The organism is Bombilactobacillus sp. ESL1202 (assembly GCF_058107125.1).
Genome location: NZ_CM176590.1, coordinates 1,672,475 through 1,787,817, shown reverse-complemented (window position 1 = coordinate 1,787,817; position 115,343 = coordinate 1,672,475). Strand labels below are relative to the sequence as shown.

Sequence of the window (115,343 nt, the reverse complement as noted above, 5' to 3'; positions counted from 1 at the left end):
CGTAGAGAAACTACCGAGACACTCTACACTGAAGCCGAATCAGCAATCACCGTTCGAGCTTCTATAGAAGAAAAAACTGATTATAATATTGAGTCAATTGAAGAACTAACAGGCAATTATTTAAACTATGAACAAAAGAGTCCCGATTTTAAATTGACTAAGCTTTCGGAGCTTTAATTAGATGGAATTAAATATCAAAAAAAATGAAGTTGCAGTTTTTGCCATTGGTGGTCTCGGTGAAATTGGTAAAAACATGTACGTTATTCAGTATCAAGACGAATTAGTTGTTGTTGATGCTGGCATTAAATTTCCGGAAGATGAGCTTTTGGGAATTGATTATGTCATTTCTGATTACCAATATCTGATTGATAACCGCGATAAAATTAAGGGATTATTTATTACCCATGGTCATGAAGATCATATTGGTGGTATTCCTTATTTCTTACAAAAAGTTCCAGCCATCCCCATTTATGCTGGACCATTGGCTACGGCTTTAATTAAAGGGAAATTAGAGGAACACGGTTTATTAAATTCTACTGAAATGCATGTCTTAAAAGAAGACGACGTGGTTTCATTTAAAAATTTAAGTGTCGAATTTTTTAGAACCACTCATTCAATTCCTGACACATTAGGAATTGCTGTGCACACACCTCAAGGTACTATTATTCAAACTGGAGATTATAAATTTGACTTTACTCCAGTTGGTAATCAACCTGCACCTAATCTCCAAAAAATGGCTAAATTAGGGTCTGAAGGTGTTTTGTTACTCTTATCAGATAGCACTAATGCTGAAATACCAACTTTTTCAAAATCAGAGCGTTTTGTCGGTAATACAATTCATCAGATTGTGGAACGAATTGATGGTCGAATTATTTTCGCTACTTTCGCCTCCAATTTATACCGGGTTTCTCAAGCAGTTGATGCCGCTATGAAAAATGGTCGAAAAGTTGCTGTTTTTGGTCGGAGTATGGAACAAGCGATTGTCAACGGTCGTGAATTAGGCTATTTGGATATTCCCGATAGTGAAATTTTAGACTCTTCTGAAATCAGCAAATTACCTGCCAACAAGGTAATGTTATTATGTACGGGTTCTCAAGGCGAACCGATGGCTGCCTTAAGTCGGATTGCCAATGGTACTCATCGCCAAATCTCAATTCAACCTAACGATACCGTGATTTTTTCCTCCAACCCGATTCCCGGAAACACTGTTAGTGTTAACCATTTAATTAACGAACTAGAAGAAGCTGGTGCAAATGTTATTCATGGTAAAGTTAATAACATTCACGCTTCTGGTCACGGCGGTCAAGAAGAACAAAAACTGATGCTTCGTTTAATTAAACCTAAATTCTTTATGCCCATTCACGGTGAATACCGTATGTTAAAAATCCATACGGAATTAGCACAACTATGTGATGTTCCTAAAGAAAATACTTTTATTTTTGAAAATGGCGATGTTTTAGCCTTGACCAAGAATTCCGCTCGCAAGGCTGATCATGTCCCTGCAGGTGACGTTTATATTGATGGCAATGGAATTGACAATATCAGCAGTCAAGTGATCCAAGATCGACAAGTTTTGTCTGAAGAAGGTTTAGTAATCGTTGTGGCCACGATTGATTATCATAAAGGCTTAGTCTTATCGGGTCCCGATATTTTATCACGGGGATTTGTTTATATGCGTGAATCCGGTGCTTTAATCAATCAAGCTCAAAAACACGTTTTTCATACGATTAAGACCCATCTCAATGAAAATAAAAATGTGTCGGAGGATGTTTTGAAACAAGACATTGTGGATAACCTCCAAGAATTTTTATATCGTCGAACTGAAAGACACCCAGTAATTTTACCAATGATTGTTTCGGTTGAAGTTTAACCAATAAATCGTACTAAAACTTAAAAAAACTGAGAAATCTAAAATTTCTCAGTTTTTTTCTGATACAATAAAATCATGCTCAATTTTAGAAAGGGATAGATCCATGAACAACAGTAGTGTCAATTTTTTTATTATTATTAATTTACACGCTGCCAGCAATCATGCTAAGTCTTGCTTAACACGCACACTTAAATATTTAAGACAAAATCAGCAATCTTTTCAAATTTTCACTACTCCGCCTCAAGGAGCCCAAATACTGGTAAAAAATTTAATTAATCATCTTTCAACCGAGCAACAAAAAATCATTGTTATTGGCGGTGATGGCACCTTAAATCAAGCTATTAATGGAATTAAAAACTCAAAACATCCGCAGACACCCTTAGCCTATTTGCCAGCTGGTTCCGGTAACGATTTTGCACGAGCCTTACATTACAGACCTCATCACGAAAAGCAAATCTTAAAACACCTCTGTCAACGTCCTATTATCCAAAAATTAAATTTAGGTAAAATTAGCTACGAAAATCAGGTTCTTTATTTCATCAATAATTTTGGCATTGGCTTTGATGCTAATATCATTCACCTAACTTTAAGTTCACCATGGAAGAAACGTTTTAATAAATTACACTTAAGTAAATTAATCTATGTTTCCCAAGCTTTTAAAGCCTTTAAACAACCTAATTTTTCCGTTAAAATAGAAGTTAATCAGCAAACCTTTACTTTTAATAATATTTTCCTATGTGTTTTGGCTAATCAACCGTATTTTGGTGGTGGAGTTGCTTTAATACCACCAGCTGAACTACAAAAAAAGCAGTTGTATTTAGCAACTGCCCAAGCTAATAGTTGGAAAGAATTATTTATCTTAATGAAACAAGTTTTTATTAACGGTACTCATTTACAAAATTCTGCTGTTCACTATTTTCCCGTTCAACAAGCAAAAATAAAAATAAAGACTAAACAATTTGCCCAAATAGATGGTGAATTAATTCCCGCAACAACTTTTGATTTAAACGCACAATGCACCAGTCAAAATTTTTGGTTATGATAATTTATAAATTCATAAAGTCCTTTGGGCTAATGCCAGACATTCCAATCAAAGGATCAATTTGATGCTCTATTATCATTGATAAAGTTAAAATCGTATCTTGTGAATCAGCAACCGTATTAGTGGTTGTTGATTTTTTTAATTCAAAAACTTCTTGAATCCGTTCTGTTAAACAAGTCTGTCGTTGACTGGATTTATCAATAATGGCTTGACGATAGGCACTTTGATTACCAATCATAATTAATTTAGATTTTGCACGTGTAATGGCTGTATACAATAAATTTCGTTTTAGCATTCGAGTTTGTTGCTTTACCAAAACAACAATCACTAATTCAAATTCACTCCCTTGCGCTTTGTGAATTGACGTACAGTAAGCTAAGGTAATATTATTTAAATCCGCCCGTGCATAAGAAATCTCGCGCCCATCAAAATTTAAATGGACAACATCGCCTTGCTTTTTATCAGGATTATCCTTAGCTAGGGTTATTCCTGTAATCATTCCGGTTTCACCATTAAAAACATTTTTTTCAACATTATTGACTAATTGGACTACCTTATCACCAATGCGGTATTCAATTTTTCCAGAATGAACAACCTTGGTTTCTGCGATCAAGGGATTTAAAGTCTCTTGCATAACTTGATTGATATGATCAATACCTGCATTACCTCGATACATTGGAGCTAAAACTTGAACATCACCTAAAGAAAAGCCCTTGGCTTGACTTTTCAAGACTATTTGTTGTAAAACATGAGCTACTTGATTAGCATTACAGTTGATAAAACTCCGATCAGCAAAGTTTTTAAATAAATTTTCATCAACTTGACCATTATTAATTTGTTGTGCCAAATCAATAATGGTAGAATCTTGGTCTTGACGATATATTTTAGTTAAACTCACAGTGGTAAAAACTTCACTATCAATTAAATCAGCAAAAACTTGTCCTGGTCCCACCGAAGGCAATTGATCTCGATCTCCAACCAAAATCACTTGCATCCCTGCCGGTATGGCTTGGATTAACAATTCAAATAATTCAGTGTCAACCATTGAAACCTCATCAATAATCAACAGTTTTCCTTGAATTTCATTAGCCACAGCTGAATCTGGATCTTCTTGCCCAGTTAATCCCAATAAACGATGAATTGTTCCAGCTGGCAAGCCGGTATTTTGCATCAAATGTTTAGCTGCTCGACCAGTTGGGGCAGCTAACACAATCGGAAAGATACTATCTTGATAATCATCTGGATCCAGTGAATAGTGATGAATTTGCGCAAAGGCATTAACTAAACCATTGATAATAGTAGTTTTACCAGTTCCAGGTCCTCCTGTTAATAATAAAAGTGAACTGGTCAAACCTTGCGTAATCGCTTGTTCTTGATTTGTGTCATATTGAATATTTAATCTTTTTTCAGTTTGTTCTAACACCGCTTGTAATTTTTTAGGTGTGATTTGGTCTGCAACAAAGTTATTTTGTAATAATTTTAATTGTTGAGCAATGGACCACTCCTTTTCATATAATGATTTTAAGAAATATCGATTTTGATCTAAACAAACTCTTCCATTTTCGATTAATTGGTCCAAGGCAACTTCAATATGAGATTGTTCAACTAATTGTCCTGCAGCAAAATTAACTAATTGTAAAGTACCATTGATTAAATCCCTTTCTTGACAATAAGTATCACCAGTAGTCTGCGTAATAGTTTGCAGTGTATGGATTACTGCTGCCTGAATTCTTTGCGGATCATCAAAGGCAATACCAAAACTATGAGCCAATTGGTCTGCTCGCCTAAAACCCACGCCTTTGACCTCATCAATTAAACGATAGGGTTCTTGATGAAGAACAGTTAAGGTTTCTCCTTTATAACGATAATAAATCTTAAATGCCAATTTATTACCAAAACCTAACTGATTCAACTGTAAAATAACTTCTTCAGTTTGATAAGATTCTTGTACAACATCTTTCAACAAGGATTGCTTAGCTGCACTTAAAGGGAGTTGTTGAACAACTTGGGGATTACTGACAATTAATTGAATGGCTTGATCCCCTAATAAATCAACAATCTTTTCCGCACTTTTTTTGCCAATACCAGGAAATTTTTCACTGGAAAAATATTCCACTAACGCTTTGGTACCATTGGGGGCATCTTTTTGATAATGATCACACTTAAATTGTTGACCATATTTAGGATGATTAACCACTTGCCCAAAGAAACGATAATTTTGATCATCAGCTAGATCCGCAAAAGTTCCAGTTACAACAATCTCATTATCTGACCAATCAAAAGAAGTTTCCTGAACCTTAATTAGCATAATCTTAAAAAAGTCTTCAGGCTTTTCAAAAAAAATAGCCTGTACTGACCCTACCAAATATTCATTATCCATGTGAATCATCTTTCTTTTGTGATTGAAGGTATCGTTGAATTTCTGCTATTTGTTGTTGATGCTGAGCAACATAATCAGCATCTAAAGCTTTTGCTTTTTGAAAATGTTTTTGAAAATTAAAATCCCCTATTACCATTTCACACAAAGCCAATTTAAAATATCCCGACGCTGTTGTATTAATTTTCAAAGCTTGTTGATAGTACTTTTTAGCTTGTTCAAATTGATTCAACTGCACTAATAAATCGCCCACTAATAGTAAATTATCGTTAATCTGTGGTTCATAATCCACAGCTGTCAAAGCATAAACTAAAGCTTGCGATAACTGCTGTTGCTGTCGTGCAGTTTGTGCTAAAAGATAATACATATCACTGAGCAAATTAGGTTGATCAATTGTTTGTAATAATTTTTTGACTTTATCAAACTTACCTGCTTGAAAATACACCACTGCCAAATTATAGTTAATTTCTTGTGACTGAGGAAAAATTTGTTTTGCTTGGATTAATAGCTGCTCCGCTTGTGTTAAATCTTCTCCTGCCACCAAATAACTAGCTAATTGTAAAAACCAGGTTAAATGTGTCCAATCATTCTGTAATCGCCGTGCCAAATACTTTACTGCTGCTTCTTTTTGACCTGTTTGATATAATTTTGCCGCTTTTTGATTCATAGATATCCTCTTTAAATAGTATCAGTTGTATCCAAATGACGCTGTAAATAGCTAGTATCATTCCACTTAATCAATTGAAAAGTTTGGCCATGATCTGAAGTAACTAACGTTGTCAAACCAGTATTAGACATTCCGCCTTCCTTGCGCATATCTTTTAACGAAATTCCTAAAAGAGCTTTAATCATCGCAACTAAGGCTGCGCCATGGCTGACCAATAAGTAAGTTTGATCATTATTATGATCATTTTTAGCTAAATTTTTAATAAAATTATCCGACCGTTCAATTACTTGTTCAAAAGTTTCGCCATGAATAATTTGGGGATCATATTGACTAGGATCATGTCGAAAAGCCCAGATTAGTTGCGGATATTTTTGTTCTGCCAAACTAAATTTTTGTCCTTCCAATGAACCTAAATCAAATTCTTTTAACGCCGGCGTTTTTGAAACTGGAATCTCACCACCTAAATCATTAGCCAAGGTTCGTGCAGTTATGTAAGCCCTTTTAATTGGACTAGAATAAATGTGATTAATCGTTTGTCCAGATAAGTATTGTGCTAAAAGTTTAATATCATGATAACTAGTGGCTAATAATGGTGAATCGCCTTGAGCACCTTGATAGCGTTTTTCAAAGTTCCATTGAGTTTTTCCATGTCTCACAAAATAAAATTTAGTCATAATTTTAATACCTCCTATAATTTTGTTGATGCCTAATATTATCGTTGATTTAAACAAATTATTCAAGTTGTAATGCTAAACATCTAGTTTAAACTAAAAGATCTATGATTTTTAACTGATTTAATTATCCTAGCTTCACTTATATTAAAAGCATGTTAATTCATTATAGACGTCCATAGCTTATGAAATTATACTTTTTTAATCACCAATTTGTACTCTTCAATTGCCTAAATCAAATATAAACTTTGAAATTTAATGCAACTAATACCAAGCATTACCAAATTTTCATTCTAAACTGCCCTTTAATTTAAATGGAATACTAAAAAGAGACTGGGGCAACAAGATTAACGATCGTATTCTGTCTAAAATTCAACGAACATTAATTCATCATTGTGTACCAAAAGTCGCTTAACAATTAAACGACTTCGATCCCAATCTCTTATAATTAAACATACTGTAATTGTTGTTGCTTGCTATAAGCTCGATCAATGGTCGCGCCACCTAAACACTCATCACCATCATAAAAGACGACTTCTTGGCCTGGAGTAATAGCGCGCACAGGTTTAACAAAATCAACCTGTAATCCAATTGCTGTCTTGGTTACTGTTACATCAGTATCTGCTTGACGATAACGGAACTTAGCACTGCAATGCAGGGGCTGAGTTAAATCAACAGGACGAATAAAAGAAGCATCAGTAGCTACTAAACTATCTGCATACAATAACGGATTATCATAACCTTGATCCACATATAAAATATTTTGTTCTAAATCTTTACCTACAACAAACCAAGGCTCATTAGACTTGCCATTACCGCCCAAACCTAAACCTGAACGTTGACCAATCGTGTAATACATTAAGCCAGAATGAATTCCAACTTCCTGCCCATTTGGAGTCATCATTTTACCACTTTGAGCTGGTAAAAATTCACTCAAAAATTTCTTAAAGTTACGTTCCCCGATAAAACAAACACCGGTGGAATCCTTCTTTTTAGCCGTTACTAAGCCCGCTTGCTCCGCAATTTCTCTGACTTGGGATTTTTGTAAATGCCCAATGGGAAATAAGGCATTTTGTAATTGTTCTTGAGCAACAGTACTTAAGAAATAGGTCTGATCTTTATTAGAATCTGCACCACGTAACATATGAATGACACCAGCATCATCACGTTGTAATTGCGCATAATGACCCATCGCAATATAATCTGCATCCAATTTCAAAGCATAATCCAAGAAAGCTTTGAATTTAATTTCTTTATTACAAATCACATCAGGATTAGGCGTACGTCCTAATTTATATTCAGATAAGAAATATTCAAATACCCGCTCCCAATATTCTTTTTCAAAGTTGACAGAGTAATAAGGAATTCCAATTTGGTTTGCTACTTTAGCAACATCTTCATAATCTTCAGTTGCTGTACAAACTCCAGAATCATCGCTATCATCCCAATTTTTCATAAAGACGCCAACAACATCATAACCCTGTTGCTTTAATAACAAAGCGGAAACAGAAGAGTCCACGCCACCACTCATGCCAACGACAACTCGCTTTTTTTTGACCAATCAACTCACCTTTTCTAAGTTTAATTCTTTTTTTGAATAATATTGCGTTGCAACAAATTATCCAACGCATAATAATATTGTTCTAACAATTCTTGATTATCTTTGAGTTTAAAAATGTTAATTTTATGCAAACCACTACCATCAGTTACCACCAATGATAAGTTTTTTAAATCTTTTTTGATCTTAACTTTTAAGATATAGGTTGCTGCATAAGGTGAAACACCACTTAATGGTTGTTCCCATGAAAAATTTCCTTGGCTTGATTTAATAAAGCCAACATCTTGTAAAGCATAGACCTTAATTTGAGGATGAACTTGATATTGATCAGCATCACCATTGACTTGAGCAAATATTGGCATATAATCACCTCCTAAATTTTTTCATGCACAATTTGCTTTAAATTATCGGTAAGTTTGAGTATATCACTTTTTTTAGTAAATGTATCAAAACTAATCCGAATTGACTCATTGATCCGCAAAGAATCACTACCAAACATCGCTGTTAAAACATGCGATGGCTCCAGACTCCCCGCCGTACATGCTGAGCCTCCCGAAATAACTACTCCAGCTAAATCCAACTTGATTTGCAGAATAGACGTTGGCCAATTTTTAATCCATAAATTTAGGATGTTAGCTGCACCACTATTTAAAGTGGGACCATTAATCTCAAATTCAATTTGTTTCTGTTGTAATTGGTGTACAATTAATTGTTTATATTCCAAAAAGCGTTGTTGATCTTGACGAATTTTTTCCGGTTTATGCAGCTTAACTGCTGCCATTAAACCAGCAATCGCTGGGACATTCTCCGTGCCAGCGCGCCGTTTTGTTTCTTGATCGCCACCTTTAATAAAGGCCGGTAAATTGATGCCGGTGCGTTCATACATAAAACCTAGCATCTTAGGTCCATTTAATTTATGAGCTGAAGTCGTTAGTAGATCAACCTTTAATTGTTGAACATCAATTACTTGATGACCATAAGCTTGGACAGCATCCGTATGAAATATTGCTTGATGATGTTGTAATATTTCACCAATTTGAGTAATTGGATTAATAGTTCCCACTTCATTATTGACCATCATAATTGAAACTAAGATGGTATCGGAACGTAAATTATTTTTTAAATCTGTTAAATTAATTTGACCCTTTTCATTAACTGGTAAATAAGTAACTTCAAAACCCAATTGTTCTAAATAAGCCATGGATTTTAAAACTGCTTCATGCTCAATGGCAGTCGTAATGATATGCTTGCCTAAGCCTAATGATCGCTGTTTTAAGGCCGTCATTACAATAGCAGTATTATCTCCTTCAGAACCACCACTATTAAAAATAATCTCTGATTCCTGTGCATTAATACTTTGTGCAATTACACTTCGAGCTTGATCTAAAACTGCTCGGGCTTGACGTCCATAAAAATTAGGTGTTGAAGCATTGCCAAAATTATTTTGCAACATTTCACTCATCACTGCTAAAACTCCAGGCGCCATCGCCGTTGTTGCAGCATTATCTAAATAAACATGATCCATAACGACACTTACTTTCTTAATTATGATCCATAAAATTTAATAACATTTGTACCGAACGTTGCCCAGCATCTTGAACAAATTCATCAAAGGAAACATTTGCTTGATCATCACCCACATCACTCATGGCGCGAATGATAACAAACGGAACCTTAAATTGCGTGGCTACCTGACCAACAGCTGCGCCTTCCATTTCTACAGTTAAAGCTTGGGGAAAATCACTTAAAATTTGCTCTTTTTGCTGTTGGCTACCAACAAATTGATCACCAGAAACAATTAAGCCAACCCGACTCGTCTGGCCGACCATTTGTCCAGCGTCAACTACTTGTTTCACTAATTCTGCATCCGCGGTGAAATAAAGTGGCTGTTGTGGTAGCTGACCTTTCGGATAATCAGAAGCAGTAACATCAACATCGTGATAAGCCACTTTTTTGGAAACTACTACATCGCCTACACTTAATCCTTTACCTATTCCACCAGCTGATCCTGTATTAATTAAAACATCTGGCCGATAATTGTTACACAAAATGGTTGTTACCATTGCTGCTTGAACTTTACCAATTCCGCTTTGTGCTACTACTACTTGGTGAGTTTGATAACATCCAACTGTTAGTTTAATTCCTGCAATATTTTCCGTTGAAATATTTGATAAAGAGTTCGTTAAAACTCCCATTTCTTCTTCCATTGCCACAATAACACCAATTTTCATAATTAAATCCTTTCTCCTATAAAAAAAATAAAATTAAATAAACAACAATAATTAATAGACCAATAATTAAAATAGCTCGATTTAACCACTGTTTTAAACGATACGATTTAGCCTGTGGATTAAACCGACTCCAAGTTGGTTTAGTCTCAGCTTCAGTTTCACTTACAGTATTTGTTAGAGTTTCAGTTGTTGGTATTTTCTTCTTCATACTTATCTATCCACCTAACTGTTGCCAATACATCAGTGCCATAATGGTCTTAGCATCACAAATTAAACCTCGTTTAACTTGTTCTTGAACTTGTTTCAAAGTCAATAATTCAACCGATAAAAATTCATCTGGATCCAATGGACGTTTATTTTTAACTGGTTGAACTTGCGGTGCATAATATAAAGTTAGATATTCATCACTAAAACCCGGTGTTGAATAAAAGCCAGTTAAATACTGTAAATCCGAACAATAATATCCTGTTTCCTCATTCAATTCCCTTAAAGCTTCGCGTTTTAAATCTTTACAATCTGGCTCTAATTTTCCCGCTGGTATTTCTAAAGTCAATTGCTGCAATGGTTCCCGCCACTGTTTAACTAATAATATTTTTTGATTAATTACTGTTAAAATTCCTACGGCCCCGTGATGATGAACAATTTCTCGTGTGGCCGTCTTTTGGTTAGGTAAACGAACAGTTTCTAATTCCACATTGATAATTCGGCCATTAAAAATTGGTCGTGAACTTAATTTTTTTTCTGTAAAGTCCATTTAAACTCCCTCTGCAATTGGCTAAATGCTTTAACAACTATACTTAAAATTTTCTTGCTATAATGAAACACTAAGGAGGAGAACAATGTCTAATTTTTATACCTATAATTATTTGACTCGCCAACCTAATCGTGTCAATGGAATAATTCTCATCATCAGTTTCATTTTACTAATTATAGTGATCATATCATTATTACTTTTTTTGAGTCACCGTGATGACGGCAAATACCGTGAATTGACGATCATTACAATTTTAGCGCTGTTATTAACCTTAACTATCCAATATGATAATTGGACGCAAGATCGTAATTCAATTAACGGTAATGGCCAAGTTGCTGGCTTGATTAAACAGGTCGCCCATAGCCAACACACATCAGTTCAGCATATCTATTCTAATGCAACAGCCCTTCAAGATGGGATGCTCTTAAAAGTTAATTCTAAAATTTTACGAGTTAATCTAAATAATGATAATTCAAGTTTTGAATTAGTTAAAGTTCATTTAACCAATCCTAAAATTAAAATTATTAAAAACTAAGGAGTCTAAATTAAGATGACATTTTACTGGCAAACTTTTATTAAATTAATTATGGGATTTTTTGCCATGATTATTCAAATCAATCTGTTAGGCAAGTCCAATTTGGCTCCCAGTAATGTTATTGATCAAATGCAAAATTTTGTTTTAGGCGGCATTATCGGTGGTGTTTTATATAATTCTGAAATTACTCTACTGCAATTTTTTATTGTTTTATTGATTTGGACATTAGTAGTGTTTACCATTAAATTTTTAACCAATCACAATCACTTTATCAAGCATTTCATTGATGGTGAACCAACTATTATTATTTCCAACGGTAAAATTCTTTCAGAAAGAACTACCAAAGCCGGATTATCAGCCCATGATTTAGCTTTTAAGCTGCGACAAGCCGGCGTCAATGACTTAAATGACATTGATAAAGCTGTTTGGGAACAAAATGGTCAGATTAGTTTTACGGTCAAAAAGGACCTCAAATACCAATTTCCGGTCATTATGGACGGTCAAATTGACCAACTAGGTTTAGAATACACTAATCATTCAGAACAATGGGTAACTGACCGTTTAGAACAGCAAGGCTATCAAATATCAGATATTTACATTGCCATGGTCGACCGTGACGGTCTCCGAATCTTTCCATACGGCATCGAAAAATAAATTTTAATAATCGCCAAATCAAATTGGTTAACTTATCCAATTTATTTAGCAATCAAAAGCGAGTGGGACAAAAGCATGTCCCACTCGCTTCATTGTAACAAAAAGTATTTAATTTTGCATTACAGACTGTACTTGAACATTTATTGCTTGCGGCCCCTTAAACCCCTGGGCAATTTCAAAACTTACGCTTTGACCCGGTTGCAAATTTTTAAAGCCCGTACCCATAATTGCTGTAAAGTAAACAAAAATATTCTGCTTAGTTTTCGTTGTAATTATTTCACCAATACCTTTTTGACTATCAAACCAATCGACTGTTCCTGTAATCATTTATTTAACCCTTCTGTCAATGCTTGCGGATAATCAGAACGGACAATTTGGGCACAACGTTCACATAGCATTGGCAATTCATTATCTTGCCCAACATCTTCTTTAGTCATCCGACAACGTTCGCAAACTTGACCTACAGCTGGTTGAACTTTAACTTGAACATTATCATATTCATCAGCTTGTGCCAAGGATTGGTCAGAAATTTCAAATTGAGAAACAATCAATAATTGTCCCACATTAACATTTAATTTTACTAATAAATCTCGTAACGATTGATTGGGATAAATTGTTACTGCTGCTTCCATTGATTTACCAATTAGTTTTTGATCACGAACTTCTTCCAACGATTTTAAAACATCAGTTCTAAATTGCATAAAGACTTGCCAATCTTGTAAAATCTCTGCAGCATGATCATAGTGAACTACCGTTGGCATTTGTGCCAATTGAACATATTCTTCAGGCTCTTTTAGCTGTTGCCAAACTTGTTCCATTGTATGCGGTAAAATTGGCGTCAACAATTTGGCAACTTTAACTGCTACTTCGTAGATCACTGTTTGCATCTGCCGCCGTGCTAAAGCGTCTTTAGATTCAATATAAACCACATCTTTAGCAAAATCTAGATAAAAGGCCGACATATCATTAGTCAAAAATTCATTAACTTGTTTAATAATATTCACGAAATCATATTGATCATAATCATTACGTACATTTTCTATTAGTTGATCTAATTTAACCAAAATGTATTGATCAACCGACTTTAATTGATCAAAATTCACTTGATTAGCTTGCGGAATAAAATCAGTAGTATTAGCCAACATAAATCGTAAAGTATTGCGAATTTTACGGTAAGCATCAGATGTTTGTTTAAAAGTATCCATTGAAACTGGAACATCGGAACTCGTATCTACTGAAGCTACCCACAAACGAATAATTTCAGCACCAAATTGACGTTCGACATCACTAGGAACAATAACATTTCCCAAGGATTTACTCATTTTACGTCCCTTAGCATCTAAGGTAAAACCTTGGGATAGAATCTTATGGTAAGGTGCTTGTCCAGTGACAGCCACTGAAGTAATCAAACTAGAGTTAAACCACCCACGATATTGATCTGAACCTTCTAAATATAAGTCTGCAGGAAAATGTAGTTCTGGACGATTTTTCAAAACCGCCTGATTACTGGAACCCGAATCAAACCAAACATCCATGATGTCAGTTTCTTTAGTAAATTTGCCGTTCGGACTTCCTGGATGGGTAAATCCTTCTGGTAACAATTCTTTAGCAGATTTTTCAAACCAAATATTTGAACCGCACTGACCAAATAAATCAGCAACATGATTAATTGTTTCTGAAGTCATGATAGCTTCACCGTTTTCTGCATAAAAAATAGGTAACGGTACACCCCAAATTCTTTGTCGTGAAATGACCCAATCACCACGGTCTTTAATCATATTGTAAAGACGGGTCTGACCCCAACTCGGTTGAAAATTAACTTTTTCAATTTGCGCTAAAATCTGATCACGCATTTTATCAATTGAAGCAAACCACTGGGGCGTGGAGCGAAAAATAACTGGTTTCTTAGTTCGCCAATCATGTGGATAACTATGGACGAAGAAATCTAATTGAACCAATTCACCCTTTTTCTTCAGTAAATCAGTTACCATTTTATTAGCATCGTCATAAAAGACACCTTCAAAACCAGGAGCTTCATCAGTTAAGCGACCTTGATTATCTACTGGGGACAAAACTTCTAAATGATACTTCATTCCCACGTTAAAATCATCTGCACCCAGTCCAGGAGCTGTGTGTACTAAACCAGTGCCATCATCTAAAGTAACATGGTCACCTAAAATCAAAATCGAATCACGATCATAAAATGGATGTTTAGCTACTAAATATTCTAGCTCGGAACCATGATATTCACGTAAAACAGCCCATTGATCCCAGCCTAAAGTTTGGGCTAAATATTCAATTCGTTCACTAGCCACCACATATTTTTTACCGTTAGGTATCTTAATTAGTGAATATTCAAAACGTGGATTAACTGCAATTGCTACGTTAGCAGGTAATGTCCACGGTGTGGTCGTCCAAATCAAAAATTCCGCATCAGCGTCAACGATCCCTTTACCATCTTTAACTGGAAAAGATACGTATAAAGATGGCGCTTTAATATCATGGTATTCCACTTCTGCTTCAGCCAAAGTTGATTCAGATGAAGGCGACCAGTAAATTGGTTTTTTGCCGCGATAGATTAAACCATGCTCTACCATTTTGCCAAAAACCCGAACTTCTTCTTCTTCATACTTTGGTTGTAAAGTGATATAAGGGTGATCCCAATCGCCGCTAACACCCAAGCGCTTAAAATCAGTCCGTTGTTTTTCAATTTCTTTCATGGCAAAATCGTAACATAACTGACGGTAATGAGCTGTAGTCATTTCCTTACGGTTAACACCTTGTTTAGTCAATTGCTGTTCAATTGGTAAACCATGAGTATCCCAACCAGGAACATAAGGAGCACGAAATCCAGCCATTGATTTGTAACGAACAATAAAATCCTTCGTAATTTTATTCATGGCATGCCCCATATGAATATTACCATTAGCAAATGGTGGTCCATCATGTAAAACAAAAGCTGGACAATCGGCATTTAACTTTTGCCGTTTTTGATAAACGTGATTTTTTTCCCATTCAGCTTGCCATTCTGGCTCCATTTTGGGTAAATTACCTCGCATCGGAAATTCTGTTTTGCCCAAATTTAAAGTGTCTTTAATGCGCATTGTATTTCCTCCTCCTAATAAAAAAATTCGTCCCTTATCAGGACGAATCATCGCTATACCACCTAAAAGTAAGTATACATCTTCATAACATGTTCACAAAAGTTGATAAAGCATCATTGAGCGCTTGATTTGGCTTACACTATCCCAAATTCGCTGGCAAGATCAAATTCTGCTTAACCTTTTGTCATAATAGTTACTATTGATTATCATCATTATCGACAACTTTGTCAACTTTTTTTTCTGTATCCGATTTTAAAACTAAATCATCATAATCATCAGTTTTAACTTCAGCTGCTACTTGATCTAATTTATTTAAATAATTATCAACTGTTGCTTGAATACTATCAATCAAACTTTGATTATCATTTTTTGCTAACAAACCTTGCCAAGTTTTTGAATTCAATAAATCTTGTTGTTCTGAAACAACTTTTTGTAAGCTTTGATAACTATTAATCATTTGTACTTGTAACGACTTAGTTTGCTCAATTAACTCCTGTGCTTGAACCTGAGCATCTTGAATTATTTTTCGTCCCTGATTAATAGCTTGTTCAACCATATTTTCTGTATTAGTTCTGGCTTGAGCAATCACAGTCTGTGCTTGTTCATCTGCTTGCTTTTTAACTTGATCGGCCGCATTTTGAGCAATAATAATGGACTCATTAACCGTATTTTGTAAATCATTAAAATAAGCAATTTGCGCCTTTGCATCTTTAAGATCATACTCTAAACGGTGATTATTTTTCACATTTTCACTATAATCTTTAATGATCTGCTCCAAGAAATGATCTACTTCATTCTTGTCATAACCACGTAATTGTGTCTTAAATTCTTGAACCTGAATATCATGGGGAGTTAAAGCCATAATAAAGATCCTCCTTGATTTATTGATTATCAATGCCGATACAGTTGCACATATAATTGCCAAAAATTATGCTTTTTGCCTAACAAATCAACAATATTTATCTGCCCCTTACCTCGTACACTAATTGTATCACCAATTGTTAAAATATAATCAATTTGCTTCTCGTGTTGCCAATTAACGGAAACCAATCCCCGTTGCAACAATTCTTTGGCTTTTTGACGGCTAATTTTTAAAGCAGCACTTAAAACTTGATCAATTCTTAAAGAACTAACGTTCAAAGTTAACATAGTATATTCATCTTTAATTAACAACAATTGTTGCCAATCAACTGGCTGAACAGATACAGTATCATTTCCAATCTTTTGTACTTCATTAACTATTAAATCACTTAGTAAAGAATCAGCCACAAACTGCCAATTATTACCATCAGTAATGATATCACCAAAATTATTTCTTTCCAAACCCAAATTTAATAATTTTCCCATAATTTGATAATGCTTTAACTTAACAAATTTCTGATTAAAATTAATTTGAAACAGTTGCAAATGCAAATCTTGCCGATTAAAAACAAAATACGGTGGTAATAACAAAACTCGTTTTCTAACTGCTTTAGTAAAGCCTCCTGACCAATGACTATCAATATCAGGAAATTGTACTAACAATTGATCTACTAATCTTTGTTCATATGGATTTAAAAATGGACTTAATTGTGGTTGATAAGTTTTAGCTGTAGATTTTATTAAATTTTGCAACTTAAACCAAATCGACTTATCTTTCATCGTAACTTCCATTAAACAAATCGAACCAATAAATACTTAATCAAATCAATTACAAAAAAAGCCCAAATGGGCGAAAAACTAATTCCAAAAATTGACGGAATTAGTCGATCAAAAATTGCTAAAAAAGGATTAACTAACTTGCCCAACCAATTAAACAATTTTGATTGCGTAGCATTAGGCAGCCAAGTCAATAAAGCCCAAATAATAATCAACCATTCATAAATATCCAATAAATGAACTAAAACAATTGGTAGACCATTTAATAAATTGGTCACGTTAATTCAACCTCGACTTAATCATTAAAATCCATTGTTGTATTATCAATCTTAAAATTCAATGGTGTATATAAAAATACCCGTTCATCAATTTGACGAATGTCACCCTTCAAGGCATAAACTGCTCCCGTCAAAAAATCAGCAATTCGCCGCATTTGTTCGTCACTCACTTGCTGAAAATTAACAATAACAGCATTCTGATTTAAAAGTTCTTGCGTGATTTGCTTAGCATCAGGATAAGAATGTGGTTGAGCAATTTGAATTTTACTTTGTCTAGTAACTTTATGTGAATCTAATGCAACAACATTAGCACTTTTGGTTGCAGATTGTGATTTTGAAGCTATTTTTTGGTCATTGACTTCATCATCCAAACCAAAAAAGTTAGCTATTTTTCCAAACGCCATTATTCTCTCCTCCTAATCGATATTAATTTTTAGGATGATGTCTTAAAAACGGCGGCATCGAATCATCGTCATCATTATCAGTATCATTCAAAACATTTGATTGACGGAACATATCGAAGTCATTAGTTCCTGAGCTAGCTGGCTTCGATTGAGATTGGCTATCACTACCAACTCCCCAAGCATCTAACTTTTGGTCTGCCGTATTAGCTTTAGAATCCATTTGAACTGGTTTTTTAATAATGGCAGCATTTTTGGAACTTTGATGTTCATCATCAATTCCAGTTGCAATAACAGTTACTTTGACTTCATCACCTAAATTATCATTAATGGACGTCCCAAAAATAATATTAACATCTTCTGTAGCAGCCTCAGATACAATACTTGCCGCTTCTTGTGCTTCAAATAAAGATAAGTCTGGTCCACCAGTAATATTCAATAGCACTTGCTGAGCACCATCAATAGAAACTTCTAATAGTGGTGAAGAAATAGCTTTTTTTGTTGCGTCAACAATACGGTTTTCACCGTTTCCAGTACCAATTCCCATCAATGCGGATCCCTGATTAGACATCACCGTCTTTACGTCAGCAAAATCCAAATTCACAAATCCCGGCGAAGTAATCAAATCGGAGATTCCTTGAACACCCTGTCTTAAAACGTCATCTGCAACATGCAAAGCTTCATTCATTGGCGTCTTTTTATCAACTATTTCTAATAAACGATTATTAGCAATAATAACTAAGGTATCAACATGTTGTTTTAATTCTTCAATCCCTTGGTCTGCAAATTTTGCTCGTTTAGGTCCTTCAAACATGAACGGTCGGGTCACTACACCAACGGTTAAAGCCCCAGAATCTTTAGCAACTCTTGCAATCACTGGGGCAGCACCAGTTCCCGTACCACCACCCATGCCAGCAGTGATAAAAATCATGTCTGATTCTTTTAACAAATCAGATATCACATCTTCGCTTTCCTCAGCGGCTTTTTGACCAACATCGGGATCGGATCCAGCTCCCAGTCCGCGTGTTAATTTTGGTCCTAACTGTAAGCGGGTGTTAGCCTGTGAAAGATCCAAAGCCTGCATATCAGTATTGGCAGCAATAAAATCCACGCCCTTAATTTCTTCTTCAACCATGCGATTAACAGCATTACCGCCGGCACCACCAACACCAATAACTTTAATAACCGCTGAGTTTTTCTCTCTCGTGTCCATTGAACTGTCCATTCTAACAAATTCCTCCCGATTTATCGCTTGTTATTTAGTCAAAAAAACGACTCCAAAAATTTTTTAATTTTTCACTAGTTGAACTTGATTGATGTGACTTATGTTTAACTGATTTTTTTGTTTTATTTAAAGAATCAGGATGATCTGAATTTGTTTTAGCAGTGGCAAATACTTCTGACGAATGTACTACATTATAAGCAATTAAATCTAAGTCATTCAGTCCTTTTGCATATAATACCAAACCTAAACCTTCAGTAAAAGCAGGATGTCGTAAGCCCATTTGCTCAGGAATAAAAGTTTTAGCTTTCATCTTCAAGATTTGCTGAGCTAAAGTTGTTACCCCTGCCATCTCTGCCAAGCCGCCAGTTAAAACCAATCCTCCAGGTAAATCTTGCGCATGAATGCTAGTTAAACCTTGTTGTAAACGTTGAAAAATTTGCTTTAATCTAGCGACAATAATCGAAGAAAGATACTGACTAGAGATAGTTTGCGGTTGATCTTGTCCCACTACCTCTACCGGTATCTTTTCATCAGACATTTCAGCATTGGGATCAGCATTGCCATAATAATGTTGTAATTTTTCAGCATTCTCTAATGTCGTATTCAAAACTACTGAAATATCATGTGCAACTAAATTGCCACCTTCTGGATCAATTGCAGTAAACTTCAACTTATTATCATGGATAATAGAAGCTGAAGTTTGCCCACCACCTAAATCTATAATCACTGAGCCAAAATTACGTTCACCTTTACTTAAAGCCACTTGACTCAGAGCCAATGGTGCTAACACTTCATAAATAATATTTAAACCTGATTTTTGAATTGCTCGCTGCATATTGTGAATAATCGACTTCGGTAAGGCATACAAAATACCATTAAATTCTAAACGGCTTCCAATCATCCCCCGTGGATCTTTAATATTTTTAAAGCCATCCACACAAAAACTATCTGGTAACAGAGCTACAAATTCTAATTCTGGTGGTAAAGTTTGCACCATCGAAGCAGAAATAACTTTTTGAACATCATCAGCCGTAATCTCTTTAGAAGGTTCATTTAAAGCAATCATACCGTGTGCTTTAAAAATTTGTAAACCATTAGCGGGAAGACCAACGACCACATCACTAATCTCCGTATTAGATTGCGAGGCGGCTTTTTTCACTGCTTCACCAATCGCTATTGCTGCTTGATCAATGTCCACAATAGTTCCACGATTCATACCTTGTGAATGGGCACTTCCAACACCAATAATATTAGCCTGTGAGTTTGTCACATTGGCAACAACTACTTTCATAGAAGTTGTCCCAATATCCAAACTAACAATGATCCGTGAATCATCCATTCTATGATCCTCCTACAACATTTTCAGATTTACTAATGGATAAACCTATTAACTTAAATGATACCAAAGTTTTTAAAACTATTCCAGCTTTGAACTTGATGCAGAGAAAGGTCTAGAATAGGCTCCAACTTCTAAATTAATTACACCATTTTTTGACATATTTTTGGAAATAGCTGGATAATATTTTAATTTTGATGACAGCGTCCGAATGTCACCAATCACTAAATTACCATCATTCATATATAAACTTACACGATAAGGATATGTTTTTTTATTCTTACTGCCATGAATTTCAGAAATATCACCTCGTAACCCTTTCGGGCAATTTAAATATAATTTAACAACATTGTTTAATGTTACATGAGAATTTAAGTTTTGATAAACGGGAAAATTACCAATTGGTTGTTTTAATTTTTCATTAACTATTGTTTGATTTTCTAAAATTCGATAATAACCTTCATTTTTAATTATAAACCCCACCGTTTGATATTCTGTAACATAAAAATTCAATTCATTAAATTTATTATAATGATAACTTACTTTTTTAATCAGTGGAACTCTTTTTTTAATGCTTTTTTCAATTTTAGAGCGCTGAATCAAAGTCTGTAAAACTAATGAGTTTTTATCAATTTTTGCCGCATTAATAACCTGCTGAGCTCCCAAATAATTGACACCAGATACAGAAATTTTTTGTACGTGTCCCAACGGCGAAAATAAATAACCAATTATTAATATTAAACTAACTAATCCCAGCATAATTAAACTACTCGGTAGAATTTTTAATATCTTTTTTCTCAATAATTGTTGTTTAGTAGGTTCTCGATCTAAGCGATGATATTGATTCTTAAACTGTAATAATTCATTAGACTTTGAATTTTTCATTAATCTACTTCTTACTGGAAATTAAATCCAACAAAACTTTAATCAAGCGATCACTAGCATCATTAACGCCTAATTGTCGCGAATTATAGGCCATCTTTTGCAATAATTGAGAATCATTCAAAGTGTTAGTTAAAATTTTTTCTAAAGACTCGCCTGTCAATTGCGATTCCGGCAAAATTAAAGCAGCTTGTTGTTTTGCTAAGGATTGAGCATTTTTAGTCTGATGATCATTGGTTACATAAGGACTCGGAATAAAAATCGCCGGAATCCCTAAAGCTGTTAATTCGGCAATTGAAGTAGCGCCACTTCGTCCCACGATTAATGATAAATCAGGTAAAATTGCCGGCATATCATCAATATAAGCCACTACTTGCATGCCAGGTGCCAATTTGGTAGGTAGTTGGGTACGTACCTGATCATAATGGACGCGCCCAGTCACGAATAAAACTTGATATGAAGTCTGACTCAAATTAGACCAACAATCAATTACAGCTTGATTAATCGGACGCGCACCTCGACTGCCACCAAAAATCATAACTGTCGGTTGATCAGGTTTTAAGTTAAAATCTTGTAACCGATCATTTGGCTTTAGATCAGTAACTTCTTGCGCTCGTGGATTACCCGTAAAAACTAATTTAGAGTGTTCCTTAAATTGATCAACAACATCAGCAAATGCATAGGCAATTTTATCAACAAAATGTCCTAAAAATTTATTTGTCAAACCAGCAACTGAATTTTGTTCATGAATGACTGTGGGGACTTTTTTTAAATGCGCTGCTAAAACAATGGCACTAGAAACATAGCCACCTGTTCCCACAACAATATCAGGTTGAAAATTATCAATAATTTTTTTTGCTTGATGAATACTTTTTAAAAACAGCTGAATAGTTTGAACATTCTTCCAAGATAATTTGCGCTTAAAGCCTTGTAACTTTAACGTTTCAAACGGTATTTTTTCTTGGACAATAATTTTTTCTTCTAAACCGGATTTGGTACCAACATAGAGCACTTCATCAATTAAGTGGCGCTGCTTTAAACGTTTGATAAGGGCCAAAGCTGGATAAATATGACCACCTGTACCACCACCAGAGACAATTATTCTCATTTTTTACCGCCTTAGTTTAATTTTTCTACATCGTTAATGAATTGGTCACCGCGTTCCTCAAAAGTGTTAAATTGGTCCCAACTAGCTGCTGCTGGCGATAACAATAAAACATCACCCGGAGTCGTTAAAGAATATGCTAACGGTACTGCTTCATCCAAATTATCTACTACCTTAATAGTTTTAATGCCTGCTTTTTGCGCCGCTTTTTGCATTAAGTATTTAGTTTCACCATATAAGACAATTGCTTTAACTTTTCGCAATGGTTCAACTAACTCAGCAAAATCAAAACCGCGATCTAATCCACCAGCAATCAATACTAAGGGCTCGTTAAATGCCTGTAAAGCAACAATGGTTGCCTCCATATTAGTTGCTTTAGAATCATTATAAATTTTACGACCATCTAATTGTTGAACAAATTGAATGCGGTGTTTTACTCCTTGAAAAGTCGTTAAAACTTGTTGAATTGCTTGATTAGATTTACCCATCAATTTAGCTACAGCAATTGCTGCTAAACAATTTTCTACATTGTGCTTTCCTGGTAAAACAATTTGATCAATATTAATAATCGCTTCTTGTCGGAAGTAAAGTTGATCTCCTTTTTGATAAGCTCCTTCTTCGCTAACTCCTAATCGTGAGAATGGTACAACCTTAGCCTTAGTTTGTTGACTTAATTTTCGCCATTCGGGATTATCGAAATTGACAACAAAATAATCGCTCGGCGTTTGATGACGGGTAATATTCATTTTAGCCTGCACATAATTGGCACGTGTTTTGTGATAATCTAAGTGGGCTTCGTAAATATTATTTAAAACTGCTATTTTAGGACGCAACTTCGTCGCACCTAATAATTGAAAACTAGATAACTCTACTACGATATCATCATCTTCAGTTGCTGTTTGGACAACTTGAGAAACAGGAATCCCAATGTTTCCTGCTTTATAAGCATGCCCATGTTCACGTTGTTGATCTAAAATCAGTTGAATTAAAGTTGTGGTAGTGGTTTTACCATTAGTCCCAGTTACACCAATGAATGGAGCTGCGGATACTTCAAAAGCCAGTTCTGGCTCCGTGATAATCGGAATCTTTTGCTCCAGCGCTAATTTAACTAGTGGTAAATCATAAGAAATACCAGGATTTTTAACAATTAAATCAAAATGTTGCTCTAACAACGATACTGGATTTTCTCCAGTTATCACATCAATTCCCGCCGTTCGTAATTTCTGTGCTTCAAGACTATCTTTTTGATCGTTAACTACTAACTTAGCACCTAATTTTTCTAGCAATAAAGCAGCATTAAAACCACTCTTAGCTAGTCCCAAAACTAAAACTTTCTTTCCTTGATACTGTGTAATTTTTTTCATTAAATTTTCCCTTCTAATTCACAAAAATTACAATATAACTAACTGCGGCTAATAAGCCTATTAACCAAAAAACTAACACTACTTTCCACTCTGACCAACCTAACATTTCAAAATGATGATGAATAGGTGACATTTTAAAAACACGGTGCCCAGTAGTTTTAAACACTGTAACTTGAATAATAACACTCAAAGTTTCTAACACAAAAACAATCCCAATCCATAGTAAAGACCATGGACTACCTAATAACAAAGAAATAGCTGCTAAACCAGCACCCAAAGCCAATGAGCCAACATCCCCCATAAAAATTTTCGCCGGCTTATGATTAAAAATCAAAAAGCCTAGCATTGCACCGACAACACTCAGACAAACTAACATTAAGTCATGATCAGCTTGAACATAAGCAATATAGGCGTAAGTACCATAAGCAATAATCGCCAGTCCGGTGACTAACCCGTCTAAACCGTCTGTTAAGTTAACTGCATTAGAAAAACCTACCAGCCAAATTAAAATAAAAATCATGTACAAAATGGTAGAATGAAAGATTAAGCCGAAAAATTGCAGATCTATTGGAAATTGATAATAAAAATATAAGCCACAAAAGACTATTGCAAAGATAATTTGTAATAAAGATTTTTGCCATGCTAACAAACCTAGATTGCGATGATTTCTTAGTTTCAAAAAATCATCTAAAAAACCAATGATCCCAAAAAGTAACAACATCAAACTAACTAACATCAATGAAGTGGTAAATAAATTTAGCCAGGATCCTACCCAAATATTGGTCAAAACGATCGCTAATAGGAAAACAAAACCGCCCATCGTTGGCGTACCCGACTTATATTCCTGCCAACTAGGTCCTTCTTCACGAATTTGTTGTCCTTCACGATTAGCAACCATCAACTTAATAAATAATGGCAGTAATCCTGCCACAATAATTAAACTGCTAATTAAGGGGACCCACATTTTACTCAATTCCATTTTTTAAATCCTCACTTTATTTTTGTTTAAGGTGCACAACTATCTCTTTGACACTATTTAAAACTGCTTGTGGTGCCACACTTTGCTTGACTACATATCCTTGACCCTTAACAATCACTTTTTTTCCAGTGATTTCTGATAATTTCAGCAAATCATTCTTAGACCATCCACGAACATCAGGCATTGTCATTGCTCCATTAGTCAATAAAATCGCGCGTTGTTGGGGCATGATTTTAGTATTAGCACTTGGCAATTGTTGTACAACTTTATTTCCCGTGCCAACAATTCCCATTTTTAATTTTTGATTTTTTAATGACTGTTGCACTTGATTGATGGATTGGTTGGTCAATTCAGGCATATTCATTGCCGTATTATCCGCCTGCACATTTTCTATTTTACCGGTTCCTAACAAGCGTTGCATCATTGGATTAAAAACTTCCGATAACATTTGTTCGGGAGCTTTAGATAAAATACTGGGTTTCTCCATTGTAATATAGACTAAATATTTAGGATTTTTAGCGGGCGCTAAACCAGCGACTGAATATAAATAATCATTACTGCCGGTCAAATAACCATTCGTACTAGAAATTTGCGCCGTCCCCGTCTTAACAGCTACATCTTGACCAGGGATTTTATAAACTGTTCCGGTACCATAACTATCCTGAACGACTTCACGCATGGCCGACAAAACTTGTTTAGTAGTTTGATCAGTGACTGGTTTTCCAACTAACTTCGGCTTGATTTTTTTAACAGCACCGGTATTAGGATCTTCAATGCGACTAACTAATTGCGGCTGCATCATTTTACCGTGATTGCCAATGGCTCCCAACGCTTGAACCATTTGCATTCCTGTCACGGATACACTTTGACCAAAGGCTGTAATGGCTTGATCAGAAGCATGTTGAAAATTAATTTTGCCTGCTACTTCACCCGGTAAATTAACATGCGTCAACTGACCAATCTTAAATTTTTTCATATATTTGAGCCAAGTTTGTGCACCCATTTGTTGTTCCAAAGCGACCATGCCGACATTACTAGACCGAGGAAAAGCTTGATTAAAGGGGATTTCTCCCCAACCACTGGTATTCCAGTCATGAATAGTTCGCCCACCAATCGTAACAGCACCGGAACGGTAATATTGATTGGGATGATAGTTCTTGGAATTAATCGAGGCAGCTAAAGTTAAAACCTTAAAGACAGATCCCGGTTCATAACTACTTTGTAAATTTATATTCTGCCAAGAATGCGTTAAATTATCTTTAGTCTGCGGATTAAAAGTTGGACGTTGCGAGATTGCTAAAATTCGGCCCGTTTTAGGATCAGTTACAATTGCTTGCATGGACTGTGGATGATATTTTTGATAAGCAGTGGTTAATAATTGCTCTAGATAATGCTGATAATTAATATCAAGTGTTGTATAAATATTTTTTCCTTGCACAGGAAGTTTCGCTTTTTGATGCGTCTGTGGCAAAGTATAACCTTCCGGATCTGTATAACGAATCTCATAGCCATCTTTGCCCCGTAAAATCGAATCATAAAAATTCTCTAATCCCATCAGTCCTTGATTAGAAGACTTATTAGAATTAGTGCTTAATTGTGCTAAACCAATAGTATTGGAAGCTAAAACACCATTCGGATAAGAACGAGCTGGCACAGCATTAAAATAAATACCTTGTAAATGATGTTTTTGAATAGCTTTTTTGACACTTAAACTAATATTTTTTCCCGCTAAACCAAACTCTACTTGAAAAACGTCTTTTGCCTTGGGGGTTAAAATTTGATAAATTTTTTTTCTGCTCAGCGGAATGTAATGACTCAAAACATTAGCTGTATGTTTCTTATTATGAACATACAGAGCCTTTCCATCAGCACTTTTATATTTATGGTCTAAAATTGCAAATAGCTCATAAGACTGGTCGCTATAAGCAATTTTGGTACCGTCATCAGCATAAATGCTACCCCTTTTGGAAGCTAAAACCCGTTTATGGCGATATTTTTGTTTAGTTCTTTTGGTTAGATCAACACTACCAATGTGTCCACTAACAGCTACATAAGTAAAACGGCTTAGACAAATCACAAAAAATAAGGCAACAACAATGAGAAAGAATCGTCCAATAATTCTTCGATCACGCCTTGCCTTGTTGATATTTAATTTATCATTATTATTATTTTTTTGATTCATTTGGAGATATTCCTAATATTATTTGAATGCAATTGTAAGTTGTGCTCACCTGCTATTTTTAAAAGTCGGCCCGAATTACTTAATTCGATAATTTCTTGGTGTAAGTCGGCATTAGCACTAACTACTTTTTGCGTTTGTTCGGATAAGTCTTGAATATTACGTTGTTTAACAGATGTTTGCGTCCGTAAATGAACCAAACTATACATCATTAAAATTACAATTAAACCAATCAAACAAACTAGACTTTTTTCTATTTTAGAAAAGGGCACACTTTTAGTATTAAGCTCAACAGCCGTTTGTACTTTATTAGTTTGAGTTATTTTAGGTTTAGGGTCAGATAACCCGTTCACCTGACGTACAGTATTTTGTTCCATCAAACTATCTCGATTCCTAATATCTTTATTTATTTTATTTTTTGCGCTACCCGAAGGTGTGCGCTATGAGCACGATGATTTTGCTCAACTTCATTTGAACTTGGCAAAATAGGCTTCTTGGTCAAAATTTTTAATTCGGGTTGTAATTCAGGCGGAATAACAGGTAAATCACGTGGCGCTTTGACTTCACTATGTCGACGAAAAACCTGCTTCACGATCTTATCTTCCAACGATTGAAACGTAATTACACTAATTAAACCGTTAACCTTTAACATTCCAATTGCCGCTTCTAGTGAAAAGTCTAAGGCATTCAGCTCATCATTAACAGCAATCCGCAAGGCTTGAAAAACTTTTTTGGCAGGATGCTTTTTTATTTTTCGCCGCACAGCTGCAGGTAAACAATTTTCGATTAAATTAACCAACTCAAAAGTGGTCACTATCGGTTGTTTTTGTCGTTGTTTAATGATTGACTGTGCAATTTTGCCAGCAAATTTTTCATCACCATAACGTTTAAAAATCGTTGCTAATTGTGATTGTGAATAATTATTAACAATCAAGTAAGCATCCAATGTTTGACTTTGATCCATCCGCATATCTAACCTTGCATCATACCGATAACTAAAACCACGTTTGGGATCATCAAACTGTGGTGACGAAACTCCCAAATCGTACAAAATGCCGTCAATTTCAGTAATATTTAATTGATTTAATTTGGATTTTAAATCAGCAAAATTACCAGTCACTAAAATCAAATGATTATCAGTTTGTGAATTAGTTTTCTCAACTAAGTTATGACCAGAATCAATTGCTGCTTGATCACGATCAAAAGCAATAACTGTTAAATTATGTCCTTGTGTTAAAAGATAATTAGTATGACCTCCTCGACCAAAAGTTGCATCAACATAAATACCACCATCGTGAACTTTCAATGCATCTACTGTTGGATTTAACAAAACTGTTTCATGTTGGAACATTATCTCACCTAAACAAATTAATCATTACAAAGAAATAGCGTAATTAAATTATCAGAATTATAATTAGGTAGTAGAACATTTGCCAATTAATTTAACAAATAATCAAAAATTAATTTCAATTTAATAATTTAAAACTAAGCTATCCTTCGTTACCAAAATCAAACTATAAACATCTTACTTCCCCTTATGAATGTTACCACAATCTATCTTTGAGCACCACTAATCAGTAAAAAATATTCTGGTTTAACCATTTTTATCAAAAATAAATTTCTAATTATACGAACATTAGTTCGTAAAAATTAAGCATTGCATTTTTTTAATGTTTAAAGTAAGATAGTTTCAATGTTAAAGATTTAAGGTGAGTTCGTTTGAAAAAGAAAAAAAGCATTTTTACTCGTATTACTCAAATTTTTGTCTGGACAATGATTATTGCTACAATTGCTGGGGTTTTAATTCCAGCCATTATGGGTGGCATGTAAAAAAGAGACTATTAAGTCTCTTTTTTTTGTTATTACTTTTTATCTAGATACTATTCTGAAATATCTTCTTGAAACCATTTACGACTCAATTGTTGCAATTGACCCGTTTGCTTTAATCGCTTTAACGCAGAATTAATCATTTTCATAGTTTGAGAATTATCTTTTCTCATTCCAATGGCAAAACTTTCTGTTGGAAAAGGCGTCTTTAAAATTTTAAATTGCTGGGCATTTTTGGTATGTGCCAAATAATATTCAGCAAATACCCGATCAAATAAAAAGCCTTGAATCCGACCAGCTTTTAAATCCAAAAAACCATTTTCGATATTATCATACAAAACCGGTGTCTGGTTCTTGATTTTATTCTTTAAAAGCTGGGGCTGCTGCATCAAATCAGTATAGCCGACAGAACCAGATTGCGTTCCCAAAGTTTTTCCTTGTAGTTGTTCAAGCTTTTGTATCTCATCAGCTTTTTTAACCACAATCACCTGCTCATCTTTGAGATATGGTCTGGAAAAAGCTACTTTTTTAGCTCTAGCTGGTGTTTTAGTATATCCATTCCAAATCAAATCAATAGTACCATTTCTTAACTCCGTTTCTTTCATTGACCAATCAATCGGTTGAAAAACAACTTTTCGATTAATAGCTTTACCCACTTTTTTGGCTAAATCAACATCAAATCCCGTTAACTGTCCAGATTTTTCAACAAATCCCATTGGGACATATGAATCATCCAAGCCAATAATCAATGTGTTATTAGCACTACCAATTCGATGAGTATTATTTTGACAGCCCGCTAGGCAAAAAGCTAAACTCACGAACAACAATAGAGATTTAGATTTAATTTTCATATGATCGCCTTCAATTCAAAAATTTGATCGGAAACTTGTTCAGCAAAATCTAAATCATGGGTCACAACCAATTGAGTCATATTCGCCTTTTGAAACTTACGTAATAAATTAAAAACTTGTTGCCTATTTTGACTGTCCAAAGCACTAGTTGGTTCATCATAACATAAAATTTTAGGCTCTAAAATCAATGCCCGGGCAATGGCCACTCGTTGTTTTTGCCCACCAGATAATTGAAAAGGATAAAGTGTTGCTTGATCTTTAATTTGTAACAACTCTAACAATTCATTAGCCTTGTTTACTGCTTGTTCTCTCGGCAAGTTTTGAACTTGGACGGGAGCTAACAAGAGATTATCCAAAACATTTAAATTAGGAAATAAACGATAATCTTGGAAAACAATCCCAACATTATTTTGGCTATGATCTTCAGGAATGAAAGTTTTACCATCCAACAAAAATTCTCCTTGATCAACCTGTTCTAAGCCTAGAATAGTTCTTAACAAGGTAGTTTTTCCAACACCACTAGGCCCAACAATTGATAAAACTTGGCCAGTCAAGACTTGTAAATTTAAGTTGTTTAAAACTAACTTATCGCCAAAAGTTTTTGTGATATTTTTTAATTGTAATTTAATTTGATTATTCATAATATGAAAATCTCCGTTCAATCCAATTTTGTACTAAAGTTAGAACGCCTGTCATCAATAAATAAATAATTCCCACTAAAATTAATGGCACTAGCGTTACGTCACGTGCAGTTGCTACATTACCAGCTCTCAACAAGTCACCAATTCCTAAAACATAAACTAATGAAGAATCTTTGATTAAATTAATTACTTCATTGCCAATCGAAGGTAAAACAATTTTTACGACTTGTGGCAAAATAATGAAACGAAAACTTTGAAATGGTGTTAATCCTAGCAATGCTGCGGCTTCATACTGATCTTGACTAACAGATTGTAATCCACCTCGAAAAATTTCTGCAAAATAAGCCGTATAATTCAAAATAAAAGCAACAAAAGCGGCGGTCATTCGTTCAAATACTATGCCAATTGTTGGTAGTCCATAAAAAATGAAAATTAGCTGCAACAGTAATGGTGTTCCACGCATCAACCAGACGTACGCTTCTAAGATCCAACGTAATAAATGAAATCGACTGCGTAAGCCTAAAGCAACAAAGATTCCTAAAATAATTGAAAAAAATAATGTTCCTAAAAACAGTTCAACCGTTACTTTCGTTCCATTCAACAATGATGGTAAAATTTCCACAATATATTTCATATATTTATTTCTCCTTTAAAGACTAAAAAATCCCCTTGAGTAAAAACTCAAGAGGACGAAATTTTCCGCGGTGCCACCCCAATTCTTGTCAAACTCACATTTGACAACTCAGGCAGTTAATAATTAAACTGCACAAAATAACGGATGCTAAACCGAACGGGTCTTAATTTTAACCTTTTGACTCACAAGTGTGTTCTATGCTGTCACTAATAACTGTTTACACCAACCACAGCTTCTCTAAATTAGCGCACATATCTATCTTGCTCATTGTCGCATATAATTTTATTTTAATTTTAGTTACGATGAAATACTCGCTTCCAAAAACCATCTTTTCTTTCAGACAAGTGGTTAACGTCAATCTCATTTAACGGAATTTGTTCACCTAAGATCCGATGAGCTAAATTCTGATAACCAACGGCCGCTGGATTATCGACACTCTCTTGTAGAATTGACTGACCTTGATTAGAAGTAGCAATTACTTCATCGTCGTCAATAATAACACCAATCAAAGGAATTGACAAGCGGTTAACAATATTTTGAATATCCATTGACTTGCCATTTTGAACCATTTGCAAACGAATACGGTTAATCACTAAATGTAAACCGTAAGTCAAATTTGCTTGTTCTAATAAGCCAACTACTCGATCGGCATCACTGACAGCCGCCACTTCAGGTGTTGTCACCACAATTGCACTATCAGCAACAGCAATGGCCGCCTTAAATCCAGCCTCAATACCTGCCGGACAATCTAAGATAACAAAATCAAACTGTTGTTTTAATTCAGCAATAATTGTTTGAATTTTTGTAATATCTAAACTAGATTGTCCAACATTTTGTGAAGCTGCCAATAACATAAAATCTTCTTTATAATCTGGATGTTGAACTAATGCTTGCATTAAACCTACACGATCATTTAATACATCATCCAAATCATAAATAATTCGATTACTTAAACCTAAAATTGCATCTAAGTTACGTAAGCCGACGTCTAAGTCAACTGCACAAACTTTCTTACCTGATTGGACTAAAGCCAAGCCTAAATTAGCACTGGTCGTGGTTTTTCCAACACCGCCCTTACCGGAAGTAACAACAATTGATGTTCCCATCGAACCCCCCCTAATTTAAAATAATTTCTATCTGTGGTCTTAATTCTGATAAACGTTCTAACGCGGCCGATTCCAAGGCATGTAAATCATTAACATACAAAAAAGAATTAGCATTGAAACTAGGATCTTTAATGTCTGAAATAATCTGAATCAAATCACAAATTCGAACCTGACTAGCATTAGTCACATCACCGACAACTACCGCTTTATCATTATTAGGATATCCTGCCCAAACAATTCCTTCAACTGAACCAACCACAAAAATACTACCATTAGCTCTAACTTGAGCGCCACTATGAACATCACCTAATAGTAAAACATTTCCTGGATAGTCGATTATTTGACCAGAACGAATAATTCGTGTTTCTAATTTTATCTGCTCTTGTAATAAATGTTGTTGAACAACATTTTTAGGAATAACTTGACTAGTAATCTGTTGCAGCTTAAAAATTGGAAATTGAGCGATCAACTCTTTGAGAGATTTTTTCTGTTGTAAATTTAGCCAGCGCGATTGCGTATCAACTGTCAATCCCAAAGAAATATCACTCGGGGACTGAATTTGAATTTGTTGTAATAAATCTTTAACTTGTAACAAAGCGTCTGAAAAATTACTATTATCAAGAATCTCTAAAAAATAATTTTGACCTTTTCCTTTTAAAACGGCACTCTTCATACTACTCTCCCCTAATTATATTACATCAACCAATTTAACAATTTGGACAAAGGATAATACAAAATCACAAAGAAGATGGAATTAACCAACAATGTAGGAGCTAACCAGTCAGTAATGAAATGTGTAATATCGACTGTTGTTAAACTCAAAAAAACACCAATCAAGAACAAATAAACTAACGAAATAGTTAAATTAATAAAATAAATTGACCATTCAAAAACTATTGTCTCTGGAACATATTCCCGCATACTCTTTGTTAAAAGCCACGTAACTGGGAACACAATAGTGTACAGTCCAAAAATATGGGAATAATAAGAATCATAAAATACCCCCACTAACAATGAATACCAAAATAAATGGTCATTACTTTGATCGTCTCGTAAGACCATCATCATCATAATAATTAACAATACTTGTACGGAAACCTGAAAAAATGGCAAATTAAAAATAGAAAATGCCTGCTTTAATAAACCATCCAAAAAGAATCCCATAAATAATGTTAATAATTGCAAAATATACTTAGTAGTTTTATTTCTTAAATCAATCAGCTTAAACATCTCGACTAATAACCGTCACAATCGTAAAGTTATTTAAATCTGTTGCTGGCTTCACATAAACGGAAGATACTAGTCCATAGTCATCCTTTTTCATAGCGACAACTTTACCAACAAACAACCCACGCGGAGTTAGTCCCCCTAAGCCGGAAGTTACTACCTGTTGACCCATTTTAATACCCTTAGTAGAAGTAACATTAGTAATAACTAACAGATTATTATCTTTATCATAACGTCCAATAATTCCACTAGCATCATTTCCCTGCGGTTTAACAATTTCTACAGCAAATTTATTACTCAAAGATTTATCAGTTGAAATCAAACTGACTTTAGAATTAGTCCGGTTGACCTCAATCAATCTTCCTACTAAACCAGAGCCAGACATTACAGGCATATTCTTTTTCAAGCCCGAAATTGAACCCTTATTAATGATTAAATAATTTTGCCATTCATTAGGCGAACGTGCCGTAACTGCCGCAGAAACTTGATGGTAATCAGTTAATGTTTTATTTAAATGAATTTGTTGCTTCAGAGCTTGATTTTCTTTTTTCAATACACTATTTTGTGCTTTAGCTTGAGCCAGATCATCAATTTGTTGTTTCAAATGACGATTTTCCTGATAGGTATTTGTTAAATTACTAACTTCACTACCTAAATTTTTCAAACCATTAATCGGATATGCGATAACATTACCTACTACACCAATCGTATCATTGCCCAACTGATGAAACACCGATGGTTGCGACTTCTGATCACTAAAAGTTACAGACGCAGCAATCATACCAAAGGTGGCAATGACTATTAACATAATAATGATTAACTTTTTATTAGAAAAAAAGTTACGCATTGCAACCCCTCCAGATAGCTAAAAAATGGGTTGCCCCACCATTTTTATTTATGATGCTTAATAACATCTAAACTTTTTAATGATTCACCAGTCCCAATAGCAACACAATCCAAAGGATCCTGAGCCACAAAAACTGGAACCTTAGTTGAATCAGAAATAACATCAGATAAATTTTTCAAAAGTGCACCACCACCAGTCAAGACAATACCATGATCAATGATATCAGCAGCTATTTCCGGTGACGTTGCTTCTAAGGTTTCCTTGATGGCATTAACAATTTCTTCAATATCTTCATGAATGGAAGTGGCAATATCTACCGCTGTTAAATCAACAGTTTTAGGTAGACCACTGATCAAATCACGACCACGAATACTCATATTTCCTAATTGTTTGGCACTCTGAAGCGAAGCAGAACCAACTTCCATCTTTAATTGTTCAGCTGTTCGTTCCCCAATCAGTAAGCTAAACTCTTGACGAACATAGGCAATGATTGATTCGTCAAATTTATCGCCAGCCATTCTAATTGAACGACTCGAAACTATCCCACCTAAAGAAATAGTCGCAACATCCGTTGTTCCACCACCAATATCAACTACCATACTCCCAGTTGGATCCATAACTGGCAGCCCTGCACCAATAGCCGCTGCAAAAGGCTCCTCAATTAAATAAGCTTCCCGAGCTCCAGCATTTTGAGTAGCTTCAATCACTGCTCGTTTTTCCACTTCGGTAACGCCACTAGGAACACAGACCATAACATCTGGCTTAGTATTTCCGATAGCCTTATTTAAAAAATATTTCATCATTGCTGCCGTTGTATCATAATCAGCAATAACACCATCTTTCATAGGACGGATTGCCTTAATACTACCAGGAGTCCGACCAATCATTGCCCGGGCTTCTGCACCTACAGCCACTATTTCGCCAGTCGCTGTTTTCTTAGCTACTACTGATGGTTCACGTAAAACGATTCCTTCTCCGTCAACATAAACAATTGTATTAGCAGTTCCTAAATCTATACCTACTTTTCGTGACCGCATTCCAAACAAAACAATATCTCCTTAAATAACAGTACTTAGTCTACCTATTAGAGTATATCATACAAAAATTTAATTCAAAAACATTTATTTCATTATCTTTACAATAATTCTAATTGTCGAAAACTACTAAAATGTTTATTACCGATAATTAAATGATCAATTAATTTAAGTCCCAGTAAATTGCTACAATTCTGTAACCGTTGTGTAAAAATAATATCCGCTGTCGATGGTTTTAGATTGCCACTGGGGTGTTTGTGAGCAATCAAGAATTGGTTGCAGGGAATTTTTAAAGCTAACTGTAAAATTTCGCGTGGCTGGACTGCAGCTTGTTGCAAAGAACCGATAAAAATTACGCGTTCTAATAACAACTGACCTTGCACATTAAAAAAATATCCTATTAATTCTTCATGCTGTAATTGCTGCCATTTAAAAAGCAAATGTTGAGCCAATTGCTGTTCAGTCCATACTTCTCCCAGCATTAAATTTTGTTGAGCAACTAACCGTTGGGCTAATTCCCAAAGTGCTTGAAAGCGAGCAAACAAATCTTGGTTAAAACTAACTAAACTTGCTGTTGTCAAAGATTGGTCACTCAAAAAATCCAAGTCCGTAAAATCATTACTATACCAAGCTAGATCTTTAATAAACTGTTCTAATTGTTGAGAATTTGTTTTTGATTTTAAAACAATCATTAGTAATTGTGTGAGACTTAATCCTTGATAACCCAGTTGCTTGACTTGTTGATCTAAATCCATGTTCCTCACCTCAAAATAAATTATGCAAAACTTTTACTTTTCTTTGAGGAAATGTAATACATCACCAGCAAAATGCAGGGAACCACAAATAATTAAAATATCATTCGTATTTAATGAGTCTAAACTTTTAGTCAGTGCCTTAGACCAGGGGGTAACAAATTGCGCTTGTTGTGGTAATACATAGTCAGTTTGCGTTGCTGCCCTTTTTTCAGTCATATTGGTCACTATAATTTCTTCAGCAACCAGGGCTAATTCTGCCAAAATTTGCACATGCTGTTTGTCATTCATGGCTGCATATAAAATTTTCACAGAATGTTTTTGTTTCACCACACTAAGATCAGTTAATAATTGTTTGATGGCTACCAAATTATGAGCCCCATCTACAATAATCAATGGCTCTGTTCGAATGACTTGCATCCGCGCCAATAAACCTGGTGCTTGCAAACTTTTCACAATAACTGATTTTTGCGGGCGTTTAATTAATAAACTGTAAGCTTGAAGAGCTAATGATACATCAACGACCTGTGATTTGGCACAAGTTTTGAGTGTTAAATCAGTAAACCAGTGATACCTATTTTTCCAAGAAAAACTAGTTAACAAAACACTCTGAACTTTAATCTGCTCAATTGAAAAATCTTGGCCATATAAATAAGTTGGCGCTTGTAATTTTTGCGCCTGTTGTAAAAAAATCGAACGAACATTGTCGGCCAAAGGTCCTAAAATGACAGGTGTTTTGACTTTAATGATTCCCGCTTTTTCTTTAGCAATATCTGTAATTGTTGGTCCTATCAGCTTAGCATGGTCCATCCCTACACTCGTCACAATTGATAACTGAGGATGAATGACATTAGTCTTATCATGTAAACCACCTATTCCTACTTCAATAATGCCATAATCAACTTGCTCTTGAACACAAAATAGAAACATCATAACTACTAAAAATTCAAATTCAACTAAATAAAAATCAGGATCTTGTCTTTGTAAAGCGACCACCGCCTGGCGTACTTGCTCCGTCAATTCAATGATTTTTTGAGTAGTAATTGGTTGACCATTTAAAGAAAAACGTTCTGTAAATTTCATCACATATGGAGAAGCAAACGTCGCGACTTTTTTATGAGAATTGACTAGTAATTGTGTCAAATAATAACAAGTTGTCCCTTTGCCATTGGTACCTGTTACATGAATTGTTGCTATTTGATCTTGTGGATTATTAAAATATGCTAAACCACGTTTAACAAAATCCAAACTATTGTCTTCGTGTAAATGTGGCAAACTATGAATATAATTCAATGCTGCTTGATAATCTTTTAACACTCAAATCCTCCTTAATCATAATTGAAGCTAAAAATCATTAATCTTTTAATAAAACAATCAGAGAGGTTGGGACAATAAGATTAAGGTTCGTATTTTATCGCAAGTTAAACGAACTTTAATTCATTATTGCATTCCAAAAGCCAACAGTTTGTACTCAACTGTTGACTTTTGTTCCAACCTCTCTGATTTAAATCGTGTCCACTTATATCAATTCCTAAGCAAATAACTGCCAGTGCTTATTTGCTTTACTTAATAACTGCGAACTTTAATTATTCTTTAGTTCTGTAATCCGTGCTTGAACTTTAGCATAACGTTCCTGACTATCTTTAAGTTTAGCTTGTTGCTGCTCGACTACTTGTTGCGGAGCATGATTGACAAAACCTTGATTACTTAGTTTTTTAGTCAAGAAGTCAATATCAGTTTGAATCTTGGCTAACTGTTTTTCTTGACGAGCAATTTCTTCATCCAAGTCCACCAATTCAGCCAAAGGCACGTAAACTTCGGCACCATCAACTACGGCACTCAAAGCTAATTTAGGTGCTGTTAAATCTAAGGAAATTTGTAGTTGTTTTGGATGCCCTAAACGTTCAATATAATTTTGGCTCGCCCGAATCAAATCTAACGTCGTCTGATCTTGAGGTTTAATCAAAATATCAATTGGATTAGCTAACGGCGCATTGGCTTGCGAACGAATTTGACGAATAGCTTTAATAATTGCAATCACGATTTGCATTTGTTTGACAGCTTGCGCATCATTAAGTTCTGAGTGTACTACCGGATATTTAGCAACAACTAAAGACCGTCCCTGATGCGGCATCGTTAACCAAATTTTTTCAGTCACAAATGGCATGATTGGATGCAGTAATCTTAAAATTTGATCTAAGACGTAAGCCAAAATATAACGCTTATTTTGCTTTTTAATTTCATCGTCGCCATTTAAAGTAGCCTTACTAAATTCAATATACCAATCACAAAATTCATTCCAGACAAAATTGTAAAGGGCTCTGCCAACTTCACCAAATTCATACTTATCTGACAATCTTAAAACATTAGCAATTGTTGAATTTAGCTCGGACAAAATCCATTGATCACTTAAATCTAATTGCTCTACTGTCGGCACTTGTTCAGGAGCTGGCGTATCTTGCAAATTCATAATGACAAACCGACTGGCATTCCAAATTTTATTGATAAAATTCCAAGCAGCTCCCACTTTTTCATAACTAAAACGAGTATCTTGCCCTGGTGCCGAACCAGTTATTAAAAACCAGCGTAAGGAATCAACACCATATTTATCAATCACATCCATTGGATCAATCCCATTACCTAGGGATTTACTCATTTTACGGCCTTTTTCATCACGCATTAAACCATGAATTAAAACGTCTTTAAATGGTCGTTCACCGGTAAACTCTAAGCCTTGAAAGACCATTCGGGCTACCCAGAAAAAGATAATATCATAACCGGTAACTAAAGCATTAGTTGGAAAATATCGTTGAAAATCAGAACTCTTTTCATCTGGCCAACCTAATGTAGAAAATGGCCATAAAGCACTGGAAAACCAAGTATCTAAAACATCAGGATCTTGTTCCCAATTTTCAATATCCTCAGGAGCTGTTTCTCCAACATACATTGCACCAGTTGTTTTTTGATACCAAGCTGGTATTTGGTGTCCCCACCATAATTGACGTGAAATTACCCAATCATGGACATTTTCCATCCATTGTTCAAAAGTATGTTCAAAACGGTCAGGTACAAAATTAACTTTACCAGCGGTTTTTTGATTTTTCAAAACCAGTTCTGCTAGCGGCTTCATCTTAACAAACCACTGTGTAGATAGCCGGGGTTCAACTTGAACTCCAGAACGTTCAGAATGTCCAACACTATGTGTAATTGGTTCCTCACTTAACAAATAGCCTTGATCCTTTAAATCTTGCACCATGGCCTTTCTTGCAGCAAAGCGATCCATACCAGCATATTTGCCAGCCTGTTCATTCATAGTACCGTCAGCATTCATGACATTAATCCGCTTTAAATCATGCCGATTACCAACCTTAAAGTCATTGGGATCATGTGCAGGTGTAATCTTCACCATCCCAGTCCCAAATTCAGGATCAACATAGTGGTCTTCGATAATTGGTAACTTTCGTCCAAATAATGGCAAAATTACTTCCTTACCTACAATATCTTGATAACGTTCATCACCAGGATAAACTGCAATCGCCACATCACCCGGCATTGTTTCTGGACGAGTAGTTGCTATTTCAATAAAACCAGATCCATCTGCAAATGGATATTCAACATGATAAAAAGCTCCTGCATCATCTTGATGCTCAACTTCTATATCTGATAGAGCGGTTTGTAATTCAGGATCCCAATTAATAATATATTCGCCCCGATAAATTAGGCCTTTATTATATAAACTGACAAACACCTTACGAACAGCTTTGGACAAGCCTTCGTCTAACGTGAATCGTTCACGAGAATAATCTAGTGACAAACCCATTTTCGCCCATTGAGAGCGAATGATTTGTGCGTATTCTTCTTTCCATTTCCAAACTTCTTTTACAAAATCCTCACGGCCTAAGTCAAAGCGTGTCTTACCTTCTGTACGTAATTTAGCTTCAACTTTAGCTTGGGTAGCAATCCCAGCATGATCCATTCCTGGCAAATACAGTGTATCAAAACCTTGCATTCGTTTTTGACGAATCAAAATATCTTGCAATGTAGTATCCCAAGCATGACCCAAATGTAATTTACCAGTAACATTAGGTGGTGGAATGACAATTGAATAGGGTTTGGCTTTTTGATTACCACTAGGCTTAAATAAACCGTCATCAACCCATTGTTGATAACGACCAGCTTCAACTTCATTATGATCGTATTTTGCAGACATCTCAATTTTTTCAGACATTATTTCAACTCCTATAAAATCTAATACTAAATAATTTCACAATTACTTAAAACCAAATTTACCACCGCACCAACAGCTTAATCATTAACTATTAAATACCTGCCGAAATCCAATTCCAGTAATAATCAATTCTAAAAAAAATTCGTCCTAATTGCTTAGGACGAATGTGGGCATACGCGGTACCACCTAAATTAAAGTCATCGACTTTATCTTAATTGGATAACGGATTCCCGGTCAGACTGACAAGCTCACAAGTTACTACTTTAATTAGCTCATTGACTAAATCTCACTCTAATAGTCTCCCTGTAAATTAACTAAGCAAAGCCTCTTGTTCATTGCTTTTTAATATTTATTTAATGATAAGAAAAAATTTTTCGTTCGTCAAGTCTAATTACAGCAAAGCATCAATTTCGGCATCTTTTTGCTGTAAGAAACTATCAAATGGCGTAATATTGGCAACTTCGATCCCCGCCAATGCTCGACTAATTAAACCATCAACATCCAATAAAGCTTCATATTTCCGAGCTTTTTGTAAATCAGGTTTTGTTTTCGGACGTGGTGGTGCAAAAATTGTACAACAATCTTCAAATGGCTGAATGGATAAGTCAAAAGTATCAATTTTTTCTGCAATTTTAATAATTTCCGTTTTATCCATTGTTGCTACGGGGCGAATAATTGGCGTTGTCGTTACATCATTAATTGCTGTCATACTCTCTAGAGTTTGTGATGCAACTTGTCCAACAGATTCACCATTAAAAATCGCCAAGCCTTGGCGTTTTTCGCGAATTAAATCAGTCAAACGTAACATAAAACGCCGTTGAACAGTCATCAGGTAACCTTCAGGAACCTTTTGTTTAATCGTTTCTTGAATTTCAGTGAATGGCACTTGAATAAACTGAATATGGCCAGCATATTTAGCCAACTTAACCGTTAAATCTTTTGCCTTTTGTAAAGCATGTTCACTCGTATATGGCGGACTGTAAAAATGAACCATTTCAATTTCCACACCCCGTTTTAATGCCAGATACCCAGCTACAGGAGAATCAATTCCCCCTGACAACATTAACTCCGCTTTACCAGCGGTTCCAACTGGCAAACCGCCAGCGCCTTGGTACGTTTGACTAGATAAATAAGCTCCATCCACACGAATTTCAATTTTAATTTTAATATCTGGGTGGCGCATTTCCGCTTTAATTGTCGGTAAATGATCGCTAACATAATCACCGACAGCTAAATTAATTTGGTTGGTATCATATTCAAAAGTATGATCAGCTCTTTTAGTAGCAATTTTAAAAGTTTGTGTTCCATTATACTGCTCTTGCACCATTTGTAACGCCAATTGTTTAATCTCATCAAGCTGTTTTTCAATCCGAATGCTCGGCGAAAAATTTTGAATACCAAAAACCGATTTTAATTGCGTCATTACTCCAGCAGCATCAGCACCATTGAGTGCAATATGCATCCGATCACGCTTCGGGTGAATCCTAACTTGCGAATAAGGGTGCAGAACCTTTTCAACATTACCGTGTAATCGATCAATAAAATTGCGTCGATTTTTACCCTTAGTTGATAATTCACCATAACGTACCATAATTTCTGTATATTCCATTAAGTTTCTGATCTCCTAATTTAAAACTTGAAAATGTTGATAAATCTTATCTAAAGCTACAATAAATTGTTTCATTTCTGCTTCTGTATTTAATTCGTCTAAACTAACACGAACTGCACTAGTCGCGATCTGATCGGGAACATGCATAGCTTTGAGTGTGATTGATTCTTCACCATCACGTGATGAACAAGCACTAGTCGTAGATAAATAAATTCCATCTTCTTCAAATGCATGTACAATCGTCTCTCCACGAACACCCTTCAGTGCAAAACAAAGAATATGTGGCGCAAAAGTTGAATCCAATTGTGAAAACACAACTGCATTCTTAAGCGTCTGTAAATGATCAAACAATAATTTTCGTAATTTTTGTTGTACTAAAGCTTTTGTTCCTTCATCAGTAGTCACTAAGCGCCAAGCGCGAGCCATAGCCGCAATTGCTGGTACATTTTCTGTTCCTCCACGCCAATTATGCTCTTGACCACCACCATTAATTAAAGGTGCAATCTTACGTTGCTTTTTAGCGTAAATGAAGCCCACACCGCGCGGAGCATGAAACTTATGCCCCGAAAAAGTTGCAAAATCAATGCGCGGATGTTTTAACTGTACACTTAAATTTTTACCTACTGCTTGGACTGCATCAACATGAAAATGAATATTAGGATAATCCTGTAAAACATCACCAATGGCTTTAATCGGTTGAACAGCACCAACTTCGTTGTTAACAGCCATAATTGTGACCAAAATGGTATCTGTCCTTAAAGCTTGTTTTAAATCACGCACTTGAACATGTCCGGTTTTATCAACTGGTAAATAAGTTACTTCAAAACCGATTTTCTCCAATTGATGCAAGGTTTTAGTAACGGCAGGATGTTCAATTTGAGAAGCAATAATATGCTTGCCAAAAACTTGCTTTTCTAAAGCTGTTCCTTTGATGACCCAATTATCACCTTCTGAACCACCGCTAGTAAAATAAATTTCCTGACTGGCACAACCTAAACTAGTAGCAATTTGTTGGCGTGCAGCTTGTAAAATTTGTAAGGCTTTATCACCCAAATGATGTAAACTGGAAGGATTGCCCCAGTAATCCTGACTAACCTGTTGATAAGTCTTTAAAACTGACGGTTCTATGAGTGTTGTCGCACTATTATCAAAGTAAATCATTAATTATCATACTCCATCAACATATATTTCTAAACAAAACGTGATTGCAGCAAAAATGAGGCCGAGACGATAATGTTAACGATCATATTCCCTATCAAATTAAACCCCACAAGAACTCAAGCCTTAATTTATGTTGCTAACTTTGACTTGCAGTCTGAATTGTAGTGAGCTGCTTAGCTCAACATCCATTTAATTTATTAAGAATATGTTCAGTAATCTTATGTCTAAGTCTCAATTAGGCAAATTTCTTAAAAAAGTTAAAAACCAAGTAGTAATAGAACCATTTTAAAAGTCGCAGTTAAATAAATACTTACTGATTTTTAAACTATTGTTGTTCTGAATAATACAAATCTTTAATTCGCTGAACTGCACCTGGCTCAACATTTTCTAGCGCTGAACTGATTGTCATAGCAGCTTGATGATAGTCAAATTTTTGATCGTACTCTGTTTGAGCAGTTTGAGCAGCAGTTTTTATTTCGGGAACTTGATTAATGTATCTATTAGCATATTGTAACAGGCGCCCTGTAATTTGTACATCTGCAATTAACTGCTGCGTTGATTGTTCGAAATTGTTCAAGTCCTCTTGGGTAACAAATAACTGCTTAGTTAATTCCTCAACATCAATTGGTATTTGATGCAACATTTGCCCTACTTTTTTAATTTCTTTGTCAATCAATTGCGCAAATTTTTGATATTTTTTTTCAGTTCCTGGTAAATGCAAAATTGCTACTTGTCTTTGTAAATGATCAAATTTAATAGTAAATTCTTGATAACTATTAGAAGCTACTGCACGACCAGTCGTTAAACCATCCAAATTTTTCTCAATTTTAATTTGTTGTTGTTCAATATCTTGTAATTGCTGATTAAACTTTTGTAGATTTTGCCAAACTTGCGAGAAAATAGCTTGGTCATCGCGAATTAATTTTAATTGAGACTGATAATCTTTCTTTATTTGTACAATTTTTTGTGAATAAGAATCAGCTAATTGTTGATCTTCTTCATTAACTACATATTCAGTTAATAACCGACTTATTTTTTGTTTTAAAAGTCGGTTCTGACGTTCCGCATGTCTTATAAAATCACCAATTATTGATTGATTACGTTGAACTTTTTGCTTATCACGCCATTGCTCCGAAATTCTTTCATATAGATAATCAATTTTTTGTTGTACTTGATCATTAATTTCATCAAAGTCAGCAAATTTTAATTGCATTAACAGTTCTTGCATTTGCCGAAGCATTTTTTTGATAGTTTGTACTTCACTACTGATTTGCGGATCTAAAATTCTAATACTAGCAAACTGCATTTTTTTCTCAGCAACTTGTAATTCTTTGATTTGCTGTGAATAATCAACTTTTAGACGTTGTTGAACTTGAGCCAAACTATGTTGATATTGTTTATAATCCCGTTGCATCTGTTGCAAACTCTTTTGAGCCGATAGCGCATCACCCTGCTTAATTTTTTGCTCAATAGCATTAAAATTAGCTTGAATCTTTTCCAAAATGTTATTTAACGAAACTGCTACGTCAACCAAATCTGTATTTTGGGCTAATTTTTGTTGTTCTTGGTTGATTTGAGTTTGAATTCGGTGCAGCGTGGTTTGATTTTGCTGAATGCTCTCAAACAAAGTTTTTAAACCTGTACTAGCAGTTGTCAATTCTTTCTGATGCCCAGTCAAATTGTCAACTAATTTTTTCAACTGATACCAAGCCGTAAACACGCGAAAACTAGCATTTTTTTCCGAAATACTAATTAATTGCGTCTGCAAAGCAACGATCTGTTTTTTGCGCGACTGATACACGGATCGATCTACTTGAAAATGTTGTAAGCTGTCACCGGCTAATTTCAAATCGGCAATTTGGTCAATAACATCATCTAAATTAGATTGCTCCAACTGATCAAACTGACTAGTTAAATGATTAATTGTCTTGAGATTCCTTTGATAAAAGTAAACAATTCCCAAGACAATGATAACAATTAAAATAATTACTAAAATAAAAAATATCAACTTTATGCCTCTCGCATTAAAAATAGTTAAAATTATATTCTCATTATAGCAAAGAAAGCAATCATTAATATCAAAAAAAGTCTTAAAGTTTGATAAAATATTTAGCTTGACTTTTTCCAGCAAAATAACTAAGATTGAGGTCGTGTAAAATAATTGCAGCAATGAGTGACAAGCTCGTCAACAGTTAATAGCTCAAATGTTCAATTGTGTAACCTACGGCTGCAAGAGGTGAAGATTGCAATATTAACTGCACGAATGTTGAACTCAATCTTAATTATTTTACTCCAATCAAAATTTTGGAGGAATTTTTTATGCGTTATACAGGTCCAACATGGAAGAAATCTCGTCGATTAGGCATTTCTTTATCTGGTTCAGGTAAAGAATTAGCTCGTCGTCCTTATGCTCCAGGTCAACATGGCCCTAAGAACCGGAACAAATTGTCAGAATATGGAACTCAATTACAAGAAAAGCAAAAATTGCGTTTGATGTATGGTTTAAATGAACGTCAATTTAGAAACGTCTTCCTACGTGCAGGTAAGATTCGCCAAGGTAAACACGGTGAAAACTTTATGATCTTGTTAGAAACTCGTTTAGATAGTTTAGTTTATCGCTTAGGATTAGCTACAACTCGTGCTCAAGCACGGCAATTAGTTAATCATGGTCACATCACTGTTGATGGCAAGCGGGTTGACATTCCTTCATATGAAGTTAAGCCTGGTCAAGAAATTTCCTTACGTGACCGTTCCAAAAATCTTCAAGTTGTTAAGGATGCTTTAGAAGCTAACGTTGCTCGTTTACCATTTGTTGAATTCGATGAAGACAAGATGGTTGGTAAGTTAATTCGTTTACCTCAACGTGATGAATTAGCACCTGAAATTGATGAGTCATTAGTTGTTGAATTTTACAATCAAATTTTGTAATTTATTTTTGTTTTACAAAAAGCAATCTTCGGGTTGCTTTTTTTTGTGAGAAAGGACAGTAATTTGAGTCAACCTTTAGCCTATCGTATGCGTCCCCAAAACTTATCTCAAGTAGTTGGGCAACAGCACTTGATTGGACCAGGTAAAATAATTTGGCGAATGGTTCAAGCTAAACTACTATCATCAATGATTTTATACGGCCCACCCGGTACTGGTAAAACTAGTATTGCTAGTGCGATTGCTGGCAGCACCAAATATGCTTTTCGTCAACTAAACGCTGCTACTGACTCCAAAAAACAATTACAAATTGTAGCCGAAGAAGCAAAGATGAGTGGCACTGTCGTCTTACTACTTGATGAAATCCACCGCTTAGATAAAACTAAACAGGATTTTTTATTGCCACTATTAGAAAGTGGCAAAATAATTTTAATTGGTGCCACAACTGAAAATCCTTATCTAGCAATTAATCCCGCTATTCGCAGTCGTACCCAAATATTCGAGTTAAAACCATTAACCGCTACTGAAATAAAACAGGCTGTTGTCAGGGCGCTACAAGATCAAAAAAATGGTCTTGGAAAATATCACGTTGAATTAACTTCAGACGCAATGACCATTTTAACGCAAGCTACAGGTGGCGATTTAAGAAGCTCTCTTAACGGCTTGGAATTAGCAGTTAAATCTACTGCGCCCAACCAACAAGGACAAATTACAATCACCCCAGAAATTATCGGTGAATCCTTGCAACAAAAAACTCTATTAGCCGACAAAAATGGTGATGGCCACTATGATGTTATTTCGGCATTTCAAAAATCAATTCGTGGTAGTGACACTGACGCCGCTCTTCATTATTTAGCACGCTTATTAGAGGCTGGTGAATTAAAAACAGTTATCCGGCGACTAATTGTCTGTGCTTATGAAGATATCGGTTTAGCTAATCCACCGGTTTGTCAAAGAACAGTTATTGCTTGCCAAGCTGCTGAAAAGATTGGTATGCCAGAAGCAAGAATTCCTCTTGCTGATTGTGTCATTGAATTGTGCTTAAGTCCTAAATCCAACTCAGGAATCACAGCGATTGATGCTGCTTTAACTGATATTCGCTCAGGTAACGTCGGCGCAATTCCCGATAGTTTAAAGGACAGTCATTATCAGGGCGCCAAAAAGCTCAAACACGGAATTGACTATCAATATCCTCATGATTTTGCCAACGATTGGGTTGCCCAACAATATCTACCTGACAAATTAAAGGATCAACAATACTATCATCCTAAAAATAATAGTCAATATGAAACCAATCTGCAAAAAACCTACGAGCATCTCCACAAATTACAACAAAATTCAATTTAGTGAGGTCTTTATGATTAAATTACTCATTGCCCTTTTTATAATCATCATGTTATTTTTAGGAATTTTGCTCTTGTTTACCAAAGACCATCCTTTTATCATGATTAAGCAAGAAAATCTCCAACTATTAAAGCAGGTTACAATCATTACTGCAATTTTTTTATTCTTAATTAGTGGCTTGGGAATTATTATTTTAATCTGTGCCCCTTTAGATTGGAATTTAATTACCTTAGTTGTCGGCAGTTTAATTGTTGGTGTCTTTTCCTTGTTAGTGGCAAAATTAGATAAATAATTAATTTAGCTATGTGCAATTTGTTCCTAAATCAATTAGAATAATCTGTAATACATGTTAGGAGTGATTTAATGTTACAAGCATATCAGAATATTTTAGTACCAGTTGATGGTTCTTTTGAAGCAGAAATGGCTTTTAATAAAGCTGTCGATGTAGCTAAGCGCAATAATGCCAATTTATTTATTTTGCATGTTGTCGATACCAGAGCTTTTCAAGATGTTTCTAGTTTTGATTCATCCATGGTAGAACAAGTATCACAAACTGCTCAAAAGACAATTAATGAATACGAAAAAACTGCTTTAAAAAAAGGAATCAAGACTGTTAAAACCTCTGTCCAATATGGAGCTCCTAAAACAACAATTGCACGAACTGTTCCCCAAGAATCAAAAATTGATTTAATTATTATTGGTGCTACCGGATTAAACGCTGTTGAACGCTTATTAATTGGTTCAGTAACTGAATTCGTAACTAGAAATGCTCCCTGTGATGTTATGGTGGTCAGAACAGATCTCACAGGTAAGGCAATTAAAAACCCACAATGATAAATTGAAACAAGCCAGATAAACAAACACTAAGTTTACAAATCTTTGAAACTTTCCTAAGTAACAATAATAAGCCCTGAGTTAAAAATCAACTCAGGGCTTATTATTGTACTTAAAAACTTATTTAAAATCATCATTACTAAACATATAACTTTTATAGTGATATCTCATTGACATAATCATTCCAATTCCGATCATATTTCCCAACAAAGCAGAACCACCCTGGGAAATAAATGGCAGAGGAATTCCGGTCATTGGTAATAAACCAATACTCATACCAATATTTTCAAAAACGTGAAATAAAATCATCATGATAATACCAGTTGATACATAAGCATAAAATTCATTTTTGGTATCAAATGTTACTTTAACCATCTGGGAAACTAACATGAAATAGATTAAAATTAATCCACAGCAACCAATAAAACCAAAATTTTCGCCAATCACAGAAAAGATCATATCAGATTCACGAACTGGTACATAAACATTAGAATGATTGAACCCTTTACCAAACAATTTTCCTGAGCCGATAGCTTTTAAATTTTGCCATAATTGATAACTAGAATTAGAAGTATCACCTGAAGGATTCAGCCAAGAATCAATTCGTTCAAATTGGTAAGCATGAAAACCTAAATGACTTAAAAACTGGCGTCCATCGCCAGTGGCTACTAAGTAAACAGCACCACCACCTAAAATACTAACAGTGGCTACTAAAATCAGCAAAATTCGCCAATCTATCCCCGATACCAACATTACACCAGCAATAATTGCTAAAAAAACCAGCATCGTTCCAAAATCTTTTTGTAAAAGCATTAATAAAATAACCGGTAACGACCATAGCACCATGCGGCCAATCAAAATTAAATCGCCATGCAAAGTATGCTTTGGATAAGCATGATTGTGAACTGTTACTACTCTACCAAGCATGATAATAAAAGCTGGCTTCATCAATTCTGAAGGTTGGAAAGAAAACGGTCCAAGTGCAAACCAACTTTTAGCCCCCGTCTTAACTGCATATTCACGACTATAAAAAAATAAAACTGCAACTAATAAACCAATTCCGATCCAATAAACATAAGGTGCAATAGTCCATAATTGTTCTGCATCAAAGTGCATGATAATAAATACTCCAATGGCTCCTAAAATATACCAAGCAACTTGAGAAGCAACCATATGCCAAGGTCCACCACTACGAAGATCATGAAAAGCAGCAACATAAATAGAAACTAAACCAATTAAAGCCAAAAGCATCACTGAAAAAATAACTCCATAATCAATTCTTGAGTTATCTTCATCACGTATATTTTTGGATTTATTTCCTAATCCCATAACTATTCCTCTAATGTAAATGTAGGTTAAACTGCATTAACGCAGTATTCAAAGCTTCCTCTAAATTATTGGCTACTAATTTAGCGGCATTATCGTCATCAATTAAAACAACTTCAAAATGTTTCGAATCTCTTTGGAAAATACGAGCAATTACTTGTTTTTGATGCTTTTTCTCAACAAGTACTTTCCACTTATTAGCTCCATCTTCTTCCAAATTAACATTAAATTTACGTTCCTTAGTTTTCATTAAGTTCCTCTTTCATTCCTTATTTGGATGAAATCGTCGAGCAATGATTTCATCTTCATACTCTTCAGGATGACGATTCCTAAAAATAGTAAAATAATCCGGTACAGGATCAAACCCACCTCGAATAAAAGGATGACAACGTAAAATGCGTGCACATCCCATAATCAATCCCCGAATACTACCATGTTTTTTAATTGCTATTATCATATAAGCTGAGCAAGTAGGATAATAACGGCAACTAGGTGGCAATAAAGGTGAAAGGTATTTTTGATAGACTTCAATTAACTTTATTAACATCATTAATTAGAAAATTTAAAGATATGAATCCAAGTCTTTGGTAGTAAAGGAGTTAAGGGATTACCACCGCCAATTACTGCACCAATCATCATACCAACAATAAATAGAATAATAAACGCTAAGATAATCTTTAAAATAACTTTTATTAAATGATTACCGCTACTAAATAGACTATTCATACTTTTTAATCCTAACGTTTCTTATTATTAGCAGTTGCTAATCTTTCTAACAAAATACCGGTTCCCTCCGCAACTGTATCCAGCGGATTATCGGCTACAATAACTGGAACCTGCAACTCCCGAGCAAATAATTTATCAATTCCCTTCACCAAAGAACCGCCGCCTGTCAACATAATTCCGCGATCAATAATATCCGCAGCCAACTCAGGTGCTGCTTGTTCTAACACTGTCTTTACACCAGCAATTATTGAATCTAAGATATCAGCTAAAGCTGCCTGTGTTTCTACTTCAGAAATAGTTACACTAACAGGAAGCCCCGAAGCTACATCTCGCCCACGAATTGTAATTTTATTATCAATATCTGGCTCAAAGGCTGAACCAATCTGCTTTTTAATATCTTCGGCTGTCCGTTCGCCAATAATAATATTATTATGAACCTTAACATAGTTTTGAATAGCGGTATTCATCTCATCACCAGCAATCCGCATAGATTTGCTGACGGCAATATCTCCCATTGATAGAATGGCAATATCACTCGTACCACCACCAATATCAATAACCATATTTCCCTGAGGCTTAAAAATATCCATTCCAGCGCCCACAGCCGCAACTTTAGGTTCTAATTCTAAATAAACATCTTTACTGCCAGTTTGTTCTGCAGCTTCAATGATTGAACGCTGTTCAATTGAAGTTATATTAGTAGGACAACAAATCATAATGGTTGGATGAGAAAATCGAGATTTAACATTAATTTCATCGATAAAATATTGCAACATTTTTTCCGTAATATCAAAATCAGCGATTACTCCATCTTTCAAAGGCCTAATTGCCTTAATATTGCCGGGTGTTCGTCCTACCATCTGATAAGCTTTTGCTCCTACTGCTAATACCTGATTATCATCAGTATTAATTGCTACTACAGACGGTTCGTTCACAACGATGCCTTCACCTTGAACATTAATTAAGACATTAGCAGTTCCTAAATCAATTCCAATCGATTTTGCCATTTTAAGCCTCCAAAAAAAGTCTTCACAGAATAGGATTATAACATATCTCAAGTTAAGAATTACTTAACAACCCAAAATTATATCGACATTAAAACATAAAAATTAAATTTTGAAATGTTTGAATCAAACTAATAAAAAAAGAACTAACAGTATATCCCAAAGCAATTGCTAAAAAAGTTATTAATACTTTGCCTAAATTATTAGTATGAATGTGTAACAATTTATCCCAATCTAAAGCTTGAATAGCAACAAAAGCTATCCAAATAAAGAAAATATGACTACATAAAGTTAATAAGCTTTGAATTCCAATTTGTTTCACTAATAGATCTCCTTAATCACTAGCTCAATTTAGACCTTATTGTTATAATACCTTAAAATCAAGAAAAAATCCTCTTATTTAAAAGAGGATTTTCTCTAACGATGACCATAAACATTAATTCGATTAATTGCTCGGGCTAAAGCCACTTGGGCTCGTTTGACTTCATCGACATCTTGAACCGTTTTGGCATGCTCAATTTCTTCTTCTGCTCTTTGCTTAGCATAACGAGCACGACGTAAATCAATATTACGAGCACGTTCAGCACTGTCGGCAATAATATTTAAAGTATTGTCCTTAAATTCTAAATAACCACCATTGACAGCAATCGCATCTTCATGATGCTCATTGTCTGCACGTAGCACCCGTACTTCAGCAATTTTTAAAGTAGCAATTATCGGTAAATGATTAGGTAAAATTCCCAAATCACCATCACTAGCACGAGCTACTACCCGTTTAGAATGATGTGAATAAACCTGTCCAGCGGGAGTAATAATGTTAACAGTCAAAACAGCATCATTAGCCATATCTATCAACCTCCTACTGATTTTAACTAGCTGCTACATCATCGGCCTTTGTTGAAGATACTTGCGATTTCTCTGGTTGATAACCCATTTTTTTTGCCTTTTGCAAAACTTCATCAATTGTACCAACACTACGAAAAGCATCTTCAGGAACGTCATCATATTTACCAGCTAAAATTTCCTTAAAACCTTTGACAGTATCCTTAATCGAAACATAAGAACCTGGTTGACCAGTAAATTGTTCAGCAACATGGAAATTTTGTGACAAGAAGAACTGCATCCGCCGCGCACGGGCAACAATTTGTTTTTCTTCATCAGATAATTCATCCATTCCCAAAATCGAAATAATATCTTGTAATTCATGATAACGTTGCAAAACATGCTGTACTTCAGTTGCAACTTGATAATGCTCTTGACCAACAATTTCTGGATCCAAAGCACTGGAAGTTGAGGCTAAAGGATCCACAGCAGGATAAATTCCTTGTTGTGTTAAACTGCGTTCCAAGTTAGTAGTTGCATCCAAATGGGCAAATTCAGTAGCAGGAGCTGGGTCGGTATAATCATCGGCCGGAACATAAACAGCTTGTATTGAAGTGATAGAACCCTTCTTAGTAGAAGTAATCCGTTCCTGTAATTGACCCATTTCAGTTGCCAAAGTTGGTTGGTAACCTACAGCTGAAGGCATTCGTCCTAATAAAGCTGAAACTTCAGAACCAGCTTGCGTAAACCGGAAAATATTGTCAATAAATAGCAAAACATCTTGCCCTTCAACATCCCGGAAATATTCAGCCATTGTTACACCTGTTAGAGCTACTCGCATCCGCACACCGGGTGATTCATTCATTTGCCCAAAAACCATCGCTGTCTTGGCCAAAACACCGGATTCTTTCATTTCATAGTAAAGATCGTTACCTTCACGTGTCCGTTCACCGACACCAGTAAAAACAGAAATCCCATTATGCTCTTGAGCAATATTATGAATCAATTCCTGAATTAAAACGGTCTTACCAACGCCAGCACCACCAAACAAACCAACTTTACCACCACGCAAGTAAGGTTCTAATAAATCAATAACTTTAATACCAGTTTCCAAAACTTCTGAGGTAGTATTTAAATCTTCATATTTAGGTGCTTCTTTATGAATACTTTCACGTTGAATATCAGAACTAATTGGACCATCATTATCAATTGGCTCACCTAAAACATTAAAAACTCGGCCTAGGGTCACATCACCAACAGGAACACTGATTGGATGACCAGTATCCTCAACAACTGTTCCACGTTGTAGACCATCCGTTCCAGCCATTGCAATCGTCCGCATAACGCCATCGCCTAATTCTAAGGAAACTTCTAAAGTAATTTCGGTACCTTGATTAGTCTTCACAATTAAAGCATTATTAATGTCTGGTAAGGAGCCATCAAGTGGAAATGACACATCAACAACTGGTCCAATTACCTGAACTACCTTTCCTTGACTCATTCAAATAACTCCTTTCCTTATTCCAAAGCTGCCGCACCACTAATAATTTCAGTAATTTCGGTTGTAATTTGCGCTTGTCGTGCTCGATTATATTGGAGAGATAAACTGTCAATTAAATCATTAGCATTATCAGTTGCGGTTCGCATCGCAGTCATTGACGCTGCATGTTCAGCTGTCTTAGCATCCATAATCGAACCAAAAACAACAGATTCGATGTATTGAGGAACTATTTTTTCCAAAACACTCTCTACACTAGGATCAACCAAATACTCTTGAACTAATTTTGGATTTTGTAAATCTTCCTCATTGGCAACATCACGCGAAATTGGCAATAACTCATCTGTAACAAACTGTGATGTTAAAGAATTAATGTGATGGTTATGACATAAGATCAAGCGATCAAATGCCCCATCATCAAATAATTCCACACAAGCTTTAACTAAATTAGAAATTGTCGTAAATGTAGGCACATCTTCAACACCACGGTATTCATAAGCCACATCATAACCACGTTTTTTAAAAAAGTCAGCTCCAGTACCACCAATAGCCAGAATTGTAAATTGAGATTTGTCACCATGATGATTCTTCTCAAACAATTCCATCATTGCCTTTAAAATAGTCGAATTATAGCTACCAACTAAACCACGGTCAGATGTAACCACCATGTAAGCTGTTTTTTGAACAGGACGAACCTTTAACAAATGATCTAACGACAAGACGCCCTTTTGTTGACCGTCACTATCATAATTATTAATAATTTTACTGGCGACTAAATGTCCCATCGTTTCTTGAATTTTTTCTTCATACAATTGATAAGCCACTGATTTCTTTTCAATTTGCGTGAGTTTTGATCCAGAAACCATCTGCATCGCATGCGTGATTTGACCAGTTTTTTTAGTTGAAGAGATGCGGCGTTTAATATCCATTAAGGATTCAACCATTGCCTATTCCCTCCTTTTAATGCTTAGAATCAGAATTAGCCTGATAGCCATCGGTAAAATCTTTGATGGCACTATTCATTTTTTTAGTATCTGGTAAATTACCAGTTGTTTTGATTTCCTTTAATAAGTCTGAATGATTACCTTCAAAATAATCGCATAATTGATTTTGATAATCAGCAACTTGATCTTCTGCTAAATCATCCATAAAACCATTGGTTAATGCGTAAAAAATGATAACTTGCTTTTCTACGGCAATCGGATCATGAAGTGGTTGCTTTAAAACTTGCATTGTTACTCGTCCACGATTCAATTTAGCCTGTGTTGCTTCATCCAAATCTGAGCCAAATTGGGCAAAAGATTCTAATTCATTATAAGAAGCAATATCCAAACGTAATGTCCCAACAACTTTTTTCATTGCTTTAATTTGGGCATCACCACCAACCCGTGACACAGAAGTACCAGCATCAACAGCTGGCCGATTGCCAGCGTAAAACATATCACTTTGTAAAAAGATCTGACCATCAGTAATCGAAATCACGTTAGTGGGAATATAAGCAGAAATATCACCAGCTTGTGTTTCAATGATTGGCAAAGCAGTCATTGAACCACCACCGAGTTTATCATTTAATTTGGCTGCCCGTTCTAGTAAACGAGAATGCAGATAAAATACGTCTCCAGGATAAGCTTCACGCCCAGGTGGCCGCCGTAACAACAACGAAATTTCACGATAAGCTGCCGCTTGCTTACTCAAATCATCATAAACAATCAAAACATGTTGCCCATTGTACATAAATTCTTCGCCCATAGCAGCACCGGAATATGGGGCAATATACAATAATGGTGCTGGTTCACTAGGTCCAGCTTCTACCACAATTGTATAATCCATCGCACCCATCTTTCTTAAAGTTTCCACTTGAGCACGAATAGTTGATTCTTTTTGACCAATAGCAACATAAATACAAATCATGTTTTGATCTTTTTGATTTAAGATTGTATCAATAGCAACAGAAGTTTTACCAGTTTTACGATCCCCGATAATTAATTCCCGCTGACCTCGACCAATTGGTACCAATGAGTCAATGGCTTTTAACCCCGTTTGCAGCGGTTCTGAAACTGATTGGCGATCCATGACCCCTGGAGCAGGAGTTTCAATCGGACGGGTTTTATCAGTCTCTATTTTGCCCAAGCCATCAACAGGCTGGCCTAATGGATTAACAACCCGACCAATTAATTCCTTACCAACAGGTACTTGCATAATCCGTTTAGTACGTTTAACCTTATCGCCCTCACGAATATCATCAAATTTACCTAAAATAATAATGCCGACATCAGTTGACTCCAAATTTTGGGCAATTCCAAACGAACCATTAGTAAATTCTAATAATTCATTGGACATTACGTTATCTAATCCATGAGCACGGGCAATTCCATCACCAACATAGGTTACAGTACCGATTTCTTCCACTTCAAGATCATCTTGGTAATTTTTTAACTGTTCCTTGATTAAAGAACTGATCTCTTCAGCTTTGATGCTCATTAAATTCACCTCTATACTTTTTCAATTAATCGTTCAACAATACTTGACTCATTCGTTGTAAGCGCGAATGGACACTACCATCAATAATTTGATCACCAACTTGTACAATCAAACCACCAATAATACTAGGATCTATTTCGATTTTTAAAATAACTTTTTGAGCTTTAAACTGTCGAGCAACTGCATTTTTTAGCTTAACTTTTTGTTGATCATTTAATTCAATTGCCGTTATCACATTAGCTTGATAAACTCCAGTTGCCTGATTATACAAGTCCTGATAAAATCGTCTAATTTCTTCAAAAGCATCTAGGCGGTGATATTCAAACAATAATTGCAAAAAATTTTGCATTAAACTACTAGTATTTTGCTTTAATAAGTCTAACAAATGCTGTTTATTTACCATTGATAAACGATTATCTGTCAAAATATTACCTAGATCAGGCACCTGACGATAAACTTGATCAACAATATCCAACTCTTGTAAGACATTGACTTGCTGTTGTTGCTCTGTGGCCAATTCAAAAAGTGCACGACCATAACGACGACCGATTTCGTCTTTATTTAGCTTCATGGCTTGGCGTCAACTCCTTAATATATGAGTCAATCAAGTCTTGCTGATCAGCAACTGACAATTCACGTCCAATAATTTTGGTAGCAATATCAACTGACAATTGAGCAACATCATGTTGAACTGATTTCATTGCATCTGCTTTAGCTTGCTTGGCATCAGCTTGTGCGCGTTGATTAATGTCACGGGCTTCACTATGGGCTTGGTCAACAATTGAGGTGCGTTGATCTTCACCCGATTTTTTAGCATCGGCAACAATCTGAACCGCCTCAGCTTTAGAATTTTTCAAAGCCGCCTCGCGCTTTTGCTTCAATTCGTCAGCTTGTTTGCGTTCGTTGTCCGCATAATCCAGATCACCAGTAATTTTATCTACTCGTTTATCCATCATCTTGGTAATTGGTCCCCAAGCAAAATGTTTAACTAATAGTACTAAAACAATGAAAGATACCAGTACAAATAAAGAATCACCAGTCGATGATGACTGTGCTGCTAATAATAATCCTGATTGCACAAACATCATTCCCTTCTAAATAAAATCTCAATTTAACGATTAAAAGACTAACAAGAAAGCAATGACAACAGCTAAAATCGGCACAGCTTCAATTAAACCAACGCCAATGAACATGATTGATTGTAATTTGCTAGCCATTTCTGGTTGACGAGCCATGCTTTCAATTGTCTTGGAAATGACGTGTCCATTACCATAAGAAGCCGCTAAAGCTGCTAAACCTGCTGCGATACCTGCACCTAAAAATTTCATTTAAAATTACCTCCACTATTCACTAACTACTTTTTCAGAAATATAAACCGTCGATAAAACAACAAATACATAGGCTTGGATTGCTCCAATAAAGACAGAAAATCCTTGCCAAATCATGCTGAGCGGAAAAGAACCAATATAAGTCCAAATTCCCAGTGATGGTGCTAAACGCTTTGTAATCAAGTTTAACAAAACTTCTCCAGCAAAAATATTACCGTAAAGACGTAAAGATAGTGTTAGAAAGTTCGTAAACTCTTCCAAAAGGTTAATTGGTGATAAGAAAGCAATCGGTTGAATGTAGGTTTTTAAATAGCCTCCAAAGCCATGCTTCTTCACCCCAAAATAATGCGATAGAACTAATGTGATAATGCCCAGACTCATTGTCACAATGGGATCTGACGTTGGTGATTTGACATAAGTTTTTCCACCAACCATAATTTCAAACATTAATCCTAACTGATTAGAGACAAAAATGAATGCAAACATAACAAATGCATATAACATAAATGGTTGGGCTTCATTCTTATTAGGAAACGAAGACTTAACAATATTATTAGTAAAGTCGACGACCCATTCCAACATGTTTTGTGCTTTCCCTGGTCGCATGGAAATTTTACGTGCCATAAAAAAGAACACTAAAAAAACCACAGCTGCAGCGATTAATGTTGACAAACAATTAGCCACATTAAAAGTTAGACCACCAATTGAAAGAAATTGATATGAATCATCCAACCAACACAACTCCTCCCTTTCATTATTTTTCATTACCCTTTAATAAAAATAAGGCATATGGCTAGATTACCACCAAAATTTACAAAATCAAAGTAATTTTCTCATAAAATTCAAAATTTATTTTGTACCAAATAATCGATCGCCAGCATCACCTAAACCGGGAAAAATATAACCACTTTCAGTGATTTTTTCATCTAAAGCGGCAGCATAAATGTCAACGTCAGGATGTGCTTCTTGTACGGCATGAACGCCTTCTGGTGCTGCAACTAAAACAACCAACCGCATATTTTTAGCACCACGCTTTTTCAAAGCTTCGATCGCCATATTTGCTGAACCACCAGTTGCCAACATTGGATCTACGATGAATAAATCACGTTGATCAATGTCCGGTGGCAATTTAACAAAATACTCATGTGGCTTTAAGGTTTCTTCGTCACGATACATTCCAATGTGTCCAACTTTGGCCGCCGGAATCAGACTTAAAACACCATCAACCATGCCTAAACCTGCTCGTAAAATTGGAATAACTGCTAATTTCTTACCAGCTAACTGTTTTTGAGTACTTTTACCCATTGGGGTAATCACTTCAGTATCTTCCAATGGTAAATCCCGAGTAATCTCATAAACCATTAATTCAGCAATTTCATTAGCCACTTCACGAAATACTCGTGTTCCCGTATCTTTACTACGAATAATTGTTAATTTATGTTGAATCAATGGGTGATTTAAAACTGTAAATTTAGACATCTAAGTGTCCCTCCTATGCTTTAAAGTGCTGATTTCCAGCAGACTTATTCAAACGGTTCATATAAGCTAAACCTAATTCTTGATCAAAACTACCTTGCGCTAAAATATAAGCAATTTGATCATTTAGATCAAATTGTCTTAAAGCGGCAAACAATAAATGACTAGCAGAACTTAACGACTCTCCTAAAGAAAAAGTATCCGTCGCTTTTGTTAAATCTAGTGTCTCTAACACTGGAGTTGTGGCCATGACAGCAAAATCCTGATTTTGACTTTGTACCCAATGTAAAGCGGCAGGAAAATCTGCTGGTTGGTCAACAATAATAACCTGGGCTTTTGGTGCATAGTGCTTATATTTCATTCCAGGAGCCTTAGGAATTTCGCCAGCTTGAACTTTATGATGACTACTTTGCACGGTACCAATAACTTTTTCCAACTGAGATGGTGTTAAAGCACCTGGCCGTAAAATAGTGGGCACTGAACTTGTTAAATCTAAAACTGTCGATTCTAGTCCCACACGAGTTGGACCATCATCTAAAATGCCAGCAATTTTGCCATGTAAATCATGATAAACATGCTTAGCCAACGTTGGACTTGGTTTACCAGATGTATTGGCCGAAGGACCAACTAAAGGCCGCTTAGTTTGACTAATTAAATCAAGTGTCAATTGATTATCTGGCATCCGAAAAGCCGCTGTATCTAAGCCACCAGTTACTGTCTTAGAAAGTGAGTGATTAGCCACCGGTAAAATTAATGTTAATGGACCTGGCCAAAAGGCAGTCATTAATTTTTCTGCTAATGGTTTATACGTCACATCAGCATAATTCCAGACCATTTGCGGACTATTAACATGGACAATCAATGGATTGTCACTGGGACGTCCTTTAGCGACATAAACCGCTGCAGCAGCTTTGGGATTAGTTGCATCGGCTCCTAATCCATAAACTGTTTCCGTCGGAAAAGCCACTAATTGACCGGCTCTGAGTAATTGTGCTGCTAACGCTACATCATCTTTCGTAAAAATCCGAGTTTCCATTATGATTTCACCTCTTTTCGTTGAATTCTTAAAAAGCGTGGCTGATTGGATAAATCTTTAAAAAATTCAATTTGAAAACCATCAACCTGTTCTTGAAACATTTTACTAAGTTTTTCTTGCTGTTGAAAGCCATATTCTAAATAAAGTTTGCCATTTTTTGCTAAAAATGGCGCAAATTGTGAAAAAATTAACCGATAATATTTCAAACCGTCTTCGGGAGCAAATAAAGCTTGCCGTGGTTCAAACTCTAAAACTGATTGATCCATATATTTAACTTCCTGTTCACTAATATAAGGTGGATTAAAAACAATAACCTCAAAGCACTGATTTTTTAAGGGTGCAAATAAATCTCCCTGTAAAAAATTAATTTTTAATTGGTAGTCTTGAGCATTCTTACGTGCAACTTGTAAAGCTGCCGCAGAAATATCAGTAGCAGTAACTTCTTGATAATTTCCCTTCAAAGCCAAAGTTTCTACCAAAGCCCCAGAACCGGTTCCCAATTCTAATAACCTACCAGTTGATTGCTCTTTTAGAATTTGCGCAATCATCATTTCACTATCTTGCCGAGGAATTAAGGTAGCACTGTTAACTTGAAATTGATAACCGTAAAACCAAGCCTTACCCAAGATATATTGTGGCGGTTGTCCAGTCTTTGCTTGGTTAATTACGGTCTGATATTGTTGCCACAATTTCGGCGTTAGGTTTTCTTTTTCATGTAATTGTAATTGACTAGGGCTCCAATTAGTTAATTCTAGTAATAGATACCGGGCAATTGCTTTGCCCTGTGGTAATTTTTGAAGCATTAAAAAAGCCCAGTTTTGGGCATTAATATAATTTGGTGGAACCATTTTGAATTTGCTCCAATTTTTGAGTTTGGTCCGATAAAATTAAGGCATCAATAATATCATCCAGTTGTCCACCAATAATTTTATCTAATTTATTCAATGACAAACCAATCCGATGATCAGTCACTCGGTTTTGTGGATAATTATAAGTCCGAATTCGTTCAGAACGATCACCCGTTCCCACAGCTGATTTACGTTCTGCATCATAATCGCTTTGATTTTGGGATTCATAATAATCGTAGACCCGTGAACGTAAAATTTGCATCGCTTTTTCACGATTTTGTTGTTGTGAACGTTGATCTTGCATGGCTACAACAATGCCCGTCGGTAAATGAGTCATTCGCACTGCAGAAGAAGTCTTATTAATATGCTGTCCACCAGCGCCAGATGAACGATAAACGTCAACTCGAATGTCTTTGGGATCAATTTCTAAATCCACTTCATCATATTCAGGCATCACTGCTACTGTCGCTGTTGAAGTATGAACCCGACCAGCTGATTCTGTCGCTGGAACTCTTTGAACACGATGAGCCCCATTTTCAAATTTCAATTTGGAATAAACGCTCTTCCCAGTAATCATCATTGCTACTTCTTTATAGCCACCCACTTCAGTTTTATTCTCATCAATAATTTCAAAATGCCAACCTTGATTTTCAGCATAATGTTCATACATATTTAATAAATCACCCGCGAATAAACTAGCTTCATCACCACCAGCTGCCCCACGAATTTCCATAATAATATTCTTATCATCATTGGGATCTTTCGGTAGCATCAGCACTTTGATTTTGTCTTCCGTAGCTTGCAATTGCGGTTCCATCGTTGCTAAGTCTTCTTTAGCCAAGTCTTCCAGCTCAGCATCATGACTTTCACTTAAAATTTCCTTACTCTCAGCAATATCTGATTTTAATTGTTGATATTTTTTAAATTCATCAACAATTTCTTGCATATCCGCCGCTTCTTTAGAAATCTTTAAATAACGAGGTGTATCACTGATCACCTCCGGATCACTCATCATTTCTTGTAATTCTTCAAATCTTTCAACCAAGCCTTGTAGTTGATCAAAAATCTTATCCATTTTACTTCTCACCTTCTGCTTTAATGACAGGATGACGATAATGACGCCGACAAACTGGGTAATATGATTCGTTACCGCCAATATGCACCTGTTGACCACCATAGTCTGGTTGACCATTTGTTATTCTTAAATTCATTGTAGCTTTTTTTTCACAAAACCAACAGATGGTCTTCATTTCTTCAATTTTATCAGCATAGATTAATAAGGCCTCAGATCCGGAAAATAAATGATTTAATGAATCATTTTTTAAGCCAAAGGCCATGACTGGAATTGCCAGATCATCAACTACACGTGCTGCTTGTTTTACCTGATTAACTGTCAAAAATTGAGTTTCGTCAATTAAAACACAAGAAATTTTTTGAACTGAATTTTTAGTAGCTACTAATTTGAACAAATCATCTTGCGCTGTTAAAGCTAAAGCATCACGGGTCAAACCAATCCGACTAGAAATTTTCCCCACACCATCACGCGTATCTAAACCACTAGTTATTAATAGAACATTTTTGCCTTGTTCTTCATAATTGTGCGCCACTTTTAAGACTTCGATTGACTTACCAGCATTCATTGCCCCATAGCGAAAAAATAATTGTGCCACAACTTTGAACTCCTTTATTTAAATTCACTGCTATTTATTATACCGAATTCTGAATAAACTTCTATAGACAAATCCTAATCAACTATACCTTATAAGAATTTTTATGGTATGATTTTTTTATTAATTAACAAAGGAGCTGAACATGAGCTTAAAATCAAAATTAGCAGCAACTTGCGGCAAATTAACCTATAAAATTTTACATGACGTCTTTCATCGTGGCAGTTCCTTACCAGGAAAACTAGCATATAGAATAGATCCTAATGTCTTAAAAGAACTTAGTCAAGAATACCAAGTTATTATAGTAACCGGAACTAACGGTAAAACATTAACCACTTCTTTAATTACCAAAATCCTACAACAAGAATATGATCATATCTTAACCAATCCTACTGGATCCAATATGGTTCAAGGAATTACCTCTGCTTTTTTGAGTGACCAAAAAACAGCTAGCACTGAAAAAATCGCTATTCTCGAAGTAGATGAAGCTAACGTTGAACCAATTTGCCAAGCTATGACCCCTAGTGCTTTTGTTTTAACTAATATTTTTCGTGATCAAATGGACCGCTACGGTGAGATTTACACGACTTGGGAAAAAATTAGAGCGGGAATTAAACTAGCACCTCAAGCTAAACTAATTATTAATGCAGATACTGCAATTTTTCAAGTTGATGATCTACCCAATCCGAAAATTTATTATGGCTTTGAAAATTCCCAGCAACCCACGGCCGATTTACGGGCTGACTTTAATGTAGATGGTATTCTTTGTCCTAAGTGTCACAATATTATGCATTATCATCTCATTACTTACGCCAACTTGGGTGATTACTTCTGCCCGCAATGCTCATTTAACCGACCCCCATTAGATTATCAAGTGACCAGTACCACCAATTTACTGCCCAACCAATCTAGTTTTGCCATTGATCACACCGATTTCACGATTAATATTGGTGGCATGTATAACATCTATAACGCTTTAGCTGCCTACGCCACGGGCAGTGAGTTTAACGTGACTCCTAATCAAATTAAACAAGCTTTTAGCTATAATGAACAAGTTTTTGGGCGCCAAGAAGTCATCGCTTTAGATGACAAACAAATGACCATTATTCTTGTTAAAAACCCTGTGGGCTTAAATCAGGTCATTAGTACTTTAAACTCCGATAAAGACCAATACAACCTTGGATTTTTATTAAACGCTAATTATGCTGATGGAATTGATACTAGCTGGATTTGGGACGGAAACTTTGAACAATTACCATTTGATAAAATCCCCCAAGTAATTACTGGTGGAGAACGCTGGCATGACATTAATTTTCGCTTTCAAGTCGCTGGTGTCCAAGAAGATCAACTGCAACATGTTCCTGATTTAGATACTTTTATCACCACATTGAAGCAACAATCACCAGAAAAAATTTATATTTTGGCTACTTATACAGCAATGCTACAATTACGCAAAAAATTAGTCGATAAAGGCTATATTAAACAAAAGAATTTAGCCTAAATTTCTCAATAATATTTTAAAACACGAGGCCAAAACGACCTCGTGTTTTTTAACGATCATTTATTAAAAACCAAATGTTGATTTTGTAAGCGTTGATATAAAGCTTGTAAAACCAAATAAACCAAGCCAAACAAGATCAAAATCAATTCAAAATACCAGAACTTTAACGAATCCATTTGATTATTAGCAATTAAATTATTGACTTGTACAAACCAATAGGTCGGTGTCAGAGCTGCAACTTGGTGCACTACCTTCGGTAAAAACTCTTGACTAATAAAAACTCCACCTAAAAAGCACGAGCCTAAGACGTAGATGGTCGAAAAACTATTCATGGTAGCTGCATTTTTGGCAATACTAGCAACCAATGAAGCCAAAGCTGTGGTTGTTAGTGCAAATAAGAAAGAATTTAGCCAATAAAAACCGATTACTTTCCAAGAACTTTGTGCAAATACTTCGATTAGAATCATAAATAAGACAAAAATAATTGCTAAATAACTCAACAAACCATTGTTGATTTGTGCACGAATTTTTTTTAGAGAATTGGGTGAACAAAAATTGCGTTGATAGATTTCAAACTGATTAAATTTTAAACTTACGGTTTGAAAACCACTAAAAATTATCATTGCCAGGCCATAAGCTAAAGCACCATAAAAAGCGGCTGTGGTCACATTTTGCTGTTGTCTTTGATAATCATGATCATACTTAATTTGGCCTTTAATCTTTAAGTTAGTTTTTGTTTTACTTAAAATTTTAGCCCAGGACAATTGAGTATTATTTCTTTGATAAGTAACTAGTGTATTAAAATAACGATTAATCAAACTTCCTGCTAGTTGAGAACTAGCATTAGGGGCTAGTTGGACCTTCAACTTAAACTTTTGGTGCGCTTGTAATCGTTGTTGCAAATTAGCAGGCAATTTAACCACGGCGTCAATTTCTTGATAGTATAAAGCATCACTTAACTTATTAGTCGGAAATTTTCCAACTGCCTGATAAGCTTTTTGATCTTTTAAATAAGCTTTAAAAGCTCTAACTGTCTTATTATCATTTAAACTTAAGACAACAATTTTTGGTTGACTTAAAGAAGTGGTCTGCGTTTGGTAACTAATAAAAATCACCATCGCCATTGTCACGATTAAGCTAATTAATAAAGTACTATAATTCTTTCGCAAGATTTTCCACACAGTTTTATAAATAGTCATAGCTCTTCCTTCTTTGTAAAAACAAATTAATCACAAATAAGATCACTAATAAAATTATCAACCACCATAAGTTTTGATAATATGATTGCAGTTTGCGATAGGAGAATAATTGATAAAAACAATTAGTCAGTAAATTATTAGGATTTAATTGTCCCAATATCGGTAAATGAACATCAATCCAAAATTTAAAATCAGTATCACCCATCATTCCGCTCAAAAATGAATTGGTTAAAACTAGTACCAATCCTAAACTCAGTTGTTGATTTAAATTCTTCTTTGCAAATAATTTCCCCCATAATTGACCACCGGTAATGGCTAATAAACAACCTAATGCGATCGTTACTAATAACCAAACGATGTGGGAACCAAAACTGACTAGTAGTACCCAATGAAAGAAACTGACAGCTAGTAACATAATGATATAAAAAATGACCCAAGCAGCCGCTAAATCACTGAACCAAATTTTTAAATAATTCAGTGGACTGATTTGTAGACGCATTCCGCGGGCTGATTGTTGCGGTTGTTCGTCATAATTCAACGTCAATCCAAGCGTAAAGCCATCCATAATCGTCAATGCCAGTAATGCAAAGAAATAAAAACTCAAAATACTAAAATTTCGGGGACGCGCTTGATTACTTAACCATTGGCGATTCGTCGGTAAGTTAATACTTTGTCTTTTGGCGATTTGTTGTTGAATAATTTGATAATTTTGTAAGTAAATCGTCAAAAAATTTTGTAGAATCCGTTGTTGATCATCAGAATTAATAATATTTAGCCGCCATTGTCCTTGTTTAAATTCAAAATAACCGGCTATTTTCTTCGAGTGTAGTCGTTGTTGAGCCGTACTTTGTGACAATTGCTGCACTTTAAACAATTGTTGTTGCTGCATTCTAGATTGTGTTAAAGCCTGCTTTAATAAGTGCGTATCTGCCTGTTTATGTTCAACAATTCCCACTGAAATTTGGTCTAAGTTAAACGTGGTAGATTCTTGATCTAATTGACCAAAAGCTAATTTCATCAATATTCCCATAAGCAGTGGAAAAATAGCTATCCAAAACAAAAACCAGCGTTGCTTAGTTAACATCTTGAAACGATATTTAATTAACTGTCCCATCATTAATTCCCCTTAATCACGTAATTTACGACCTGTAATGGTTAAAAAAACATCATTTAAGTCTGGTTGTTCGGTTTTTAAATTAGCATATAAAATCTGATTTTGTTTTAAATATTCTAAAATCGCAATCAGATTTTGATTCAAATTTTGATTACTCAAAACTAATTTGCCTGACTTATAATTCACTTGAACCATCCCCGGAAGACTTCGTAATTGCTGTAATTGGGCAGAAGTAATTTGTGGTACTTCCAGGACTATTTTAGAATCAGTTTGAATCATTGCTGTTAATTGCTCTTTCGTTCCTTGGGCAATAATTTCGCCTTGATCTAAAATAACAATTTGCTGGCACAAATATTCGGCTTCTTCCATGTAGTGGGTAGTATAAATAATGGTAGCGCCGGCTTGGTTTAACTGTTTAATACTTGCCAAAATTTTGTTACGACTTTGTGGATCAACAGCTACCGTGGGTTCATCAAAGAAGATCAGTTCAGGTTGATGGGCAATACCACAAGCAATATTTAACCGTCGTTTCAGACCACCACTTAATTGTTTGGGATAATATTTAGCAAATGTAGTTAGTTCCACTAATTCTAGTGCTTGCTGAACTAATTTTTGGCGCTTTTGCTTATTTTTAATATAAAGACCACAAAAATAATCAATATTTTCTTGAACCGTTAGTTCAGCAAATAAAGCCACTTCTTGCGGAACCAGCCCAATTTTTTGTTTCACAACATAATTAGTCGGTGTCATTAACTGATTAAATAATTTAATTTCTCCGCGATCATATTTTAATAATCCCAAGATACAATTAATTAAAGTTGATTTACCACTACCATTAGGTCCTAATAAACCTAAAATTTCGCCAGCTGGAACTTGCAAGTTTAAATGATTTAAAACTTTATTTTTACCATAGCGCTTCACTAAATTTTGAACTTCGATCATCAAAGCTATCATTCTCCTATCGTTTTTAACTCTTAAATTGAATATAATAGAAATAGACGTAATTAAACAGTTACATCTGTACAAATATCTCATGACATTTGTCATTGTTAAGGGGTTAAAATGATTAATTTACGTACTAGAAATATCAGCTTGCAATTATTAATTATTACTACAATTTGTGGAATACTTTTTTGGTGGCAATCATTTACAACCGTCATGATTATTTATCCACTTATCAGTCTCTTATGTTTAAGTTGGTTATTATTTCCATTTCCGTTTAATTCTGGTTGGCTAACGCTCATTACCATCAGTTTATTAAGTATTTGGCAATCTAACTTTATTTTTTTCCTCCCTATTATTTGCTTATTCGTTTTACAATGGACCCAATTTCCCGGGAAATATTGTATGCTGCTTATCGTTTGGCCAATTATCAGCCACTTTAGCTGGATGAGTCTGTTGATTTTTTGTTTAATAGCGGTCACACTCACTTTCAATGACTTGGATCTAAAGCTTCAACGTCTCTTTAACCAAAACTTAAAATTACAAGATGATAGCTTTGAGCAACAAAAACAATTAAAGTTACAAAATACTGCCTTAAAAACCGCTAATCAAACGCAATTACAATTACAAATAGCTAATGAACGCAATAAAATTGCCCGCGACATTCACGATAACGTCGGTCACTTACTATCCAGCGGTCTTTTGCAAGTGGCCGCCCTGCAAACTATTAACCAAAACGCTCCATTCAAAAATTCTCTAAATAATTTAGAAAACACCATGAATCAAGCTTTAGACAATATTCGTTTAAATGTTCACCAATTACAGCAAAAATCATTATCCTTTCACCAAGAATTTGAACTTTTATGCCGTAATTTCCAATTTTGTACTTTAAAAATTAACGGCGAACTGTTCAAGCTATCAGTCTTTCAAAAAACAAATGTTATTATGATTATTAAAGAGTCGTTAACCAATATCATTAAACATTCCACCGCCAAAGTCGTTGATTTCAACTTTCAAAAGTTACCCGCTTTTTACCGCCTACAAATTATTAATGATGGTTCAACAAATGATTACCAACTAGGAATGGGATTAATGGACATGACCCAACGTGCTCAAGAATTAGGTGGGCAAATTCATTTTCATACTCAACAACAAAAATTTCTAGTAACATTAATCTTTCCTAAAGAGGTGCCCAATAATGATCCAACTAGTCGTAATTGATGATGATCACTTAGTCACACAAGCTTTAACTACTATTATTGAAGCCGACTCAGAACTAATAGTTAAGGCTTGTGGTTATACTTCACAAGATGCTTTAAAACTTTATGAACAAATTCAGCCTGATATATTATTATTAGATATTCGTCTTCCCGACCAATTAGGTTTAAAAGCGGCGCAAACTATCTTAGAAAAATATCCACATGCCAAAATTTTGTTACTAACCACTTTTAGCGATGATGACTATATTAATCAAGCCTTAGCCATTGGCGTCAAGGGATACTTAATCAAACAAAATTTCACCAGTATTGTACCAGCAATTCACGCTGTGGCTAACAACCAATATATTTATGGCAATGAAATAGTCGCTAAAATCCAGCACCAATTACAACCTTCCCAACAAAAGCTCACTGTCACTAACCCAAATTTAACCACGCGTGAACAAGAAATTCTCCAACTGGTGGCTACTGGCCAAAATAATAAAGAAATTGCCCATACTTTATTTTTGAGCGAAGGCACCATTCGCAATCAGATTAGTCAATTATTAACTAAGCTGCAATTACGTGATCGAACGCAATTAGCTATCTATTATTATCAAAACTACTAAAAAAGCAATTCACTAGTATCCCTTATTGATAACTAATGAATTGCTCGTTAATTCTATTGTAAAAATAAATCGACAATCGCAGCTCTTTGGCTTAAGAACCGTTGATTGTTATTAAACGGATGAACCCGATTACTCAACACAATTAATGCCCGCTGACGTGAGCGATCAATTGCCCAAAAGTTGCCCGTATAACCAGTATGATACAACACCCATTGTTGCTGCGCATTTTTTAGGAGATCCCAACCAAACGACCGTCCTGACTGATTTTTAGTGAAATCTTGAAATAATTTCTGAATCAAATTATCGCTAATTGGTGGGTGTTGAACTGATAATTGCCCCAACATAAATTGCGTAAATCGAACCAAATCCGTTAAAGAAGCAAATAAACCGGCTGATGCACAATGTTGACCTAATTGCCAAGCTTTCGGATCGTGTACTTCACCTTGGAGACAATGCCCTTGACGTTGATTAGTCACCACACATTTTTGCGGTTCTGGGTGAAACGTTGCATTTTTTAAGCCCAATGGCTGTAAAACTTCTTGTTCAATCACTGCTTGCACGGGTTGCTGATAAAGCTGTTCAATGATTAAACCTGCTAAAATGGGACCTGTATCCGTATAGCGCACTACCCGTTCAAATTCGGCAGTGACTGGTAGTTGTTGAAGGGCTGTCATTAACTGTCTTGCTGATAATTGGTCACGCTGGGGAATATAACCGCGAATTCCTGAAGTATGCGTCATTAAGTGCGTCAAAGTCACACGTTGATCAGTAAATAATGGCAAATAAGTCGCTACTTTACTATCCCAGGCTAATATTCCTTGTTCAATCAGCTTTAGTAAAACTGTCGTCGTACCTAAAACTTTGGTTAACGAAGCCAAGTCATATAAGCTGTTTTGGTGCAGTTGCGTAACTTGCGGCTGCCAAGCATTGCACCCAATCACATTTTGATAAATTTGTTCTGGTGTAATTAGTGCCAAACTCACCCCCGGAACAACTTGCTGCACGACTAACTCGTTGATTTTTGCTAAAAGATATTGATCACTCACTGTCATTAAATGGTCACACTGCCACTAAATTGTGAATTATATAAATCAGCATAAAAACCATTTTGCGCTAATAATTCTTGATGATTACCGGTCTCAATAATGGAGCCTTGATTCATAACAATAATTTGATCAGCATCTTGAATCGTTGATAACCGATGCGCGACCACAAAACTGGTTCGACCTTTTAACAAACGTTCCATCGCATGTTGAATTTGGATTTCTGTCCGCGTATCAACTGACGAAGTTGCCTCATCCAAAATTAAAATTTCTGGATCCGCGACAAATGCTCGCGCAATCGTTAATAATTGCCGTTGACCTTGCGAGATATTGGATGCTTCTTCATTTAAAATTGTGTCGTAACCTTGCGGTAATTGCTGCACAAACTCATCGACATGGGCAGCTTTGGCTGCTTCCATAATCTCTTCATGAGTGGCATTTTCACGACCATATTTTAAGTTGTCATAAATACTACCGGTAAATAACCAAGTATCTTGCAATACCATTGCAAAATGACTTCGCAAATCTGCACGTTTCAAATTACGTGTATCTCGACCTGCTAACTTAATTGAACCACGATTAATATCGTAAAATCGTTCCAGTAAATTAATGATCGTTGTTTTACCAGCACCAGTCGGCCCGACAATGGCAATCATTTCTCCAGCTTTAACTTGCAAAGAATAGTCCTTTAACAACAACGGCTGACCTTGATAGCCAAACTGCACATGATCTAATTCAACTAAATTATCCGTCGTTTGATCGGCAATTTCCACATGCGTATCTGGCATCTCTGGTTCATCCATAATCGCAAAAATTCGCTCTGCTGAAGCCACCGTGGCTTGAATAGTATTGGCTAAATTAGCTAATTGCGTAATCGGCTGGGAAAACTGCTGGGTATACTGCAAAAAAGCTTGAATATCCCCAATTGGTAATCGTCCATGGGCAACTTGAATCCCCCCATAAATGGCGACACCTACATAACCTAAATTGTTGACAAAAGTCATCAAAGGCATCATTAAACCGGACCATAACTGCGCCTTCCACGCAGCACCATATAATTTATCATTTTCTTTCTCAAATTGTTCTAAAGCTTCAGGTTCATGATTAAACGTCTTCACAACCAAATGAGCGCCATAATTTTCTTCAACTTGATTATTCAGCAACCCCAAAGAAGTTTGTTGCGCCGAAAAGGCTTTTTGCGATTTCGGAGCAATTAAACCAATGACCATTAAGCTCACAGGCACGGTCACTAACGCAATCAAAGTTAACTGCCAACTGATGGAAAACATCATCCATAAAGTTCCCACCAAAGTCACAATACTGGTAACTAATTGCGTCACACTTTGTTGTAAAGTACTAGCAATATTATCCATATCATTAATTGCCCGGGACATAATATCACCATTATCATGTGTGTCATAGTAATTAATGGGCAATAATTGCATTTTATATTTTAAATCCCGCCGCAATTTATAAACTGTTTGCTGTGAAGCACGGGTCATCAAGATTTGCTGTAAGAAATTAAAAATGGCTGATCCTAGATACATTAAGGCAACAATCGCTAAAATCTGTTCGATTTTGCCAAAATTAACGGGAAATTTTGTAATATCAAAACCGGCCTTTTGTTTGGCTAAACCAGTCATCACACCCTTAAAAATTTCGGTCGTCGCCTCACCCAAAATTTTGGGAGTTTTAATTTGAAAGACAGTGGCCGTAACCGCCAAAATTAAAACTACAATAATTGATAACCAAAAATCGGAAAGATAGCGACATAAGCGCCAAGTAGTTTTCCAAAAATTTTGTGGTTTTCGTTGACCAAAGTTGCGCTGTGGACCGTGATTTCTAGCCATGGATATTGTCCCCCTTTAATTGTGACTTAATAATTTCTTGATAGATTTGATTGGTTTGTTTTAATTCTTGATGAGTTCCCAAGCCCAACATTTGACCTTGATCTAACACAATAATGACATCAGAATCAGCAATTGTGGAAATTCGTTGACCAACTATCACAATGATCTTATCTTGCATTACTGGATCCGACTTCAATGCTTGGCGTAATTGAGCATCAGTCTTAAAATCTAACGCCGAGAAGGAATCATCAAAAATGTAAATATCAGATTGCTTGACTAGCGCCCGCGCAATCGCTAAACGTTGCTTCTGTCCGCCTGAGAAATTATCACCATTTTGCTCGACCAAAGTATCTAAACCATTTGCTGCTTCAATAAAATCTTGTGCTTGAGCAATTTTTAGCGCCTGCCATAAATCATCATCACTAGCATTTTGATTACCATATTTTAAATTTTGACGTAATGTTCCCTTGAACAAAATTGATTTCTGCGGCACTAACGAAATCACCTTGCGTAAATCTTGTTGTTTAACTTGTTTAATATTTTGCTGATTAACTAAGACCTGACCTTGTTGTGGATCATAAAGTCGACATAATAAATTAATTAACGTGGTTTTTCCGGAACCAGTACCACCAATAATTCCAACTGTTTGTCCAGCTAGCGCTTGAAAATCAACGGCTTGAAGAGCGGGTTGTTGCGCACCTTGGTAGCTAAAAGTCACCTGTTGCATTTGGATAGCCGCCTCATTTTGGACAATATCTTTAGGCACTGTAGGTTCTGTTAATTGATTCTTTAAATCTAAGACTTCGCGGATTCGCACACCAGAAGCTTGTGCCCGTGGTACCACCACAAAAATCATGGATAACATCATAACGCTCATCAAAATTTGGGAAGCATATGTCATAAACGCCAATAAATTACCAATTGGCATCACTTGTGCAGCAATATACTTAGCTCCTAACCAAGTAATGGCAATGTTAGTTCCGCTCATAATTAAAGTCGTCAATGGGTACATAACAGCAATAATAGAAAAAACTTTTTGAGCGTTATGCGTATAGTCTTGGTTAGCACCATCAAAACGCTTTTGTTCCCAGTTATCTTGGCGAAAAGCCCGAATCACACGAACTCCCGTTAAGCCTTCACGAAAAACTAAATTCAAGCGATCGGTTTTTTGCTGCATTTTCCGAAATAATGGATCAGCAAAGTACAAAATAACTGCTACCACAACAATCAGAATCGGTAAGACAATCACAAAGATTTTGGTTAACTGGGGATCTTTTTGATAGGCCATAAAACTCGCACCTAACATCATAATTGGTGCCATGATCATCATCCGTAGCATCATAATCGTCACATTTTGAATTTGCACAACATCATTAGTTGTCCGCGTAATCAAAGACGAGGTTCCAATTTGGTCGAATTCATCATTTGATAAGTACAAAACCTTACGGTAAATATCACTGCGTAAATTTTTCCCCAATTTTTGGGACGCTTGTGATGAAAATAAAACATTGCATGTAGCCGCCAAAATCACTAGTAAGGACACGACAATCATTTTAATACCAGCAACTATGATATAATGAGTATCACCTTTGGTAATCCCATTATTAACAATATCCGAAGTAATATTAGGAATGTACAAATTTCCCATTACTTGACAAAACATAAAGAGAATTGCTCCCAAAACACTAATTAAAGGAATTCTTTTTTTCATAATATGAAACATTGTTTGAATCCACTCCCCTATTATAGAAAGGTTACTTTATGAAACATTTGAATCAAGATAAACATTATCTTACCACAGGTTTTTTGATTATTGGTTTGATTTTTTGCTATTTATTACAACAATTACCAGTAATCATTTTACAACTAACTTTAAAATATAACTTCTCTAAATCACAAATTACCATTTATTTTGGTCTAAGTATTTTAGTTGTTATTATTCTCATGTGGTGGATTTTGTCGAAAAGTCAAAGCTTTCAGACTCAAAAATTAACCAAATACAGCTATCTCTTAATAATTAGCGCCTTACTGCTCACTATTGTGATTAACTTAGGTTTAGTGCCCCTCATGAAGACAACCAATAATACTAACGTTGCTAGTTTACTCCAATTAGCGAAAGCATCTCCAGTTTTATTTATTATCTACGCCATTTTTATTGCGCCTATTACCGAAGAAATTTTATTTCGCGGATTGATCATTAACTGGTTTTTTGCTGATCATTTATACTTAGGTGCACTCATTAGTGCGATTTTATTTGGCTTAGCCCATCTTTCTCAAGATCCCATTTATTTTTTATCAAAATTTTTAATCGGATTACTTCTAGGATTACTATACGCTTATACTAAAAACATCAAGAGCGCTATTCTTTTACATTTATTGAATAATTTCAGTGCAATCTTCTTGGCTATTTAAAATGAGCTTGAATTTCAACTTGCTCGTTATGAAAAAAGTGATGATAAAAGTTACTTGACGAATAAATACTTTTACAGTATTATATTTATTGTTTGATTGCCCGTTGGTCAAATGGTTAAGACGCCACCCTCTCAAGGTGGAGTTACGGGTCCGATTCCCGTACGGGTGATATTAATACCTATTAAACTAGGATTTATAAGCATTTTGTGTAGTAACGTTATATTTTACTTATTAGCTCCCATTAAGGGAGCTTTTTTTGTTACAAAAAAGACTGAGACAATAAGATTAATACTCATATCTCATACGAATATTAATTCATTATTGCGTTCCAAAAGTCAACTGTTAAGTGACTTTGGTCTCAGCCTCTTTCTTAATTCAGATAAAATTTTATTGGCATCAATGGTCAATTTAGTCCAAATGGAAAACTTCGTGTAAATCTTGTGTAACTGGACTTTGGTCTGGATTAGTTTGCATAATCGGCTCCATATAAGCCCACCATTTTTGACAAGCTGGTAATTGGGAAATCTGATTATATTGTTCCAGATCATCAACTTCTAGATAAGCAAACAAAGTTCCTGTTTGTTGATCTAAAAAAATTGAATAGTTATGAGCGCCCGCTTCTTTCAATGCTTGACGCATTTCGGGAAATAATTGTTGATGCCGGCGTTCATATTCTTCATATTGTCCTGGATAAACATGCATTATTTGGCCTAATCTAACTGTCATTAATTTCTAACTCCTAATCATTGTCATTTTCTTTTTGATTATCAGTTAACATTTGTTCAAACGCGCTGAGTTTCGGTAATGGCAAGGCAAAACGCTTTTGCAGCCAATGTTCACACAAGTCAAACCAAACCGCAATATCCGCAATAATTTGACTTTGTGAACCAGCAGTGGCTTGCGTCGCTAAACTCAAGCCATGTGCACCGTGTTCAAATAAATGGAATTCAAATGGAATATTATTTTGCTTGAGCGCTTGTGCAAATTCCAAAGAATGTAAAGAAGAAACCAAAGGGTCATCCGCAGTTGCCCAAATAAATGCTGGCGGAGTATTCTTATCTACTTGCAATACTGGACTAGCCTGTTGTAATTGCTCAACTGCTGGTTCTTCTTTGCCTAATAAAGCCACCATCGAAGACTTCATAAATTGTTGATCCATGCCTTGCATTACTTCTTGAGTTTGTTGATTCAATAAAACATAATCAGTCAATGCATAGCCTAAAATGCAAGCTGCCGGCTGCAACAAATTAGCATCTGCACCAAAATATTTTGTAAACCAAGACCGATGCCAATTAGTTGCATATAAAGCAGCATTATGACCCCCTGCGGAAAAACCACAGACAGCAATTTTTTGATCATCAACGTGCCAAGCAGCAGCATGTTTCTTGATCAAAATCATCGCTTGCCCCAGTTCCAATAATTGTTGCGGGAATAAGCGATCATTCTTCGGTGGTAAATTAACTAAATCTGGCAATTGTGCCGAACCGTCATTATAAGTACTATAGCGTAAAACAAAAGCGTGATATCCCAAAGCAGCAAACTTTAAAGCCACTGGTTCAGCTTCGCGATCAGAACAATTAAAGTAACCACCACCAGGACAAATAATAATACCAGGTCGGTTTTTACCACCAATCGTTTCATCAGAATCATCTACCAAATAGGCAGTGAGACTCACGGCTTGGTTAGCTTGATTTAAAGGAAAAGTTTTAATTTGCACGCTAAGACCTCCATATTAATTTTTTAGTTCCAGTATAACGCTATCACGGCAACAAACTAGGAATAAATAGCAGTACTTATCTGTTCATTTTACAGTTTTTATTTCTACTACCAGTAAAAAAAGCCAGCGATAATAATTGCACACAAAAAACTAACTAGAACAATTAGCAATCTAGTTAGTTAAAATTAATTATCAACACCTATTTATATAGAAACAAAATTTAATATTGCCATAACTTTAATTGTCTTAATTACGCTCAAACATTCAGAAGTAACCCAACTCACATGTTTGATCTAGGCTATTACTCAACTTCTAAACGACTTTGTTCACCACTTATCTTTATTGTAATGAATTAACTAACGACCATGTCGCTTCGGCTTCATACTTCGTTGCATGGACTAAACCTTGTAATCGCCGTAAGTCTAACCTTGGTCCAGAAATTTGTTTTTGATTAGCATTCCACCAACCAGTGGAAATATCCGTGACAGATTTTCCTGTACCATCTACATAGGTGTGGTGATTATTATACTGATCAATCACTACAGGCGTTTGCGAAATTGGAATTGGTGTAGTACTGCTAGTAGGTAAATATTGAAAAACATCTGTTAATATGGCTCCTTTTGAATTACTAAAATCAGCAATTGCTAAGCTTAATTGCCAACTGGGTGCTGCCGTAGTATCTGTCACCTTTAAGGGTGTTAGTGTGGCATCGTATGGTAAATCGTAAATTTGCTTAGCTGTTTGCACGATCTTGGTTCCGAAGTCTAGCGTATCTGGCGCACTCAGTCTGATCGTACCCGAACTGTAATTCAAATTCACTTGATAAGGGGATAATGGTAAGAGAGAATCTGCAGTAATAGTTGGAAACACTGGTGGTACTTCTAATGTGTTAGTTAAGGTATAACGGTAATGTTTGGTCGTAATCGTTTTTGGAAAATTAGTTTGATTCGTCGTATCTATCGGCTTCCCCACTACACCGACGATAGTCTGAGCGGCCTTTTGTCCATTTTCTTCTTTATTAAAAACCGGTTGGTTAGTAGTATTATCAATATAATTAATCTGTACCAAACTATTTTCGGCTACGTTAACCGTTGCTACTGGAGAAGCTTTGGGATTTTCACTGGTAAATTGCCCACCACTATCAACGGCGTAGATCTTAATTTGATGACCATCAGCCTTCGGAGTGGCTAAAGTTGTCAAATCATCCAAGTCACTAATATCCGCTGTCCAATTTTGACTCCAAGGCTCTTGAGTAGTTGTGGTCAAAGGATTAGATTGTAATTTTGGATAATTTTTTATCTCAGCCACAGTTGGCGTAGCATTACTTGGATCAACTGCATAATACAACTGTATTTTTGAACTATCATTATCGCGCACACTACCATTCAATTCTAAAACTGGTAAATCGTTCGTATCTTGATAATTATGACAATAATCTAAATTCATTGTTGTCAAATTTGTGGTGGAATCTTTGGTCAAATTAACTCTTGGTACTTGATTAACTAAAACATGCTTCCACACCAAAGTCTGTGTCTGCTCACCCGCACTAGCGTCAGGATCTTGATCTATACTAGGACGACTAGCATTACTTAAAAAATCAGTGTTCAACGAATCTTGCGTCGAATAAACAGTGCCACTGGGGTGATGATCACTTCCTGCACCCACTGCTTGCCAAGCACCAGTAGTTTGTCCATCTTGACCCAAAACTTCATACTGATGAGTACCATCTTGAAAAGTAGCCCCTGCCGTTGGTATCCGGATATCCATATCATATTGAGATTCGCCAACAGACCAGCTATATCTATACCCAGTGGGAGCAAGCATTAACTTAGAACTAACTTTAATCTTCCACAAAGCAGGATCATAACCAATAAAAGCATAAGCATCTTCTTTATACTGTACTTTAGTGGTATCAAAATTACGTAGATCTAAGGTTGATAATTTGCTACAACCATAAAACATACTATTCACATCAGTGACATTACTAGTATCAAAACCACTAACATCTAAACTTGATAAACTTCTACATCCACAGAACATATAACTCATAGATGTAACATTGCTAGTGTCAAAACCACTAAAATCTAAACTCGGTAAATTATAACAGTCACTGAACATATAATTCATAGATGTAACATTACTAGTATCAAAACTACTGACATCTAAAATTAGTAACTTGCTACAACCATAAAACATACTATTCACATCAGTGACATTACTAGTATCAAAACCACTGACATCTAAACTTGGTAACTGTCTACAACTAGAGAACATATAAGACATATCAGTTACTTTACTGGTATTAAACAACGACTTATCCCAAGTAATAGATTGCAAAGCATAACAGTCATAAAACCAATGAGACATATTAAACATTTTGTCTGTCTTCCATGTACTTAAATCTACACTAGTTAGATTGGAACACTCCTGAAATAAACCCAGATCTTTATTAAAAACATCAGAAGAAACAGTATTTGTTTTGACTGGTTGACTACTACTAAATGTTCCAAATTTGCCACCCACATTTAAACTTGTTAACTTAGTACAATTAGCAAACATCGCTCCTAGATCATTGACGCTACTAGTATCCCAAGAACTCAAATCTAATGTTTGAAACTGCGAATTTCTAAACATTAATTTCATATTAGTCACTTGACTCGTATTAAAGCTTGATAAATCAGCAGCACTAATCTCTGATCTATAAAACATTTGACTCATATTAGTGACTTTGGAAGTATCCCAAGAACTCAAGTTCAGTGTTCTTGTACATTTACAGTATTCAAACATTTCACTCATATCAGTAATTTGCGCAGTATTCAAAGCACTCAAATCAACATTGGTCAAATCAACACTTTCAAACATTTTATTAACTTTTTGTAATTTCCTAGTATCCCAATTCTTTAAGTTGATGTTTAATGCACTTCTCGGGGTTAGAGCTACACCCTCAAACATACTATTCATGTTGGTTACATTACTTACGTCAAAGCTACTCAAATTTAATTCGCTAACGCCTAATGAATTGCAAGTCTCAAACATATGAGACATATCAGTCACATTGCTAGTATTAAAACTATCTAAATTCAATGTTGTCAGTTTATCATCAAGCTCAAACATATGAGACATATTAGTAACCAGACTGGTATTAAAGTTACTTAAATCTAAACTTAATAATGTTTGACATCGATAAAACATATTATTCATATCAGTAACATTACTAGTGTCAAAGTTACTTAAATTTAAGCTTGTAATTAAGCGAAAATCGTAAAACATATATGACATATCGGTGACTTGACTAGTGTCCACGGACAAGTACCTGCTACCCCACTGACTGGTGCTGTTAATGGAGTAAAGTTACTAATGACAGGCTTGTTTTTTAAGAAATCGTTGCTTGGATTTGCTTTAGTTTGATTTAGCGGACTGAAGTCTTGTGGATTGGTCAAAAGATCACTATCATTATGTATCGTTTGACTAAAATCAATACGTGACTTCAAAGTTGTGGCTTGCACTTGCGCCTGCGAACTTTGAACTAATAAACCACCAAATAATAAGACAACTAAGGTAATGATTTTGGCATATTTATTAATCATCAAAAAAATCTCCTCGATAATCATCTATACTGCAAACAAACGTTTAGCCGCTAATTGAAAATCATCCATTGACCCCACAGTTTCTCGCTTTAGAACCTCTTCCCCATAAGACACTCATAGTTTCACATTAACCATTTATGCGCTTTCAAAATCATTATAACACCTTATCTAGCCCATGATTAGATTAATTTAATCCAATAATGAGTTAAAATCCAATAACATTAAAAATATTCCTAGATTATCAACCTTATTTTTAATCAAAACTAACCATTATTGAATTAAACTGATTTTATTTGATTTAAATCTTGTTTTTTACTTAAAAATTATGTACAAAAAAGGCTGGGGCAATCAGATTAATACTCAGATGCCATCTAAAATGACCCTCACATTAATAATGATTGCTTTCCAACAGTCAACAGTTACTACCAACTGCTAAATGACTTTGGTCCCAGCCTCAAACTGATCAAATATTGATTAATTCCTTACTTAAAAAAGTATTAACTAATCATGATCTTATAAAGAATATTTCATTTATTTTGTTTCATTACCTGTCCGCGAATAATTTTTCACATCGGCAATTACACTATCTTCAAACATGTTAATGTCTTCTTCGGTACTATCTTGCTCACCATACTTCCGAACGGAAACTTTAGCATTATGAACCTCTTGATCGCCAACCACTACAGTATAAGGAACCTTTTGTGTTTGAGCTTCTCGAATTTTATAACTCATCTTTTCATTACGATCATCAATTTCTACTCGAAGACCTTGTTTACGCATTTCTGCTTGTAAGTTTTGCGCATATTCAAAATGATAATCATTATTAACGGGAATAATTTTAACTTGCACTGGTGACAGCCAAGTTGGAAAAGCACCTTTATACATTTCCATCAAGTAAGCAATAAACCGTTCCATGGTCGAAATGACTCCCCGATGAATCATAACTGGACGGTGCTCTTGACCATCTTCACCAATATAAGTTAAGTTGAATTTTTCTGGTTGCATAAAGTCTAACTGAATTGTCGACAAAGTTTCCTCATTACCTAAAGCCGTTTTCGTTTGCACATCTAATTTTGGACCATAGAAAGCTGCTTCACCTTCAGCTTCATAATATTCCAAACCTAAATCATCCATCGCGGCTTTTAACATGCCTTGAGATTGATCCCACATTTCATCATCATCAAAGTATTTTTCAGTATTAGCAGGATCACGATAACTTAAACGGAAAGTATAATTTTCAATATTAAAATCTTGATAAACATCCATCATCAACTGCAAAACTTTTTTAAATTCGGCTTGAATTTGATCAAGTGCAACAAACGTATGACCATCATTTAATGTCATTTCCCGAACACGTTGTAATCCAGATAAAGCACCAGATTTTTCATATCGATGCATCATCCCTAATTCGGCAATTCTGATTGGTAATTCGCGATAGGAGCGAATATGATGCTTATAGATTTGGATATGAGAAGGACAATTCATCGGCCGTAACTCCAACATCTCGCCATCACCCATGTCCATTGGGGGAAACATATCTTCACGATAATGTGCCCAGTGACCAGAAGTTTTATAAGTGTCCAAGTTCATCAAAACTGGAGTATAGACGTGCTCATAGCCAGCAGCAATTTCTTTATCAGTGATGTAACGTTCAATCGTTCGCCGAATAGTAGCACCCTTAGGCATCCAATAAGCTAAGCCAGCACCAACTTTCGGATCAACGAAGAATAAATCTAAATCGCGACCGATCGTCCGGTGATCACGTTCTTTAATTTCTGCGCGCCGCTTCAAATCCGCTTGCAAATCTTCATCGTTCAAAAAGGCTGTTCCGTAAATCCGTTGTAGCATCGGATTACTAGATTTTCCTTGCCAGTAAGCACCAGCTACTGACAACAATTGATAATGTTTTAACCCACTAGCCTTAGGTAACAATGCTGTTTCGCCAAAACTAATAAAGTCGCCCATTTTAAAGACGGGAATTTGCACATTATCCATCGAATTTAAAATGGCAGTTTGATAAGGATCAGCTGCAAATTGTGCTAACAGCTCCTTTTTATCAACTAATTGTCGTTCAATGGGTTGATTGTCTTTAATTAAATGATCAATCTTCGTTTGTAAATCAGCTAATTCATCAACACTTACTTGGCTATCAGCCTTATCTGTATCTAAATAAAAACCATCATCATTAACTGCCAGTTCACCAAAGTTAATTGCAGGATATTTTTGCTTTAACGCCGCAGCTAATAAGAAAATTGCAGTATTTCTTGCCACTTCTACTGCTGCTTCATCTTTATTAGTAATAATTTCAATTTTAGCATCTTGCGCAATTGGACGTTCTAGATCCACTAAAGTCCCATTAATCTTAGCTGCAACGGCCTGCTTTTTTAAACTGTTGCTAATTGAAACAGCAACCTCTAAGGCTGTACTTCCTGATTCAAACTCCCGCTTTGAACCATCAGGAAATTCTAAACAAATCTGTGTCATATTCCTTAACCTCCTAAAAAATAAAAACGCCTCTTAGACAAATTGTCTAAGGGACGTCATTGACGCGGTTCCACCCACATTAAAGTAGTGATTAATTACTTTATCTCACAGTCTTTAATGCGACCAACCACATCTTATTTAATCTAATTTAACAGTAATGAGCTTATCACGAGTTGCTTTCAGTCGATGACAACTTCTCCCTGCAGCCAAAGCTTTATGACTATGACCATATTAAACCACGGACGTGCCAATTTTGCAAGATCAAGAACAAATTACGGTTCAAATCGCCGATTAGGTCCTGATAAAATTACTTCCTGCGCCAAAAAACGAATCCGTTCCATTATTCGCGCAGCCTTCACGGGTTCTTGATCCCCCCGTTGATTAACTGCTAAGTGTTTCTGTAAATCATTCATGGCAAAATTAGAGGAGAAAAATGTCGGTAATTTTTCTTGCATGCGGTATTGTAAAATAACCCCTAAAACTTCATCACGAACCCACGAACTCAAAGAGTCCGCACCAATATCATCTAACATCAAAATGGGAACAATTTTGATTTGATCAATTTTTTTCAAAACTGAATTATCACTAATTGAATTTTTCATCTGCACGGCAAAAGTAGGAAAATGCATTAATAAAACAGAAACCTTCTTTTGCACCAATTCTTTAGCGATCGCTCCTAATAAATAAGTTTTACCCACTCCAAAATCGCCTGATAGGTATAATCCTGGAACAAATTGTTCTTTTTGCGCATAATCCAAAATAAAGTGATAAGCTGCTACTAAAGCATTTTGTCGACCACTTGCTCCTTGCTCAAAATCAGTTAGATCTGCCTGTTTGATATCACTAGCCATATCAATTGTTCGAAAATTTTGTTCAAATTGCTGTTGCTTTTTTTGTGCAATTAGCTGTGCATCTGGTGCATAAGTTACTTGAATCATTTGATTTTTATAAATTAGACGTGGCTGATAACCTGCAGCAAATTCTGACATATGACTTTTGGCTTGAACAAATTCATAAATTGCATCTAAGCCTTGTTGAAGCGTCTTTGAAGTGATTTGTTGTTGATTTTGGTGCAAAAAATCTTGCACATCCGAATCTTTAATGGCTGCTTGTAGCAAATCTTGATAATGCGTTTGCCATTGACGCTCTTTTATAATACGCGCTAATGATTGCGATAATTTTTCCATCATCGTACCTCACTAAGAATTATCTTTTAATTTTCGTAATTGCTGATGTAATTTAGCTAATTGTGTTTGATCAACCCGCGAACTTTGCTTTTTAGACCAGTCTGTGGCTGATTCATGCTTACTGCCATTTTTTATTTGTCGCTGGCGTTGCTTTTGTGGAAAATCTTGTAGATATTTTAAGGCTTGTGGTGCAGTTTTAATACCATGCTGAACCCAATCATTGGCAATTTTTTCTACAAATCCTTGCGTTAAAGTAGCACCATTATCTAGCACATAATTAACCAAAATATTAATAACTTCACTAGGTAGAACCATTCGCGCTTGTAAATTACGTAAAATTCGCGTTTCTGAGGTTCCAACAAAACCATTTTTTTGCCGCTTTTTCTGCGCTAAAAATTCCGCTGGCGCTAAACTTTGCGCTTTTTTAATTAATTGTTGTTGCACTTTGGATAAATTATTTGGTGGAGTCGATATTTTTGCCGACTTATTCTGCGCCAAATCCGCATTCAAATTCAAATTAACACTTTTTTCATAGGTTTTTTGTGTTACCAATTCTAAACGTTTGAGATCAATCTGATTGGTATTGACGTTGACTGTATTACCAATTAATTCAGCCAATTCAACTTCTGACAAGCCGTAAAACGTATGCAAATTAAATAAGGGCTGCTTTAATTCTTCAATTTCTTGTGGTTTGACTTGATATGCTTTCGTGGCCGCCACCACTAAATCCCAATCAAAACTAGCTAATTCCGACTCACTATAATGAGGTAAGTTACTAGTCGCTGCCGTAGTTGTGGTCGTGTCCGTCTCATCAACAACTTTATGTGATAAGTGAAAAACTTCTAAAAAACTTTTCGTAATTTCTGTCGCTTGATCTAAATTACGAATCTGCGGGTGATACTTATCACGCAATTTTTTAAAATCAGGTTGACCAATCTTTTCACGCAAAAAAGTTGTTAAAATACTATCTTGAAAAAATTGATTTCCCGCCAAAGGTGAATGAAGTTGATAAATTAAATAATCACCCCAACTATCTCGACTTTGAAAAGTTTGTATTAAAGCCACAGCTTCTAATTTAATTCGCGCTTGATAAAAAGAATGGGCATCAAGATCTAACAAATTTAATAGTTGAAAATGAGCCTGACGCTGAGACAATAATGGTTGCTGATGTTGCCAAAGTAATTGATACAAACTAATGGCATCACTGCCAATGATGGGCTGGTATAAATCAATCAAAATTTGATAATCCAATTGTGTTAATGTAGTATCACTAATTACCCAGTAGCCCCATAAGGGATCGATCATTGAGCTAGTCATTGTTCTTGGAACCACTTTCTGACTGATGATTTTGCGTTAACATCATATCTTGAACTTCTTTCATTAAACCATTAATATCTTTGAATTGCCGATAAACACTGGCAAAGCGAATATAAGCAATATCATCGACTTGGGCTAATTCTTGCATCACGAATTCGCCGATTTGGCGGGAATTAATTTCATTTTCACCAGTCGCTTGAATTTTTGCTTCGACCTTATTAACTAATTGATTCATATCCTCCAAAGTCACAGGGCGTTTTTCAGCTGCACGTACAATTCCACGCAAAATTTTCTCACGATGGAATTCTTCTCGATTGCCATTTTTTTTGACGACTAAAACCGGTGGGTACTCGATCCGTTCAAAAGTTGTAAAGCGGTACCCACAGTTTTCACATTCTCGCCGTCGCCGAATAACCTTACCTTCATCAGTCGGTCGACTATCAATTACCCGTGAAGAATTTTGTTGACAATGGGGACAAATCATAGATCTTACTCCTTAATTATTTGCTGTAAAGATTGCGTCACCTGTTGTTTCAAATACGACCAATCTTGAGAATTATCAATTACCCAATCAGCTTGTTGACATTTTTGGGCAATTGGTAATTGGCTTTTTATTCTAGCACACGCCTGTTCATCGGTTAAATTATTCCTTTGTTTTAAACGATTTAATTGTTGCTTCATTGTAACATAAACCACAACCACTTGATCTAACAGTTGATCATAACCTTGTTCAAATAACAAAGGAATTTCAAAAAATAAGGGGATTACACCCGCTTTTGCTTGCTGAATTTGTTGTAGTAATTGCTGGCGAATAATTGGTTGCACTAATTGATTTAATTGTTGTAACTTTGTTGAGTCACTAAAAACGAGCTGTCCTAACTTTGAACGATTTAAACTACCATCCTGATTCAAAATTTGTGAACCAAAAAGAGCTTTTAACGCTCGTGTCTGGGTTCTTAAAACTTGGTGAGCAAGATGATCAGCATCAACGACTTGAAAACCAGCTTGCGTAATTAACTGACTAACACTAGTTTTGCCACTAGCAATTCCTCCAGTAATGCCAATTGCTTGTCCCATCAGTTTAACCTTTGGCACTTTGGACAGTAGTGCGTGCCACGTCCGGCCACCCGAATTTTTTCAATTGTTGTACCACACCGTTGACAAGGTTGTCCTTCTTGGTCATAAACTTTCAATTGCAGTTGAAAACTGCCTTGATGACCAGTGGCATCAACATAACTACGAATGGTTGTCCCTCCAGCAGCAATAGCCGTTTTAATTTCTTCAGCTATTGCTGGATATAAAGCCTGTAATTGAGTTTCTGTTAATTGGTTAGCTGGCTGTTCCGGATGGATTTGTGCCATCCATAACACTTCATCAACGTAAATATTGCCTAATCCACTCACTACTTGTTGATCCAATAGAACCGCTTTAATACTTTTCTTTTTGCGTTTCAAGCCATTAACTAACGCTTCATACGTATACTCGGGTGTTAATGGTTCCGGACCCAATTTAGCGATTCCTTTAATTTTCAATTCTTGAGTCGTTGGTACTACTTCCATCCGGCCAAATTTGCGGACATCTCGGTAACCTAGATACTGCCCATTTGCTAAATAAAAAATGATATGCACGTGCTTATCAAAATCACTAATTTGTTCGCGGACTTGATACTTACCTTCCATTCGCAAATGACTGATCATAGTCAAATCATTGTCAAAATGAAAAAGTAAATACTTGGCGCGGCGGCCAACATCCGTAATCGTAGCCCCAATCAATGCTTGTTTGAATTCTGCTAGGGGATTAACAATAATTTTGGGATAACGAATTTCAATTTCTGTAATTTTTTGATTTTTAATTAACTGATTTAATCCACGCCGGACTGTTTCTACTTCTGGTAATTCGGGCATTTTTTCTATCCTTTCGCGTCAAACCAAGTTTGACCAGCTGCTGACTCCACTTTTAAGGGTACATCTAGTTTAACAGCAGAATCCATGATTTGCGGTACTAATTTTTGTAAAATGGGAATTTCTTTCGTCGGTGCTTCAAATATTAATTCATCATGAACTTGAAGCAACATTCTAGCCTGTAGATTTTGGGCCGTCAATTGTTGTTGCATATTAATCATCGCAATTTTAATAATATCAGCAGCACTTCCTTGAATCGGTGTATTCATAGCCGTACGCTCTGCAAACGACCGCAAGTGAAAATTCTTAGCATGAATATCAGGTAAATACCGTCGGCGGTGCATAATTGTCTCAACATAGCCATCTTCACGCGCTTTTTGCACCATCTGGTCCATATATTCCTTAACTTTTGGATATTGATCAAAATAAGCTTGAATAAATTCCGCCGCTTCTTTTCGGGAAATACCAATATTCTTTGCTAAACCATAGTCACTAATACCATAGACAATACCAAAGTTGGTTGCTTTGGCCTTACGTCGCATATTTGGTGTTACATCCTCAATACTATTTAAATGAAAAATTTTCATGGCCGTATGCGCATGAATATCATAATCCTCTAAAAAGGCTTGTTGCATATTTTCATCGCCTGAAAGATGAGCTAGAACCCGCAATTCAATTTGGGAATAATCACTAGAAAATAATTTCCAATCAGCAGCTTGCGGAACAAAGGCTTTACGAATAGCTCGCCCTTCGTCACGCGCCGGAATATTTTGTAAATTAGGATCCACTGATGATAAGCGGCCCGTCTGCGTTAAGGTCTGTAAATAACGAGTATGCACTCGGCCGTCAGGTGCAATCGCATTTAACAAACCAATCACATAGGTTGATTGAATTTTAGCAACTTGACGATAATCTAAAATATCAGCAACAATTGGTGCTTGATTTTTCAATTTTTCTAGCACATCTACCGACGTGGAATAGCCAGTTTTGGTTTTTTTAATCGGTTTTAATCCCATTTTATCAAATAAAATCTTACTTAACTGTTTTGAAGAATTAATATTAAAATCTTCACCAGCTTTTTCATGAATCGCCGCTTCCAAACTAGTTAAACGACCATCTAAATCCGTTCGCATTTGCTGCAAAGTAGTCGCGCTGACTTTAATTCCTGCAATTTCCATCAGCCCTAAAACCTGAGATAAAGGTAATTCAATTTCTTCGAATAATTGGTCTTGATCATGCTGCTGTAATTGTTGCGGTAATTGCTGTTGTAAATAATTCACAGCCGCAATTTTATCGGCCAAATGATCTTGTAATCTTTTTGCTTCCGGAACGGCGCGCTTCGCCCCCTTACCGTAGACTGCAACATCAGGTAATAAATCACTATAGCCATAGGATTGTGCTACTTCACCCAAATCGTTAGCATTATCATTAACATCAATTAAATACGAAGCTAATAAAGCATCAAAACTAACACCTTTTAACTGAATATCAAACCGCTTTAAAGCTACTAAAGTCCTTTTAAAATCAAAAACATATTTTTCTTGCTGTGGATCTTGTAACCAATCTTTTAAGACTTGATTTTGTAAAATTTCAACTTGATCAGTGACCAAAATCACCTCTTGATTGCCCACTGCGACACCAACCACTGGTGCTGTATGATAATTATCGGTTAACATCTCAATTATTAAACTCGCCGGTTGGTTAGTTTGAACAAACTGAGCTAAAGTTTCTGGCGTTAAATTTTGATACGGTGCCTGTTGTTTTTGCTCTTGCTCAGTTGGATCTAACGGAACAGCCATTTTTTTTAAAAAAGACTGAAAATTGAGCTTACGGTAAAATTCAATTAAAGCTTCTAATTGGTCGCCTTCATAATCTAGCTGTTCTACTTTAATTGTCACTGGTGCTTGACAGTCAATTGTCGCTAACTTTTTAGACAGAAAAGCTAAATCACGATCTTCTTGTAAATGTTCTTTTAATTTACTTGGCTTCATCGTATCTAAATTAGCGTACAGGTTTTCCATAGAGCCATATTGTTTGAGCAATTTGAGCCCCGTTTTTTCACCTACTTTGCTCACACCGGGATAGTGGTCAGAACTATCGCCCATTAACCCCTTTAAATCAATTAATTGTAACGGAGTAATCCCTAATTTTTCTTGAAAATAAGCTGGCGTATAAAATTCTAGATCAGAAACACCCTTAATCGTGACCGCCACAGTAATTTGCTCCGTAACCAATTGCGTCAAATCGTGATCACCAGTGACAATAATCACTTCATAACCAAGCTCTTGTGCCTGGCGTGAAATCGTTCCGATGATATCATCAGCTTCGTAATCAGCTAATTCATAAGATTTAATTCCCCGGGCAACTAATAATTGCTTAATGAAGGGCATCTGTTCCCGAAATTCATCAGGAGTATTGGGACGATTACCCTTATACTCAGAATACATTTTTGTACGAAACGTTGTTTTACCCGCATCAAATGCAACCAACATTTTATCAGGATGACTCTTACTTAAAATTAGTTCCAACATATTATTAAAAGCATAAATAGCATTCGTATGCAGTCCATCTACTGTTTTAAATTTGTCTAAAACATTATGCATGGCAAAAAAAGCCCGAAAAGCAATACTATTACCATCAACTAAAACTAATCTCTTAGGTTTCATTCATACACCTCATTTTCCAAATCTTAAAAAAAATCAACCGCCAAACTTATTGTCAATTTAATTTAACAAAATGTTGGGACTGTGGTCTTTACTATATATAGTTGTGAAAGATTATTGTTTGAATCACTCTCTCATAGCTTAATTTTAACAAACTATCACCTAAAAGAAGCAAAGATACCAATAATTAATTTTTTAGTTTAAACAAAAAAACGACCTTTGAATCTCTCCAAAGATCAGTTTTATTAATATCATTAGCGTTGTTTTAGCTGTTGCTCATAGCTAGTTTCATATTTTTGAATGTCACCAGCACCCATGAAAATAACGACAGCATCATGATAAGCTAGTAATGGTTCCATTTGTTCTTGGGTAATAACTTGACCACCGTTATCCAATTGCTTACCTAAATCAGCGCTAGTAATCTGACCATGATTTTCCCGAATTGAACCAAAAATTTCTGTTAAGAAAACCTCATCCGCTAAATTTAAGCTTTGAATAAAACCAGGTAATAAAGCCAGCAAACGACTATAGGTATGCGGTTGAAAGACTACTAAAATTTGTTTTTTCGGATATTGTTGCCGCGCAGCGTCAATTGTTGCTTTAATTTCTGAAGGATGATGGGCATAATCGTCAATCAGAATCATATCGTTAACTTTTTTCTCACTGTAACGCCGTTTTACACCATTAAAACTCTGTAATTCATGTTGAATTTCTTGTGGTGCAATCTTTTCTAAGTAGCTCACACCAATTACTGCCAACGAATTTAAAATATTATGCTGACCAAACATTGGAATTTGAAATTGTCCTAAATTTTTATGATGATATAAAACTTCAAAACTGGAGCCGGTTGTTGTTCGTTGAATATTAACAGCTTGAAAATCATCTTGATCATTTAATCCGTAATAATATAAAGCAGTGCCCGCAGGCGCTTGAATTTTTTGCAGTAAGGGATCATCACCCCAGGCAAAAATTGCTTTTTGTACTTGATTAGCTTCACTTTGAAAAGCTGCAAAGACATCATCTAGATCTCTAAAATAATCAGGATGATCGAAGTCAATATTAGTCATAATTAAATAATCGGGTGCATAGTCTAAAAAATGACGGCGATATTCATCAGCTTCAAAAACAAAAAATTGACTTTGGGGATTGCCTTTTCCAGTACCATCACCAATCAAATAACTTGTGGGTGCTACGCCTTGTAAAACATGAGCCAGTAACCCAGTAGTACTAGTTTTTCCATGCGCACCAGCAACACCGATTGAAGTATACTTTCGAACCAACTGTCCTACAACTTGAGGATAAGTTAAAATCGGCAAATTGAGCTTTTTGGCGGCGGCAATTTCTGGATTATCATCACCAAACGCATTTCCTTGAATAACAGTTAAGCCTGGTTGGATATTTTTAGCAGCAAATTTAGTAATTTTAATTCCCGCTTGCTGCAAGCCAGTTTGTGTAAATGTTTGTTTTTCAATATCTGAACCTTGAACGGTATAACCTAAATCATGCAGAATCAAAGCCAGGGCACTCATTCCTGTTCCTTTGATACCAACAAAATGATAAGTCGTCTTTTTCATTTGTTTACCTCTTTATTATTTGACACCAGTATTTCCAATAAACAATAAGAAAATTATTGCCTACCAAAAGTCAGTAGTCAGCTTTCAACTACTCAATAACTTTGTTAAAACAATTGATTCAAAGCTGTGAAATCTAAGGGTGAACCTACAGGTGTTTGATCATCTAAAACCAAAATTCCTCGTTTTTGTGGAGCATTATTTAATTTTAATTCTCGTGGTGAGCAAACCATGCCCACGCTCTCAATTCCTCGTAAAACTCCTGGATAAATCACCTGTCCATTCGGCATCATCGCCCCAGCTTTTGCTACCGCAACTTTTTGGTTAACTGCAATATTAGGTGCACCACAAACAATCTGCACTACTTGACCTTGGTCTAATTCAATTTGACAAACATGCAAGTGATCAGAATCAGGATGATCCGTCATTTCTTTAACCAATCCAGCCACAAAATATTCCGTTTGATCTTCAACTAATTGCTCTGAAAAACCTGCTGCTTGCAGTTTTTGATTCAAGATATCAATCTGTTCCGCCTGCAAATGAAATTGCCCAGCATGTTGATCATCCAAACCTAAATCAGCTAAAACATCAAAAAAGTTATAACCAATTACTTCATCTTGATCATTTAAAATTTGAATAATTCCTTCTCGCTTAACCGTTGTTTGGGTTGGTGTATTAGCTCCTAAAATCACTAAAATGACATCGCCAAAAACTTGAGGATTGTAAACACTTATCTGCAATCGTTTCACCATATCTTTCTAAATTTTATTTTAAAGAGTCCATAAAACTTTCCACTTGAGCTTTTGTTTTCCGTTCTTTATTAACTAAACGACCAATCTCTTGACCATTTTCAAAGGCCACAAAACTAGGAATTCCCATAATCCCTAAAGACTTGGCTAAATCCAAAAACTTGTCCCGATCAACTTGAATAAACTGATAATCAGGATAATCTTGTTCAATGGCCGGCATTTCTGGTTCAATAAATTTGCAGTCTGGGCACCAATCAGCTTCAAAAAATAATACATATTTACCATTTTTAGTTAATTGTTTAAGGTCTGTTGTTGCTTGATCTTCTAGTTTTTTCATACACTATCAATTCCTTTCCTACCTATAAACTATATTACAAATTAAAAAAAAGTTGTCAATTACCCACGTTATTTATAATATAATGATAAAATAGATATATAAACTGAGGAGGTTAGATCTATGAGTTTAAAGGGATTAGTTAAATCAACCCTCGTGGCTTCAACTGCAGCTGCTGCAATTGGCGCTGGTGCTTTGTACTTAATACATCAAATTGATAGTAAACAAGTAATTGAGCGAATCAAAAATAATTTAGGTGCTGATACCAATATCATTACAACGTGGGTAGAACCAATGTTTCAAAAAGTTAACGTTGATGGGAGTGATACTTGGGCATTAGTTGGCGGTGTAACAGCCGTTCAAGATGACCAAGAAGCTCAATATCATTTTATTGCCTCTGCTTTAACGGGTCAATTATTGGATATTCAACGTGTTTAATTAAAAGCAAAAATACCGGTTCAGAAAATTTCTGGATCGGTATTTTTAATTTTTTATATTAGCCAAAATCAAACTTTATCAATGACTGCAAGTCGTAGCTAACCTTAAAAATGAACTGCGATAAAATAAATTGGTTGCCCTTTTTGAGAAAACTTGGCTTCATATTCAGTCATAATATTTTGGTCGGCCAATAAACTGTGATGTAAATCCAAATGCACCTGGTCAAAATGCAAGCCAAAGTTATTAAAACTGACCAAAGAATACTCAAATAAACCCTGGTTATCCGTTTTAAATTCAATTTGACCATGCTCTGGCAAAATTTCTTGATATAAACGTAAAAAATTAGGTGCCGTCAACCGCCGCTTAATGTGCCGCTTTTTCGGCCAAGGATCAGAAAAATTCAAGTATAATTTGCTAATTTCTTTTGCTGCAAATAAATCCGTTAAATTTTGCCCGTTAGCAATTAAAATTTGTAAATTAGGCAACTGCTCTTGCAATTGCTTTTTTAAAATCATAGCTGCTGCCACTGGTTGTAATTCCATTGCAATAAAATTTAAATTCGGATTTTGGCGTGCTTTTTCTATAATGAATTGCCCTTTACCAGAACCCAGTTCGAGTTCAAGTGGCTGCACTTTTTCAAAATGCTCCTGCCAATGTCCCCGAACTATCTGCGACTGAGGTTCATTTAAAATAAATTCTGGATGATCATTAATTAAATCGGCCACCCACGGTTTGTTTCGTAAACGCATAACTCAAGATTCCTATCTATCAATTTTTTTTAATTGCTGTGGTAAAAAAACTTTCGTTAAAAATATTATCATAACTAGTTCAACTACACCAACCACACCCGTGATCAAACTCCATGAATAAAAAACAACTAAAACTAATAAGCTAATTAGCCATTGTACTAAAAGAATTACACCTAGTAATTTTTGAAAATTCAAACTTTTTTGTTGTTTGGAAATGGGATAAATCTGAAACAAAACATTATTATCGTAACTGCGATATAAAGGTATTAATTGAAACTCCACCAAATATAAAAAGAGAACACTGACAATGACAATCAACCAAATATTTTTTAAACAAGCGATCAAGATAACATCTAGTAACGTCAAACGCAAAAATAAACTACTATAGTCAGTATTACGAATAAATCCGCGGGCAAACAGATAAAGTCCCGTCTGTGACTGCTGACTAGCAATCGGTCGGTATATAAAATCTAAGAAGCGATAACGCCGTGATCTAGCTGTCATCCCAGGTACATCAGTAAATAAGTTGTAAAAACGTTTCATTTGATAACTGCGCTGTTGTTCTTGCTTAATTAAATAATTCCATTGCAGTAAATGATGTTTAGACAATGCTTGTAATTGATAAAGACTACCACTACCTAAAATTAGTGCGAAAATCAAACTTATTACTGGCGAAAAATATAAAGCAATTGTTAAAACAACAATAAATGCTAAGAAATTTTCTAACAAAAACTTATTCGGTCGTAAGTCATAATAACTGGCCAGCCGATTATTAATTGCCCCAAATTCCAAGACTAAGGTAATTAAAGCCAACAATACTATCTGACTAGGTGTAAAGTTTAAGCCGCGCGCCCAAAAAGGCGTTAAGAAAAAATTTACTAAAATTAAAGTTAACATCGGCATCCAAAGACTATAATTACGTGCTTTAAGCAAATAAGAACGCAAAGCTTGCTCCTGCGGTAATAAAAAAGTAGCGTCTGCTGGTTGAATTAACGTTGCCACCCGAAAAAGCAACGCACTAGCTGTCAAAATAATAATTCCCAACGGCTTAATCCACCAAGCATTCACTGGTAATTTAGTTAACGCTTGTGAATACCAATATCCTAAAGCACCAATCATGAAAATAATGGCAATAATAAAGTATTCATTAAAAACTAATTTTAAAAATTTGAGTTGTTCTTTAAAATGCTGTTCCAACCGATTTTGCCATAATGATTTCATCAGAGTTAATCCTCCTCTGCCATACGCAAGTAAAGATCACTGAGGCTATCTTCTTGAGCTCCAAATTGCGCTTTAATTTCAGGTAAAGTTCCTTGAGCTTTAATTTGACCGTGATTCAATAAAATAAAACGATCAGCACTTTGTTCAGCATTAGCTAAGATATGCGTTGACATCAAAATCCCCGCGCCGCCTTGTTTTTTTTGTTGAACCAATTCCAATAAATCATGAACAGCTAACGGATCTAAACCAGTAAATGGTTCATCGATAATATATAGTTGTGCTTGGGTCATAAAAGCACAAACTATCATAACTTTTTGTTTCATCCCTTTGGAAAAATTAATCGGAAACCAATCTAACTTATCGGCTAATCGAAAAGTTTTTAACAGTTGCTGAGCCTCGGACCAAGCCTGTTGTTGATCTAAATTATAGGCCATCATTGTTAATTCAATGTGCTCTTTTAAAGTTAATTCTGGATATAAAACCGGTAATTCTGGTACATAGGCAATTTGACTCCGATAAGCTGTTATATTTTGTGCTAATTGCACATCATTTAACGTAATTGTCCCCTTTTGTGGCTGCAATAAGCCGATGACATGCTTAATTGTTGTCGACTTTCCAGCACCATTTAAGCCAATCAATCCAACCGTTTCACCAGCTTGCACTGTAAAACTTTCATCTTTGATAACTGGTATGCGCCCATAGCCGCCAGTTAAATGATCTACTATTAAAGTCATAAAATTTTACCTACTCCCTGTTATTGCGTTGTATTTATGATAGCATGAAATTAACTGAATATAATTTTTTATTCTTAAGGAGGAATAAATTATGAAAAATTCTGACCCAAATTGCGTTTTTTGCAAAATTATTGCCGGCGATATTCCTAGTCATACAGTCTATGAAGACGAAGTGGTCAAAGCTTTTTTAGACCTATCACAAGTTACTGCCGGTCACGTTTTGGTCGTGCCAAAGCAACACATTAAAGATATTTTTAATTACAATAGTCAACAAGCTGGTGAAGTTTTTAGCCGTTTACCTAAAATTGCTCAAGCTATTAAACAACTTGACCCACAAATTAAAGGCATGAATATTTGTATTAATAATGGTAAAATTGCTTATCAATCTGTCTTTCATTCGCACATCCATTTGATTCCGCGTTATAATGAAGAAGATGGCTTTTCAATGGAGTGGGCTGATAATACTGAGAATTATAATTCTGATCAATTGGAAAACATTGCGCAAAATATTAAGAAAAATGTGGGAGATGAAAAATGAAGAGTTTTAACTTAGGCTTAATAACTGGCGTAGGTTTGGTTTTTAGTGCAAAACATATCTTAAATCAACAAGCTGCAAGAATTAATTCTTTTAAAGCTTTAACTGCTGATTTAAAAAAATTAAAACATCAATTAACTGATGAAGCCTTACCAATTATGGAAGATCTCAAGGAAACATTAAATAAACATCAAGAACCTATTTTAAGTGACGTACGACAATTAACAAAACAATTACAAAAGTTGCAACACGATTTACCTGCTAAAATATGATTTTTTAATGAATTTATAATTTGAATTATAGGAAAAAGCCGTTAAATATGTTATCTTTGTATTTGTTATCTTAATTCAAGATAAAATAAGATTGGATGTGTAAGTGAATTATGTCAAAAAAGTTTAGCAAGATTGTCTTGACTTTAGCTGCTTTATTATCCATTACTTTAGTTGCTGGTTGTTCTGGCAATAAAGCTGTGGTTACTATGAAAGGTGGCAAAATCACTCAAGAACAGCTTTATCAAAAAATGAAGAAATCCCAAGCAGGTCAACAACAATTACAACAAATGGTTATTGCCCAAGCTTTGAAATCTCAATATGGTAAAAATGTGAGTGACAAAGAGGTCAACAAAGAGTTTAACCAGTATAAGAACAAGTATGGTTCTCAATTTAATACATTATTGCAACAAAACGGAATGGACGCTAGTGACTTTAAGGATACCATTCGAACACAATTGTTAACTAAAGTTGCAATTCGTAAAGAAACCAGTATTTCCAATGCTCAATTAAAGAAGCAATGGGCAAAATATACGCCAAAGGTTACTGTTCAACATATTTTAGTTAAAGATGAATCAACGGCTAAGGATATCATTGGTAAATTAGAAAAGGGCGAAAATTTTGATAAATTAGCTAAAAAGTATTCAACCGATTCTGGAACCAAAAACAAAGGCGGAAAATTACCAGCCTTTAATAACAATGACACTTCTTTAGATGCTAACTTCAAAAAAGCAGCTTTGAAATTAAAGCAAGGTCAATACACCAAAGAACCTGTTAAATCATCTTATGGTTACCATATCATTAAAATGGACAAACGTCCTGCCAAAGGCACAATGAAGCAACATGAACAAACTTTGAAGAATCAAATCTATGCTTCACGGATGAATGATTCAGCAACAATGCAAAAAGTGATTACTAAAGTTCTAAAACGTTCTGATATTTCTATCAAAGACAATGATTTGAAGAACGTATTATCTGGCTTCTTGTCAAATAATAATAGCAAGAAGGGTAATCAATCCGCTGGTAGTTCTAAATAAGAATAATCCAAACGTAAAAAATCCAAAGCCAATAACTTTGGATTTTTTTAATTGGTTTTAGCTAAAAAGTGTTACAATTTATGTGGAGCAAAGTTGGCGCTGTCAACACCAACTTCTCATAAGACTGCTAAGAATAGCCTATAATATAAATATATATCTTAAGGTTCCTACTAAGCTTTGAAGCTAAGTAGGGACTTTGCATTTAAGATCTTATTTTCGAAGATCTTTGATGATTTTAACAACGACAATTTAATCTACTTATTGCGTTCTCCAAGTCAGCAGTTTGTGCCTTATGTACATAGTTAGTATAACATTTTTGAGATACACTTTTTAAGATAATTTTAATTATTAAAAAAAGAAAGTCTTCTTTTTACGGAAAACTTTCTTTTATTTTGTTTTAAATACTTTAACATCTTTAATTCAATTTAACATCCACATCTCTGACCCAATCATTATCACCAACTTGATAATAACGATGACCATTAACCGTTAGAACTTGATAGAAGTTCCAAGTAGCTTGACGCGTTAAGTGTTTATCTGTGGAACGACTTAAGAAACCAATTTGTGGTTGGTAATGATAAATCGGTGCCGCTTGTTCTTTCAAGCTTAAGGTTCCGGTTTGGGACTTGGTGACAATTGCCGTCGTCATGACCGTAACATCCAGGGCTAGCACATATTGATGTGGTGCTACTTGATAATAAACTTGTCCGTCAGCTAATGTTTCTTGGGCATTAACTAACCACTGCGTACCCGTTGGCAATTGTTGCTTCAGTGCGGCACCTTGATCACTATACACGGTGATGAAGTCTTGACCTGCAGTTGGTTGCACGGTAATTACCCCATCAATGATTTGCCGTTTACCAATCTTAGTATAGTTGACATCATCAGCTTTAACATATTCATTAGCCCCTACGCGGTAATACATCGTGCCATCATTTTGCGTATAAATATAATCCACTTTCCAATCGGTATTGGCGGCTAAGACTTGTTCTAACTGGTGCCCTTGCTGGTCATACAAATGAATGAAACCACCCGGGACATCGGGTTTAACAATGGCAATACCGGGATTGCGCACCGTATGACTTTGACTCAAGCCACTACCAAGATTATCAGTCAAGTTGACACTACCTGTGCCCGCTAAACTATTGATGCGTTGAATGCAATCATTTTGGGCTTGGTTGACAGCTGCCACACTCGTTGCTTGTTGAACTTGGTCAATGCCCGCACTTTCAGCATGCCGCACCGCAAAGATCCGATCTTGACGTTTATCAGCAGCTAAACTGGTATTGTTCTCTAAGTTCTTAACCGCTTGATCAGCTGCTTGATGAATGGCATTAATGGCAACCGCACTAGCTTGCGCCACTTGGGCTTTAACCACTTCATTACTAATTTGATTCTCACCGTCGGCTTCGGCAGCATGAGCAGCATCCACACCTTGACTTTGATCAATTTGATCTTTGGCCGCTTGATAAGCCGCATCCACCTTGTGTTGAGTGTCTTCCTTTTGTTCGGGTGTTAAGTCAGTTAAATCGTTCAAATGATCCTTGGTATCTTGATAATGATTCTCTAGAATGGTCAGGCTATCATCTTTAGCTTTCGTCACTTGAACCACTTGTTGCATATTTTCAATTCCGGTTTGTTTGTGCGGATCAACTTCTGTTAATCCGGCATTAGTAATACTGTCTTGCGCTGCTTGATAAGCGGTCTCCAACAAACCATTCAAACTGCCAATTTGATCCTTATAATGCGTTAAACCATTAATCTTAGCTTGTTCTTCTTGATAGGTTTGCTTTAATGCTTGCATCGCTTGGTTCTTGTGGTTAATCAAAGTCTTAGTGTTGTTCAATTGATTAGTTCCGGTTTGTTGAACCTGATCCACACCACTTTGATCTGTTGCCGCTAAGATTTGATCAATGGCTGCTGTTGCTTGTTGACTAATCTGACTCTGCAAAGCCGTTTGTTGCTCTTCATTCAAAGCTTTGGCAGCATCATAAGCTTGTTGGGCTTGTTTTTGCGTTTGCTTAATCTGTTGCACTGCCTGGGCTTTTTGTTGCGCCAAAGTAACTTGTTGTTTCATTTGCTCAATCGTTTGTTGTTGTTCACCAACAATATTATTGGCCACCGTTTCCTGTTTAATTTGGCCTAAACCAGACTCATAAGCAGTTGTCACTTGTTGTTGTAATTGGTTAACTTGGTCACTACTTAAGGTACCACCTTGCGCTAAACTACCTAATTCTTGTTGCTCACGATTTAACTCATCATCCAAGGCATTCCAAGCGGCATTTTGTTGTTGCTTCAAGTCTGTTACTTGCTTAATGCTGTCCACACCATCATTAGCCGCTTGGGTAATAGATGTGGCCGAACTAGCTTGATTGATAACGGCAATCGCCTGCGCTTTTTGGTTTTGGACATCTTGTTTCAAACTATCCTGATCAGACTCATAATGATTCAAGCCCGCAATTACCTCATTAGCGGCCGTTTCGGCTTGATCAACTTTTTGCATGGCTTGATTGATCGTATTAGCTAAGTCTAAAGTTGGTTGTAACTTCTGTTTTTCTTGATTGAGCCAGCTTTCAGTAACATCGTTAGTTTCATTTAAATCATTTAACATCGCTGTCTGTTCGGTTGTGACTTGCTCTAATAAATTATTAACTTGATCAGCGGTTAAGTGACCACCTTTGTCCGGTTTACCTAAATCTTTGATCTTTTGCTTGACGTCATTGACTGCTTGGTTAATACTTGCTTGCAACTTTTGCTTCTGTTTAGCTGTCGCTACTAACTGATCTAAAGCGTTGTTTTGTTGACTGGCGGCATTGGTGACATCTTGCGCCGTCTTACTGGAATCTTGTTGTGCCGTTTCAATGGCACTAACACCATTAGTTGCTGCTTGGTCAGCTTGGTGTTGTAATTGATTGATTTGGTCTGGGTCTAACTTGTTGTCGCCTTGACCTAAATCATTAATCTTTTGCTTATTAGCAGCTAATTGTTGAGCTAAAGCCACAATTGCATTAATGGCGGCGGTACCTTTGTTAAAGGCCGTAGTTTCGGTGTTACTATCTTGCATACCGGTTAAGGCTGTGGTAGCAGCGGTGTTGACTTGATTTAAGAAATCAGTTTGTTGAGTAGCACTAATATTAGTTAAACCAGTTAAATCGTTGTTGGCTTGACCTAAAGTCGTGGCTAAACTCATTAAGTCTGTAATAACTTGCGTCTTGACTTGAGTCTCCTCGACACTCGTTGCTGCTTTGATTTGAGTAGTTAAAGCAGTTTGAGCTTGATTTAATTGCTCCTTAAATTGCGTCTTTTGCGCAGCCGTCAAACCAGCTGTGGTCTCAAGCTGATTCGTAGCCGTGGTAATATTCTCACTTAAAGCCTTCAAGGCATCATTTTGAGCCTGTGGTAACTTTAATAATTTATTAATAGCTGTAGCACCGTCACTCGCTACTTTATTAAGATTAGTCGTTGCATCAGCTTTAGTAATTTGGTCGACAATCTTAGCTTGTTGCTCACTAACTTGTTGTTTCAAGCCAGCTTGTTGGTCAGTTAATTGCTCTAACTTACCAATAGCAGTATTAGCTGCCTCAACGGCATCATTAACCACACCCATGGCCGTATTCATATTATCGGCTAAATCCGTTACTGGCTTAAAGTTCTTTGTTTCTTGATCAATTAACCATGAATCTGACAAATCAGTAGCATTCTGTAAGTTAGTTTCAATCGTTGTCTTCGCTGCAGCTAATTGAGCTAATAACTTGCCAACTTGTTGAGCTTCATCAGTTGGCGTCGTACCACCAGTTAAGTTATGACCAGTGGTACCGTCACCTAACTCTTTAATATGATCCACTGCAGTATTGTAGTCAGTTTGTAACTGTTGCATAATTGTAGCTTTTTGGGTGATTGTTTCTTTAATCTTATTTAAAGCAGTAACCCCTGCTTGCCCTTTAGTTTGAGCAGTAGTTGAATTTGTAGTACCCAAAACATCATTGACAGCCTGATTATAAGTGTTTGTAATTTCATCAGTGAAATTAGTCTGTTGATCATGACTTAACTCGGTCGCATTACTTAAAGCTGTTTCCACATCTTGCTTAGCAGTAGCTAACGCCCCTAATTGCGTATTTTGTTCTTTTAAAGCGGCCAACAAGTCGCGGACATTAGATTGCGCTAAGGAACTAACAGATTCTATCGTGCCTTTGTCTGCAGCTTTAATCCTATCAACTTCAGTATCGTATTGGTCTTTCAACTTCTTCAAAGCCGCAGTTAAGTTATCACCAAAGTTATTACCCGCAGCACCAGTTAAATCAGTTACACCATTGTTATAAATGGTTTTCAGATCATCCCAAGCCGTTGCTTGGTCTTGTACTAACGCAATCACAGCTTGAATATTTGTCACTTCAACGTTAGTTTGCGCCGACATGTTGGCAGTAGTTGCATCTCTTAAATCAGCTTGGGCGGTTTGATAAGCTTGCTCTAAAGCTGTTGTTAATTGATCACCAGCAACTAACTCATCATGATGGTGTAAATTACTCAAAGCATCCTTGGCTGTTTGATAAGCGACTTCTACTGTTTGCATAGCCGTATTCATAGCCGTTGCTTTGTCAGTTACTGCAGTTAGTTTAGAATGTTCCGTGTCTTCAACAAAGTTGGATCCCAGATTTTCTAGATCACTTAAGACTTCACTGTAAGCTGTCTCTAAATCAGCTAATAATTTACCAACTTGCGTACTGGTATCAGTTGAATCAGCAGCACCAGTTAAATAACCACCTTGATTACTACTTGCAGCTAACTTATTAATATCATCCTTAGCAGTATGATACCAACCAGCTACTGTACTTAAATTACCGGATAAGTTTTGCGCCGCTGTAACAATCGCAGCAATTGCTTTTTCTCCAGCTGTTAAAGCATTATCAGCAGTTTCAATACTATCAGCTTTCTCAATATTCTGATTTGCTGTCGTTTGGGCGCCATCAGTGGTATTGGTAATTTGATCTTGATACTTTTGAATATCTGTTGGTTGCAGAGTGGCCGTCAAATGACCAATTATGTCACTCGCAGCTTGCGCATAATCAACTAATTGGCTTTGATTATCAGCTTTATGTTCCGCCAATTGCGCTTGATCAACCACTTTTTGTAACGCTGTTTCACCAGCAGCTTCTGCGTTATCAGTTCCAGCAGTAATCTCAGCTACTGCAGCCTGATAAGCACTTGTTACTTGGCCTTGATATGAACCCTGTTGCTCTGTGCTTAAATGACCGAGTTTGTCAGCAGCTGTTTCAGCTTGAGCTGTTTGGTAAGCAGTTTGTAACTGACCCATGGCCGTATTCATGGTTCTTGCTTTACCAGTTACTGCCGTGAGCTTTTGCTTCTCTGTTTCCTCGTTGAAGTTTGCCCCAGGATTTTCTAAATCACTCAAGACTGTATCGTAAGCCGTGCCTAATTGTTCCACTAAGGTATCCACTTGCGACTTATGTTCGGCGTCAGGCGCTGTGGTTGTTAAATGACCATCAGTTTGATTGTCACCTAAATTGGTAATGCTTTCCTTTTCAGTATTGTACCAATCAGTAACTTTATCAGCCGTTGTAGCTTGACTAACAATATTGTTAATATTTGCTTGAGCAGCTTGATAAGCATTAGCAGCAGAGTCTGCATCAGTAGCACTGTCAATGTTGGCTTGCCCTTTAGTTTGTTCGGTTTCTTTATTCGGATCAGTATTCGTAATTTGTTGTTGATACTTGGTCTTTTGCTTGTCTGTCAAATGCGTTAAAGCATTAATTTGATTAACAGCGCCCGTGACCCCATTTTGAAGTTGCGCACTAGCTAACTTCTGGGCAATTTGCGTTAAACCAGTCTTAACCGCAGCATCAATTTGGTCTTGGGTTGTGGTTGTGGCAATCAAAGGATCCAAACCACTAACTGCCGTATTATAAGCACCAGCAATGTTATCTTTATAAGTTTGTGGATTAGTTAAGGCGGTTAAATCAGTGTTGACGGTTTGTTCGGCATCATTTTTAGCGGTTTGTAGTTGCGTCATCGCTGTATTTAACTTGTCAGCTAACGTGGTAATCGGAGCAAAATTGGTTGTTTCTTCACTGCTTAACCAATCGTCAGCCAAAGTATCAGCTTGCTGCAAATCGGTTTTAATTGTCGTTAAAGCTGTTGATAATAAAGCTAAGAGCTGTTCAACTTGTTTAGTGTCATCCCCACTAGTTAAATGATTATTGGCTTGCCCTTCAGCCAAGTCTTTAATGGATTGGACTTGTGTATCATAATCGGTTTGTAACTGAGTTAAAAGTTGATTCTTCTTGGTAATTAAAGTGGCTAAATTATTTAACGCCGTAACGCCATTTTCTTGCGCCGTGTCTAAGTCATCTTCGTCTTCACCAGCCAAAACGGCAGTTTGCGCGTCATCATGAATCTTGTTAATCTGCGTTGTAAGTGTGTCTTTCTGATCTACCAAATTAGTTGCATTATTTAGCACATCAGCAGCACTCGCCTGAGCGGTTTGTAAGACACTTAAAGCATCATCTTGAGCTTTAACTAATTCCAAAACTTGCTTAATGGCCGTAGTCCCCGCATCTTTCAAATCAGCCAGAGTATCAGTCGTTGCGGTCGTCAAATTATTAACTGCTGTTGTATAAGCTTCATCAATTTGACCACTCAACTTGTTCTTGGGATCCAGCAAATCAGCATGGCTCAAATTATCCAAATCTGTGTGTGCATCCGCTTTTGCTGTATTTAAGTCTTGCACTGCATCACTCATGTTTTGCGCAAAGGCTGTGATAGCCTTTAATTTTTGTTTTTCCGTTTCCGAGTTGAAATCGGCACTAGGATCTTTTAGATCATTCAAGACTTCATTGTAAGCTGTCTCTAAATCAGCTAATAACTTATCAACTTGGGACTTATGATCTGCATCAGGTGCAGTTGTCGTCAAATGCCCTTGTTTATCGTCACCTAAATTAGTAATTTTTTCCTTTTCGGTATTGTACCAATCCCCAATTTGACTAGCCGTTTGAGCTTGTGTCACAATCTTCTCAATAGCCTGTTGACCCGCAGCTTCAGCAGCATTCACATCTGTCTCACTCGTAGCTTGGTTAATTGCCATCACGGCTGCTGATTGCGCCGTATTCTTGGTTGGATCAGAACTAGTAATTTGTTCTTGATAAGCAGTAATTTGATCAGGCGTTAAATTATTCAAGTCACCAATGACGGTTAGTTCTTGATTAACGTAATCTTGCAATTGGGATTGAGCCAAGCCTTGAGTAATACCTAAGACGGCTTGACCTTTGGCTTTGTCAATCGCTGTTTGGTCAGTAGCACTATTAATGTCACTTTTAGCTTGATTATAAGCCGCATCAATTAAGGTTTGGAAGGGTTCTTGTTTAGCGGTGGTATCTAAGGTTGCCAAGTTATTATGCAACGTATTGAAAGCCGTATTATACTTCTCAGTAATAGCTTGCATGGCATCACGCTTAGCTTGCGCTAAACTGACAATTGCCGCAATATCGGCAGCCGGATCACTAGTAGCAGCGGTAGCGGCCGCATTAGTAACATCATCTTTATCTTTCTCTGGATCTTTTTGTGCCGTGTCAATAGCGGCTAAACCATTGTTAGCAGCGGTATTAGCCTGATCTTTTAAATTCGAAACTTGATCGGAAGTTAAACCATCCGCACCACCTAAATCATTAATCGTTGTTTCATCCGTATTTAACTGCGTAGCTAAGGCGGCAATGGCATCCATGGCTGCTTTGCCTTTATCTAAGGCTGTTTGGCGACCAGTATCATCACTAGCAGCATTATAAGCACTTGTTGCCGTAGTCAAAGCTTGGTTAACTTGCGTCAAAAAGTTATTAACTTGCGTTTCGTTTAATTGCCCGGTAGGGTCTTGGAAAGCTTTAATTGTTTGTTGATCAGTATTGAAAGTGTCAGCTAAAGTAGTGACCGCATCAATCAAGGCTTTACCATTATTAATAGCGGCTATTAAAGCGGCAGCAGGATTAGGTCCACCATCAGGATTAGCAGGATCAACGTCATCATCGCCGACTTGACTAACTAACGCTTTTGCTTGTTGTAAAGCCGTATCAAACGCCCCATTAATGGCATTAATCAAGTCCGTTTGTCCCGTAATATTAGCTAAATTATCCGCAGTAGTCTCACTACTATCATGATAGTTCTGTAAAGTAGTCAAGGCATCTTGTTTTGCATCAGCTAAGCCTTCCATGTTAGAAGTAACTTCAGGGTCGAAGTCTAAAACCGGACTGTCTACAAAATCTTTATTAGCAGTTAAAACTAAATGATCACCCTTTTGTAACATGTCTTTCGGTAAGGAAAAACTAAAGTTACCGTCAGCATCAGAATTAACAATATAAAGTTTCTGGGGATTACGCCAGCTATCATTTGTTTCAACTAAATTAGAATTATCAGGAAAATCTACTAAAGTTCCGTTAGCATGTTTAATTTGGACTTTAATATGAGCATTAGCCAAATTAGTCTTACCGGATATCTTGGTTTTATCAAATGATAACTTGATTGAGTCTGGGACAAAATCAATAGTATTATCGGTAGCAGTAATCGGTTTCAAAGCACGGCCATTCACAAATTGTTGGTTGGCTAATAACTGTAAAACTTGCGTTTCAGCGTCTTTAGTTGGACCGACAATATCACTGACACTTTCACTATTTAAATCCTGATTAATTGCTTGAACTACATCATTTTGTAAATTAAATTTGAGTTTCTGTAAAGCATGTGCCTGTCCTTTTGAGTCCACAAAATTAATATTAGTTAAATTAAAGTAACCCATACCTGTAATCAAATGAGCTTGTGCGTTATTACCCGCATCTAAAATTAATTGTCCAGAATAGGTATATTCACTACGTTGAAGAGCTTTAAATAACGTTAACGCCCCGCCACTACCATCTGTGGTAAAAGACACCGTTCCGCTTTTCATTATTAAAGGATTCCAATTTACATGCTCACCAACACAAACAGCTGTAGTAGCCCCGACTGGCGTAAAATCACTACCATCGTAAATGATTCCATTAAAATCAGGTGCCAAATTAGCTGCCCGTATAATAAAACTACCACCAGTAGTTTCAATTCCCGTTTGAATCCAATGCTCAATGTGTTGCCCATTAGTATTAATAGTTAATTGAGCCGCTGGCGGTAATTGTAAGGGCCAATAATAAGTTTTTGAATTACCTGTAATATCTAATCCCAAAGCTCCTGATAAATCACCACTGGTTGTATTACCATTGACATTAATGGTTAATTGACCTAGTACAGCAATAAAATTACCATCCGTGGCGTAATTTTCGACATTAATACCATAGGCAGTTGAACTAGCGGTACTATGTGGCGTTAGATTAACTTGTGCACCATCATTAATATCAACAGAAGAATAAAACGTATGAATCACATCACTACTAATCGTTTCACCAGTAAATTTTGCCCCACTATCAAAGATTAAATGCTGTGTATTTATCGTAAAGTTTCCAATAGAAATTAATGGTTGATTACTATAATCGGTATTCACCGTTATGCCCTTCAGCGTATAGGCAGATACTATTTTGCCAGCAACCTGATTTTGAATGTGTACTCTGCGACAATAAGTAGTGTTAACAATTAATTGCGCACCTTGATAATCAACATTATTAATAAAAACTGCGTTAGTATCGTCGGAATAATAAACATAATCATGATTAACACCGGCATCAATTGCTAAACCTGTGCTGTATAATTTAACATTTTCAATAGTAAACTGCTGTGAATGATTAGCTAATTTTAATGAATTACTACGTAAATCCAAAATATGGTTCTGACCATTAATAATTAACCCGTCATAAATATTTAAAGCATTATCAGTATAAGTATCTAAGATAACATCAGAAGTCAAATCAATTTCTTTCACATCGTAAACACCTATAGCTGATATAAATTGAGCTTCATTGCCAACTTGAACGACACCATTGGCATCAATACTTAAAAGATTAGAGATTTCTGGCTTGGTAGTCTCATTATTATTGTTATGTACTACAGTTTGGTTGATATTATTGTCAGAAACTTCATTAGTGGGTTGATTAGAATTGATATTGTTGTCGGCACCAACAGCATCGGCGTTATTATTGGTATTTGCTTCGTTAGCGTTATTGTCATTGACATTATTATTAGAATTAACAGCATTATTATTGCTAGCGTTTACATTAGAACCACTTACAGAATTTTGCTCATTGTTAACAACAGTATTACCAGCTTGTGCTTGATTATTCTGTTGATTGTTCGTTACATTCTCAGACTCATTAGTATCAGCATTCGTCACATCACCCATGGCTCGCGTACTAATTTGACCCGCTGTGACATTCGTTGGTTGATTAATTTCCCTAGCGTTAGTAGCTTGCACGGCTTGTCCAGGTGCGGCTTGATCGACTTTGCCTTGATCATTAACTTCATCCGCTTTGGTCGTGGTTTTATTAGCTGTTAACCACAACGTTGATGAAAATAGAGTCACACCCATGGTTGCTAATAATCTTTTACTTCGATGCATTTTTATCTGCTCCTTTAATCGTCTAAAATATTTACATTTTTTGGAAATGATTTTGATTATGTTCAACTCGAATTTGATATATAATTTTATCAAAAAATAAGCATTCAATAATCTTAATCTTTCATATATTTCATATTATAATTGGTTAATTAGTGATAAATCAAACACTATTTGGCAAAAAACTCTCAAAAAAGCCCATTGTGATTTATATATCACACAAAATAACCGTTTTATTTTTTCACATACTTGTAACAAAGCTTATTTTCATCGCATTTATTCTTGTGAACGATTTTTTTTAAAATGGCAAAAATCTAAATGTTAAGTTTTTCTTAAGATTCTTAAGTTTTTATTAAGTTCCAACACTATGTTGGATAAAGCACTTAATTATTATCCTTGTATTACTCAATCATTTTTAGCTCAAAGACAAATGAAAAAGTAACCAAAATAAAAAGTAATCATTCTGCTGGTCAGCAAATTCGCCAACACCACATAATGATTACTTTTTGTTTTTAAAAAATTTTATTTATATCTTACACCAATTGCTAGCAATTTTACTGCTGCAACTCACCGTCATCAAAGTTAGCTTCAAAATCTAACTGATAACCATGTTCTAACGTTAACGCCGTTACCTGATAAGTAATAGTTTGAATTTGCTCAATCATCGGTTGCGACAAATTCTGAACAGCTTCCCCCGGAATCTCAGATAATTCGCCTGTAAATTCGGTTAATTGAAATACCTGCCCAATTAAGCCCGAAATTTCAAATGGAGTTTTTTCCGGGTGAATATCAAACGGTGCTAAAATTTGAATCATTTTACCGGTACTGTCGTCATCCGGAGTGGGATAATCTTGCACTTGGACTTGAATATCAGTTTTGGCTGGCGCAGTAGTATCTACTAAATCATAATGAAAAGATTGCACAACAATTGGTCCTGTTTTAACATCCATACTCATTTCTCCTTAGTGTAACTTATCATGTTCATAACGATGTGTTAATTCTAACCCAGCAAAGTGCTGTTGTCGAACTGCTTCATAAATTACTAAAGCACAAGTATTTGATAAGTTTAAAGCACGAATATTTTCGGTCATTGGAATGCGCAAACATTTTTCTGGATTTTCCCGCATAAATTTTTCGGGTAAACCAGTCGTTTCTTTACCAAATAAGAAATAATGGTCTTTAGTGGTATCAGAGTAATCAACATCACTATAAACTTGATCAGAAAACTTGGTAATTAGATACAAATATTTTTGATCAGGAATGCTGGCTAAAAAGTCATCTAAATCGTCATGAATCACTAATTTAACTTTATCCCAATAATCCAGACCTGCGCGCTTCATATGCTTATCATCCAGACTAAATCCTAATGGTCGGATTAAATGTAAGACTGTATCCGTTCCCGCACAAGTCCGCGCAATATTGCCTGTATTAGCAGGCATTAATGGTTCAAAAAGTGCAATATGATTAGTCATGTTCTAGCTTCCTTTTTTAAATTTGCTTGAAAAAAAACGCATCCCCTCGGCAAATGCAGCAAGAAGATACGTTAAATTACTTCTGATTAAGCTCTTTTATCAAACTAAGTCTGATAAAAGAACTTAAGTTAAGTCCACAAATAATAATATACAACTTCTAAGTAGACCTGACAAGTTAAAATTTAACAAGCTGTGAACAAAAGCGGTTAGCAACTGATTATAACCTAGAATAATTATTTAAGTTGTTTGGAAACTTGAATGATTATTCGTAGTTAGACGCAAGTTGTTGCTTTTGTGAAAGCAATTAAATCTAAGCTGTGAACAAGACCGTTTAGAAACAAGAAGCTAACCTAGACTAAGGACTTAAGATTAGTTTATATCTTGAGTTCTTAGTCGTAGTTAGATAATTGTTTCTGGTCTTGTGAACGCAAAATAAGCTGTGAACAAAGTCGGTTAGAAATTGAGGATTAACTTAGACAAGAGACTTAAGTTTGTACTTTAATTTAAGACTCTTGGCGTAGTTAAACGCAAATTTCTGACTTTGTGAACGCAATTTTTAAGCTGTGACAAAAAACGCTAAAAAGTTGAGCACTAACAGGATTAAATACCAAAGTTCATTTAATTTTGATCAAATATGAACTTTCATTTTATCCCCAGATCAATCTGCTTGTTCATCTTCCAATAATGGTTCTTCTTGATACCAATTAGAATTGGCTTTAAACCACATAAAGATTTTAGTAAATAAAATTTTAAAAATAGCATACATGGGGATGCCGCCAATGACTCCTAATAAGCCAAACATGCCGCCAGAAATCAATAAGACAAAAATCGTGGTTACTGGATGCATCTTCATTTTATTACCCACAACTAACGGTGAAACAATGCGTGTCTCAATTGTTTGTTCAATGATAAAAATAATTATTACACTAAAAATCATGCGGTGCCCGGATAATAATGCTAGGATCACTGCTGGTAATAGTCCAATTGCTGAACCTACATACGGAATCAAGTTGCAAACACCTGCAAAAATTCCTAGTAAAACTCCGTAAGGCACACCAGCAATTAAATAACCAATGCAAAACATCACCGCTACCCAAAACGCCACCGTTAATTGCCCCCGAATATAAGAGCTTAAAGCTAGGTTGATTTCACTTAGAGTCTGCGAAGTAGCGGGTTTTAGCCGATTAGGAACAAATTTTAAAATAGCGGGCTTAATCTTTTGATCGTCTTTTAATAAGAAAAATAAGACAAACGGTGCCGTTAAGACAATCATGACAATATTTGTGACAATACTAATGGCGGAAGTAAAATTATTCCAGGCTGTATCAAAAGTCCCTCCCAAGCTGTTCATAAAGGAGTCCGAAATCTTGCTCCAAGATAAATTATCCTGTAAATGTAAATTCTGTAAATGAGGTTCTTGAACCAGGTCATTAATCGCTTTTTGAATTAAGTGCCAATATGCCGGCAAGTTTTTAATTAACGAATTAGCCTGACTTTGAACAATCGGAATTAATGTCAAAATCGCCCACGCTAAGATTAAAATCACGACTAAAAAAACGACGGTAATGGCCCAAATTTTGCCTAAATGAATGTGGTGTTGCAAAAAGTTGATCAATGGTTTAATTAGATAATACAGAATCATTGCCACAATTAGTGGGGGACAAATAATTCCTAAAATCTGCCAAAGTGGCTGAAACACATAACTAATTTTAGCAAAGACCGCAATAATCAAAAATAATAATAAGATATTTAAAAGTACCACTGTAAATTTATTGTTTAAAAACCACTTTGTAAACCATGTTTTCTTTTTCATATTATTCCTCATTGTTCATAGGTTATTTGTGAGCCTACTTTAACTTGGGGAGCCTCTCCGGTCAAATAAATACTATTAATTGGAACTTGTGCTGGAGCTTTCTGAAAATACACCACTGCATGACCAATAGCTTGTAATTGCTCGTTAACTTGTTGCCCCAAGGCCGTAATGGTAAAGCTTTGTTGATCAATCAAAATTTGTGCCCCCACTTTTAATTGTAAATGCTGTTGTTGTTCGGGAACAAATTGTTGAATAATAGCAACATTTTTCAAATCTGCCGTGGCACTTTGATCAAATAAGACCCAAAAGTCCGCAGCCTTGGTTAAGGCCGCTGCTCCAATTTCTGTAATTTCTGCTGTTATTTTCATATTTTTACACTCACTTTTTAAATAATTACTATAATACTACCAGCATTTTCAGCCAAGTTGTTATAAAATGTTGTTCAAGGAGGTTTTCTTCATGCAAGAAAAATTATTAATCGGTGGTTATACTAAACAAACCAGCCAGGGGATTTACCAATTGGAATTTGACAGCCAATTAGCCCAACTTTCACCTGCTAAATTAGCCGTCAAATTACAAGGCCCCACGTACTTTACAATTTCTAATAATAATATTTTATATTCTATTGTTCAAGATGGTGATCAAGGCGGAATTGCTGCTTATGACATTAGTACCAACTTTCAATATTTAGGCAGTGCTTTACAACTGCAAAACTCCCCAGCGTATGTGGAAGTTGCTGAACAAAAACAATTAGTTTTTTCGGCTAATTTTCATACGGGGATTGTTACCATTCATAAAATCAATCCTGATAAAACTTTAACCATTACGGACAAAATTCAACTACAAGGCCAGAGTGTCCGTCCGGAACAAGAAGCTTCACATCCACATATGGCTCATTTAACACCAGATGATCAATTAGTTGTTTGTGATTACGGTACTGACCAAATTACCGTCTTTAATTTAGATGACCTTGGCCATGCGCAATTGCACAGTACTTTTCAAGCCCCTGCTGGCAGTGCTCCGCGCCATCTCGTCTTCAATCCCCAACACCCTGATTTAGCTTACTGTATTTGTGAATTAAGCTCGGATGTTTTAGTTTTGCATTATGCAAAGGGACAATTTAATCTTCTAAACTCCTACCATTTAATCCCCAAAGACTATCTGGGCGAAAATACTGCTGCTGCTATTCGCATTAGTGCAGATGGTCAATATCTTTATACCTCTAATCGTGGTCATAATTCCATTGTCTCTTTTCGTATTAGTGCTGACGGTCACAAATTAGAACACTTACAGACCATCAAAACCCAAGGTGATTTTCCCCGCGATTTTTGTATGGATCCCACTGGGCGCTTTATCCTAGTTCCCCATCAAAAATCTAATGATGTAACGATTTTCAATCGCAACTTAGATTCGGGACAATTAACTTTTAACAACAATGATTGTCAAGTCCCAGAAGGCACTTGTATCAAATTTTACTAAATTATAGCGAGGAAATTGATGTTAAATCTTATCAAAGCCGTCATCTTAGGAATTGTTGAAGGAATTACTGAGTTTTTGCCCATTAGTTCCACGGGACATTTATATTTAGCGAATGAATTCGTTAAATTGAAAGAATCAACTGCTTTTATCAACATGTTTATGGTCGTCATTCAATTAGGAGCGATTTTAGCGGTGGTCGTGATTTACTTTCATAAGTTAAATCCTTTTGCTCCTAAAAAAACTAGCTCCGAAAAACGCGCGACTTGGATCCTATGGTTGAAAGTTATCTTAGCTTGTTTGCCATCCGTCATTATTGGTCTGCCACTTAATGATTATATGGATGCTCATTTTAATAACTGGCAGGTAATTTCAGCAACTTTACTAATTTACGGTATTTTGTTCATTCTTATTGAAAACTGGAACCAAAAACGCCAACCGCGCTTAACAAACTTAAATACTTTACCGTATTCAATTGCCTTAGCCATCGGTGTATTTCAAGTTTTGTCATTAGTTCCTGGTACTTCCCGTTCTGGTGCAACCATTTTAGGTGCGATTTTAATTGGCACCTCACGCTTTGTTGCCACCGAATTTTCTTTTTTCTTGGCTATTCCTACGATGGTTGGCGCTAGCGGTTTGAAGCTAGTTAAGTATTTCTTACATGGCAATACTTTCACCTTAATGCAAACTAGCGTGTTATTAGTTGGCACCGTTGTTTCTTTTATTGTGGCCTATTTATCAATTAAGTTCTTACTGGATTATATTAAGAAAAATGATTTTAAGGCTTTTGGTTGGTACCGCATTGTACTAGCCTTAGTAGTTATCGGCTATTTTGGCTTCTTAAAATAATATCTAATTTATGTAAAAAAAGATTTCCGCTTTCACCGAGCAGAAATCTTTTTTAGTATCCAATTAAGCTTTGCATATCAGCTGGTAAAGGAGCTAAAACCGTTAATTGTTGTTGTTGAATCGGATCAAAGAAACTCAATTTTGAGCAATGTAATGCTTGGCGGGCAATCAATTTGTTTTGCCCCCCATAAGCCACATCACCTAATAATGGATGTCCTAAAGCCGCAAAGTGTACTCGAATTTGATGAGTGCGCCCCGTAATTAAGTGCACTTTAACCTGTGTAAAATCATCTTTACGAACAACGACTTGATATTTAGTTTGTGCTACTTTGCCATTTTTCTGGTCGACACAACGTAAATTATGATTCGTTGGATCAATCCCAATCGGCAAATTAATGGTTCCTTGTTTTTTCGCCAAATTGCCCTGAACTAAGGCTTGATATTCTTTAACAATTGTTTGCGTTCGAAATTGTTGATCAATTAAATGATGTGCGTAAGCATTTTTCGCAAAAGTTAAAACACCTGAAGTATCACGATCCAAGCGGGATACCAAATGGATAACATCGTTTGATTGCTTCGTTTGTTGTAAATAGCCTTTTACCACATTAGCCATCGTAGCACTAGTTAGACCCTTAGCTGGTAATGAAGCGATGCCTGCTGGTTTATTGACCAACAAATAATTGTCATCTTCATATAAGACTTGTACTGCGCCTAACTGCGCTTTAATTTGATCTGAACCCTGCTCTTTAGGTAAGGTTACAATAATTTCATCGCCACGCCGAATTGGAAAATTCCAATAACGGCGTTTATGATTAACGTAAACTTTGCCCTGATGATATTGAATTTGCTTTAATTGTGTTTTCGAAAAACCTTGTTGTTGCAAAAATTGCCGTAAATTCTGTTGATTTTCTTGTTGTTTAATCCACCGATAATTCATACATTACCATCAATTAAAAAGGCACTACGAACCCGCTGCCAGAAATTTTTATTCCGATAAGAGGCAATTTGAATTTTTTCATTTGCAATGCGATATTCGGTTTTCACAATTAAACTTTTATCGTACGCTAAATTATCAACGGTCAACACATAATCAGCTTCAATTTGCGGAATAACGGTAATTATTTGACCCTTAGGTAAAATTAACGGGGCATTAACCGTACGGTAAACCCGATTATTAATGGGCGCTACTTCATTGAATTGCATCACTTCTAAGTTGGGATTAATAATTGCCCCCCCAATTGACTTGGCATAAGCCGTCGAACCCGTTGGCGTGGAAACCGTAATCCCGTCACCACGAAAACGTTCAAACAACTGACCATCAATCAAAATGTCGGCGCGCATAGTCTGTGTTACCCGCTTTAATTGGGATTCATTTAAAGCCAGAAAATGGTGCTGATCGCCATTAGCATAATAGATTTGCACGTCTAGCAACGGATAAGTCACAATTTCTGTGGGACCTTTTAAAATATTTTCCACCAATTGATTAACTTCAGAATCTTTCCAATCAGTATAAAATCCTAAATGTCCCGTGTGAATCCCAACAAATTTTGTTTTTTCTAATTGCTTATTAAAATGATGAAAGGTACTCAAAAAAGTTCCATCACCACCAACAGTAATTACTAAATCGGGATTTTTGGGTGTAATAGTCACTCCTGCTGCTAATAATTGGGCATTTAATTGCTGTGCTACTTGTCTTGATAAATCTTTAAAATTATTTTGAATCCACACCCTCATGTAGCTGGTTCTCCTTTAAATGTTTAGAATCATTTAACTTTTGATCAGCAAAGTATTTAGGCGCGTCCTGAATTTCTTCACGAATCTTCGACATTTCTTCATCTAACATAAATGAAGCCTCAGCTGCGCGTTTTAACCGTGAATTAATATCTTCCGGAAAGTCGCCTTGATACTTATAGTTTAAAGAATGCTCAATTGTTGACCAAAAATTCATCGCCAAAGTTCGAATTTGAATTTCTGCCAGAATATCTTTAACGCCATTAGCTAACTGGACAGGATAACGTAATACAATATGATAAGAACGATACCCACTTGGTTTACTATTAGTCACATAGTCACGTTCTTCAACAACTGCTAAATCAGTCCGATTATGCAAAATATCAACTACTTGATAAATATCTTCAACAAATTGACACTGGATTCGCAAGCCAGCAATATCTTGCATATCTTGTTCTAATAATTCTGGTGAGATAAAACGGCGCTGCATTTTTTCTTTAATACTGGCAACGGTCTTCACTCTACCCGTTACATATTCAATGGGTGAATGTTCCCCTAAATCAATAAATTCTTTGCGCATACTACGTAATTTGATTTTTAATTCATCAACTGCTTGTTCATATGGCAATAAAAAAGTATCCCAATTTTGATCGCCCATTTTAATCACCTCGCCCGTTTAACTATAACATAATGAATTTTAAAGTTTGAATTTATTTTCCGAGTAAATTTATTAGCAATCAACTTGAACTAAAGCAATTTTTTACCATCATCTAATAAAAGTTTAAGCCTAACTACCACTGCTCATTAAATTTCCAATAAATGAGCGTATCCATTGCATTTGGCCTTCATTATCAGTAGAATTTTAAATTGGTCTTGACCAATTAAGCTCTTTCATATGAAAATAAAGTGCTTATTATTTGAAAAAAGAATTATATCTGGTATCTTAACTTATATATGTTCTAAATTATGGGGTTTTTCAGGAGGCAGTAATATATGTGGGAAGTATTCGT

Annotated in this window: 109 protein-coding genes, 1 tRNA gene and 1 other annotated feature (2 of these 111 running past the window's edge); of the genes, 22 read left to right on the top strand and 88 right to left on the bottom strand. The window is 35.7% G+C overall.

Annotated elements, in window-relative coordinates:
• From AC3B7A_RS08040 to AC3B7A_RS08030, 3 genes are all read left to right on the top strand, one after another.
• On the top strand, positions 1-177 hold the 3' portion of the coding sequence (locus tag AC3B7A_RS08040; RefSeq protein ID WP_489755579.1) for a DNA-directed RNA polymerase subunit epsilon. Its footprint begins 45 nt before the window's first position; 177 of the gene's 222 nt are visible here — the last part of the coding sequence; its start codon lies beyond the left edge, outside the window; its stop codon occupies positions 175-177.
• 4 nt (positions 178-181) lie between these two features.
• Complete coding sequence (gene rnjA, locus AC3B7A_RS08035; RefSeq protein ID WP_489755578.1) at positions 182-1,870, top strand: ribonuclease J1; 1,689 nt, start codon at positions 182-184, stop codon at positions 1,868-1,870.
• A gap of 103 nt (positions 1,871-1,973) precedes the next feature.
• Positions 1,974-2,912, top strand: coding sequence for a diacylglycerol/lipid kinase family protein (locus AC3B7A_RS08030; RefSeq protein ID WP_489755577.1), 939 nt, complete (start codon positions 1,974-1,976; stop codon positions 2,910-2,912).
• A 4-nt stretch (positions 2,913-2,916) separates the two neighbouring features.
• Here the strand turns inward: AC3B7A_RS08030 and recD2 are convergent, their stop codons facing one another.
• The 9 genes from recD2 to AC3B7A_RS07985 all read right to left on the bottom strand — a co-directional run bounded on the left by recD2 (position 2,917) and on the right by AC3B7A_RS07985 (position 11,170).
• The gene (gene recD2, locus AC3B7A_RS08025) at positions 2,917-5,292 is read right to left on the bottom strand and encodes an SF1B family DNA helicase RecD2 (RefSeq protein ID WP_489755576.1); all 2,376 of its coding nucleotides are present in this window, start codon (positions 5,290-5,292) and stop codon (positions 2,917-2,919) included.
• Positions 5,285-5,956: a tetratricopeptide repeat protein gene (locus AC3B7A_RS08020; protein ID WP_489755575.1), complete on the bottom strand. Its 672-nt coding sequence runs from the start codon at positions 5,954-5,956 to the stop codon at positions 5,285-5,287. The genes recD2 and AC3B7A_RS08020 overlap by 8 nt, the downstream gene beginning before the upstream one ends.
• 11 nt (positions 5,957-5,967) lie before the next feature.
• On the bottom strand, positions 5,968-6,630 hold the full coding sequence (locus AC3B7A_RS08015; protein ID WP_489755574.1) for a histidine phosphatase family protein: 663 nt from the start codon (positions 6,628-6,630) through the stop codon (positions 5,968-5,970).
• Between the two features lie 445 nt (positions 6,631-7,075).
• Complete coding sequence (mnmA, locus tag AC3B7A_RS08010; RefSeq protein WP_489755573.1) at positions 7,076-8,188, bottom strand: tRNA 2-thiouridine(34) synthase MnmA; 1,113 nt, start codon at positions 8,186-8,188, stop codon at positions 7,076-7,078.
• Positions 8,189-8,208: 20 nt separating this feature from the next.
• Complete coding sequence (locus AC3B7A_RS08005) at positions 8,209-8,547, bottom strand: hypothetical protein (protein WP_489755572.1); 339 nt, start codon at positions 8,545-8,547, stop codon at positions 8,209-8,211.
• A gap of 11 nt (positions 8,548-8,558) precedes the next feature.
• Complete coding sequence (locus tag AC3B7A_RS08000; RefSeq protein WP_489755571.1) at positions 8,559-9,710, bottom strand: cysteine desulfurase family protein; 1,152 nt, start codon at positions 9,708-9,710, stop codon at positions 8,559-8,561.
• A gap of 16 nt (positions 9,711-9,726) precedes the next feature.
• Positions 9,727-10,416 (bottom strand): 5'-methylthioadenosine/adenosylhomocysteine nucleosidase, encoded by a 690-nt coding sequence (locus AC3B7A_RS07995; protein ID WP_489755570.1) that lies wholly within the window; start codon positions 10,414-10,416, stop codon positions 9,727-9,729.
• A gap of 16 nt (positions 10,417-10,432) precedes the next feature.
• Positions 10,433-10,624, bottom strand: coding sequence for a hypothetical protein (locus AC3B7A_RS07990; RefSeq protein ID WP_489755569.1), 192 nt, complete (start codon positions 10,622-10,624; stop codon positions 10,433-10,435).
• A gap of 6 nt (positions 10,625-10,630) precedes the next feature.
• On the bottom strand, positions 10,631-11,170 hold the full coding sequence (locus tag AC3B7A_RS07985) for an NUDIX hydrolase (RefSeq protein WP_489755568.1): 540 nt from the start codon (positions 11,168-11,170) through the stop codon (positions 10,631-10,633).
• Between the two features lie 85 nt (positions 11,171-11,255).
• Here AC3B7A_RS07985 and AC3B7A_RS07980 point away from each other — a divergent pair, with 85 nt between their 5' ends.
• On the top strand, positions 11,256-11,705 hold the full coding sequence (locus tag AC3B7A_RS07980; protein WP_489755567.1) for a DUF3290 family protein: 450 nt from the start codon (positions 11,256-11,258) through the stop codon (positions 11,703-11,705).
• A 15-nt stretch (positions 11,706-11,720) separates the two neighbouring features.
• Positions 11,721-12,359 (top strand): DUF421 domain-containing protein, encoded by a 639-nt coding sequence (locus AC3B7A_RS07975; RefSeq protein WP_489755566.1) that lies wholly within the window; start codon positions 11,721-11,723, stop codon positions 12,357-12,359.
• 108 nt (positions 12,360-12,467) lie between these two features.
• Here AC3B7A_RS07975 and AC3B7A_RS07970 read toward each other — a convergent pair whose 3' ends face one another.
• The 15 genes from AC3B7A_RS07970 to rsmH all read right to left on the bottom strand — a co-directional run bounded on the left by AC3B7A_RS07970 (position 12,468) and on the right by rsmH (position 28,204).
• A complete protein-coding gene (locus AC3B7A_RS07970) occupies positions 12,468-12,686 on the bottom strand; it encodes a cold-shock protein (RefSeq protein WP_489755565.1) in 219 nt (72 codons plus the stop codon).
• Positions 12,683-15,463, bottom strand: coding sequence for an isoleucine--tRNA ligase (gene ileS / locus AC3B7A_RS07965; RefSeq protein WP_489756569.1), 2,781 nt, complete (start codon positions 15,461-15,463; stop codon positions 12,683-12,685). Before ileS ends, AC3B7A_RS07970 begins: the two co-directional genes overlap by 4 nt.
• Positions 15,464-15,659: 196 nt before the next feature.
• Positions 15,660-16,325 carry a DivIVA domain-containing protein gene (locus AC3B7A_RS07960; protein WP_489755564.1) on the bottom strand — a complete coding sequence of 222 codons (666 nt, stop codon included), beginning with the start codon at positions 16,323-16,325 and terminating at the stop codon, positions 15,660-15,662.
• Positions 16,326-16,354: 29 nt separating this feature from the next.
• A complete protein-coding gene (locus AC3B7A_RS07955; RefSeq protein WP_489755563.1) occupies positions 16,355-17,104 on the bottom strand; it encodes a YlmH family RNA-binding protein in 750 nt (249 codons plus the stop codon).
• Positions 17,105-17,115: 11 nt separating this feature from the next.
• Complete coding sequence (locus tag AC3B7A_RS07950) at positions 17,116-17,379, bottom strand: YggT family protein (protein WP_489755562.1); 264 nt, start codon at positions 17,377-17,379, stop codon at positions 17,116-17,118.
• A 17-nt stretch (positions 17,380-17,396) separates the two neighbouring features.
• Entirely contained in the window at positions 17,397-17,783 is a 387-nt protein-coding gene (locus tag AC3B7A_RS07945; protein WP_489755561.1) for a cell division protein SepF, read from the bottom strand.
• Between the two features lie 22 nt (positions 17,784-17,805).
• Positions 17,806-19,005, bottom strand: a complete 1,200-nt coding sequence (ftsZ, locus tag AC3B7A_RS07940; protein ID WP_489755560.1) for a cell division protein FtsZ — start codon at positions 19,003-19,005, stop codon at positions 17,806-17,808.
• A gap of 34 nt (positions 19,006-19,039) precedes the next feature.
• Positions 19,040-20,344 carry a cell division protein FtsA gene (gene ftsA / locus AC3B7A_RS07935; protein WP_489755559.1) on the bottom strand — a complete coding sequence of 435 codons (1,305 nt, stop codon included), beginning with the start codon at positions 20,342-20,344 and terminating at the stop codon, positions 19,040-19,042.
• 78 nt (positions 20,345-20,422) lie between these two features.
• Entirely contained in the window at positions 20,423-21,226 is an 804-nt protein-coding gene (locus AC3B7A_RS07930) for a cell division protein FtsQ/DivIB (RefSeq protein WP_489755558.1), read from the bottom strand.
• A gap of 4 nt (positions 21,227-21,230) precedes the next feature.
• Positions 21,231-22,331, bottom strand: coding sequence for an undecaprenyldiphospho-muramoylpentapeptide beta-N-acetylglucosaminyltransferase (gene murG / locus AC3B7A_RS07925; RefSeq protein ID WP_489755557.1), 1,101 nt, complete (start codon positions 22,329-22,331; stop codon positions 21,231-21,233).
• Positions 22,332-22,342: 11 nt separating this feature from the next.
• Entirely contained in the window at positions 22,343-23,692 is a 1,350-nt protein-coding gene (gene murD, locus AC3B7A_RS07920) for a UDP-N-acetylmuramoyl-L-alanine--D-glutamate ligase (protein ID WP_489755556.1), read from the bottom strand.
• A gap of 13 nt (positions 23,693-23,705) precedes the next feature.
• Positions 23,706-24,671: a phospho-N-acetylmuramoyl-pentapeptide-transferase gene (mraY, locus tag AC3B7A_RS07915; protein ID WP_489755555.1), complete on the bottom strand. Its 966-nt coding sequence runs from the start codon at positions 24,669-24,671 to the stop codon at positions 23,706-23,708.
• A 16-nt stretch (positions 24,672-24,687) separates the two neighbouring features.
• Complete coding sequence (locus AC3B7A_RS07910) at positions 24,688-26,853, bottom strand: penicillin-binding protein (protein ID WP_489755554.1); 2,166 nt, start codon at positions 26,851-26,853, stop codon at positions 24,688-24,690.
• Positions 26,850-27,227, bottom strand: a complete 378-nt coding sequence (gene ftsL / locus AC3B7A_RS07905; protein WP_489755553.1) for a cell division protein FtsL — start codon at positions 27,225-27,227, stop codon at positions 26,850-26,852. Before ftsL ends, AC3B7A_RS07910 begins: the two co-directional genes overlap by 4 nt.
• 29 nt (positions 27,228-27,256) lie before the next feature.
• Entirely contained in the window at positions 27,257-28,204 is a 948-nt protein-coding gene (rsmH, locus tag AC3B7A_RS07900; RefSeq protein ID WP_489756568.1) for a 16S rRNA (cytosine(1402)-N(4))-methyltransferase RsmH, read from the bottom strand.
• A gap of 365 nt (positions 28,205-28,569) precedes the next feature.
• Here rsmH and AC3B7A_RS07895 point away from each other — a divergent pair, with 365 nt between their 5' ends.
• Positions 28,570-28,680 carry a DUF4044 domain-containing protein gene (locus tag AC3B7A_RS07895; protein WP_489755552.1) on the top strand — a complete coding sequence of 37 codons (111 nt, stop codon included), beginning with the start codon at positions 28,570-28,572 and terminating at the stop codon, positions 28,678-28,680.
• A 50-nt stretch (positions 28,681-28,730) separates the two neighbouring features.
• Here AC3B7A_RS07895 and AC3B7A_RS07890 read toward each other — a convergent pair whose 3' ends face one another.
• The 14 genes from AC3B7A_RS07890 to AC3B7A_RS07825 form a co-directional block, all read right to left on the bottom strand.
• Positions 28,731-29,528: an amino acid ABC transporter substrate-binding protein gene (locus AC3B7A_RS07890; protein ID WP_489755551.1), complete on the bottom strand. Its 798-nt coding sequence runs from the start codon at positions 29,526-29,528 to the stop codon at positions 28,731-28,733.
• The gene (locus AC3B7A_RS07885) at positions 29,525-30,169 is read right to left on the bottom strand and encodes an amino acid ABC transporter ATP-binding protein (RefSeq protein WP_489755550.1); all 645 of its coding nucleotides are present in this window, start codon (positions 30,167-30,169) and stop codon (positions 29,525-29,527) included. The genes AC3B7A_RS07890 and AC3B7A_RS07885 overlap by 4 nt, the downstream gene beginning before the upstream one ends.
• On the bottom strand, positions 30,162-30,803 hold the full coding sequence (locus AC3B7A_RS07880) for an amino acid ABC transporter permease (RefSeq protein ID WP_489755549.1): 642 nt from the start codon (positions 30,801-30,803) through the stop codon (positions 30,162-30,164). Before AC3B7A_RS07880 ends, AC3B7A_RS07885 begins: the two co-directional genes overlap by 8 nt.
• A 48-nt stretch (positions 30,804-30,851) precedes the next feature.
• Positions 30,852-31,080, bottom strand: a binding site (T-box leader).
• 16 nt (positions 31,081-31,096) lie between these two features.
• Positions 31,097-31,909 carry a septum site-determining protein MinD gene (gene minD / locus AC3B7A_RS07875; RefSeq protein WP_489755548.1) on the bottom strand — a complete coding sequence of 271 codons (813 nt, stop codon included), beginning with the start codon at positions 31,907-31,909 and terminating at the stop codon, positions 31,097-31,099.
• A gap of 10 nt (positions 31,910-31,919) precedes the next feature.
• Positions 31,920-32,582 (bottom strand): septum site-determining protein MinC, encoded by a 663-nt coding sequence (locus AC3B7A_RS07870; protein WP_489755547.1) that lies wholly within the window; start codon positions 32,580-32,582, stop codon positions 31,920-31,922.
• Between the two features lie 20 nt (positions 32,583-32,602).
• Complete coding sequence (mreD, locus tag AC3B7A_RS07865; protein ID WP_489755546.1) at positions 32,603-33,139, bottom strand: rod shape-determining protein MreD; 537 nt, start codon at positions 33,137-33,139, stop codon at positions 32,603-32,605.
• Complete coding sequence (gene mreC, locus AC3B7A_RS07860; RefSeq protein WP_489755545.1) at positions 33,132-33,983, bottom strand: rod shape-determining protein MreC; 852 nt, start codon at positions 33,981-33,983, stop codon at positions 33,132-33,134. The genes mreD and mreC overlap by 8 nt, the downstream gene beginning before the upstream one ends.
• Before the next feature lie 44 nt (positions 33,984-34,027).
• Entirely contained in the window at positions 34,028-35,020 is a 993-nt protein-coding gene (locus AC3B7A_RS07855; protein ID WP_489755544.1) for a rod shape-determining protein, read from the bottom strand.
• A gap of 98 nt (positions 35,021-35,118) precedes the next feature.
• A complete protein-coding gene (locus AC3B7A_RS07850; protein ID WP_489755543.1) occupies positions 35,119-35,772 on the bottom strand; it encodes a JAB domain-containing protein in 654 nt (217 codons plus the stop codon).
• 33 nt (positions 35,773-35,805) lie between these two features.
• The gene (locus AC3B7A_RS07845) at positions 35,806-37,086 is read right to left on the bottom strand and encodes a bifunctional folylpolyglutamate synthase/dihydrofolate synthase (protein ID WP_489755542.1); all 1,281 of its coding nucleotides are present in this window, start codon (positions 37,084-37,086) and stop codon (positions 35,806-35,808) included.
• A 265-nt stretch (positions 37,087-37,351) separates the two neighbouring features.
• Positions 37,352-39,997 (bottom strand): valine--tRNA ligase, encoded by a 2,646-nt coding sequence (locus tag AC3B7A_RS07840; protein ID WP_489755541.1) that lies wholly within the window; start codon positions 39,995-39,997, stop codon positions 37,352-37,354.
• 391 nt (positions 39,998-40,388) lie between these two features.
• Positions 40,389-41,606 (bottom strand): tRNA uracil 4-sulfurtransferase ThiI, encoded by a 1,218-nt coding sequence (thiI, locus tag AC3B7A_RS07835; RefSeq protein WP_489755540.1) that lies wholly within the window; start codon positions 41,604-41,606, stop codon positions 40,389-40,391.
• 15 nt (positions 41,607-41,621) lie between these two features.
• Entirely contained in the window at positions 41,622-42,767 is a 1,146-nt protein-coding gene (locus tag AC3B7A_RS07830; protein WP_489755539.1) for a cysteine desulfurase family protein, read from the bottom strand.
• A gap of 325 nt (positions 42,768-43,092) precedes the next feature.
• A complete protein-coding gene (locus AC3B7A_RS07825) occupies positions 43,093-44,775 on the bottom strand; it encodes a septation ring formation regulator EzrA (RefSeq protein WP_489755538.1) in 1,683 nt (560 codons plus the stop codon).
• A gap of 311 nt (positions 44,776-45,086) precedes the next feature.
• On the opposite strand from AC3B7A_RS07825, the gene rpsD reads away from it, so the two are divergent.
• The 4 genes from rpsD (at position 45,087) to AC3B7A_RS07805 (ending at position 47,870) form a co-directional block, all read left to right on the top strand.
• A complete protein-coding gene (gene rpsD / locus AC3B7A_RS07820) occupies positions 45,087-45,695 on the top strand; it encodes a 30S ribosomal protein S4 (RefSeq protein ID WP_489755537.1) in 609 nt (202 codons plus the stop codon).
• A gap of 63 nt (positions 45,696-45,758) precedes the next feature.
• Positions 45,759-47,039 carry a replication-associated recombination protein A gene (locus AC3B7A_RS07815; protein WP_489755536.1) on the top strand — a complete coding sequence of 427 codons (1,281 nt, stop codon included), beginning with the start codon at positions 45,759-45,761 and terminating at the stop codon, positions 47,037-47,039.
• A gap of 10 nt (positions 47,040-47,049) precedes the next feature.
• Positions 47,050-47,328 carry a hypothetical protein gene (locus tag AC3B7A_RS07810; RefSeq protein ID WP_489755535.1) on the top strand — a complete coding sequence of 93 codons (279 nt, stop codon included), beginning with the start codon at positions 47,050-47,052 and terminating at the stop codon, positions 47,326-47,328.
• Between the two features lie 71 nt (positions 47,329-47,399).
• On the top strand, positions 47,400-47,870 hold the full coding sequence (locus tag AC3B7A_RS07805; RefSeq protein WP_489755534.1) for a universal stress protein: 471 nt from the start codon (positions 47,400-47,402) through the stop codon (positions 47,868-47,870).
• A 120-nt stretch (positions 47,871-47,990) separates the two neighbouring features.
• On the opposite strand, the gene AC3B7A_RS07800 is transcribed toward AC3B7A_RS07805, so the two are convergent.
• The 19 genes from AC3B7A_RS07800 to AC3B7A_RS07710 all read right to left on the bottom strand — a co-directional run bounded on the left by AC3B7A_RS07800 (position 47,991) and on the right by AC3B7A_RS07710 (position 62,085).
• Positions 47,991-49,199 carry an FtsW/RodA/SpoVE family cell cycle protein gene (locus tag AC3B7A_RS07800; protein WP_489755533.1) on the bottom strand — a complete coding sequence of 403 codons (1,209 nt, stop codon included), beginning with the start codon at positions 49,197-49,199 and terminating at the stop codon, positions 47,991-47,993.
• A gap of 10 nt (positions 49,200-49,209) precedes the next feature.
• Positions 49,210-49,446 (bottom strand): DUF2969 family protein, encoded by a 237-nt coding sequence (locus tag AC3B7A_RS07795; RefSeq protein WP_489755532.1) that lies wholly within the window; start codon positions 49,444-49,446, stop codon positions 49,210-49,212.
• Between the two features lie 12 nt (positions 49,447-49,458).
• The gene (gene yidD, locus AC3B7A_RS07790; protein WP_489755531.1) at positions 49,459-49,746 is read right to left on the bottom strand and encodes a membrane protein insertion efficiency factor YidD; all 288 of its coding nucleotides are present in this window, start codon (positions 49,744-49,746) and stop codon (positions 49,459-49,461) included.
• Positions 49,746-49,922 carry a DNA-directed RNA polymerase subunit beta gene (locus tag AC3B7A_RS07785; RefSeq protein ID WP_489755530.1) on the bottom strand — a complete coding sequence of 59 codons (177 nt, stop codon included), beginning with the start codon at positions 49,920-49,922 and terminating at the stop codon, positions 49,746-49,748. Before AC3B7A_RS07785 ends, yidD begins: the two co-directional genes overlap by 1 nt.
• Positions 49,923-49,933: 11 nt before the next feature.
• The gene (locus tag AC3B7A_RS07780) at positions 49,934-50,929 is read right to left on the bottom strand and encodes a rod shape-determining protein (protein WP_489755529.1); all 996 of its coding nucleotides are present in this window, start codon (positions 50,927-50,929) and stop codon (positions 49,934-49,936) included.
• Positions 50,930-51,017: 88 nt separating this feature from the next.
• Positions 51,018-51,248 carry a DUF1146 family protein gene (locus AC3B7A_RS07775; protein WP_489755528.1) on the bottom strand — a complete coding sequence of 77 codons (231 nt, stop codon included), beginning with the start codon at positions 51,246-51,248 and terminating at the stop codon, positions 51,018-51,020.
• A 95-nt stretch (positions 51,249-51,343) separates the two neighbouring features.
• On the bottom strand, positions 51,344-51,772 hold the full coding sequence (locus AC3B7A_RS07770) for a F0F1 ATP synthase subunit epsilon (protein ID WP_489755527.1): 429 nt from the start codon (positions 51,770-51,772) through the stop codon (positions 51,344-51,346).
• A gap of 22 nt (positions 51,773-51,794) precedes the next feature.
• Positions 51,795-53,249 carry a F0F1 ATP synthase subunit beta gene (atpD, locus tag AC3B7A_RS07765; protein WP_489755526.1) on the bottom strand — a complete coding sequence of 485 codons (1,455 nt, stop codon included), beginning with the start codon at positions 53,247-53,249 and terminating at the stop codon, positions 51,795-51,797.
• Between the two features lie 17 nt (positions 53,250-53,266).
• Complete coding sequence (locus tag AC3B7A_RS07760; protein ID WP_489755525.1) at positions 53,267-54,190, bottom strand: F0F1 ATP synthase subunit gamma; 924 nt, start codon at positions 54,188-54,190, stop codon at positions 53,267-53,269.
• A gap of 16 nt (positions 54,191-54,206) precedes the next feature.
• On the bottom strand, positions 54,207-55,727 hold the full coding sequence (atpA, locus tag AC3B7A_RS07755; protein WP_489755524.1) for a F0F1 ATP synthase subunit alpha: 1,521 nt from the start codon (positions 55,725-55,727) through the stop codon (positions 54,207-54,209).
• Between the two features lie 25 nt (positions 55,728-55,752).
• Positions 55,753-56,298: an ATP synthase F1 subunit delta gene (gene atpH / locus AC3B7A_RS07750; protein ID WP_489755523.1), complete on the bottom strand. Its 546-nt coding sequence runs from the start codon at positions 56,296-56,298 to the stop codon at positions 55,753-55,755.
• Entirely contained in the window at positions 56,285-56,815 is a 531-nt protein-coding gene (atpF, locus tag AC3B7A_RS07745) for a F0F1 ATP synthase subunit B (RefSeq protein WP_489755522.1), read from the bottom strand. Before atpF ends, atpH begins: the two co-directional genes overlap by 14 nt.
• A 30-nt stretch (positions 56,816-56,845) precedes the next feature.
• A complete protein-coding gene (gene atpE, locus AC3B7A_RS07740) occupies positions 56,846-57,055 on the bottom strand; it encodes a F0F1 ATP synthase subunit C (protein WP_489755521.1) in 210 nt (69 codons plus the stop codon).
• A gap of 15 nt (positions 57,056-57,070) precedes the next feature.
• On the bottom strand, positions 57,071-57,787 hold the full coding sequence (atpB, locus tag AC3B7A_RS07735; protein WP_489755520.1) for a F0F1 ATP synthase subunit A: 717 nt from the start codon (positions 57,785-57,787) through the stop codon (positions 57,071-57,073).
• Positions 57,788-57,904: 117 nt separating this feature from the next.
• Positions 57,905-58,534 carry a uracil phosphoribosyltransferase gene (gene upp / locus AC3B7A_RS07730; protein WP_489755519.1) on the bottom strand — a complete coding sequence of 210 codons (630 nt, stop codon included), beginning with the start codon at positions 58,532-58,534 and terminating at the stop codon, positions 57,905-57,907.
• 13 nt (positions 58,535-58,547) lie between these two features.
• Positions 58,548-59,567, bottom strand: coding sequence for an L-threonylcarbamoyladenylate synthase (locus AC3B7A_RS07725; RefSeq protein WP_489755518.1), 1,020 nt, complete (start codon positions 59,565-59,567; stop codon positions 58,548-58,550).
• Positions 59,567-60,415 carry a peptide chain release factor N(5)-glutamine methyltransferase gene (prmC, locus tag AC3B7A_RS07720; RefSeq protein WP_489755517.1) on the bottom strand — a complete coding sequence of 283 codons (849 nt, stop codon included), beginning with the start codon at positions 60,413-60,415 and terminating at the stop codon, positions 59,567-59,569. Before prmC ends, AC3B7A_RS07725 begins: the two co-directional genes overlap by 1 nt.
• On the bottom strand, positions 60,393-61,490 hold the full coding sequence (gene prfA, locus AC3B7A_RS07715) for a peptide chain release factor 1 (RefSeq protein WP_489755516.1): 1,098 nt from the start codon (positions 61,488-61,490) through the stop codon (positions 60,393-60,395). Before prfA ends, prmC begins: the two co-directional genes overlap by 23 nt.
• A 1-nt stretch (position 61,491) precedes the next feature.
• A complete protein-coding gene (locus AC3B7A_RS07710; protein WP_489755515.1) occupies positions 61,492-62,085 on the bottom strand; it encodes a thymidine kinase in 594 nt (197 codons plus the stop codon).
• 136 nt (positions 62,086-62,221) lie between these two features.
• Here AC3B7A_RS07710 and AC3B7A_RS07705 point away from each other — a divergent pair, with 136 nt between their 5' ends.
• Positions 62,222-63,583: a MurT ligase domain-containing protein gene (locus AC3B7A_RS07705; protein ID WP_489756567.1), complete on the top strand. Its 1,362-nt coding sequence runs from the start codon at positions 62,222-62,224 to the stop codon at positions 63,581-63,583.
• A 56-nt stretch (positions 63,584-63,639) separates the two neighbouring features.
• Here the strand turns inward: AC3B7A_RS07705 and AC3B7A_RS07700 are convergent, their stop codons facing one another.
• From AC3B7A_RS07700 to AC3B7A_RS07690, 3 genes are read right to left on the bottom strand one after another with little or no spacing between them, the layout of a single operon-like run.
• Complete coding sequence (locus AC3B7A_RS07700) at positions 63,640-64,782, bottom strand: ABC transporter permease (RefSeq protein ID WP_489755514.1); 1,143 nt, start codon at positions 64,780-64,782, stop codon at positions 63,640-63,642.
• Entirely contained in the window at positions 64,769-65,896 is a 1,128-nt protein-coding gene (locus tag AC3B7A_RS07695) for an ABC transporter permease (protein WP_489755513.1), read from the bottom strand. The genes AC3B7A_RS07700 and AC3B7A_RS07695 overlap by 14 nt, the downstream gene beginning before the upstream one ends.
• A 12-nt stretch (positions 65,897-65,908) precedes the next feature.
• Positions 65,909-66,841, bottom strand: a complete 933-nt coding sequence (locus tag AC3B7A_RS07690; protein WP_489755512.1) for an ABC transporter ATP-binding protein — start codon at positions 66,839-66,841, stop codon at positions 65,909-65,911.
• A gap of 117 nt (positions 66,842-66,958) precedes the next feature.
• Here AC3B7A_RS07690 and AC3B7A_RS07685 point away from each other — a divergent pair, with 117 nt between their 5' ends.
• Together AC3B7A_RS07685 and AC3B7A_RS07680 are read left to right on the top strand one after the other, a co-directional pair.
• Positions 66,959-68,059: a sensor histidine kinase gene (locus tag AC3B7A_RS07685; RefSeq protein ID WP_489755511.1), complete on the top strand. Its 1,101-nt coding sequence runs from the start codon at positions 66,959-66,961 to the stop codon at positions 68,057-68,059.
• The gene (locus AC3B7A_RS07680) at positions 68,037-68,663 is read left to right on the top strand and encodes a response regulator (RefSeq protein ID WP_489755510.1); all 627 of its coding nucleotides are present in this window, start codon (positions 68,037-68,039) and stop codon (positions 68,661-68,663) included. The genes AC3B7A_RS07685 and AC3B7A_RS07680 overlap by 23 nt, the downstream gene beginning before the upstream one ends.
• A gap of 53 nt (positions 68,664-68,716) precedes the next feature.
• Here the strand turns inward: AC3B7A_RS07680 and AC3B7A_RS07675 are convergent, their stop codons facing one another.
• From AC3B7A_RS07675 to AC3B7A_RS07665, 3 genes are read right to left on the bottom strand one after another with little or no spacing between them, the layout of a single operon-like run.
• A complete protein-coding gene (locus tag AC3B7A_RS07675) occupies positions 68,717-69,715 on the bottom strand; it encodes a serine hydrolase domain-containing protein (protein ID WP_489755509.1) in 999 nt (332 codons plus the stop codon).
• Positions 69,715-71,556 (bottom strand): ABC transporter ATP-binding protein, encoded by a 1,842-nt coding sequence (locus tag AC3B7A_RS07670; RefSeq protein WP_489755508.1) that lies wholly within the window; start codon positions 71,554-71,556, stop codon positions 69,715-69,717. Before AC3B7A_RS07670 ends, AC3B7A_RS07675 begins: the two co-directional genes overlap by 1 nt.
• Positions 71,549-73,279: an ABC transporter ATP-binding protein gene (locus AC3B7A_RS07665; protein WP_489755507.1), complete on the bottom strand. Its 1,731-nt coding sequence runs from the start codon at positions 73,277-73,279 to the stop codon at positions 71,549-71,551. The genes AC3B7A_RS07670 and AC3B7A_RS07665 overlap by 8 nt, the downstream gene beginning before the upstream one ends.
• A 38-nt stretch (positions 73,280-73,317) precedes the next feature.
• On the opposite strand from AC3B7A_RS07665, the gene AC3B7A_RS07660 reads away from it, so the two are divergent.
• A complete protein-coding gene (locus AC3B7A_RS07660; protein WP_489755506.1) occupies positions 73,318-73,968 on the top strand; it encodes a CPBP family intramembrane glutamic endopeptidase in 651 nt (216 codons plus the stop codon).
• 97 nt (positions 73,969-74,065) lie between these two features.
• Positions 74,066-74,137, top strand: a tRNA-Glu gene (locus AC3B7A_RS07655).
• Between the two features lie 239 nt (positions 74,138-74,376).
• Here AC3B7A_RS07655 and rhaM read toward each other — a convergent pair.
• The 14 genes from rhaM to AC3B7A_RS07585 all read right to left on the bottom strand — a co-directional run bounded on the left by rhaM (position 74,377) and on the right by AC3B7A_RS07585 (position 91,481).
• Positions 74,377-74,694: an L-rhamnose mutarotase gene (gene rhaM / locus AC3B7A_RS07650; RefSeq protein ID WP_489755505.1), complete on the bottom strand. Its 318-nt coding sequence runs from the start codon at positions 74,692-74,694 to the stop codon at positions 74,377-74,379.
• Between the two features lie 13 nt (positions 74,695-74,707).
• Positions 74,708-75,685, bottom strand: coding sequence for an alpha/beta hydrolase (locus tag AC3B7A_RS07645; RefSeq protein WP_489755504.1), 978 nt, complete (start codon positions 75,683-75,685; stop codon positions 74,708-74,710).
• A gap of 339 nt (positions 75,686-76,024) precedes the next feature.
• Positions 76,025-78,988 carry a BspA family leucine-rich repeat surface protein gene (locus tag AC3B7A_RS07640; protein WP_489755503.1) on the bottom strand — a complete coding sequence of 988 codons (2,964 nt, stop codon included), beginning with the start codon at positions 78,986-78,988 and terminating at the stop codon, positions 76,025-76,027.
• Positions 78,934-79,272: a hypothetical protein gene (locus AC3B7A_RS07635; protein ID WP_489755502.1), complete on the bottom strand. Its 339-nt coding sequence runs from the start codon at positions 79,270-79,272 to the stop codon at positions 78,934-78,936. The genes AC3B7A_RS07640 and AC3B7A_RS07635 overlap by 55 nt, the downstream gene beginning before the upstream one ends.
• A 531-nt stretch (positions 79,273-79,803) precedes the next feature.
• Positions 79,804-81,756, bottom strand: coding sequence for a threonine--tRNA ligase (gene thrS / locus AC3B7A_RS07630; protein ID WP_489755501.1), 1,953 nt, complete (start codon positions 81,754-81,756; stop codon positions 79,804-79,806).
• Between the two features lie 272 nt (positions 81,757-82,028).
• Complete coding sequence (dnaI, locus tag AC3B7A_RS07625; protein WP_489755500.1) at positions 82,029-82,943, bottom strand: primosomal protein DnaI; 915 nt, start codon at positions 82,941-82,943, stop codon at positions 82,029-82,031.
• Between the two features lie 12 nt (positions 82,944-82,955).
• Complete coding sequence (locus AC3B7A_RS07620; protein WP_489755499.1) at positions 82,956-84,275, bottom strand: DnaD domain protein; 1,320 nt, start codon at positions 84,273-84,275, stop codon at positions 82,956-82,958.
• Entirely contained in the window at positions 84,253-84,744 is a 492-nt protein-coding gene (gene nrdR, locus AC3B7A_RS07615; protein WP_489755498.1) for a transcriptional regulator NrdR, read from the bottom strand. Before nrdR ends, AC3B7A_RS07620 begins: the two co-directional genes overlap by 23 nt.
• A 5-nt stretch (positions 84,745-84,749) precedes the next feature.
• On the bottom strand, positions 84,750-85,337 hold the full coding sequence (gene coaE / locus AC3B7A_RS07610; protein WP_489755497.1) for a dephospho-CoA kinase: 588 nt from the start codon (positions 85,335-85,337) through the stop codon (positions 84,750-84,752).
• Positions 85,337-86,164, bottom strand: coding sequence for a DNA-formamidopyrimidine glycosylase (mutM, locus tag AC3B7A_RS07605; protein WP_489755496.1), 828 nt, complete (start codon positions 86,162-86,164; stop codon positions 85,337-85,339). The genes coaE and mutM overlap by 1 nt, the downstream gene beginning before the upstream one ends.
• Positions 86,165-86,169: 5 nt before the next feature.
• Positions 86,170-88,827 carry a DNA polymerase I gene (gene polA / locus AC3B7A_RS07600; RefSeq protein WP_489755495.1) on the bottom strand — a complete coding sequence of 886 codons (2,658 nt, stop codon included), beginning with the start codon at positions 88,825-88,827 and terminating at the stop codon, positions 86,170-86,172.
• Between the two features lie 251 nt (positions 88,828-89,078).
• Complete coding sequence (gene murC, locus AC3B7A_RS07595) at positions 89,079-90,398, bottom strand: UDP-N-acetylmuramate--L-alanine ligase (protein ID WP_489755494.1); 1,320 nt, start codon at positions 90,396-90,398, stop codon at positions 89,079-89,081.
• Between the two features lie 104 nt (positions 90,399-90,502).
• A complete protein-coding gene (ytpR, locus tag AC3B7A_RS07590; protein ID WP_489756566.1) occupies positions 90,503-91,135 on the bottom strand; it encodes a YtpR family tRNA-binding protein in 633 nt (210 codons plus the stop codon).
• Between the two features lie 25 nt (positions 91,136-91,160).
• Positions 91,161-91,481, bottom strand: coding sequence for a thioredoxin family protein (locus AC3B7A_RS07585; protein WP_489755493.1), 321 nt, complete (start codon positions 91,479-91,481; stop codon positions 91,161-91,163).
• 120 nt (positions 91,482-91,601) lie between these two features.
• Here AC3B7A_RS07585 and AC3B7A_RS07580 point away from each other — a divergent pair, with 120 nt between their 5' ends.
• Positions 91,602-91,916 (top strand): hypothetical protein, encoded by a 315-nt coding sequence (locus tag AC3B7A_RS07580; RefSeq protein WP_489755492.1) that lies wholly within the window; start codon positions 91,602-91,604, stop codon positions 91,914-91,916.
• Positions 91,917-92,020: 104 nt separating this feature from the next.
• On the opposite strand, the gene trmB is transcribed toward AC3B7A_RS07580, so the two are convergent.
• The 3 genes from trmB to AC3B7A_RS07565 are packed head-to-tail and all read right to left on the bottom strand — an operon-like array spanning position 92,021 to position 94,620.
• Entirely contained in the window at positions 92,021-92,665 is a 645-nt protein-coding gene (trmB, locus tag AC3B7A_RS07575; RefSeq protein WP_489755491.1) for a tRNA (guanosine(46)-N7)-methyltransferase TrmB, read from the bottom strand.
• Between the two features lie 12 nt (positions 92,666-92,677).
• Positions 92,678-93,886 carry an ABC transporter permease gene (locus AC3B7A_RS07570; RefSeq protein WP_489755490.1) on the bottom strand — a complete coding sequence of 403 codons (1,209 nt, stop codon included), beginning with the start codon at positions 93,884-93,886 and terminating at the stop codon, positions 92,678-92,680.
• 5 nt (positions 93,887-93,891) lie between these two features.
• Entirely contained in the window at positions 93,892-94,620 is a 729-nt protein-coding gene (locus AC3B7A_RS07565; protein WP_489755489.1) for an ABC transporter ATP-binding protein, read from the bottom strand.
• Between the two features lie 91 nt (positions 94,621-94,711).
• On the opposite strand from AC3B7A_RS07565, the gene AC3B7A_RS07560 reads away from it, so the two are divergent.
• From AC3B7A_RS07560 to AC3B7A_RS07550, 3 genes are all read left to right on the top strand, one after another.
• Positions 94,712-95,158: an HIT family protein gene (locus tag AC3B7A_RS07560; RefSeq protein ID WP_489755488.1), complete on the top strand. Its 447-nt coding sequence runs from the start codon at positions 94,712-94,714 to the stop codon at positions 95,156-95,158.
• A complete protein-coding gene (locus tag AC3B7A_RS07555) occupies positions 95,155-95,427 on the top strand; it encodes a hypothetical protein (RefSeq protein WP_489755487.1) in 273 nt (90 codons plus the stop codon). Before AC3B7A_RS07560 ends, AC3B7A_RS07555 begins: the two co-directional genes overlap by 4 nt.
• Before the next feature lie 110 nt (positions 95,428-95,537).
• The gene (locus tag AC3B7A_RS07550) at positions 95,538-96,461 is read left to right on the top strand and encodes a peptidylprolyl isomerase (RefSeq protein ID WP_489755486.1); all 924 of its coding nucleotides are present in this window, start codon (positions 95,538-95,540) and stop codon (positions 96,459-96,461) included.
• Between the two features lie 415 nt (positions 96,462-96,876).
• Here the strand turns inward: AC3B7A_RS07550 and AC3B7A_RS07545 are convergent, their stop codons facing one another.
• The 5 genes from AC3B7A_RS07545 to AC3B7A_RS07525 form a co-directional block, all read right to left on the bottom strand.
• Positions 96,877-106,995: an SLAP domain-containing protein gene (locus tag AC3B7A_RS07545; RefSeq protein ID WP_489755485.1), complete on the bottom strand. Its 10,119-nt coding sequence runs from the start codon at positions 106,993-106,995 to the stop codon at positions 96,877-96,879.
• 551 nt (positions 106,996-107,546) lie between these two features.
• Positions 107,547-107,942, bottom strand: coding sequence for a DUF1149 family protein (locus AC3B7A_RS07540; RefSeq protein WP_489755484.1), 396 nt, complete (start codon positions 107,940-107,942; stop codon positions 107,547-107,549).
• Positions 107,943-107,954: 12 nt separating this feature from the next.
• Complete coding sequence (gene trmL / locus AC3B7A_RS07535; protein WP_489755483.1) at positions 107,955-108,464, bottom strand: tRNA (uridine(34)/cytosine(34)/5-carboxymethylaminomethyluridine(34)-2'-O)-methyltransferase TrmL; 510 nt, start codon at positions 108,462-108,464, stop codon at positions 107,955-107,957.
• 658 nt (positions 108,465-109,122) lie between these two features.
• Positions 109,123-110,277 (bottom strand): AI-2E family transporter, encoded by a 1,155-nt coding sequence (locus AC3B7A_RS07530; protein WP_489755482.1) that lies wholly within the window; start codon positions 110,275-110,277, stop codon positions 109,123-109,125.
• Between the two features lie 8 nt (positions 110,278-110,285).
• Positions 110,286-110,645: a PTS glucitol/sorbitol transporter subunit IIA gene (locus tag AC3B7A_RS07525; protein WP_489755481.1), complete on the bottom strand. Its 360-nt coding sequence runs from the start codon at positions 110,643-110,645 to the stop codon at positions 110,286-110,288.
• A 91-nt stretch (positions 110,646-110,736) separates the two neighbouring features.
• Here AC3B7A_RS07525 and AC3B7A_RS07520 point away from each other — a divergent pair, with 91 nt between their 5' ends.
• Together AC3B7A_RS07520 and AC3B7A_RS07515 are read left to right on the top strand one after the other, a co-directional pair.
• A complete protein-coding gene (locus AC3B7A_RS07520) occupies positions 110,737-111,756 on the top strand; it encodes a lactonase family protein (protein WP_489755480.1) in 1,020 nt (339 codons plus the stop codon).
• 18 nt (positions 111,757-111,774) lie between these two features.
• Positions 111,775-112,602, top strand: a complete 828-nt coding sequence (locus AC3B7A_RS07515; RefSeq protein WP_489755479.1) for an undecaprenyl-diphosphate phosphatase — start codon at positions 111,775-111,777, stop codon at positions 112,600-112,602.
• Positions 112,603-112,654: 52 nt separating this feature from the next.
• Here AC3B7A_RS07515 and AC3B7A_RS07510 read toward each other — a convergent pair whose 3' ends face one another.
• From AC3B7A_RS07510 to yjbM, 3 genes are read right to left on the bottom strand one after another with little or no spacing between them, the layout of a single operon-like run.
• Positions 112,655-113,539: an RluA family pseudouridine synthase gene (locus AC3B7A_RS07510; RefSeq protein WP_489755478.1), complete on the bottom strand. Its 885-nt coding sequence runs from the start codon at positions 113,537-113,539 to the stop codon at positions 112,655-112,657.
• The gene (locus AC3B7A_RS07505) at positions 113,536-114,336 is read right to left on the bottom strand and encodes an NAD kinase (protein WP_489755477.1); all 801 of its coding nucleotides are present in this window, start codon (positions 114,334-114,336) and stop codon (positions 113,536-113,538) included. Before AC3B7A_RS07505 ends, AC3B7A_RS07510 begins: the two co-directional genes overlap by 4 nt.
• Positions 114,314-114,991: a GTP diphosphokinase gene (gene yjbM / locus AC3B7A_RS07500; protein ID WP_489755476.1), complete on the bottom strand. Its 678-nt coding sequence runs from the start codon at positions 114,989-114,991 to the stop codon at positions 114,314-114,316. The genes AC3B7A_RS07505 and yjbM overlap by 23 nt, the downstream gene beginning before the upstream one ends.
• Positions 114,992-115,326: 335 nt before the next feature.
• Here yjbM and AC3B7A_RS07495 point away from each other — a divergent pair, with 335 nt between their 5' ends.
• Positions 115,327-115,343, top strand: the 5' end (the start) of a protein-coding gene (locus AC3B7A_RS07495) for a DsbA family protein (protein WP_489755475.1). 604 nt of this gene lie beyond the right edge of the window; the window shows 17 of its 621 coding nt (coding positions 1-17); its start codon is at positions 115,327-115,329; its stop codon lies beyond the right edge, outside the window.

What these genes read in the sequence shown, in the direction of transcription:
- rnjA (WP_489755578.1), top strand. Translation starts at nt 182, where the DNA reads ATGGAATTAAATATCAAAAAAAATGAAGTTGCAGTTTTTGCCATTGGT.
- AC3B7A_RS08030 (WP_489755577.1), top strand. Translation starts at nt 1,974, where the DNA reads ATGAACAACAGTAGTGTCAATTTTTTTATTATTATTAATTTACACGCT.
- recD2 (WP_489755576.1), bottom strand. Translation starts at nt 5,292, where the DNA reads ATGGATAATGAATATTTGGTAGGGTCAGTACAGGCTATTTTTTTTGAA.
- AC3B7A_RS08020 (WP_489755575.1), bottom strand. Translation starts at nt 5,956, where the DNA reads ATGAATCAAAAAGCGGCAAAATTATATCAAACAGGTCAAAAAGAAGCA.
- AC3B7A_RS08015 (WP_489755574.1), bottom strand. Translation starts at nt 6,630, where the DNA reads ATGACTAAATTTTATTTTGTGAGACATGGAAAAACTCAATGGAACTTT.
- AC3B7A_RS08005 (WP_489755572.1), bottom strand. Translation starts at nt 8,547, where the DNA reads ATGCCAATATTTGCTCAAGTCAATGGTGATGCTGATCAATATCAAGTT.
- AC3B7A_RS08000 (WP_489755571.1), bottom strand. Translation starts at nt 9,710, where the DNA reads ATGGATCATGTTTATTTAGATAATGCTGCAACAACGGCGATGGCGCCT.
- AC3B7A_RS07995 (WP_489755570.1), bottom strand. Translation starts at nt 10,416, where the DNA reads ATGAAAATTGGTGTTATTGTGGCAATGGAAGAAGAAATGGGAGTTTTA.
- AC3B7A_RS07990 (WP_489755569.1), bottom strand. Translation starts at nt 10,624, where the DNA reads ATGAAGAAGAAAATACCAACAACTGAAACTCTAACAAATACTGTAAGT.
- AC3B7A_RS07985 (WP_489755568.1), bottom strand. Translation starts at nt 11,170, where the DNA reads ATGGACTTTACAGAAAAAAAATTAAGTTCACGACCAATTTTTAATGGC.
- AC3B7A_RS07980 (WP_489755567.1), top strand. Translation starts at nt 11,256, where the DNA reads ATGTCTAATTTTTATACCTATAATTATTTGACTCGCCAACCTAATCGT.
- AC3B7A_RS07975 (WP_489755566.1), top strand. Translation starts at nt 11,721, where the DNA reads ATGACATTTTACTGGCAAACTTTTATTAAATTAATTATGGGATTTTTT.
- AC3B7A_RS07970 (WP_489755565.1), bottom strand. Translation starts at nt 12,686, where the DNA reads ATGATTACAGGAACAGTCGATTGGTTTGATAGTCAAAAAGGTATTGGT.
- ileS (WP_489756569.1), bottom strand. Translation starts at nt 15,463, where the DNA reads ATGCGCATTAAAGACACTTTAAATTTGGGCAAAACAGAATTTCCGATG.
- AC3B7A_RS07960 (WP_489755564.1), bottom strand. Translation starts at nt 16,325, where the DNA reads ATGGCTTTAACTCCCCATGATATTCAGGTTCAAGAATTTAAGACACAA.
- AC3B7A_RS07955 (WP_489755563.1), bottom strand. Translation starts at nt 17,104, where the DNA reads ATGAAAGATAAGTCGATTTGGTTTAAGTTGCAAAATTTAATAAAATCT.
- AC3B7A_RS07945 (WP_489755561.1), bottom strand. Translation starts at nt 17,783, where the DNA reads ATGGCGTTTGGAAAAATAGCTAACTTTTTTGGTTTGGATGATGAAGTC.
- ftsZ (WP_489755560.1), bottom strand. Translation starts at nt 19,005, where the DNA reads ATGGACAGTTCAATGGACACGAGAGAGAAAAACTCAGCGGTTATTAAA.
- ftsA (WP_489755559.1), bottom strand. Translation starts at nt 20,344, where the DNA reads ATGGATGATTCACGGATCATTGTTAGTTTGGATATTGGGACAACTTCT.
- AC3B7A_RS07930 (WP_489755558.1), bottom strand. Translation starts at nt 21,226, where the DNA reads ATGAAAAATTCAAAGTCTAATGAATTATTACAGTTTAAGAATCAATAT.
- murG (WP_489755557.1), bottom strand. Translation starts at nt 22,331, where the DNA reads ATGAGAATAATTGTCTCTGGTGGTGGTACAGGTGGTCATATTTATCCA.
- murD (WP_489755556.1), bottom strand. Translation starts at nt 23,692, where the DNA reads ATGAAAAAAATTACACAGTATCAAGGAAAGAAAGTTTTAGTTTTGGGA.
- mraY (WP_489755555.1), bottom strand. Translation starts at nt 24,671, where the DNA reads ATGGAATTGAGTAAAATGTGGGTCCCCTTAATTAGCAGTTTAATTATT.
- AC3B7A_RS07910 (WP_489755554.1), bottom strand. Translation starts at nt 26,853, where the DNA reads ATGAATCAAAAAAATAATAATAATGATAAATTAAATATCAACAAGGCA.
- ftsL (WP_489755553.1), bottom strand. Translation starts at nt 27,227, where the DNA reads ATGGAACAAAATACTGTACGTCAGGTGAACGGGTTATCTGACCCTAAA.
- AC3B7A_RS07890 (WP_489755551.1), bottom strand. Translation starts at nt 29,528, where the DNA reads ATGAAAATTAAATCTAAATCTCTATTGTTGTTCGTGAGTTTAGCTTTT.
- AC3B7A_RS07885 (WP_489755550.1), bottom strand. Translation starts at nt 30,169, where the DNA reads ATGAATAATCAAATTAAATTACAATTAAAAAATATCACAAAAACTTTT.
- AC3B7A_RS07880 (WP_489755549.1), bottom strand. Translation starts at nt 30,803, where the DNA reads ATGAAATATATTGTGGAAATTTTACCATCATTGTTGAATGGAACGAAA.
- minD (WP_489755548.1), bottom strand. Translation starts at nt 31,909, where the DNA reads ATGGGAACATCAATTGTTGTTACTTCCGGTAAGGGCGGTGTTGGAAAA.
- AC3B7A_RS07870 (WP_489755547.1), bottom strand. Translation starts at nt 32,582, where the DNA reads ATGAAGAGTGCCGTTTTAAAAGGAAAAGGTCAAAATTATTTTTTAGAG.
- mreD (WP_489755546.1), bottom strand. Translation starts at nt 33,139, where the DNA reads ATGTTTAAGCTGATTGATTTAAGAAATAAAACTACTAAGTATATTTTG.
- mreC (WP_489755545.1), bottom strand. Translation starts at nt 33,983, where the DNA reads ATGCGTAACTTTTTTTCTAATAAAAAGTTAATCATTATTATGTTAATA.
- AC3B7A_RS07855 (WP_489755544.1), bottom strand. Translation starts at nt 35,020, where the DNA reads ATGCGGTCACGAAAAGTAGGTATAGATTTAGGAACTGCTAATACAATT.
- AC3B7A_RS07850 (WP_489755543.1), bottom strand. Translation starts at nt 35,772, where the DNA reads ATGGATTTAGATCAACAAGTCAAGCAACTGGGTTATCAAGGATTAAGT.
- AC3B7A_RS07840 (WP_489755541.1), bottom strand. Translation starts at nt 39,997, where the DNA reads ATGTCTGAAAAAATTGAGATGTCTGCAAAATACGATCATAATGAAGTT.
- thiI (WP_489755540.1), bottom strand. Translation starts at nt 41,606, where the DNA reads ATGGAATATACAGAAATTATGGTACGTTATGGTGAATTATCAACTAAG.
- AC3B7A_RS07830 (WP_489755539.1), bottom strand. Translation starts at nt 42,767, where the DNA reads ATGATTTACTTTGATAATAGTGCGACAACACTCATAGAACCGTCAGTT.
- rpsD (WP_489755537.1), top strand. Translation starts at nt 45,087, where the DNA reads ATGCGTTATACAGGTCCAACATGGAAGAAATCTCGTCGATTAGGCATT.
- AC3B7A_RS07810 (WP_489755535.1), top strand. Translation starts at nt 47,050, where the DNA reads ATGATTAAATTACTCATTGCCCTTTTTATAATCATCATGTTATTTTTA.
- AC3B7A_RS07805 (WP_489755534.1), top strand. Translation starts at nt 47,400, where the DNA reads ATGTTACAAGCATATCAGAATATTTTAGTACCAGTTGATGGTTCTTTT.
- AC3B7A_RS07800 (WP_489755533.1), bottom strand. Translation starts at nt 49,199, where the DNA reads ATGGGATTAGGAAATAAATCCAAAAATATACGTGATGAAGATAACTCA.
- AC3B7A_RS07795 (WP_489755532.1), bottom strand. Translation starts at nt 49,446, where the DNA reads ATGAAAACTAAGGAACGTAAATTTAATGTTAATTTGGAAGAAGATGGA.
- yidD (WP_489755531.1), bottom strand. Translation starts at nt 49,746, where the DNA reads ATGATGTTAATAAAGTTAATTGAAGTCTATCAAAAATACCTTTCACCT.
- AC3B7A_RS07785 (WP_489755530.1), bottom strand. Translation starts at nt 49,922, where the DNA reads ATGAATAGTCTATTTAGTAGCGGTAATCATTTAATAAAAGTTATTTTA.
- AC3B7A_RS07780 (WP_489755529.1), bottom strand. Translation starts at nt 50,929, where the DNA reads ATGGCAAAATCGATTGGAATTGATTTAGGAACTGCTAATGTCTTAATT.
- AC3B7A_RS07770 (WP_489755527.1), bottom strand. Translation starts at nt 51,772, where the DNA reads ATGGCTAATGATGCTGTTTTGACTGTTAACATTATTACTCCCGCTGGA.
- atpD (WP_489755526.1), bottom strand. Translation starts at nt 53,249, where the DNA reads ATGAGTCAAGGAAAGGTAGTTCAGGTAATTGGACCAGTTGTTGATGTG.
- AC3B7A_RS07760 (WP_489755525.1), bottom strand. Translation starts at nt 54,190, where the DNA reads ATGGTTGAATCCTTAATGGATATTAAACGCCGCATCTCTTCAACTAAA.
- atpA (WP_489755524.1), bottom strand. Translation starts at nt 55,727, where the DNA reads ATGAGCATCAAAGCTGAAGAGATCAGTTCTTTAATCAAGGAACAGTTA.
- atpH (WP_489755523.1), bottom strand. Translation starts at nt 56,298, where the DNA reads ATGAAGCTAAATAAAGACGAAATCGGTCGTCGTTATGGTCGTGCACTT.
- atpF (WP_489755522.1), bottom strand. Translation starts at nt 56,815, where the DNA reads ATGATGTTTGTGCAATCAGGATTATTATTAGCAGCACAGTCATCATCG.
- atpE (WP_489755521.1), bottom strand. Translation starts at nt 57,055, where the DNA reads ATGAAATTTTTAGGTGCAGGTATCGCAGCAGGTTTAGCAGCTTTAGCG.
- upp (WP_489755519.1), bottom strand. Translation starts at nt 58,534, where the DNA reads ATGTCTAAATTTACAGTTTTAAATCACCCATTGATTCAACATAAATTA.
- AC3B7A_RS07725 (WP_489755518.1), bottom strand. Translation starts at nt 59,567, where the DNA reads ATGGAAACTCGGATTTTTACGAAAGATGATGTAGCGTTAGCAGCACAA.
- prmC (WP_489755517.1), bottom strand. Translation starts at nt 60,415, where the DNA reads ATGGTTCCACCAAATTATATTAATGCCCAAAACTGGGCTTTTTTAATG.
- prfA (WP_489755516.1), bottom strand. Translation starts at nt 61,490, where the DNA reads ATGGATAAGATTTTTGATCAACTACAAGGCTTGGTTGAAAGATTTGAA.
- AC3B7A_RS07700 (WP_489755514.1), bottom strand. Translation starts at nt 64,782, where the DNA reads ATGACTATTTATAAAACTGTGTGGAAAATCTTGCGAAAGAATTATAGT.
- AC3B7A_RS07695 (WP_489755513.1), bottom strand. Translation starts at nt 65,896, where the DNA reads ATGGGACAGTTAATTAAATATCGTTTCAAGATGTTAACTAAGCAACGC.
- AC3B7A_RS07685 (WP_489755511.1), top strand. Translation starts at nt 66,959, where the DNA reads ATGATTAATTTACGTACTAGAAATATCAGCTTGCAATTATTAATTATT.
- AC3B7A_RS07680 (WP_489755510.1), top strand. Translation starts at nt 68,037, where the DNA reads ATGATCCAACTAGTCGTAATTGATGATGATCACTTAGTCACACAAGCT.
- AC3B7A_RS07675 (WP_489755509.1), bottom strand. Translation starts at nt 69,715, where the DNA reads ATGACAGTGAGTGATCAATATCTTTTAGCAAAAATCAACGAGTTAGTC.
- AC3B7A_RS07670 (WP_489755508.1), bottom strand. Translation starts at nt 71,556, where the DNA reads ATGGCTAGAAATCACGGTCCACAGCGCAACTTTGGTCAACGAAAACCA.
- AC3B7A_RS07665 (WP_489755507.1), bottom strand. Translation starts at nt 73,279, where the DNA reads ATGTTTCATATTATGAAAAAAAGAATTCCTTTAATTAGTGTTTTGGGA.
- AC3B7A_RS07660 (WP_489755506.1), top strand. Translation starts at nt 73,318, where the DNA reads ATGAAACATTTGAATCAAGATAAACATTATCTTACCACAGGTTTTTTG.
- rhaM (WP_489755505.1), bottom strand. Translation starts at nt 74,694, where the DNA reads ATGACAGTTAGATTAGGCCAAATAATGCATGTTTATCCAGGACAATAT.
- AC3B7A_RS07635 (WP_489755502.1), bottom strand. Translation starts at nt 79,272, where the DNA reads ATGATTAATAAATATGCCAAAATCATTACCTTAGTTGTCTTATTATTT.
- thrS (WP_489755501.1), bottom strand. Translation starts at nt 81,756, where the DNA reads ATGACACAGATTTGTTTAGAATTTCCTGATGGTTCAAAGCGGGAGTTT.
- dnaI (WP_489755500.1), bottom strand. Translation starts at nt 82,943, where the DNA reads ATGGAAAAATTATCGCAATCATTAGCGCGTATTATAAAAGAGCGTCAA.
- nrdR (WP_489755498.1), bottom strand. Translation starts at nt 84,744, where the DNA reads ATGATTTGTCCCCATTGTCAACAAAATTCTTCACGGGTAATTGATAGT.
- coaE (WP_489755497.1), bottom strand. Translation starts at nt 85,337, where the DNA reads ATGGGACAAGCAATTGGCATTACTGGAGGAATTGCTAGTGGCAAAACT.
- mutM (WP_489755496.1), bottom strand. Translation starts at nt 86,164, where the DNA reads ATGCCCGAATTACCAGAAGTAGAAACAGTCCGGCGTGGATTAAATCAG.
- polA (WP_489755495.1), bottom strand. Translation starts at nt 88,827, where the DNA reads ATGAAACCTAAGAGATTAGTTTTAGTTGATGGTAATAGTATTGCTTTT.
- murC (WP_489755494.1), bottom strand. Translation starts at nt 90,398, where the DNA reads ATGAAAAAGACGACTTATCATTTTGTTGGTATCAAAGGAACAGGAATG.
- AC3B7A_RS07585 (WP_489755493.1), bottom strand. Translation starts at nt 91,481, where the DNA reads ATGAAAAAACTAGAAGATCAAGCAACAACAGACCTTAAACAATTAACT.
- AC3B7A_RS07580 (WP_489755492.1), top strand. Translation starts at nt 91,602, where the DNA reads ATGAGTTTAAAGGGATTAGTTAAATCAACCCTCGTGGCTTCAACTGCA.
- trmB (WP_489755491.1), bottom strand. Translation starts at nt 92,665, where the DNA reads ATGCGTTTACGAAACAAACCGTGGGTGGCCGATTTAATTAATGATCAT.
- AC3B7A_RS07570 (WP_489755490.1), bottom strand. Translation starts at nt 93,886, where the DNA reads ATGAAATCATTATGGCAAAATCGGTTGGAACAGCATTTTAAAGAACAA.
- AC3B7A_RS07565 (WP_489755489.1), bottom strand. Translation starts at nt 94,620, where the DNA reads ATGACTTTAATAGTAGATCATTTAACTGGCGGCTATGGGCGCATACCA.
- AC3B7A_RS07560 (WP_489755488.1), top strand. Translation starts at nt 94,712, where the DNA reads ATGAAAAATTCTGACCCAAATTGCGTTTTTTGCAAAATTATTGCCGGC.
- AC3B7A_RS07555 (WP_489755487.1), top strand. Translation starts at nt 95,155, where the DNA reads ATGAAGAGTTTTAACTTAGGCTTAATAACTGGCGTAGGTTTGGTTTTT.
- AC3B7A_RS07550 (WP_489755486.1), top strand. Translation starts at nt 95,538, where the DNA reads ATGTCAAAAAAGTTTAGCAAGATTGTCTTGACTTTAGCTGCTTTATTA.
- AC3B7A_RS07545 (WP_489755485.1), bottom strand. Translation starts at nt 106,995, where the DNA reads ATGCATCGAAGTAAAAGATTATTAGCAACCATGGGTGTGACTCTATTT.
- AC3B7A_RS07540 (WP_489755484.1), bottom strand. Translation starts at nt 107,942, where the DNA reads ATGGATGTTAAAACAGGACCAATTGTTGTGCAATCTTTTCATTATGAT.
- trmL (WP_489755483.1), bottom strand. Translation starts at nt 108,464, where the DNA reads ATGACTAATCATATTGCACTTTTTGAACCATTAATGCCTGCTAATACA.
- AC3B7A_RS07530 (WP_489755482.1), bottom strand. Translation starts at nt 110,277, where the DNA reads ATGAAAAAGAAAACATGGTTTACAAAGTGGTTTTTAAACAATAAATTT.
- AC3B7A_RS07525 (WP_489755481.1), bottom strand. Translation starts at nt 110,645, where the DNA reads ATGAAAATAACAGCAGAAATTACAGAAATTGGAGCAGCGGCCTTAACC.
- AC3B7A_RS07520 (WP_489755480.1), top strand. Translation starts at nt 110,737, where the DNA reads ATGCAAGAAAAATTATTAATCGGTGGTTATACTAAACAAACCAGCCAG.
- AC3B7A_RS07515 (WP_489755479.1), top strand. Translation starts at nt 111,775, where the DNA reads ATGTTAAATCTTATCAAAGCCGTCATCTTAGGAATTGTTGAAGGAATT.
- AC3B7A_RS07510 (WP_489755478.1), bottom strand. Translation starts at nt 113,539, where the DNA reads ATGAATTATCGGTGGATTAAACAACAAGAAAATCAACAGAATTTACGG.
- AC3B7A_RS07505 (WP_489755477.1), bottom strand. Translation starts at nt 114,336, where the DNA reads ATGAGGGTGTGGATTCAAAATAATTTTAAAGATTTATCAAGACAAGTA.
- yjbM (WP_489755476.1), bottom strand. Translation starts at nt 114,991, where the DNA reads ATGGGCGATCAAAATTGGGATACTTTTTTATTGCCATATGAACAAGCA.